The organism is Brevibacillus sp. AG162 (genome assembly GCF_006715575.1).
Lineage (GTDB): Bacteria > Bacillota > Bacilli > Brevibacillales > Brevibacillaceae > Brevibacillus > Brevibacillus brevis.
The window spans coordinates 230686-346028 of sequence record NZ_VFNO01000004.1 but is presented as its reverse complement, the minus strand read 5'-3'; the positions used below and the strand labels follow the sequence as shown (position 1 = coordinate 346028).

General features: G+C 49.0%; 103 protein-coding genes and 2 riboswitches (2 of these 105 only partly in view). Of the genes, 17 read left to right on the top strand and 86 right to left on the bottom strand.

Annotated elements, in window-relative coordinates; all coding sequences use genetic code 11:
- The 3 genes in view from FB479_RS15445 to FB479_RS15435 are tightly spaced (at most 56 nt apart) and all read right to left on the bottom strand, a layout consistent with a single transcriptional unit that may run on beyond the window.
- Positions 1–250, bottom strand: the 5' portion of a protein-coding gene (locus tag FB479_RS15445; protein ID WP_106654782.1) for a low molecular weight protein arginine phosphatase. Its footprint begins 221 nt before the window's first position; 250 of the gene's 471 nt are visible here — the first part of the coding sequence; its start codon is at positions 248–250; the stop codon falls past the left edge of the window.
- Between the two features lie 33 nt (positions 251–283).
- Complete coding sequence (locus FB479_RS15440) at positions 284–844, bottom strand: manganese efflux pump MntP (protein WP_106654783.1); 561 nt, start codon at positions 842–844, stop codon at positions 284–286.
- Between the two features lie 56 nt (positions 845–900).
- Positions 901–1980 (bottom strand): L-threonylcarbamoyladenylate synthase, encoded by a 1080-nt coding sequence (locus tag FB479_RS15435; RefSeq protein ID WP_142065885.1) that lies wholly within the window; start codon positions 1978–1980, stop codon positions 901–903.
- A 230-nt stretch (positions 1981–2210) separates the two neighbouring features.
- On the opposite strand from FB479_RS15435, the gene FB479_RS15430 reads away from it, so the two are divergent.
- Complete coding sequence (locus FB479_RS15430) at positions 2211–3008, top strand: DUF3298 and DUF4163 domain-containing protein (RefSeq protein ID WP_106654785.1); 798 nt, start codon at positions 2211–2213, stop codon at positions 3006–3008.
- A 58-nt stretch (positions 3009–3066) separates the two neighbouring features.
- Here FB479_RS15430 and spoIIR read toward each other — a convergent pair whose 3' ends face one another.
- The 15 genes from spoIIR to FB479_RS15355 all read right to left on the bottom strand — a co-directional run bounded on the left by spoIIR (position 3067) and on the right by FB479_RS15355 (position 17190).
- Positions 3067–3849 carry a stage II sporulation protein R gene (gene spoIIR, locus FB479_RS15425; protein WP_142065884.1) on the bottom strand — a complete coding sequence of 261 codons (783 nt, stop codon included), beginning with the start codon at positions 3847–3849 and terminating at the stop codon, positions 3067–3069.
- A gap of 111 nt (positions 3850–3960) precedes the next feature.
- The gene (gene prmC, locus FB479_RS15420; RefSeq protein WP_142065883.1) at positions 3961–4851 is read right to left on the bottom strand and encodes a peptide chain release factor N(5)-glutamine methyltransferase; all 891 of its coding nucleotides are present in this window, start codon (positions 4849–4851) and stop codon (positions 3961–3963) included.
- A complete protein-coding gene (prfA, locus tag FB479_RS15415; protein WP_047069834.1) occupies positions 4835–5911 on the bottom strand; it encodes a peptide chain release factor 1 in 1077 nt (358 codons plus the stop codon). The genes prmC and prfA overlap by 17 nt, the downstream gene beginning before the upstream one ends.
- A gap of 235 nt (positions 5912–6146) precedes the next feature.
- Positions 6147–6650 (bottom strand): sporulation protein, encoded by a 504-nt coding sequence (locus FB479_RS15410; protein WP_106654788.1) that lies wholly within the window; start codon positions 6648–6650, stop codon positions 6147–6149.
- A gap of 85 nt (positions 6651–6735) precedes the next feature.
- The gene (locus FB479_RS15405; protein ID WP_106654789.1) at positions 6736–7311 is read right to left on the bottom strand and encodes a thymidine kinase; all 576 of its coding nucleotides are present in this window, start codon (positions 7309–7311) and stop codon (positions 6736–6738) included.
- A 32-nt stretch (positions 7312–7343) separates the two neighbouring features.
- On the bottom strand, positions 7344–8795 hold the full coding sequence (locus FB479_RS15400; protein WP_142065882.1) for a cryptochrome/photolyase family protein: 1452 nt from the start codon (positions 8793–8795) through the stop codon (positions 7344–7346).
- Between the two features lie 84 nt (positions 8796–8879).
- Positions 8880–9080: a 50S ribosomal protein L31 gene (gene rpmE / locus FB479_RS15395; RefSeq protein ID WP_106654791.1), complete on the bottom strand. Its 201-nt coding sequence runs from the start codon at positions 9078–9080 to the stop codon at positions 8880–8882.
- A 106-nt stretch (positions 9081–9186) separates the two neighbouring features.
- On the bottom strand, positions 9187–10452 hold the full coding sequence (locus tag FB479_RS15390; RefSeq protein WP_106654792.1) for a radical SAM family protein: 1266 nt from the start codon (positions 10450–10452) through the stop codon (positions 9187–9189).
- Between the two features lie 70 nt (positions 10453–10522).
- A complete protein-coding gene (locus FB479_RS15385; RefSeq protein WP_142065881.1) occupies positions 10523–11425 on the bottom strand; it encodes a M23 family metallopeptidase in 903 nt (300 codons plus the stop codon).
- A gap of 75 nt (positions 11426–11500) precedes the next feature.
- Positions 11501–12781 carry a transcription termination factor Rho gene (gene rho / locus FB479_RS15380; protein WP_017252384.1) on the bottom strand — a complete coding sequence of 427 codons (1281 nt, stop codon included), beginning with the start codon at positions 12779–12781 and terminating at the stop codon, positions 11501–11503.
- A gap of 63 nt (positions 12782–12844) precedes the next feature.
- Positions 12845–13807, bottom strand: coding sequence for a class II fructose-bisphosphatase (gene glpX / locus FB479_RS15375; protein WP_142065880.1), 963 nt, complete (start codon positions 13805–13807; stop codon positions 12845–12847).
- Between the two features lie 28 nt (positions 13808–13835).
- A complete protein-coding gene (locus FB479_RS15370; RefSeq protein WP_106654795.1) occupies positions 13836–15119 on the bottom strand; it encodes a UDP-N-acetylglucosamine 1-carboxyvinyltransferase in 1284 nt (427 codons plus the stop codon).
- Between the two features lie 79 nt (positions 15120–15198).
- Complete coding sequence (gene fsa / locus FB479_RS15365; RefSeq protein WP_015893657.1) at positions 15199–15843, bottom strand: fructose-6-phosphate aldolase; 645 nt, start codon at positions 15841–15843, stop codon at positions 15199–15201.
- 14 nt (positions 15844–15857) lie between these two features.
- A complete protein-coding gene (gene fba / locus FB479_RS15360) occupies positions 15858–16712 on the bottom strand; it encodes a class II fructose-1,6-bisphosphate aldolase (protein ID WP_016740164.1) in 855 nt (284 codons plus the stop codon).
- 103 nt (positions 16713–16815) lie between these two features.
- Positions 16816–17190, bottom strand: coding sequence for a response regulator (locus FB479_RS15355; RefSeq protein ID WP_007725537.1), 375 nt, complete (start codon positions 17188–17190; stop codon positions 16816–16818).
- 171 nt (positions 17191–17361) lie between these two features.
- Here FB479_RS15355 and FB479_RS15350 point away from each other — a divergent pair, with 171 nt between their 5' ends.
- Positions 17362–18156, top strand: coding sequence for a lipid II flippase Amj family protein (locus FB479_RS15350; protein WP_047069842.1), 795 nt, complete (start codon positions 17362–17364; stop codon positions 18154–18156).
- Between the two features lie 73 nt (positions 18157–18229).
- Here the strand turns inward: FB479_RS15350 and FB479_RS15345 are convergent, their stop codons facing one another.
- From FB479_RS15345 to speE, 18 genes are all read right to left on the bottom strand, one after another.
- On the bottom strand, positions 18230–19831 hold the full coding sequence (locus FB479_RS15345; protein ID WP_142065879.1) for a CTP synthase: 1602 nt from the start codon (positions 19829–19831) through the stop codon (positions 18230–18232).
- Between the two features lie 206 nt (positions 19832–20037).
- Positions 20038–20598 (bottom strand): DNA-directed RNA polymerase subunit delta, encoded by a 561-nt coding sequence (gene rpoE, locus FB479_RS15340; protein WP_106654797.1) that lies wholly within the window; start codon positions 20596–20598, stop codon positions 20038–20040.
- Between the two features lie 257 nt (positions 20599–20855).
- Complete coding sequence (gene icmF / locus FB479_RS15335; protein WP_142065878.1) at positions 20856–24107, bottom strand: fused isobutyryl-CoA mutase/GTPase IcmF; 3252 nt, start codon at positions 24105–24107, stop codon at positions 20856–20858.
- Positions 24108–24227: 120 nt separating this feature from the next.
- The gene (locus FB479_RS15330; protein ID WP_106654799.1) at positions 24228–24860 is read right to left on the bottom strand and encodes a TetR/AcrR family transcriptional regulator; all 633 of its coding nucleotides are present in this window, start codon (positions 24858–24860) and stop codon (positions 24228–24230) included.
- 171 nt (positions 24861–25031) lie between these two features.
- Positions 25032–26174: an acyl-CoA dehydrogenase gene (locus FB479_RS15325; RefSeq protein ID WP_047069847.1), complete on the bottom strand. Its 1143-nt coding sequence runs from the start codon at positions 26172–26174 to the stop codon at positions 25032–25034.
- A 32-nt stretch (positions 26175–26206) separates the two neighbouring features.
- Entirely contained in the window at positions 26207–27352 is a 1146-nt protein-coding gene (locus FB479_RS15320; protein WP_142065877.1) for an acyl-CoA dehydrogenase, read from the bottom strand.
- 31 nt (positions 27353–27383) lie between these two features.
- Complete coding sequence (locus FB479_RS15315) at positions 27384–28235, bottom strand: 3-hydroxybutyryl-CoA dehydrogenase (protein ID WP_142065876.1); 852 nt, start codon at positions 28233–28235, stop codon at positions 27384–27386.
- A gap of 15 nt (positions 28236–28250) precedes the next feature.
- Positions 28251–29429 (bottom strand): acetyl-CoA C-acetyltransferase, encoded by a 1179-nt coding sequence (locus FB479_RS15310; protein ID WP_142065875.1) that lies wholly within the window; start codon positions 29427–29429, stop codon positions 28251–28253.
- A 167-nt stretch (positions 29430–29596) separates the two neighbouring features.
- Entirely contained in the window at positions 29597–30709 is a 1113-nt protein-coding gene (locus tag FB479_RS15305; protein ID WP_142065874.1) for a hypothetical protein, read from the bottom strand.
- Positions 30706–31245: a sigma-70 family RNA polymerase sigma factor gene (locus FB479_RS15300; RefSeq protein WP_106654804.1), complete on the bottom strand. Its 540-nt coding sequence runs from the start codon at positions 31243–31245 to the stop codon at positions 30706–30708. Before FB479_RS15300 ends, FB479_RS15305 begins: the two co-directional genes overlap by 4 nt.
- A 114-nt stretch (positions 31246–31359) precedes the next feature.
- A complete protein-coding gene (locus FB479_RS15295) occupies positions 31360–33435 on the bottom strand; it encodes a (Fe-S)-binding protein (RefSeq protein ID WP_106654805.1) in 2076 nt (691 codons plus the stop codon).
- 268 nt (positions 33436–33703) lie between these two features.
- Complete coding sequence (kamA, locus tag FB479_RS15290) at positions 33704–35068, bottom strand: lysine 2,3-aminomutase (RefSeq protein WP_142065873.1); 1365 nt, start codon at positions 35066–35068, stop codon at positions 33704–33706.
- A 164-nt stretch (positions 35069–35232) separates the two neighbouring features.
- Complete coding sequence (locus FB479_RS15285; protein ID WP_142065872.1) at positions 35233–36651, bottom strand: sigma-54 interaction domain-containing protein; 1419 nt, start codon at positions 36649–36651, stop codon at positions 35233–35235.
- A gap of 77 nt (positions 36652–36728) precedes the next feature.
- Positions 36729–37121, bottom strand: coding sequence for a hypothetical protein (locus FB479_RS15280; RefSeq protein ID WP_106654808.1), 393 nt, complete (start codon positions 37119–37121; stop codon positions 36729–36731).
- A 74-nt stretch (positions 37122–37195) separates the two neighbouring features.
- Complete coding sequence (locus FB479_RS15275) at positions 37196–37609, bottom strand: YwiB family protein (protein WP_047069857.1); 414 nt, start codon at positions 37607–37609, stop codon at positions 37196–37198.
- 55 nt (positions 37610–37664) lie between these two features.
- Positions 37665–38909 carry an MFS transporter gene (locus FB479_RS15270; RefSeq protein WP_142065871.1) on the bottom strand — a complete coding sequence of 415 codons (1245 nt, stop codon included), beginning with the start codon at positions 38907–38909 and terminating at the stop codon, positions 37665–37667.
- Positions 38910–39089: 180 nt separating this feature from the next.
- Complete coding sequence (gene speB, locus FB479_RS15265) at positions 39090–39959, bottom strand: agmatinase (protein ID WP_048035131.1); 870 nt, start codon at positions 39957–39959, stop codon at positions 39090–39092.
- A gap of 19 nt (positions 39960–39978) precedes the next feature.
- Positions 39979–40812 carry a polyamine aminopropyltransferase gene (speE, locus tag FB479_RS15260; RefSeq protein WP_142065990.1) on the bottom strand — a complete coding sequence of 278 codons (834 nt, stop codon included), beginning with the start codon at positions 40810–40812 and terminating at the stop codon, positions 39979–39981.
- Between the two features lie 196 nt (positions 40813–41008).
- On the opposite strand from speE, the gene FB479_RS15255 reads away from it, so the two are divergent.
- The gene (locus tag FB479_RS15255; RefSeq protein WP_106654811.1) at positions 41009–43060 is read left to right on the top strand and encodes a transglycosylase domain-containing protein; all 2052 of its coding nucleotides are present in this window, start codon (positions 41009–41011) and stop codon (positions 43058–43060) included.
- Positions 43061–43109: 49 nt separating this feature from the next.
- Here FB479_RS15255 and FB479_RS15250 read toward each other — a convergent pair whose 3' ends face one another.
- The 14 genes from FB479_RS15250 to FB479_RS15185 all read right to left on the bottom strand — a co-directional run bounded on the left by FB479_RS15250 (position 43110) and on the right by FB479_RS15185 (position 61334).
- On the bottom strand, positions 43110–43367 hold the full coding sequence (locus tag FB479_RS15250) for a hypothetical protein (RefSeq protein ID WP_106654812.1): 258 nt from the start codon (positions 43365–43367) through the stop codon (positions 43110–43112).
- A gap of 239 nt (positions 43368–43606) precedes the next feature.
- Positions 43607–44104 (bottom strand): YwhD family protein, encoded by a 498-nt coding sequence (locus tag FB479_RS15245; protein ID WP_142065870.1) that lies wholly within the window; start codon positions 44102–44104, stop codon positions 43607–43609.
- Between the two features lie 83 nt (positions 44105–44187).
- Positions 44188–44520 (bottom strand): hypothetical protein, encoded by a 333-nt coding sequence (locus FB479_RS15240; RefSeq protein ID WP_106654814.1) that lies wholly within the window; start codon positions 44518–44520, stop codon positions 44188–44190.
- Between the two features lie 25 nt (positions 44521–44545).
- On the bottom strand, positions 44546–47332 hold the full coding sequence (locus tag FB479_RS15235; RefSeq protein WP_142065869.1) for a lipase/acyltransferase domain-containing protein: 2787 nt from the start codon (positions 47330–47332) through the stop codon (positions 44546–44548).
- A 66-nt stretch (positions 47333–47398) separates the two neighbouring features.
- Positions 47399–51382: an ABC transporter permease gene (locus tag FB479_RS15230; RefSeq protein WP_142065868.1), complete on the bottom strand. Its 3984-nt coding sequence runs from the start codon at positions 51380–51382 to the stop codon at positions 47399–47401.
- The gene (locus tag FB479_RS15225; RefSeq protein ID WP_142065867.1) at positions 51382–52281 is read right to left on the bottom strand and encodes an S-layer homology domain-containing protein; all 900 of its coding nucleotides are present in this window, start codon (positions 52279–52281) and stop codon (positions 51382–51384) included. The genes FB479_RS15230 and FB479_RS15225 overlap by 1 nt, the downstream gene beginning before the upstream one ends.
- Before the next feature lie 36 nt (positions 52282–52317).
- Positions 52318–52701, bottom strand: a complete 384-nt coding sequence (locus FB479_RS15220) for a thioredoxin family protein (protein WP_232030166.1) — start codon at positions 52699–52701, stop codon at positions 52318–52320.
- A 189-nt stretch (positions 52702–52890) separates the two neighbouring features.
- The gene (locus FB479_RS15215; RefSeq protein WP_142065866.1) at positions 52891–53421 is read right to left on the bottom strand and encodes a YwgA family protein; all 531 of its coding nucleotides are present in this window, start codon (positions 53419–53421) and stop codon (positions 52891–52893) included.
- The gene (locus FB479_RS15210) at positions 53414–54709 is read right to left on the bottom strand and encodes an HD domain-containing protein (RefSeq protein WP_015893687.1); all 1296 of its coding nucleotides are present in this window, start codon (positions 54707–54709) and stop codon (positions 53414–53416) included. Before FB479_RS15210 ends, FB479_RS15215 begins: the two co-directional genes overlap by 8 nt.
- A gap of 134 nt (positions 54710–54843) precedes the next feature.
- Complete coding sequence (locus FB479_RS15205) at positions 54844–57954, bottom strand: efflux RND transporter permease subunit (RefSeq protein WP_142065865.1); 3111 nt, start codon at positions 57952–57954, stop codon at positions 54844–54846.
- Positions 57951–59183, bottom strand: coding sequence for an efflux RND transporter periplasmic adaptor subunit (locus FB479_RS15200; RefSeq protein ID WP_106654823.1), 1233 nt, complete (start codon positions 59181–59183; stop codon positions 57951–57953). Before FB479_RS15200 ends, FB479_RS15205 begins: the two co-directional genes overlap by 4 nt.
- 31 nt (positions 59184–59214) lie before the next feature.
- Positions 59215–59841 carry a TetR/AcrR family transcriptional regulator gene (locus FB479_RS15195; RefSeq protein ID WP_142065864.1) on the bottom strand — a complete coding sequence of 209 codons (627 nt, stop codon included), beginning with the start codon at positions 59839–59841 and terminating at the stop codon, positions 59215–59217.
- Positions 59842–59967: 126 nt separating this feature from the next.
- Entirely contained in the window at positions 59968–60696 is a 729-nt protein-coding gene (locus FB479_RS15190; RefSeq protein ID WP_106654825.1) for a polymer-forming cytoskeletal protein, read from the bottom strand.
- Positions 60697–60710: 14 nt separating this feature from the next.
- The gene (locus FB479_RS15185; protein ID WP_142065863.1) at positions 60711–61334 is read right to left on the bottom strand and encodes a YhbD family protein; all 624 of its coding nucleotides are present in this window, start codon (positions 61332–61334) and stop codon (positions 60711–60713) included.
- 139 nt (positions 61335–61473) lie between these two features.
- Between FB479_RS15185 and FB479_RS15180 the strand changes: the two genes are divergently transcribed.
- Entirely contained in the window at positions 61474–62487 is a 1014-nt protein-coding gene (locus FB479_RS15180) for a hypothetical protein (RefSeq protein WP_142065862.1), read from the top strand.
- Between the two features lie 91 nt (positions 62488–62578).
- Here FB479_RS15180 and FB479_RS15175 read toward each other — a convergent pair whose 3' ends face one another.
- From FB479_RS15175 to FB479_RS15170, 3 genes are all read right to left on the bottom strand, one after another.
- Positions 62579–63511, bottom strand: coding sequence for an RluA family pseudouridine synthase (locus FB479_RS15175; RefSeq protein ID WP_142065861.1), 933 nt, complete (start codon positions 63509–63511; stop codon positions 62579–62581).
- A gap of 75 nt (positions 63512–63586) precedes the next feature.
- Positions 63587–63757 (bottom strand): hypothetical protein, encoded by a 171-nt coding sequence (locus FB479_RS30520; RefSeq protein WP_157696815.1) that lies wholly within the window; start codon positions 63755–63757, stop codon positions 63587–63589.
- A gap of 531 nt (positions 63758–64288) precedes the next feature.
- Positions 64289–65401: an aminopeptidase gene (locus FB479_RS15170; protein ID WP_106654830.1), complete on the bottom strand. Its 1113-nt coding sequence runs from the start codon at positions 65399–65401 to the stop codon at positions 64289–64291.
- A 568-nt stretch (positions 65402–65969) separates the two neighbouring features.
- Between FB479_RS15170 and FB479_RS15165 the strand changes: the two genes are divergently transcribed.
- The gene (locus FB479_RS15165; RefSeq protein WP_142065860.1) at positions 65970–67217 is read left to right on the top strand and encodes an MDR family MFS transporter; all 1248 of its coding nucleotides are present in this window, start codon (positions 65970–65972) and stop codon (positions 67215–67217) included.
- A 79-nt stretch (positions 67218–67296) separates the two neighbouring features.
- Positions 67297–67944: a hypothetical protein gene (locus FB479_RS15160; protein ID WP_142065859.1), complete on the top strand. Its 648-nt coding sequence runs from the start codon at positions 67297–67299 to the stop codon at positions 67942–67944.
- Between the two features lie 52 nt (positions 67945–67996).
- Here FB479_RS15160 and FB479_RS15155 read toward each other — a convergent pair whose 3' ends face one another.
- Complete coding sequence (locus tag FB479_RS15155) at positions 67997–70732, bottom strand: DUF4855 domain-containing protein (protein ID WP_142065858.1); 2736 nt, start codon at positions 70730–70732, stop codon at positions 67997–67999.
- A 75-nt stretch (positions 70733–70807) separates the two neighbouring features.
- Positions 70808–71965, bottom strand: a complete 1158-nt coding sequence (locus FB479_RS15150) for a THUMP domain-containing class I SAM-dependent RNA methyltransferase (RefSeq protein ID WP_106654834.1) — start codon at positions 71963–71965, stop codon at positions 70808–70810.
- A gap of 201 nt (positions 71966–72166) precedes the next feature.
- Here FB479_RS15150 and FB479_RS15145 point away from each other — a divergent pair, with 201 nt between their 5' ends.
- Positions 72167–72973 carry an Fpg/Nei family DNA glycosylase gene (locus tag FB479_RS15145; protein ID WP_142065857.1) on the top strand — a complete coding sequence of 269 codons (807 nt, stop codon included), beginning with the start codon at positions 72167–72169 and terminating at the stop codon, positions 72971–72973.
- 18 nt (positions 72974–72991) lie between these two features.
- Here FB479_RS15145 and FB479_RS15140 read toward each other — a convergent pair whose 3' ends face one another.
- Positions 72992–73900, bottom strand: a complete 909-nt coding sequence (locus FB479_RS15140) for a GNAT family N-acetyltransferase (RefSeq protein WP_142065856.1) — start codon at positions 73898–73900, stop codon at positions 72992–72994.
- A gap of 143 nt (positions 73901–74043) precedes the next feature.
- Here FB479_RS15140 and FB479_RS15135 point away from each other — a divergent pair, with 143 nt between their 5' ends.
- Both FB479_RS15135 and FB479_RS15130 read left to right on the top strand, forming a co-directional pair.
- On the top strand, positions 74044–74448 hold the full coding sequence (locus FB479_RS15135; protein WP_142065855.1) for a 2Fe-2S iron-sulfur cluster-binding protein: 405 nt from the start codon (positions 74044–74046) through the stop codon (positions 74446–74448).
- Positions 74449–74481: 33 nt separating this feature from the next.
- The gene (locus FB479_RS15130; RefSeq protein ID WP_142065854.1) at positions 74482–75123 is read left to right on the top strand and encodes a thiamine diphosphokinase; all 642 of its coding nucleotides are present in this window, start codon (positions 74482–74484) and stop codon (positions 75121–75123) included.
- A gap of 399 nt (positions 75124–75522) precedes the next feature.
- On the opposite strand, the gene FB479_RS15120 is transcribed toward FB479_RS15130, so the two are convergent.
- A complete protein-coding gene (locus FB479_RS15120; protein WP_106654839.1) occupies positions 75523–76212 on the bottom strand; it encodes a uracil-DNA glycosylase in 690 nt (229 codons plus the stop codon).
- Between the two features lie 223 nt (positions 76213–76435).
- On the opposite strand from FB479_RS15120, the gene FB479_RS15115 reads away from it, so the two are divergent.
- The 3 genes from FB479_RS15115 (at position 76436) to FB479_RS15105 (ending at position 78447) form a co-directional block, all read left to right on the top strand.
- Entirely contained in the window at positions 76436–76951 is a 516-nt protein-coding gene (locus FB479_RS15115; RefSeq protein WP_142065853.1) for a stalk domain-containing protein, read from the top strand.
- Between the two features lie 202 nt (positions 76952–77153).
- Positions 77154–78047: an arylamine N-acetyltransferase gene (locus tag FB479_RS15110; protein WP_142065852.1), complete on the top strand. Its 894-nt coding sequence runs from the start codon at positions 77154–77156 to the stop codon at positions 78045–78047.
- Between the two features lie 76 nt (positions 78048–78123).
- Entirely contained in the window at positions 78124–78447 is a 324-nt protein-coding gene (locus FB479_RS15105; protein ID WP_142065851.1) for an antibiotic biosynthesis monooxygenase family protein, read from the top strand.
- Between the two features lie 67 nt (positions 78448–78514).
- Here the strand turns inward: FB479_RS15105 and FB479_RS15100 are convergent, their stop codons facing one another.
- The 4 genes from FB479_RS15100 to FB479_RS15085 all read right to left on the bottom strand — a co-directional run bounded on the left by FB479_RS15100 (position 78515) and on the right by FB479_RS15085 (position 83916).
- The gene (locus FB479_RS15100) at positions 78515–79972 is read right to left on the bottom strand and encodes a sigma-54 interaction domain-containing protein (protein WP_142065850.1); all 1458 of its coding nucleotides are present in this window, start codon (positions 79970–79972) and stop codon (positions 78515–78517) included.
- A gap of 26 nt (positions 79973–79998) precedes the next feature.
- Complete coding sequence (locus tag FB479_RS15095; protein WP_142065849.1) at positions 79999–81207, bottom strand: trans-sulfuration enzyme family protein; 1209 nt, start codon at positions 81205–81207, stop codon at positions 79999–80001.
- Positions 81208–81426: 219 nt separating this feature from the next.
- On the bottom strand, positions 81427–83148 hold the full coding sequence (locus FB479_RS15090; RefSeq protein ID WP_142065848.1) for a GMC family oxidoreductase: 1722 nt from the start codon (positions 83146–83148) through the stop codon (positions 81427–81429).
- 15 nt (positions 83149–83163) lie between these two features.
- Positions 83164–83916, bottom strand: coding sequence for a gluconate 2-dehydrogenase subunit 3 family protein (locus FB479_RS15085; RefSeq protein ID WP_142065847.1), 753 nt, complete (start codon positions 83914–83916; stop codon positions 83164–83166).
- 147 nt (positions 83917–84063) lie between these two features.
- Here FB479_RS15085 and FB479_RS15080 point away from each other — a divergent pair, with 147 nt between their 5' ends.
- Positions 84064–84759 carry a hypothetical protein gene (locus FB479_RS15080; RefSeq protein ID WP_142065846.1) on the top strand — a complete coding sequence of 232 codons (696 nt, stop codon included), beginning with the start codon at positions 84064–84066 and terminating at the stop codon, positions 84757–84759.
- A gap of 39 nt (positions 84760–84798) precedes the next feature.
- Here FB479_RS15080 and FB479_RS15075 read toward each other — a convergent pair whose 3' ends face one another.
- From FB479_RS15075 to FB479_RS15035, 8 genes are all read right to left on the bottom strand, one after another.
- The gene (locus FB479_RS15075; RefSeq protein ID WP_142065845.1) at positions 84799–85650 is read right to left on the bottom strand and encodes an alpha/beta fold hydrolase; all 852 of its coding nucleotides are present in this window, start codon (positions 85648–85650) and stop codon (positions 84799–84801) included.
- 16 nt (positions 85651–85666) lie between these two features.
- Positions 85667–86455, bottom strand: coding sequence for an energy-coupling factor transporter transmembrane component T (locus FB479_RS15070; RefSeq protein WP_106654848.1), 789 nt, complete (start codon positions 86453–86455; stop codon positions 85667–85669).
- 1 nt (position 86456) lies between these two features.
- Entirely contained in the window at positions 86457–87272 is an 816-nt protein-coding gene (locus FB479_RS15065; protein ID WP_142065844.1) for an energy-coupling factor ABC transporter ATP-binding protein, read from the bottom strand.
- Positions 87269–88111, bottom strand: coding sequence for an energy-coupling factor ABC transporter ATP-binding protein (locus tag FB479_RS15060; protein WP_142065843.1), 843 nt, complete (start codon positions 88109–88111; stop codon positions 87269–87271). Before FB479_RS15060 ends, FB479_RS15065 begins: the two co-directional genes overlap by 4 nt.
- Positions 88108–88713, bottom strand: coding sequence for a QueT transporter family protein (locus tag FB479_RS15055; RefSeq protein ID WP_142065842.1), 606 nt, complete (start codon positions 88711–88713; stop codon positions 88108–88110). The genes FB479_RS15060 and FB479_RS15055 overlap by 4 nt, the downstream gene beginning before the upstream one ends.
- 652 nt (positions 88714–89365) lie before the next feature.
- Positions 89366–90700 carry an APC family permease gene (locus FB479_RS15045; protein WP_106654852.1) on the bottom strand — a complete coding sequence of 445 codons (1335 nt, stop codon included), beginning with the start codon at positions 90698–90700 and terminating at the stop codon, positions 89366–89368.
- 121 nt (positions 90701–90821) lie between these two features.
- Positions 90822–92489: a glutamine--tRNA ligase/YqeY domain fusion protein gene (locus FB479_RS15040; RefSeq protein WP_106654853.1), complete on the bottom strand. Its 1668-nt coding sequence runs from the start codon at positions 92487–92489 to the stop codon at positions 90822–90824.
- 79 nt (positions 92490–92568) lie between these two features.
- Positions 92569–93186 (bottom strand): SET domain-containing protein, encoded by a 618-nt coding sequence (locus FB479_RS15035; protein ID WP_106654854.1) that lies wholly within the window; start codon positions 93184–93186, stop codon positions 92569–92571.
- 248 nt (positions 93187–93434) lie between these two features.
- Positions 93435–93523: riboswitch (cyclic di-GMP riboswitch) on the top strand.
- 181 nt (positions 93524–93704) lie between these two features.
- On the opposite strand from FB479_RS15035, the gene ggt reads away from it, so the two are divergent.
- Together ggt and FB479_RS15025 are read left to right on the top strand one after the other, a co-directional pair.
- Entirely contained in the window at positions 93705–95423 is a 1719-nt protein-coding gene (gene ggt / locus FB479_RS15030) for a gamma-glutamyltransferase (protein ID WP_142065840.1), read from the top strand.
- An 81-nt stretch (positions 95424–95504) separates the two neighbouring features.
- Positions 95505–97493 (top strand): methyl-accepting chemotaxis protein, encoded by a 1989-nt coding sequence (locus FB479_RS15025; protein ID WP_142065839.1) that lies wholly within the window; start codon positions 95505–95507, stop codon positions 97491–97493.
- A 64-nt stretch (positions 97494–97557) separates the two neighbouring features.
- Here the strand turns inward: FB479_RS15025 and FB479_RS15020 are convergent, their stop codons facing one another.
- The 14 genes from FB479_RS15020 to FB479_RS14955 form a co-directional block, all read right to left on the bottom strand.
- Complete coding sequence (locus FB479_RS15020) at positions 97558–98277, bottom strand: glycerophosphodiester phosphodiesterase (protein ID WP_142065838.1); 720 nt, start codon at positions 98275–98277, stop codon at positions 97558–97560.
- A 30-nt stretch (positions 98278–98307) separates the two neighbouring features.
- On the bottom strand, positions 98308–99636 hold the full coding sequence (locus FB479_RS15015; protein ID WP_142065837.1) for an ABC transporter substrate-binding protein: 1329 nt from the start codon (positions 99634–99636) through the stop codon (positions 98308–98310).
- A gap of 32 nt (positions 99637–99668) precedes the next feature.
- The gene (locus tag FB479_RS15010; protein WP_007720517.1) at positions 99669–100496 is read right to left on the bottom strand and encodes a carbohydrate ABC transporter permease; all 828 of its coding nucleotides are present in this window, start codon (positions 100494–100496) and stop codon (positions 99669–99671) included.
- Positions 100497–100522: 26 nt separating this feature from the next.
- Positions 100523–101479 carry a carbohydrate ABC transporter permease gene (locus tag FB479_RS15005; protein WP_106654860.1) on the bottom strand — a complete coding sequence of 319 codons (957 nt, stop codon included), beginning with the start codon at positions 101477–101479 and terminating at the stop codon, positions 100523–100525.
- Positions 101479–102546: an ABC transporter ATP-binding protein gene (locus FB479_RS15000; RefSeq protein WP_106654861.1), complete on the bottom strand. Its 1068-nt coding sequence runs from the start codon at positions 102544–102546 to the stop codon at positions 101479–101481. Before FB479_RS15000 ends, FB479_RS15005 begins: the two co-directional genes overlap by 1 nt.
- A gap of 6 nt (positions 102547–102552) precedes the next feature.
- Positions 102553–103215: an HAD family hydrolase gene (locus tag FB479_RS14995; protein WP_142065836.1), complete on the bottom strand. Its 663-nt coding sequence runs from the start codon at positions 103213–103215 to the stop codon at positions 102553–102555.
- A complete protein-coding gene (locus FB479_RS14990; protein WP_106654862.1) occupies positions 103193–103792 on the bottom strand; it encodes a glycerol-3-phosphate responsive antiterminator in 600 nt (199 codons plus the stop codon). The genes FB479_RS14995 and FB479_RS14990 overlap by 23 nt, the downstream gene beginning before the upstream one ends.
- Positions 103793–104323: 531 nt before the next feature.
- The gene (locus tag FB479_RS14985) at positions 104324–105046 is read right to left on the bottom strand and encodes a nucleoside phosphorylase (protein WP_106654864.1); all 723 of its coding nucleotides are present in this window, start codon (positions 105044–105046) and stop codon (positions 104324–104326) included.
- A gap of 1 nt (position 105047) precedes the next feature.
- On the bottom strand, positions 105048–105716 hold the full coding sequence (locus FB479_RS14980) for a sulfite oxidase-like oxidoreductase (protein ID WP_142065835.1): 669 nt from the start codon (positions 105714–105716) through the stop codon (positions 105048–105050).
- 41 nt (positions 105717–105757) lie between these two features.
- Positions 105758–106672, bottom strand: a complete 915-nt coding sequence (locus tag FB479_RS14975; RefSeq protein ID WP_142065834.1) for an ABC transporter permease — start codon at positions 106670–106672, stop codon at positions 105758–105760.
- On the bottom strand, positions 106659–107729 hold the full coding sequence (locus FB479_RS14970; protein WP_017252474.1) for an ABC transporter permease: 1071 nt from the start codon (positions 107727–107729) through the stop codon (positions 106659–106661). The genes FB479_RS14975 and FB479_RS14970 overlap by 14 nt, the downstream gene beginning before the upstream one ends.
- On the bottom strand, positions 107704–109233 hold the full coding sequence (locus tag FB479_RS14965) for an ABC transporter ATP-binding protein (protein WP_142065833.1): 1530 nt from the start codon (positions 109231–109233) through the stop codon (positions 107704–107706). Before FB479_RS14965 ends, FB479_RS14970 begins: the two co-directional genes overlap by 26 nt.
- A gap of 105 nt (positions 109234–109338) precedes the next feature.
- Positions 109339–110367, bottom strand: a complete 1029-nt coding sequence (locus FB479_RS14960; protein WP_142065832.1) for a BMP family lipoprotein — start codon at positions 110365–110367, stop codon at positions 109339–109341.
- Positions 110368–110569: 202 nt separating this feature from the next.
- Positions 110570–110692: riboswitch (SAM riboswitch) on the bottom strand.
- Positions 110693–110842: 150 nt separating this feature from the next.
- Positions 110843–112318 (bottom strand): methyl-accepting chemotaxis protein, encoded by a 1476-nt coding sequence (locus FB479_RS14955; protein ID WP_106654869.1) that lies wholly within the window; start codon positions 112316–112318, stop codon positions 110843–110845.
- A 155-nt stretch (positions 112319–112473) separates the two neighbouring features.
- Here FB479_RS14955 and FB479_RS14950 point away from each other — a divergent pair, with 155 nt between their 5' ends.
- Positions 112474–113091 carry a DUF3298 and DUF4163 domain-containing protein gene (locus FB479_RS14950; protein WP_142065831.1) on the top strand — a complete coding sequence of 206 codons (618 nt, stop codon included), beginning with the start codon at positions 112474–112476 and terminating at the stop codon, positions 113089–113091.
- Between the two features lie 201 nt (positions 113092–113292).
- On the top strand, positions 113293–113706 hold the full coding sequence (locus FB479_RS14945) for a MarR family winged helix-turn-helix transcriptional regulator (RefSeq protein WP_142065830.1): 414 nt from the start codon (positions 113293–113295) through the stop codon (positions 113704–113706).
- Between the two features lie 51 nt (positions 113707–113757).
- Here the strand turns inward: FB479_RS14945 and FB479_RS14940 are convergent, their stop codons facing one another.
- The 3 genes from FB479_RS14940 to FB479_RS14930 all read right to left on the bottom strand — a co-directional run.
- Positions 113758–114033, bottom strand: coding sequence for a hypothetical protein (locus tag FB479_RS14940; protein WP_106654872.1), 276 nt, complete (start codon positions 114031–114033; stop codon positions 113758–113760).
- On the bottom strand, positions 114008–114460 hold the full coding sequence (locus tag FB479_RS14935) for a hypothetical protein (RefSeq protein WP_255438406.1): 453 nt from the start codon (positions 114458–114460) through the stop codon (positions 114008–114010). The genes FB479_RS14940 and FB479_RS14935 overlap by 26 nt, the downstream gene beginning before the upstream one ends.
- A 66-nt stretch (positions 114461–114526) precedes the next feature.
- On the bottom strand, positions 114527–115343 hold the 3' portion of the coding sequence (locus FB479_RS14930) for an NAD(P)/FAD-dependent oxidoreductase (protein WP_142065829.1). Its footprint extends 617 nt past the window's final position; the window shows 817 of its 1434 coding nt (coding positions 618–1434); its start codon lies off the right edge, out of view — the gene reads right to left on this strand; its stop codon occupies positions 114527–114529.

Genomic DNA, 115343 nt, shown 5'->3' with positions numbered 1-115343 from the left:
GCGTCATCGTCAAAATGACATCAGACCATTCAATCAACCCTTCGTCTACCTTGCTGGCCTTATGATCGTGGGCAATTCCTCGCTCATCTAATACTTGCTTGGCGTGCAAGGAGGCATCCTGACCAGCAAATGCCGCCACTCCAGCTGAGCGTATCTCAAGTCCCTGTCCGTCTGTCTTCGCACGGAACATCGCTTCTGCCATTGGGCTTCGGCACGTATTTCCCGTACAGACGAATAGTATCCGTTTCACGTATCGTTCCTCCTCTCCTCTTAATTAGTCCGGTTATATCATAAATTTTAACCCAAAACCAAACAAAATAAGTCCACCTACTAATTCGCTATAATCCCCAAGCCACCCTCCCACACTCCTGCCTAACAATAAACCGAAGTAAGACATGGTGGCACCCATGATTCCAAAAAGGGAGATGGCCAAAATTCGATTGACCTCGATCAAGCCGAACGAGAAGCCGACGGTGAAAGCATCCAGGCTGACACTTAATGCGAAGAGCATAAGTCCGAACCCTTTTGTCTTCAACACACTTTTTTGATCCCCTTGGACGAAGCCATTCCATAGCATATGCAAGCCAATGATCATCAGGACACCGCCGCCAATAAACACGGCTATATCTCCAACCAAATCGGACAAGTATGCTCCAACGACAATCCCAATGATCGGCATCATAATGTGAAACAGTCCGATGGTGATACTTACTTTGACAATCTCTCGTAACCGAATCCCGACCATTCCTACGCCAATTCCCAACGAAAAGGCATCCATACTTAAGGCGAAAGCAATAATGAGCAACGTCAAAAATTGCCCCCATTGGAATAACACCTGGTCCAAGCAGCTCCCCTCCCGTCTCTTCACCTTATGCGGACAAGGGGGAGTTTAGGACAGGTTTACACGGACAAGACACGGCCTCCAGCAGCCTTTTCCAAGCGATTCATCACAGCCATACCCAACCCGTTTCGCGGGAAAGTCTCACCGACAATATACTGCACTTCTTGGTCGTCGAATTCCCGCAGCACAGCATAAAGCTGTTGGGCAATCACTTCCAGATCCGCTTGTGATCCGACCACCAGAACGACATCTGCCGCCGCGTGGCTTTGCCAAAACGGAGCTGTTTCTTCCGTTGCGAGCACACCCGTTTTTTGACCGTGCTGCTTCGCCTGTTGCAGCATGTCTTCCATTTTCCCCCGAACTTTTTCACTCTCTCCTGACACTAGCCACATTTCCCCCTCAGGAGCGTAATGCGTGTATTTCATCCCTGGAGAGCGTGGTGCCTCGGCTGCTCCCACTTGAAAAGAAGGGTCGAGTTCCACATAGCCAATCACTGGTTCCATTTGCTCCCGTGTGATGCCCCCTGGCCGCAGAATCATAGGCGGGTCCTGCGTCACATCAATGACAGTAGACTCTACCCCAACACCTGTTGCCCCACCATCGACCACACCTGCTACGCGTCCATCCAAATCAGCCAATACATGCGCCGCTGTCGTTGGACTCGGACGTCCAGAGCGATTGGCGCTCGGAGCTGCAATCGGTACTCCCGCTTCCTTTATCAGCGCCAAGGCAATCGGATGATCAGGCATGCGAACCCCGACTGAATCCAGTCCTGCCGTTACCAGCGAAGCTACCTGATCCGTTTTTGGCAAAATCACCGTCAAGGGTCCAGGCCAAAACGCCTCCATCAGCTTTTTCCCTTTCTCCGGAACCTCACTTGCTACCGTGGACAACTGGTCCCACGCTCCAATATGTACAATCAGCGGATTATCGCTGGGTCTGCCTTTTGCTGTAAATATTTTTTCCACTGCTTCATCTGATAATGCATTCGCTCCCAAGCCGTAAACCGTCTCCGTGGGAAACGCGACAACTGCCCCTTCTCGAAGAAAACGGGCTGCATCCACAATCTGTGCACAACTATGCTGATTTTCCACATCGTTATCCACAGACCAGACTTTTGTCACAAAATTCATTTCCATCGTTAAAAAATCCTTTCTCTAGCTCGTTTCTTTGTAAGGAGTGCCTTAAGTATAGATGTGCACCAAAAAGTTTTCAACAGGCTGTGGGTAACTTGTGAATAACTTTTCTGAACAGCGTGGAAAACGGAACATTGTTACCTTTTTTTAACTTCATCCGTCATAGGCTTGTAGTAGAATGAATACGAAAACAAAACAATAACTTTCCCTTTATCGAAAGGACCGTGAATGAAATGTCATCTTTTAAATCCTTAGCTTCCAGCCTGCTTGGCACAGCTGTATTGTTAACAGCCGTCGCTGCTCCAGTATTTGCAGCACCTGCTTCACCTGCACCCTCCACAAAGCCTGCTGTACAAGCGCCAAAGCCACAAGCTAACGGTGTCGTGTTCACACCAAAAACCATTACGGTCGATACGAAAGAATTTCAAGGTAAAGTATCCATCCCAGTGATTAGCGGGATGAAGGATAAAGCTTTTGAAGCAAAACTGAACGCTACTCTTCTGAAAGAAGCACAAACAGGCTTGGCGGAAGGACAAAAAGCCGGCAAAGAAGATGCGGCAGAAGCGAAAAAACACGGCTGGGAGCCACGTCCTCATTCGCTCGACATCTCCTATGAGGTACACAATGCCGGCAAGCTCGTTTCTTTCTCGGTACAGACATACATTTATACAGGCGGAGCACATGGCATGACGGATGTTACGTATTACACCATCGATAATCAAGCCAAGGCAAAACAATTGAAGCTGGCTGACCTGTTCCAGTCTGGCTATGACTACCGTACCATTCTCACTCAAATCATTGCACAACAAATCAAAGAAAAAACCCAGACGGATGGCTTTAATCCTTACGATGGATTCGAAAGCATCAGAGAGGATCAAGGATTCTCCTTTAAAGATGGCAACTTGATGATCCACTTTGGTCAATACGAAATTGCCGCTTATGCAGCAGGAATGCCAGAGTTCGCGATCCCTGCTCATCGTTACCAAGGTCTGTTGAAGCCTGAGATTCGTGAGGCTTTGTTCAAAAAGTAAGGATAGCAATTCAAAACGACACCTGCACATGCGGAGGGTGTCGTTTTTTATGTCCAGCTTAGGAGAGCCAGCTCTCAATTTTTTCCCATAAGTAAAATCTCACTTCTACTTTAGGAGCAGAGGCGGTTATTTCCTCTACTTTTTCTACCTCTTCGGACTCTTCTGCCTCTACTTTTGTTTGCTCAGCGTCCACACTATTTGATTCGGAATGTCGCCCTACTTCGTTCTCTTCTAAGGGTAAGACCGCTACTGACTTTCTATCAACCCCATCATAGTATTCCTCTTCCTCTGGTACAGCTACTGTTGTTTGCTCCGATTCTTCAGGCTCTGGAGTTGGCTCGGCTTGTACAGCGTCGCCATTGGACATGTCAATAAAGCAGAGCGGCGGGAACAGGACACACCACCAGTTTTGACCTTTTGCCTCTCCAATTTGAACACGGACTGCTCGGTAATTACCCGCAGGATACACATAGGAGCCGTACAGCTTCGTCGGAAAAGGGACTTGGCCAAAGTCGACTACAGCTTTGTACGAAAAACCGCGCTCCTTGATCGTTTTGTCTACGACTTGTTGAAGGACAGGCAATTGTGTTTGAATCACTTGCTCTGCTTCCTCCAAAGTCTTGATATCATCCGCCCACGTATTCATTTGAGCGATAATCGCATCTCTGACTTCGCGCTTTAACCATTGATCTTGGACAGAATCGCTGTTCGCAATAATACGCAAGCGAACGGATTCCTGAGGGATCGGCCCATTATCCAACACATTGGCCGAAGTAAGCTGTCCCTCCCAGCTCATCATAAGCATAAACAGGCTAAATGCCATCAACAACATCCGTTTCATCGTTATCCGTCTCCCTCTATACTGATCTTCTCTCTTTAGCAATCAGTATGGACAGATTCACACGATTTCAAACATTCTTTCCCTATGTAAAAAAGGCGAGACGAGTCAGCGCTATCGTCTCACTCCGATAACAACCCGCTCGATCCCCGCCAAATCTGGAACAATCTCTACTTCATCCATGACACCGGATGCCCGCATCAATGCCGCTACATCCCCAGCCTGATAAATGCCTACCTCAAACGCTACGACCGCTCTTTCTTTCAATAGTTTCGGCAACGCATCACACAGTCGACGATAGCAATCCAGACCATCTTCGCCGCCATCCAAAGCCAAGCGAGGTTCATGTACGCGCACTTCATCGTCCAGCTCCTCGACATCGCGACTCGGGATATAAGGCGGATTGGATACGAGGATGTCAATCTTTTCGCCTGCTTCCAAAAGCGGCTGCACCAAATCCCCTTGTAGAAAGCGGACATCTGCACCAAGACGACTTGCATTTTCCCGAGCGATTGCCGTTGCCTCAGGAGACAGGTCCACCGTAGTCACGCGCCATTGCGGTTTTTCTAACGCGAGCGTAATGCAGATGGCTCCGCTCCCTGTGCCGATATCCACCACCGCCAGCTCTTCCCGCTCAGGCCAGAGCTTTGCAGCGGCAGCCATCACTTGCTCCACCAGTATTTCCGTTTCCGGCCTAGGGATCAGCACACCTGGTCGCACCGTAAAAGAACGCCCGTAAAACTCCTGTTCGCCAAACATGTATTGCAATGGCTCGTTATTCGCCCTGCGCATGCACAGTCCGTCCAGCTTCCCCAATGTTTCTGCATCGATAGAATCCGTCATCGCCATTAAAAAGCGCGTCCGATCCCAGTCGAGACAGTGACGAATCATTAGCTCCGCTTCGAACAAAGGATCCTTTGTCCCTTTTTCCCGCAAAAAGGAAGAAGCCCGTAAGAGGGCTTCTCGAATCGTCGTGACATCAGACCAATCAAGCTGAGTGTGCATGGCTTTTCAAAAGCTCCGTTTGTTCATGCAGGATCAGGTTGTCGATCACTTCATCCAATTCGCCTTCCAATACCGATTCCAGTCGGTGCAGGGTCAGACCGATGCGGTGGTCGGTCACGCGGCTTTGTGGATAATTGTACGTGCGGATGCGCTCGCTTCGGTCACCAGTACCCACCAAGCTTTTGCGCGTAGCATCTGCTTCCGCATTTTGTTGTTGCATGTAGAAATCATACAGACGAGCGCGCAATACACGCAGCGCTTTGTCTTTGTTGGAATGCTGGGATTTCTCGTCCTGACAAGAAACCATGATCCCTGTAGGAATATGCGTTACGCGAACCGCAGACTTGGTCGTGTTAACGCTCTGACCGCCTGCACCACTGGAGCAGAACGTATCGATGCGGATATCTTTTTCGTGTACTTCCACTTCCACGTCTTCTGCTTCTGGCAGAACCAGTACAGTCGCAGTAGAAGTATGGATGCGTCCGCCGGATTCGGTAGCCGGGATGCGTTGCACACGATGCGCGCCGCTTTCGAATTTCATTTTGCTGTAGGCACCACGACCGGACAGCGAGAAGACAATTTCCTTGTATCCGCCGATATCTGTTGGGCTTGCCTCCAACACTTCAATTTTAAAAGCGTTGCGCTCTGCAAAACGCGTGTACATACGGAAAAGCACAGCGGCAAACAGTGCAGCTTCATCGCCACCCGCAGCACCGCGGATTTCCACAATCACGTTTTTCTCATCGTTCGGGTCTTTAGGAAGCAACAGGATCTTCAAGCGATCTTCCAGTTGTTCCTTGCGTGCTGACAATTCATTGAGCTCGAGCTTGACCATTTCACGCATCTCGTCATCCAGCTTCTCTTCCAGCATCGCTTTCGCGTCGTCGATTTGACTCACCACTGATTTATATTCACGGTATGTCGTTACCGTCTCTTCCAACGAAGATTGTTCCTTGGACAGTTCACGCAAGCGTTTTGTATCACTAATGACGTCGGGGTCACATAGGAGGTTGGTTACTTCTTCAAAACGCTCTTCGACTGCAGATAAGCGTGTAAACATTTTTATTTCACCCCATCGCAAAGAATAATAGCCTTTTGGCGCAGGCGAAGCCTTGGTAGCATGTATGTTAGATATGAATTGCGATAAAATGCTATCTACCATAAAAACGGTTATAACAGATAAATTATAGGAGGAATGGCGCAAGAAGTCAAAGCGCATTATTACTGGAAATGTTTTACCGATGCCAAACAGGCCCGGCTATGCCGAGCCTTGCTACATAAGTCCTGCTCACCTGTCAGCGATGGTAACCGTCATGCGAGGTTAAGTGAAAATCGTAACGCGGGATTCTTTCCTGAAGAAGCGAAATCACCTGCTGCTCGATGGTTCGCGCTTGATTCGCAGTGATGTTATGCACAAGGTCAAGAGTAACATATGCATTGGCATCGCTGAGTGTGATGCGAGCATTTTCCACACCTTCTACCGACATGGCGATCCTCTCCATATTGGTCGCGTAGACTTGGGTATTACGTGAGTTCCAGTGGCCGATAACCATATTCGGATTTTGATTGCGCCCCATTAACGGGTCACGATCCGCAGCAACAGGCGCACGTCCTTGCAGAGTATTGCCACTTTGATCCCCTCTGATCTTCATATCGTGCTGCGTATTCCTCATATCCGGACTGTAGCCCTGCTGCCTAGCCGTATTTCCCCCGCATCCGACAGTGAGGACAGTCGTAAGTACAACCAAGCCCAGAACGACACGCGAGCTGCGTAAAAGCCAATTAGGTTGTGTCCACATGAAAAAGCCACCTCCTGTTTTGCTTAGTCTGCGCATCGCCTCTTGGGCTCATGCACGGGACAAACAGGGGTGGCTTATGCTTTCTTTATTCGGTAACTGGAGGGGTATAGTAATGCTTGCGACAGACGCTGCTGTATGTATCATTCCCAGCAATTTCAATCGTCTCCCCAGAGTAGACGGGTTGTCCATTTTTGAACTTGAGAATATGCGTCGCCTTTTTATTGCAGTAAACACAAACCGTTTTAATTTCTTCTACTTTATCAGCCTCGCACAACAGAGCGGCGCTGCCAGGGAAGAGCTCATTCTTGAAATTTTTCAACAAGCCATAGACGATTACGGGGATTCCCAGCTTGTCTACGATCCTGACGAGCTGGTCCACATGGTGGCGGCTGATAAACTGAGCCTCGTCAACCAACACGCAATGCGGCTTGACTGACTCTGCTTCTACGATTTGATACAGATCGGTCTCTTCGTTAATCGGAATCGCTTCTCTGCTAATCCCAACACGCGAAGCAACTTTTCCCACGCCATAGCGATCATCAACTGCTGGAGTAAACACTACTACTTTTTTCCCCGATTGCTCGTAGTTGTGGGCAACGGTCAATAATTGAATGGATTTGGAAGCATTCATCGCTCCATACCGAAAATATAGTTGTGCCACGTCTCTGTCTCCCTTTGCCTAAAAGTCGTTACTTAAGTCTTTGCATGGCGGTCTTTTGCCTCCTGAAACAAGGCCATGGCCAGCTTTCTTCTTTGTGCATGGTCCACACAAGGAATCGGGTAGTCGAAGCCAATCTTGCAGCCTGCTTGCTCTTGGATATGCTCCGGCATGTCCCACGGTTTATGAATATATTGTAGAGGTACTTCACGCAGTACGGGAAGATATTTTTTGACGAATGCACCGTCTGGATCAAACTTTTCCCCTTGTGTGACCGGATTAAAAATCCGAAAATACGGTTGCGCATCGGTACCAGTCGAAGCACTCCACTGCCAACCCCCGATGTTTGCCGCCTCATCGAAATCGATCAACTGCTGTGCGAAATAGGCCATTCCCCAACGCCAATCCACAAGCAAATCCTTCGTCAAAAAAGAAGCGGTGATCATCCGCAGCCGATTGTGCATCCATCCCGTCTCATTCAACTGCTTCATGGCGGCATCGACAATCGGGTAGCCCGTTTCCCCTTGACACCAATGGGTAAAAAAATCCTTCCTATTTTCCCAAGCGACCGTTTCAAATTGTGGCAGGTAGGCATGGTCAGTCGTGTGCGGATGGAAATAAAGAACCTGCTGATAAAATTCTCTCCAAATGAGTTCCGTAAGAAAAGCTTCGATCGAGGCAACCTGCTCACCCTGCGCGGAAGCAAGCACTTCCTGTACGCTATGATACACCGTCCGTATAGACAGAGTACCTGCGTTTAGGGCAAAAGATAGCCGGGAGGTCGCATTCACCCCTGGCATGTCGCGTTTTTCTTTATACGTATAAATGTCTTCATCTAAAAATTGCTGCAATCGTTTACGTGCCGCCCGCTCCCCGAACTGCTCCATTTCCCACTCGGTGCCAATCGGTCGTTTTCGTCCAAACGCTTCCACAGTAGGAACTGTCTCACTCGCCAACTCCTTCAACCGATCAAATAGATTCACTGTTGTCGGCTGAGGGAACGGTCGGTCTTTGGGCAGCGTCTGCCAAACGCGGCGATAAGGTGTAAAAACGGCATACGGCGTCCGCTGCTTCGTCATAATTTCCCCGGGCTCATGCAAAACCAAATCCTTGCATGTATGAACAAACACGCCATGACTGCTCAACACTTCTGACACCAACTCATCTCGCATGCGAGCTTCTGGTGTATAATCCCGATTGAAAAACAGCTTATCTGCACCTGTCTCTTGCACTAATTGACAGAGCACTTGCTGTGGGCTGCCGTGGCGAATCAAGAGGCGTCCTCCCAGTTGAGCCCAAGCGTCGCAGAGTGAAGCTATCGCGGCAAAATGCGCATGCAGTCGCTTATCTCCTACAACCGCAGAACGACAAAGCGATTCCTCCACTATATAAACAGGAATAATCGGGTCGTCTGTAAGCATGGCTGCATGCAGAGCAACATGATCATGCAAGCGCAGATCCCGACGGAACCAAACTATGGCAGTCATCGTTTGTCCTCCCGAAAAAAATCAGTGCCAGAAAAAGACAAAACCAGGCAGATTGCTCTACCTGGTTGTTCCCATACATTCTGATTAGGACAGATTGTATTTGCGTTTGAAACGGTCTACACGGCCGCCTGCATCAACGAATTTTTGTTTTCCTGTGAAGAAAGGATGGCAGTTGGAGCAGATCTCCACTTTCAACGCTTGTTTCACGGAACCGGATTCAAATTCGTTACCGCATGCGCAGCTAACTGTTACTACGTTGTACTTAGGATGAATGTTTTGTTTCATCTCTTCTACACCTCTTTCCGCCCTGAATCGTTTGCCGAAACAGAGTTATATAAACACATATCAGATAGTAGCATGAAACACTGCCGAAATGCAACTGGTTGGCCGATTACGCCATGTTTTTCCTGCGCTGGAGCTGATCTGGAGGAATATGTGTAAACGAACCGATTACGACATCTGGCAGCTCCTGCTGATAAATTTCGATGGCTTGCTTCATGCCGAATACTTCGCCTTGCGCTTTTGGAATCATCGCCAGATAACTCTCTGGATCGATATTCAGATTCCGCAACTGAATCAGTTTAATACCTGTTCTGCGGATGAATTCGATCATCGCTTCCATTTCCTCTTCGCGGTCAAACACGCCAGGGAAGCACAAGTAGTTAATGGACGTATACACACCCTTGGATGCAGCGTACTCAGCAGAACGCGCTACATTTTCCAACGTATAGTTGCGCGGGCGGTAGTAGGCATTATAGTGTTCGTCAATCGCACTGATGATACTCACACGCATCAGATCAAGGCCGGCATCGACAATGCCTTTGATGTGATCCGTCAGGCCCGCATTCGTATTGATGTTGATAAAGCCCATATCTGTCGTTTCCCGTACACGACGCATCGCTGGAACAATGATGGAAGCCATCGTAGAAGGCTCACCCTCACAGCCCTGTCCGAAGCTGATGATGCTCTCTGGTGTCTTGAGGTGGTGCAACATGACTTCTACCAGCTCGTCCTCTGTCGGCTTGAAGTTCATCCGCGTCTGTGGAGAAGGGAATCCACTGTCATCTGGTTGCTCGGAAATACAGCCGTAGCAACCGGCATTACAGGTATAGGAAACAGGCAAGCTGCCTTCCCAGCGGTTGAAAAAGTTATTGGAGGCCGTCAAGCATTCGTACTCCAACGCACAGTGGGACAAGTGGTTCAAAATGCGGTTTTGCGGAAACGTCTCCAACGTCTTTGCCACTCGCTGGCGCAGTTCATCCATCGGGAAGTTCAACGGGTCCCATTTGTAAATATCGTCGCTCTCACGCCCCGTTACCCAGAAGCGGTTATCCTTCCAGACCACTGCGGAGTAGCCAAACAAAGGCAGCTTGCTTTCCTTGTTCGTTTTCACGTAGCCTGGCAGCAAGAGCCTTGTAATTCCTTGTGGCACAAGTGCGCCTACTGCTGTACAGCCATCCAACTTGACCATTTCACCTGTGTCAGGGTCCATTCCGATCGGCTCGGTGTCCGGCAAACTGACCAGCGTCGATCCTTCCGGAAGCGGGATCAGTTCTTCTTCCAGAATTTCTGTCAATATATCTCCGTTACGAGCCACTGCAAAAAGACCTGGGTGGTCGTATACATTGCCTTTTTCATCTGCGTAAACTAAATACATGGGAAAATCGCCTCGCTTCTTTGCTTTGCCCATTGTATCGCATTGAAAAAGCAATGTAAATTGTATAGGGTTACCTGGCAAGATAGGGAAGTGGATTGATCGGCACATCATCCTGTCGCACTTCAAAGTGCAAATGGTAGCCCGTAGAGTTACCCGTTTGCCCCATGTATCCCAATATCTCACCTGCTTCTACGGTTTGGCCAGGTGACACCAGCAAGAGACGCATATGGGCATAAAAGGTTTGCAAGCCATCTCCGTGATCAATCACGACCATCCGCCCATACCCTGACCGGTTGGCGCCTGCCTCCACCACAACTCCCGCCCTCGCTGCCAAGATCGGGGTCTTTGATTCCTGTTCATTCCACAAATCCACACCCTTGTGTGTTTTTCCCCAGCGCGCTCCAAATCCGCTTGTAATCGTAGCTTCTCTGACAGGCCAACTGAGACCGCCGCGAATCCTCGTGACGACTTGTCGACTTGCCGCTTGAACGGCACTTCGCTTCTGCTCCGGATCGTTGCCCAACATCGGATTGCCTTTCGCGATGGGGACATACACGACCTGTCCGACATACAGGTTGTCCGACAGCCATTTTAGCAGCGGATTTCGCTCGATTAACGATTCCCGACTCACACCGTACCGCCTTGCTATGTAATCCAGTGTTTCTCCCCGTTTCACCATATGTCCGACTTCATCACGCTTGATGATTAGCTTCATACCCACACTTAACAAATGGGGATTCGTAATGGTATTCGCCTCTACCAGATTTTTTAAAGAAAGACCGTAGCGCTGGGCAATACCGGATAGCGTATCTCCTTGCCGAACAGCGTACACCACTGAATTTCCTTTTATTGCTGGTGCAGGCGAAGCCAGACTGGCGTAGGGATTAAATGCTTGAAATAGCGCTTGCTCCACGACTGCTTTTTTCGCTTCCATCTGTGACTCCACCGGAGCGCTAACTTGCACGTACTCCACGAAGCATCTCCTCCTTCTTTTCCAGCTCCCTTCCTAACGGTATGCCAGCACCACAAAAAAAATGACGGTGAGTCATTATGAACTCACCGTCGTGCTAGCTGCTTTCCCTCTGCCCTGTTGCTTAGACTCAAGGGTTTGCAAAAATTCTTCGTTTGTTTTTGTATCTGCCAACTTTTTAATAAAGGAGTCTACAAACTCATTTGTTTCATTCATGTTCTTCCGGATCATCCACAGCTTATCCAGCTCTTCTTTGGTGAGCAGAAGCTCTTCGCGGCGCGTACCCGAACGGCGGATATCGATCGCCGGGAAAATTCTGCGCTCTGCTAGCTTGCGATCCAAATGAAGCTCCATGTTTCCGGTTCCTTTAAACTCCTCATAGATCACATCGTCCATACGGGAGCCGGTCTCAACCAAAGCAGTCGCCAAAATGGTCAAGCTGCCGCCTTCCTCAATGTTCCGCGCCGAACCAAAAAAGCGCTTCGGACGATGGAAGGCTGCCGGATCAATACCACCGGACAAGGTCCGACCACTTGGCGGAATAACCAAGTTGTAGGCACGAGCGAGACGCGTAATGGAATCCAGCAGGATCACCACGTCTTTTTTGTGCTCAACCAATCGCTTTGCACGCTCCAAGACAAGCTCAGCAACTTTGATGTGATTCTCAGGCAACTCGTCAAAAGTCGAGGCAACTACCTCTCCTTTGACAGATCGCTGCATATCCGTCACCTCTTCCGGACGCTCATCAATGAGCAGGACAAACAAGTGAATATCCGGGCGGCTTTCGGTAATGCTGTTGGCAATTTCTTTGATCAGCATGGTTTTCCCCGCTTTTGGCGGAGCTACAATCAATCCACGCTGACCCAGTCCAACAGGAGAAAGAAGATCCATCAGGCGAGTGGAAACACGTGCAGGGGCTGTCTCCAGTACAAGCTTGGTTTGAGGATACAACGGTGTCAATGCGGGGAAATGAAGACGCTCTGCGGCTGTCTCAGGGTCTTCTCCGTTCACTGCCTCTACTTGAAGGAGTCCAAAATAACGTTCATTCTCCTTCGGTGGTCTTGCTTTTCCGGATACCACATCCCCCATCCGCAGATCAAAACGGCGAATCTGCGACTGGGAGATGTAGATATCTTCCGAACTGGGGAGATAGTTAATGGGGCGGAGGAAGCCGTATCCCTCCGGCAATATTTCGAGAACCCCCTCCATAAACATGAGACCATCCCGCTCCGCTCGTGCCCGAAGAATCGCGAAAATCAATTCCTTCTTCTTCAGCTGGGAGTAGTACGGAATGTGGTATTCCTTAGCCAGCTTATAGAGGTCGGTCAGCTTCTTTTCTTCTAGTTCAGAAAGTAACATACATCCACCACTCTTTATTTACTCTTGAAAAACTAGCTCAACATACAAATGCAAAAATTGTTTTTACAAACCGTTCATCGGCTTGCGTTCTAAGCGGTGGTTCCCTTCAATGAAACGTACCGTTCCGGTTTTTGCACGCATAACTACGGAATTGGTCGTCGCACGAGTTCCTTGGAAGCGAACTCCTTTGAGCAACTCACCATCCGTTACACCTGTCGCTGCAAAAATGGCGTCATCACCTTTCACCAAATCATCCATGAACAGCACTTGATGAGGGTTAGTCAATCCCATTTTGACACAGCGTTTAATCTCATCTTCATTTTGTGGCAAGAGCTTGCCCTGAATTTCTCCCCCGAGGCATTTCAAGGCAACAGCTGCCAGAACACCTTCAGGAGCTCCTCCAGAACCAAACAAAATGTCTACACCTGTATCCGGGAAAGCCGTATTGATCGCAGCGGCTACGTCTCCGTCTGAGATGAGGCGAATACGCGCACCTGCCTCACGAATTTCGTGGATCACCTTAGAGTGACGATCACGGTCAAGCACAATAGCGACCAAATCGCTGATATCTTTCCCTTGTGCCTGCGCTACCGCTTTCAGGTTATCTCGAATCGGTGCGTTGATATCGACCTTGCCGACTGCCTGAGGCCCTACTGCCATTTTCTCCATATACATGTCAGGAGCATGCAATAAATTTCCCCGGTCTGCAATGGCAATGACCGAAATCGCTCCCCATGTTCCTTTTGCAAGGATATTCGTTCCCTCCAAAGGGTCTACAGCCACATCGACTGCCGGAGCCACTCCCTGGCCCAGACGCTCACCGATGTACAGCATCGGCGCTTCGTCCATTTCGCCCTCGCCAATTACTACGACGCCATCCATCGGCACTTTCATAAATTCATTGCGCATTGCGGTCGTTGCCGCATCGTCAGCCTCATCTTTTTTTCCGAGACCCATCCAACTGGCAGAAGCCAAAGCAGCGGCTTCAGTTACACGTACCAGTTCAAGTGTTAAACTGCGTTCCATTCTGGAAGACTCCTCTCCTGGTGATTGGTTAACGCTGGTGGTTTTCCATACTTTGCAGGCCTACCCGAGTAATATCGGCCCCCAAGGCTTGCAGCTTGCCCACCAAGTTTTCGTAGCCACGATCTATATGTTCAAGTCCTTCTAATTCTGTCTTGCCGTTCGTTGCCAAGCCGGCAATGAACAGAGCTGCTCCCGCACGCAAATCCGAAGCTACCACTTTGGCACCATTCAGTTTGCTTCCGCCTTCGATGACAGCTGATCTTCCTTCAATCTTCAAGGAAGCTCCCATGCGACGCAATTCATCTACATGTCGAAAACGCGAGCTGTAAATATTGTCCGTCACGATGCTTGAGCCTTTGGCAAGAGTCAGCAAGGTCGTGATCGGCTGCTGGAGATCCGTTGGAAAACCCGGATACGGACTCGTTTTCACATCGATTGATCGATAAGAATCATGTCCGATGACTTGGATGCTGTCATCCTGTTCTACCACTTGCGCACCGATTTCGCGCAGCTTGGCCGTTACAGACTCCAAATGCTTTGGAATGACATTCTCCACCATAACATTGCCGTTCGTAGCCGCTGCCGCAATCATATACGTCCCCGCTTCGATCCGATCGGGGATAATCGTATGACGGCATCCACGCAATCGTTCTACGCCTTTAATGCGGATCATGTCCGTTCCGGCACCTTTGATGTTTGCTCCCATGTTGTTGAGCAAGGTCGCTACATCGACGATTTCAGGCTCACGGGCAGCGTTTTCAATAATCGTCACACCATCTGCTTTGGCAGCAGCCAGCATGATGTTAATCGTCGCACCAACACTGACCAGATCGAGATAAATTCGCGCACCCTGCAACCGTCCATTTTGGGCACGGATGGTCATGACGCCGTTTTTGTTCTCCACCTCGGCGCCCATTGCTTCAAAGCCTTTGATATGCAAATCTACTGGACGCGGGCCCAAATCACATCCACCTGGCAAGCCAACCTGCGCTTCACCGAACTTGGCGAGTAAGGCTCCCCACAAATAGTACGAGGCACGAAGCTTTTTGATGCGACCATTTGGCATGAGCATCAGCCTCATACTGCGTCCGTCTATTTCCATCCAATCTTCTTCGAACAGCACGTCAGCTCCCATTTCCTGCAAGAGCTCGTGATAAATACCTACATCCTGAATACGGGGGAGATTCTCAATAACAACGGGTCCATCTGCCAGCAACGCTGCTGGGATGAGTGCGACTGCGCTGTTTTTTGCTCCGCTGATGGTCACCGTCCCCGCGAGCGGTTTTCCACCGTTGATGATCAGCTTATCCATGCTTTGCTCTCCTCAGGCGTAATCGGGAAAGAAGCACCTTCCCCAATGGAAAAGGTGCTTGGACTTTCAACACGTGTCCTTATTTTTGCATGCTTGCCCAGTCAGCGAGGAATTTCTCCAAGCCACTGTCTGTCAGTGGATGGGCAATGAGTTGTTTGAAGACTTTCGCTGGAATGGTAGCGAAGTGAGAACCACGGCGTGCTGCCTCCGTTACGTGAACAGGGTGGCGCACAGATGCCGCAATGATTTCGGTGTCGATACCGTGAACAGAAAAGATTTCTGCAATATCTTCGATCAATTGCATGCCATCTTGACCAATATCATCCAGACGTCCCAGGAACGGAGACACGAAGCTCGCACCTGCGCGCGCAGCCAAAAGTGCCTGGTTCGCGGAGAACACCAGTGTTACGTTTGTTCTGATTTTGCGTTTGGCAAAATACTTGGTTGCCTTCAAACCTTCTGCGGTCATTGGCAGCTTGATGACGATGTTTTTCGAGAGAGCAGCGAGCTTCTCTCCCTCTTCGATCATGCCTTTTGCATCTGTACTGATGACTTCGGCACTGATCGGACCGTCAACAATATCGAGAATTTCTTTCAGGGTTTCTACAAAATCGCGTCCTTCTTTGGCAACCAGGGACGGATTTGTCGTTACGCCCGCCAGAACTCCCCATTCGTGAATTTCGCGGATTTCTTCAACGTTTGCTGTATCAATCAAAAAACGCATGATTATCCTCCCAGTTACGCGCGGTTGCTGCTTCCGAACAAGCGCATTTTTCCTTTGACTACTTCCTTGATCGCATCGCGAGCAGGACCTAGGTATTTGCGTGGGTCGATCTCATTCGGCTTGGCAGCCAGCACTTTGCGAACTGTTTCCGTGCATGCGACTTGGCTTTCTGTATTTACATTGATTTTTCCTACGCCCAAACGGATGGATTCGATAATCGCTTCGTCTGGTACGCCGGAACCACCGTGAAGAACGATCGGCGCTCCAATGTTGCTTGCTACTTTTTCGATAATGTCGTAGCGGATTTTCGGAACTCCTTTGTACATACCGTGTGCTGTACCTACAGCAATCGCTACGTAGTCTACTTTTGTTTCTTCCCAGAAGCGGATTGCTTCCTCAGGATTTGCCAGGGTAGCATCTTCCTCGTCAACAGACAAGTCGTCTTCCACCCCGCCGATGGTACCGAGTTCACCTTCTACCGATACGCCAACAGCGTGAGCAGCCTCTACAACCTGTTTGGTCAGGCGAAGGTTATCTTCAAACGAATGATGGGAACCATCGAACATAACAGAAGAGAACCCAGCGCGAATGCACTTCATTACCATGTCGAAATTGCTACCATGGTCAAGATGCAAAGCAACAGGAACTCCTGCGCGTTCAGCAGCCACTTTTGCAATCGCTACTGTATAATCAATCCCCATGTATTTCAGTGCACCCTCAGAAACACCAAAGATCACAGGCGATTTTTCTTCCATCGCGGCTTCCGTAATCGCTTGAGTAAACTCCAGATTGTTCAGGTTAAATTGTCCGACGGCGTATTTATGCTTTTTGACGTCTTCGGTAAAAGCGGTCATAGGTACCAGTGGCATTTTGTAAATCCTCCTCTAGCAGACTTCAGTCATGTGGCTTATTATACCACAGACAAGCATTTGTTAACAGGGACGCTTGTACCCTGACCTTAGCAGTCAGTTCCTAACAAGCTAATTGCTGATGCACCGCCATTCGTAGTTCATCGATATCAAACGGCTTTGTAAAATGAGTCAATGCTCCCAGTTGTGTTGCTTCTTTGATCATGTCCAGCTCTCCGTAAGCTGTCATCATGATGACTTTGATTTCCTGATTGATCTTCTTGATGTGTTTCAAGATCTCAATACCATCCATCCCAGGGATCTTCATGTCGAGGATAACCAAATCTGGCGACTCTTTTTCCACGATCTCCAATGCCATTTTCCCGTTTGCTGCCTGAAAGGTCTTGTACCCTTCTTTTCCCAGCACCTCATACAGTAAAATGCGAATCCCATACTGGTCATCCACAACCAGTACCTTTTTATCTTGTTTGTCGAACATTCTGATTCCCCCCTGACGAATGCGTTTTCTTAATTATTATGGGTTCGCCTAAAATCAGGAAACTCCTTCACCTTTTTTGCTGAACGTCAACTTAAAATTTCCCATAGGCTTCATTTCGAGTATAATGGGAAAAACCAATTTCCCCTACACACAAGGAGCCAGATACTCACTATGGATGCTCTGTGGCTGATTTGCTTGTTAACATTTATTATCCATACGACAGAGACACTTACCTACGGGATCCGTTTTGCAGGGGTACAAACGGGCAGGATAGCTGTAGCGATGTCTTTGGTCGGGATCGTATTGCTCCTCTCCCGTACTTCCAACCTGATTCAAGGTCCATTCACTGGGGGATTGATGGATCAAGCTGCAATCGAGCACTTTGATCCCAGCACGCAATTGCACGTGATTATTGCATCGTCCTCGCTCGGAACCTTGGCGGCTATCGTACTGTTTCCCACTTTTGTTCAAATATCGAAACGAATGATCTCACACTTGGAAATAGCGGGCTCGATTCCGCAAATGATTCGCACGGCAGTTACTGTCGAAACCATCCGACGTGTCCACCATCATGTCCGGATTCCTAGCTGGCAAGCCATCTCTCGGTTTCGAATCAAAGGAGTTCCCAAACGATTACTGTTATTAAATGCATTGGGGACAGCGATCTACACAAGCAGCGTACTGTCCGTGTTGTACGCGACATTACTAGCCCCGGATTACAAAGCAACCGTTTTGATGTCTTCTGGATTAATCAACGGTTTCGCCACGATTTTCATGACGATTCTGGTAGACCCGCAAATTGCCCTTTTGACAGAAAAAGCAATGCAAGGGAAAACCACGCAGCAATCGATTCGTGACATGTATCTATGGCTGATGATCTCACGTTTTATTGGAACGATTTTGGCTCAATTCCTGCTCATTCCCGCCGCCTATTGGGTAGCCTGGCTCTCTCCCTTGTTTCATTAATCTGCTTAAAAAAAGCACAAGACGCACCTGCGACTTTACATCGCGGGTGCGTCTTTTTATTTATCGATCTACGTTATTTTTTCAGGTTCAGGGAAGCCTTCACGAAGTCACGGAACAGTGGCTGTGGACGGTTCGGACGAGATGTGAACTCTGGATGGAACTGTGTCGCTACATACCATGGATGTTCTGGAACTTCCACGATTTCAACTAGACGACCATCTGGAGTTGTACCCGCAAAACGCAAGCCCATTTGCGCCAATTGATCACGGTATTCGTTGTTCACTTCATAGCGATGACGATGACGTTCATAAACCAGGGTGCTTCCGTATGCAGCCTCAGTCAGCGTGCCTTCTTCCACTTTGGTTGGACCGAGACCAAGACGCATGGTACCGCCCTTGTCCTCGATATCCTTTTGCTCTGGCAAGAGGTCAATCACCGGATACGCTGTATTCGGGTTGATTTCGGAGCTGTTTGCGCCATCCATACCCGCTACGTGGCGAGCGAACTCGATCACAGCGATTTGCATACCCAGGCAAATTCCGAGGAATGGTACTTTATTTTCACGAGCATAGCGCGTAGCGATGATTTTACCTTCGATACCACGATCGCCAAAGCCGCCCGGTACGAGGATACCATTTACATCACCCAGCAGTTCGCCAACATTTTCTGGCGTAACTTCTTCCGCGTGCACCCATTTGATTTCTACTTTGGAGTCGTTCGCATAGCCACCATGGTACAGCGCTTCTGCTACGGACAAGTACGCATCATGCAATTCTACATATTTACCAACGATTGCAATGGTAGTCGTTTTGGACAGGTTTTTGATTTTCGATACGAGCGATTTCCACTCCGTCATATCCGCTTCCTGGCAAGTCAGACCCAAGTGGCGGCATACATAATCGTCCAATCCTTGTGCTTGCAATTGCAGTGGTACATCGTACAGGCTGTCAGCGTCTACACATTCCACTACCGCATTTTTATCGATATCACAGAACAGAGCCAGCTTGTCTTTCATTTCTTGCGTCATCGGTTGCTCCGTACGTGTCACGATCACGTTTGGTTGAATACCCAAGCTGCGCAGTTCTTTCACGCTGTGTTGCGTAGGCTTGGTTTTCATTTCACCCGCTGCCTTGATATATGGTACCAGGGTTACGTGAATGTACATGACGTTTTCACGACCGATGTCACTTTTGATCTGGCGGATGGATTCAAGGAATGGCAAGCTCTCGATATCCCCAACAGTTCCACCGATCTCGGTAATCACAACATCTGCCCCGGTTTCGCGACCTGCACGGAAAATGCGATCTTTGATTTCGTTCGTGATGTGAGGAATAACTTGAACGGTTCCTCCCAAATAATCGCCACGGCGTTCTTTGGCGATGACAGTCGAGTAAATTCTACCAGTCGTCATATTGGAGTTAGCGCTCAGGTTGATATCGATAAAGCGCTCATAGTGGCCCAAGTCCAGGTCTGTTTCCGCACCATCGTCCGTTACGAAAACTTCCCCGTGTTGATACGGACTCATCGTTCCCGGGTCAACGTTGATGTATGGGTCACACTTCTGGATGGTTACCTTCAGACCCCTATTTTTCAAGAGTCGGCCCAGAGAAGCCGCTGTAATTCCTTTTCCCAACGAGGATACAACCCCGCCTGTCACAAAAATATACTTCGTCATCGTTAACGTCCCCTCTTTCCCTCACCCTTAAGTTGTTATAAAAATCGAATGAAGACGGCTCCAAAAAAAAAGAAAAACAAAAGCGAGTCCTATCCCGTAAAGAAATGGGGTAGGGGCACTTTTGTTTTATAGTTTCCCATATTTGATCCTTCTTCATGTGAAGCCCAAGGAGTATTTTATCTGTCCCTTAAGCCGAAGTCAAGGACCTATTTCTCGTCTTCGTCATCGAGCTCTTCGTCAGATTCCTCTTCCGCAAGCTCTTCGTCCTCTTCGAACATCTCATCATCTTCGTCTTCGAGTTCTTCCTCGTCGATTTCTCCATCGATTTCTTCTTCTTCGATATCTGAATCTTCGTCGACGAATTCCTCTTCGTCCTCAAAAATGACAACATCGTCGTCCTCGTATTCTTCGACACTTTCGTCTTCGGAATCGTAATCGTCGAAGTCGTCGTCCAAGACGATTTTCTTCTTCTTCGTTCCGCCACCCTCTTGGGTTTCTTCCACGGTGTCGGTTGGGTACCAGCGTTTCAATCCCCATACATTGTCACCGAGGCACACGAAACGGCCATCAATGTTAATTTCTGTGTATACTTGCGCGATGATTGCCATGAGTTGTTCATCAGTCAGCTTGCGCACTGCAACCAGTTCATTCATCAGCTCGCGGAAGTTGTAAGTGCGGTTAGTTTGACGCAAAATTTCATACGCAATGTCAACTAACGCCATCTCACTCAGTTTCTCGGAATCAATATGAGCAAACAATTGACTCACTCAGGGCACGTCCTTTCCATATGAAAACGATTGATTTGAATACTGACCCGGGGCCCTGTTCGGGGGACGCAGGCTTGTATAAGTCATTCATAAATGATATCGATTTCTTCGATTGTACATCGTACAACATAAGAAGGCTATCATACAGTATTCCTTATTTTAGACGAAAATGCAAGGCTTTCAAACAGGGGTTGACTAATTCTTATCGACATCAAAACCAAAGATATCCCTCGGCAATCGCTACCGAGGGATTTGTCTTACATATTTCTGCGGTATTGGCCGCCTACTTCATACAAGGCAGCACTGATTTGTCCAAGCGATGCTACTTTTACCGTCTCCATCAGCTCGGCAAAGATATTCTCTCCCGCCATGGCCACTTCCTGCAGGCGCCGCAGCGCAGCCGCAGACACATCCTTGTGGCGCTCCTGGAATGCACGGAGATTTATGATTTGCTGTTCTTTTTCCTCTTCGGTTGCGCGAGCCAATTCAATCTCGTAATCGTCCTCAGACGCATTCGGATTGATAAACGTGTTTACCCCAATAATTGGCAGCTCACCCGTATGCTTTTTCATTTCGTAATACATGGACTCGTCTTGAATTTTGCCGCGCTGGTATTGGGTCTCCATCGCCCCCAGCACGCCTCCGCGAGAACTGATCCGCTCGAACTCTTGCATAACTGCCTCTTCTACCAGATCTGTCAGCTCATCGATGATGAATGCCCCTTGAAGCGGGTTCTCGTTTTTCGCGAGTCCCATTTCCTTGTTGATGATCATTTGAATCGCCATTGCCCGTCGCACAGAGTTCTCTGTCGGGGTCGTAATCGCTTCATCGAACGCATTCGTATGAAGTGAATTACAGTTGTCATAAATCGCAATCAACGCCTGCAAGGTCGTTCTGATATCGTTGAAATCCATCTCCTGCGCGTGCAAGGAACGGCCGGATGTCTGGATGTGGTACTTCAGCTTTTGACTGCGGTCATTTGCACCATAACGATTTTTCATCACGGTTGCCCAAATCCGACGAGCCACTCGTCCAATCACGGTGTATTCCGGATCGAGACCATTGGAGAAGAAGAAGGACAGGTTCGGCGCAAAGTCATCAATGTTCATGCCGCGGCTTAAATAGTACTCGACATAGGTAAATCCGTTAGACAGCGTAAATGCAAGCTGCGTAATCGGATTCGCTCCTGCCTCCGCAATATGATAGCCGGAAATGGACACCGAATAATAGTTCCGCACTTTATGGTCGATAAAATACTGCTGGATATCCCCCATCATCCGCAAGGCAAATTCTGTCGAGAAGATACACGTGTTTTGCCCCTGATCCTCTTTCAAAATATCCGCCTGAACGGTTCCACGAACAGTCGACAGCGTGTACGCTCTGATTTGCTTGGCTTCGTCCTCGGTAGGCTGACGCCCTTCTTTTTGGACAAAAGCATCCATCTGCTGCTCAATCGCCGTATTCATGAACATGGCCAAAATCATCGGCGCAGGGCCGTTGATCGTCATGGACACAGAAGTGCTAGGTGCACAAAGGTCAAAGCCGGCGTACAGCTTTTTCATGTCATCCAAGGTGCAAATACTAACTCCACTCGTACCGATTTTCCCGTAAATGTCCGGGCGGTAGTCTGGGTCCTCACCATACAGCGTAACCGAGTCAAAAGCCGTACTGAGTCGCTTCGCTTCATCATTTTGAGACAGGAAGTGAAAGCGTCTGTTCGTCCGCTCTGGAGTACCTTCTCCGGCAAATTGTCGCTTGGGGTCTTCTCCCTCCCGTTTAAACGGAAATACTCCTGCGGTATACGGGAATTCACCTGGGACATTTTCTTTTAACGACCACTTTAAAATTTCGCCCCAATCCTCGTAATCTGGGACGGCTACTTTTGAAATGCGTGTACCGGACAACGATACGCTGAAAAGCTTGGTAACCAATTCCTTGTCGCGAATTTTCGTAACAAATTGATCCTTCCGATACGCTTCCTTGAGCTTTGGCCAATTTTCAAGAATACGTCGGCACTCCGGATGCAGCTTTTCTTCGAAGAGAACGATTTGTTTATCGAGTACCGCTGCCAGCTCGGCAGCTGCAGAATCTCCCGAGGCAAGCACCGTCTCCTTCGCGCCCTGCAACTGGAACAGCTTGCGTGCAATCAGCGACTGCTCTTCGGCATAAGAACGGTATTGGCGGACGGTGTTGGCAATGTCTTGCAAATAATTGATTCTCTCTGTCGGAATCAACGAAGTTTTATGAATCTTTACGGGAGTTGTATCCAAATGCTCCACAGACCAGTCAACGCCAGTCTTTTCTACAATTCGATGCATCAGGGCAGCAAACAACACATTCGTTCCCGGATCGTTAAACTGGCTCGCAATCGTACCATACACAGGAACCTTCTCATCCGGCAGCTCAAAAAGCTGGTGATTGCGTCGATATTGCTTGCGAACCTCACGAAGAGCGTCTTCTGAGCCTTTGCGCTCAAATTTGTTGATCGCGATCACATCAGCAAAGTCGAGCATATCAATCTTTTCCAGCTGGGATGGTGCCCCGAATTCACTGGTCATGACGTACATGGAGACGTCGCACACTTCCGTGACCTGCGCATCCCCCTGACCAATCCCGCTCGTTTCCACAATAATCAGATCAAAATGGGCAGAACGTGTTACTTGAATCGCGTCTTTTAATGCAACAGACAGCTCCATGCCCGATTTGCGGGTGGCGAGACTGCGCATATAAACGCGCGGTGTCGAATTGGCATTCATGCGGATGCGGTCACCAAGTAACGCCCCACCTGATTTTTGCTTGGATGGATCGACAGACAAGATCGCAACCGTCTTCTCGGGATAAGTGCGAATAAATCGACGAACAAGCTCATCGGTCAATGAGCTTTTTCCTGCGCCACCCGTACCTGTAATCCCTAATACCGGAATGGTTGAATCGGCTTCCACTAAACTTTCACGGAGCGGTTCTGTCCATTCGGGCTGGTCCACTGCATACTCTGCAACGGAAATAAGCCGGGCAATCGCCTGATGGTTTTGCTCGCGCAAGCCTGCTACTTCTTCCTCCAGCTGCTTGACGGTCGGGAAATCGCTATGTCTGATCATGTCGTTGATCATGCCCTGCAAGCCCAATCGTCTGCCGTCATCTGGCGAATAAATTTTACAGACTCCGTACTCTTCCAATTCCCGAATCTCGCGTGGAACGATAACGCCGCCACCGCCGCCAAAAACACGGATATGCTCTGCTCCCCGCTCGCGTAATAGATCAATTACGTATTTGAAATACTCCACATGACCGCCTTGGTAGGAACTGATGGCAATCCCTTGCACATCCTCCTGGACAGCGGCTGTTACAATGTCGTCAACAGAGCGGTTATGCCCGAGATGGATGACCTCTACTCCCGACGATTGTAAAATACGGCGCATGATATTAATCGAAGCGTCGTGACCATCATACAGACTGGCTGCGGTCACAAAGCGAACCTTGTTTTGCGGACGATACACTTCCGTTTCCATCGTTCCACTCTCCTTTTCATTAGTTTAAAAAGCGGAAAAACAGGGCCAAGCAGATCAAGGCGAAGTAGACGCGAGGTTTGCTTGGCACCCTATGTTTCCCAGACTTTTTAAACTTTCTTCTTAATCGGAGACACTGATATCGCGAAGCAACAGGGCAATTTGCTTCTCTGTGTACTCCTCAATGGTATAGTGTTTTTTCAATGCCCAGCGGCGGAACACCCACATTTCGCCCAGCACCATGATATTGTCCGCCATCAGCTTGACGTTCTTTTCATCAATGCGCAGCGAACCGTCAGCAATCCCTTTTTCTAGGATTTCGACGAAAATATGCGAAATGGCTTCTTCACGCCCCAACACGTAGCGAAGTGTTTCTTTTGGCAATGATTTGGCTTCCTGATAAATAAGCAAGACGCGGTCGCTCATCTGATCCATCACGCGGATCAGGCTCTTTAGTGCAATCTTTAATGTTTTCAAGCCAGTTCCGTTGAAGTTGATCGCTTCACGCAAGCGCGTCTCCATCTCCGCATGAATGGCATCACAAACAAGATAGAGCACGTCTTCTTTTGACTCGATATACTCGTACAACGTACCAATACTAAATCCAGACGCCCGGGCAATCTCCCTTGTCGTCGTTTTATGAAAACCTTTATTAATGAAGAGATGAACGGCAGCCTCAATAATCTGCTCTCGTCTTCTCTCGATCAGTTTTGGGTCCTTTACCAGGGATGGTATCGTTTTTCTCTTGTCAGACACTCCAAAATCCACCTTTCCAACCGACTGAGCGTTTGGTCAGACGCCTCATAGAAAAGAAGGCGCAAACACTCTACTTTTGTATCATTCGGAGATCATTATACGCGAGTAAGAGCACAAAGCCAAACTTTTCTTTTCTATGTGTTTCATCGTGTTGGAAGACGGGACAGCTTCCTACTCTTTTAGCAGGAAATTGCTGATCACGACACGTTGGATTTCATTTGTTCCTTCATAGATTTGTGTAATTTTGGCATCACGCATGAAGCGCTCCACAGGATACTCCCGCGTATAGCCGTAACCGCCGAAAACTTGAACAGCCTCGGTTGTTACTTCCATTGCTGTATCCCCCGCAAATACTTTGGACATCGCAGATGCTTTGCCATAGGGTAGACCTTGATCTTCCAGCCACGCTGCTTGGTAAGTGAGCAAACGGGATGCCTCGATCTTGGTAGCCATATCTGCCAGCTTGAACTGGATTGCCTGCAAGGATGCGATTGGTTTGCCGAACTGATTGCGTTCTTTGGCATAGTTCCGCGCATGCTCGTATGCACCCTGTGCAATTCCCAATGCTTGAGCGGCGATACCGTTTCTTCCACCGTCCAACGTCATCATCGCGATCTTGAAGCCTTGGCCTTCTTCGCCCAGTCTATTCTCTACCGGCACGCGCACATCTTCAAAATTGACCGCAAGTGTTGGCGAGGAACGGATACCCAGCTTTTTCTCCTTTTTCCCCATCGTGAATCCGTCCATGCCTTTTTCAACGATGAAAGCAGTGATGCCTTTATGCTTCAACTCTGGTTGGGTGACCGCGAATACGATGTAGATTTCTGCTTCACCCGCATTGGTAATGAAGATTTTGGTACCATTTAAAATGTAGTGATCGCCATCGCGTACGGCTGTCGTGCGCATTCCAGCAGAATCGGAGCCAGATCCCGCCTCGGTCAAACAGTACGCACCCATCTTCTTGCCTTCTGCTAATGGACGCAAAAACTTTTGCTTTTGCTCCTCTGTCCCGAATTTGTAAATCGGCCAGCTCGCCAAGGAAACATGTGCGGACAGTGTCACACCAATAGAGGCATCCACACGGGAGAGTTCTTCCACTGCAATGACGTAGCTCAGGTAATCTGCACCTGCTCCGCCGTATTGTTCCGGCCAAGGAATTCCTGTCAGTCCAAGCTCAGCCATTTGCTCAAAAATGGAACGATCAAAGCACTCTTCTTCATCGCGCTCGGCTGCTGTCGGAGCTACTTGATTCTCTGCAAAGTCGCGAATCATTTTGCGCATCATGTCATGTTCTTCGGTCAGTTGGAAATTCATATGAATCACTCCCCCATGTGTTCTTCGTTTGTCTATGAATCAGCAAGCAAATGCTTGGCGATAACGATTCGCTGAATTTCGTTGGTTCCCTCATAGATTTGGGTTACTTTCGCATCCCGGAATAGACGCTCTACCGGATATTCTCTCGTGTAGCCATAGCCGCCAAAGATTTGCACGGCCTCTGTCGCGAGCTCCATTGCGGAGTCTGTGGCAAAACGCTTTGCCATCGAGGCTTCCATTCCACAAGCAATTCCTTGACTGCGCAGCCACGCCGCTCGGTATACCAGCAACCGGGCTACTTCTGCTTTCGTCGCCATGTCAGCCAGCTTGAAGGCGATGGCTTGCTGCTTGCCAATCGATTGTCCGAACTGTTTGCGTTCCCGCGCGTACTCTGTCGCGTACTGGACTGCGGCCTCGGCAATGCCAAGGGCTTGGGCAGCAATCCCGATTCGACCAGAATCCAAATTCGCCATCGCGATACAGAAGCCTTCCCCTTCCTGCCCCAGCAGGTTGGCAGCCGGTACACGCGCATTGTCGAATACGAGCTCTGTCGTATAGGAACCGTGAAGTCCCATCTTCTTTTCCTTTTTCCCAACCGTAAAGCCCGGTGTATCCTTGTCTACAATAAAGGCCGATATTCCCTTGGTTCCTTTCGCCGAGTCGGTAACGGCAAACGCGATATACGTATCTGCTTCTCCGCCGTTCGTGATGAACACCTTGTTTCCGTTCAGGATGTACACATCGTCTTTTTTCACGGCTGTGGTTCGAATACTGCTCGCATCAGAACCTGCATGCGGCTCGGTCAAGGCAAAAGCCCCGAGGTATTCCCCACTCGCAAGCTTGGTCACGTATTTGCGTTTTTGCTCCTCGGTACCGAAGTAGAGAATCGGATTCGTCCCGACAGAGGTATGCACGGACAAAATGACGCCTACTGTCGCACTCACCTTGGAAATCTCGTGAATGGCCAAAATGTAGGAAATAAAGTCCGCTCCTGCTCCTCCCCACTCTTCGGCGATCGGAATGCCCATGAGCCCCATCTCACCCATCTTTTTGAGGATCTGACGCGGGAACTGGTCCGTCTCTTCCATCACCGGGACGAAAGGTGCGATCTCTTTCTGGGCAAAGTCTCGCACCATGCGGCGCATCATCTCTTGCTCTTCGTTCAATCGGAAATCCATGTCCGTCCTACCTTTCTGCGAAAATCATCGGTTAGCTATACACGTAGAAACCACGACCGGATTTTTTGCCTAACCATCCTGCTTTGACGTACTTGCGCAGCAACGGGCATGGGCGGTATTTCGAATCACCGAACCCTTCGTGCAGTACCTCCATAATGTAGAGGCAAGTGTCCAGCCCGATGAAATCAGCCAGCTGAAGCGGCCCCATCGGATGGTTCATGCCCAGCTTCATGACTTCATCGATCGCTTCCGGTGTTGCAACTCCTTCGTACACACAATAAATCGCTTCATTCAGCATTGGCATCAGTACCCGATTGGACACAAACCCTGGGAAATCGTTTACGCTCACGGGTACCTTGCTCATTTGCTTGGACAAATCTTCTGTCAGCTGATAAACCTCATCGGCTGTTTGCAGGCCGCGGATGATCTCAACCAGCTTCATCACGGGAACCGGGTTCATGAAGTGCATCCCGATTACTTTTTCCGGCCGCTTCGTAACTGCCGCGATCTCGGTAATCGGCAGTGAGGATGTATTGCTCGCGAGCACCGTATGCGGCGGACATACCTCGTCCAGCTTGGAAAAGATTTGCGTTTTGACCGCCATGTTTTCTGTCACCGCTTCTACCACAAAATCTGCTTCAGACGCATCTACCAGATCAGTAGACAGTGTCAAACGCCCGAGAATCGCTTCCTTTTCCGCTTCGCTGAGCTTGCCTTTTTCCACGTTGCGCGACAAGTTTTTTGCAATCGTAGCCAAGCCGCGTTCCACAAACGCCTGCTGGACGTCGTTCAAAAAAACGCGAAAGCCAGCCTGCGCCGCTACTTGGGCAATCCCGCTGCCCATCTGTCCTGCCCCGATGACCATAATGGTTTGTACGTTCATGCAAAAAGGCCTCCCTTACTCTACTTTAATCAAGATGGCGTCACCCTGTGCGGCACCACTGCAAATTGCCGCGACTCCCAAACCGCCACCTCGTCTTTTCAATTCATAGGCGAGGTGCATAATAATCCGAGCACCACTCGCACCAATCGGGTGTCCGAGCGCAATCGCTCCCCCGTTTACATTCACTTTCTCTTCGTCCCACCCGACGATTTTGCCACTGGTCAAAATGACAGCAGCGAAGGCTTCATTTACCTCGAACAAATCGATTTCAGATAGGGAAACTCCCGTCTTTTCCAAGAGCTTGTTGATCGCAAGTCCCGGAGTTGTCGCGATATAAGGAGCCTCTGCACCAACCTGAGCGTGTCCCAGTATCGTGGCGAGCGGCTTGATGCCCAGCTCTTGTGCTTTCGCGTCTGACATCAGTACCATCGCTGCTGCTCCGTCGTTGATCCCCGGTGCATTGCCTGCCGTGATCGTTCCGTCCTTTTTGTACACAGGTGGCAGCTTCGCCAATCCTTCTTTGGAGGTATCCGGGCGCGGCCCTTCATCGACATTTACTTGCAGTGCCTCCCCTTTTCTTTGCGGGATGGACACCGAGACAAGCTCGTCAGCAAAAAGTCCTTTTTCCATCGCTTGTGCGGCTCTCTGCTGGCTGCGTAGCGCCCACGCATCCTGCTCTTCTCGCGTAATCCCGTTCTCTTCTGCCACATTGCTGCCATGAACAGCCATCGGTACTTGATCAAACGGACAAGTGAGACCGTCGTACATCATGAGATCGCGAACCGTTGCATCTCCCATCCGCATTCCGTATCTGGCATCCGGCAATGCATACGGTGCGTTGCTCATGCTCTCCATGCCGCCCGCGACGATGATTTCTCCGTCCCCTGCGCGAATGATCTGGTCCCCCATCGTCACTGCACGCATCCCGGATGCACATACTTTGTTGATCGTCTCACTCGCTACATTCCACGGTAGTCCAGCTTTGCGTGCCGCCTGACGAGATGGCACCTGACCCGCACCTGCCTGCAAAACCATGCCCATGATCACTTCGTCCACCTGATCGCCGGAAATGCCAGCGCGCTCTACCGCTTCCTTGATTACAATGGAGCCGAGCTCTACTGCCGATAGCGCTTTCAAAGCTCCGCCAAACTTACCAAACGGGGTACGCGCTGCCCCTACAATGACTGTTTTCATCGAATGACCTCCATTCGGATGGTGTTTCACATCAACAAAAACTAAATTGATCGAGCGTTCGTTCACTTTGCATACTTTTATTTTGCCGTCTTCCGTACGAATAGTCAATCAATAATGAAAAAAAGAACAGCCTGACTTTTGTGAGAGTCAGGCTGTTCTTGCTGCTGCTACGGTCTCCATCTTATTTTCCAGATACCCTGGTCGTCTTGCCGCATGATATATCCCGTTGTCTCGTGGCTTTTATTCTTGTACTCAGTCCAGACAATGGTTTCGTCGTCATTATATTCAACCCAAATTTTGCTCCCCATCTCAATCATTTTTTTACTGCCTCTCCAGATACTTCGTTCTCTAGCCGGATCTTTCTTCACTTCTTCCAAATATTGCTCCAACGTCGGCTTCACTACGCCTTCATCCACGATACGCAAGGCGTACTGCATTTCGAGCTGCCCATCTTGCACTGCTCTTACATAAAGCTTCACGATGTCAATCGGAGACAGCCCACGCAATAGCTCATCCTTTTTTTCATACATGTAATTGTAGTAACGATCTTCTTCCCCCGGCTTTAAATCGAATATAGACGGAGGAGCAGGTGTCTCGGTACCATCTTGATTGACATTCACGATATCTTCTTGGACAGTTCCGTTGCTGTTCAATTTGAAAAGATAAACGTCTTTGCCTTGGACATAGCTCAAGGAATACCAATATAGCTTTTTATCCTTCCATCCCACTAATAGCTCCAAGCCCACGTCTCTTTTTAACAGACCTTCTCCCTCGATCATCGCCCAGTCTTTTCGCTGATATCCTTCTTTTGCGAAAATAGAATAGCCCCAGTACTCTTCTGCGCCATCATCCCCGCCTCCACCATAATCGTCCATGGCTGTGTAAGGGACGGATATAGCCTCTTTCATTTGGTCTTGTGTCAGTCCAACACGCAAGAAACCGACGATCTCATCTACCGTTCTCATAATCTCCTCATCGTCAAAATCAAGAGCAGTCACCTTTGGATCGAGGATTTGATTCGGACTTGGTTGAGCTGTCGTTCCCTTGATGGTGTTTGTACTCGCGTTTTCCTTTTGCAGCCAATAAGGAGTGAACCCGATGACAAGCAAAATGGCAACAAGCGTAGCGCTTACGGAGTAGGTGATCCGAAACCTTCTCTTGCCTTTCTTCTCAATATTCATGCGAATCCGCTCCTCCAAGCCATTGGTATCTTCCATTCCGCCAAGCAGCGTCCGGTCAGCCGTTTCCTTGAATTCCGCCAGCAATTTATCCAGGTTCATTCGATCCCCTCCTTTTCCAGCAGCGCTTTGAGCTTTTGACGTGCCCGGTGCATTTTCGTATAAATCGCTCCGGCGGTCATGTCCAAAATGACCGCAATCTCCTCTACAGACAATTCTTCATAGTAGTGCAGGACGATCAGCTGACGGTAGCTATGCGGCAGCTTCATAACGAGATGAGCAAAACGGGCACGAAGGTCATTTTGCAAAACGGCCGACTCTGCTCCCTCGACTACCTCTATGTCCACTTCCGGTTTGAAAAACAGGTGACGGAACGACCACGAGCGCAGGTGTTTTTTCGCTTCGTTGACGGCGATTCGGTACACCCATGTTTGCATCGAGCTCTCTTGGCGGAATTTCCCCAAGTTTTTGTAAGCTGACAGGAACACTTCCTGCGTAATATCCTCAGCAAGGCTGCGGTCCTTGACCATCAAATACACCAGGCGCAACACCTTTTTCAAATAGTGCCGGATCAACTCATCAAATAATGCTTCTTTTGTTTTGGTTAAGCTTTTCTCTGCAAGCTCCAGCTTCCTCACTCCCTTCCCACTCCTTTAGATTCAGCTGGCTCCTTTATCTTACAGTTTTTTGCAATAAAATAATGCGCAAGCCCCGCCGCTTGATCAGCACCGAGACTTGCGCATGGTATGAACCTAGATGGCGTCTGCGAGAATTTCCGCGACGTCACGTGTTTTGACGTGATCTTCCTGCTCTTTGGTCTTGATTCCGTCGTTCATCATCGTCAGGCAGTATGGGCATGCACTGGCGATTTCCGTCGGGTTGACCTCCAGAGCTTGCTCCGTACGTGTGACGTTGACACGAGAGCCTTCATGCTCCTCCATCCACATCAAGCCGCCGCCCGCTCCGCAGCACATGCTGTCGCAGCCGCTGCGCTTCATTTCGACCACCTCTACGCCAGGAATGGCTTCGAGGATGACGCGTGGCTTGTCGTAAATTTCGTTGTAACGGCCCAGATAGCAGGAATCGTGGTAGGTGATGCGTTCCTTGATTTCCTTGGTTGGCTTCAATCTGCCTTCCTTCACCCACTCCGCCAACAGCTCAGAGTGGTGGTACACCTCTGCCTTCAACCCAAACTCCGGATATTCGTTCTTAAACGTATTGAACGCATGCGGGTCGCAGGTGACGATTTTTTTGACTTCATACGCTTCAAACAAAGCGATATTTTCTTGGGCGAGCTGCTGGAACAAGAACTCGTTACCAATGCGGCGAGCGGTATCGCCAGAGTTCTTTTCTTCATTGCCCAGAATGGCGAACTTCACGCCTGCTTCGTGCATGAGCTTCACAAATGCCTGCGAAATTTTTTGACTACGCAAGTCAAACGATCCCATCGAGCCTACCCAGAACAAGTACTCGAATTCCTCGACCTGCTTGACCGTCGGCACCTCGTACTCGCCATTCAGACCTTCAATCCATTTCGTCCGGTCTTTGCGGTTGATTCCCCACGGGTTGCCCTGACGCTCGATATTGTTCAAGGCACGCTGCGCTTCTGCTGGCATGCTTCCTTCTGTCATGACCAGATAGCGGCGCATATCGATGATTTTATCTACGTGCTCGTTCATTACCGGACATTGATCTTCACAGTTGCGACAGGTCGTACAAGCCCACAGCTCCTGCTCGGTAATGACATCGCCGATCAAGCTTTTCTCATAGACAGCGGTTGCTCCTTCGGCAGTGGCCGCTACTTCAGATGCTTGGAACGCAATCTGATTGGCAGTCGTCTGCGAAAAAGCGAAGCTCGGCATCCATGGCGTACGCGACGTTACCGAAGCACCTTTTTCCGTCAAATGGTCGCGCATTTTCGTAATTAGATCCATCGGGGATAGCATTTTTCCCGTTCCAGAGGCCGGGCACATATTCGTACAGCGACCGCACTCTACACAAGCGTACAAGTCAATGAGCTGCGTTTGTGTAAAATCCTCGATTTTGCCGACACCGAATTCCTCCTGCGTCTCGTCCTCGAAATTGATGCTGGTCAGCTTGCCTGGCGGGTCCAGCTTCTTGAACCACACATTGACGGGCGCAAACAGCAGATGCGCGTGCTTGGACTGCGGCACATACACCGCAAAGCCGAGCAAGATAATCAGATGCAGCCACCAGAAAACGTAAAAGCCTACCGCTGCACCCGTTGTACCTACCCCAATCGCAGAGAAGACAATCGCGAAAACAGAAGAGATCGGAGCGAACGCCGATGGCTCATGTCCGAGCCAAATTTGTTCAAAAGCGAGCGAGAGCAATACAGTCGCCATCAGGGAGGAAATCAGCAAGAGGACGAGCCCTGATTTGAAGCCGCGCTTCAGACGCTTGAGCTTTTCGATGTAGCGGCGATAGTAAGCGTAGCCGACCGCAGCCAAAATGAGAAACGTGGTGATCTCCTGCATGACGGAGAAGTATTTGTGAGCGCTGCCAAAAGGAAGCTCGTAGCCTTTCGAAAGCCCTTTGATAATCAGCTCAATGGCTCCGAATTGCAGGGTGATAAAGCCGTAAAACATCACGACGTGCATTACGCCGCTCTTTTTGTCCTTCAGCAGCTTCTTGTGGAAAATGACGTTGTCCAGCATCAGATTGATGCGTGCCCCAAAGTCATTTTTCACATCCGGCTTTTTCCCCAGCTTGATAAACAAGTATCTGCTGTACACGACATGTCCTGCTAAATACAGCCCGTAAGCGAGAACCAGGAAAAAGGCGATCAAATTAATGAGTGCCAGCATGTTTTCTACTCCCCTCTATTGCGAGTTTGTCTTTGCACGTGGAAATCGTTTTTTCTATCTTATCAGAATCATGGAAATAAATGAATGAGTATTCAGTCAGTCTGTTTATTTTTTTCGAAAAATGAAACGATACTGAGCGACCGCTCATATTGGGTATAACTCGATCTTATCACACAAGTTGCGAATCATCCATCCTCTTCGAAGAGTTGGAAATATTCTTACGAAAAAAAGAAACAGCTACCTTCATACGGGTAGCTGTTGATCCTGCTTATTTTCCTGAAGCTTCCTTTGTCTCGACAGTAGTCTGTTCTTTCTTGGCCTTTTGTTCCGAACGTACATCTGCAAGTGATTTGACCTTGGTTGCTTTGATGCGCTTGTTGCGCGGCAGATCAGTCGGCTCCAGATTGTCCACCTCGTCTTGCATGAGTGCTGCGATCCCAACCGCTTTGCCTTTTGCAGCCACACAGTATTCGCAGTTTTCTTCATCATGCTCGTGGTATTGCTTCGGCTCTGGATAGGACGTGATAACGCCTTCAAAATTACGCAGGACGACTTTATCGGACGCTTGCGAAATAATGTAGTTCGGGCTGACTGGAATTTTACCGCCGCCGTGTGGAGCGTCTACTACAAAGGTCGGCACTGCATAGCCGGAAGTATGGCCGCGCAGGTGCTCAATGATTTCGATCCCTTTGCTGACAGGCGCGCGGAAGTGTCCAATGCCCTCTGACAGGTCGCATTGATAAATGTAATACGGGCGAACGCGGATTTTGACCAGGTCCTGCACCAGCTTTTTCATCGTATTCGCACAATCGTTAATGCCAGCTAAAATAACTGCTTGGTTGCCGAGCGGAACACCAGCATTGGCGAGCATTTCGCAAGCCAGCTTCGCTTCCGGTGTAATTTCTTTTGGATGGTTAAAGTGTGTATTGAGCCAAACTGGATGGTATTTTTTCAAGATGTTGCACAGGTTTTCGGTAATGCGCTGCGGGAATACAACAGGTGCACGCGTACCGATCCGAATAATTTCAACATGTGGGATGTCGCGCAGGCTGCTGATGATGTACTCCAGTACGCGGTCATTGATCAACAGACCGTCTCCACCGGAGAGCAGTACATCGCGGACTTCTGGTCTTGAGCGGATGTAATCGATACAGGCATCCAGCTGTTTCTTTGGCACGCCCATGCCGATCTGGCCGGAAAAGCGACGGCGCGTACAGTAACGGCAATACATGGAGCATTGGTTCGTCACTAGGAAAAGCACGCGATCTGGATAACGATGCGTCAGACCAGGTACAGGAGAATCCGTATCCTCGTGGAGTGGGTCTTCCATGTCGTATTTGGTACGAACCATCTCAGAGGACAAAGGTACAGACTGCATGCGAACCGGATCGCTTGGATCGTCTGGATCCATCAGATGAGCATAGTACGGTGTGATGTTGAGTGGAATCGTTTGCGTAGAAATACGTACGCCCTCTTCCTCTTCCGGTGTCAGATTGATTACCTGCTTCAAATCATCGACCGTCTTGATGGTGTGCGTAAGCTGCCACATCCAGTCATTCCATTGCTCGTCCGTGACATCCTTCCAAAGTTCTATCGAACGCCAATCGCGTTTTGTCGCTACTGTCATGTGCATCCCGTCTCCTCTCGTCTTATGGTGAACCTCTTCGTTTCACTCAACCAACAAGAGATGCAAGTGCCATGCCAACAAATCAAAAGATTTAGAAAATAAGGAATAGAGCGTTTTGTGAGCGCTTCATCCTGATTTGCGCCTATGTGAGTCTGCCGAATTTTCGGCACTCAACAGGGAGGGATCATTCGTTGCGAGAGCTTGTATTGCAGCGTCTGTCTCGGGATTCCCAAGAGCTTGGCGGCACGAAGGACATTGCCGTCCGTTTGCTGCATCGCGTCTTTGATCACTTTTTCCTCTACCTCACGCAAAATTTCTGGCAGCGTACAGCCTTCCTTTGACAGGAGTTGCGCCGAAATAGGCGCTTCTTTTTTCTCAGACTGCGGGCGTTCCAGCAAATGAGTCGGAAGATGGTCCAACAAAATAATGTCCGATTCCACCATATTCATGGCTGCTTCTATGACATGTTCCAGTTCACGTACGTTCCCCGGCCAATCATACATAGCAAACAAACGTGCCACTTCGCTGCTGATTCCACGTACATTCATACCGAAGATCCGGTTGAACTTTTGCAAGAAATGATCGATCAGCATTTCCACATCTTCTCTGCGCTCCCGCAATGGCGGCAATTCAAAAGAGACGACATTGATCCGGTAGTACAGGTCGGTTCGCATGACTCCTCGCTCCACGAGTGACTGCGGTGCCTCGTTGACTGCAGCGATTACCCGTACGTCCACTTTGGTCGATTGGCTCCCGCCGATCCGTCTGATCTGACCGTCCTGGAGGACTCGCAGCAGCTTTGCCTGCAAATCGAGCGGCATGCTGTTCAGTTCATCCAGAAATAGCGTACCGCCGTCCGCCAGCTCGAATAGCCCTGGCCGATCATCGGCTCCTGTGAAGCTTCCTTTTGTCGTGCCAAACAGCAAGCTTTCGAGCAGTGCAGCCGGCAGCGCGGCACAGTTTTGCGCGATGAATGGCTTACTGGTGCGGACAGACGCATGGTGAATAGATTGGACAAACAGTTCTTTTCCCGTCCCGGTTTCGCCGTATATCAACACGGGAGAAGATGTCCGGGCAGCTTTTCGAGCGCGTTCTTTGAGGCGTTTCATTTTTTCACTCATCGTCAAAATGTCATCGAAATGGAAAGTCGTTTCATCTACCGTGCGTTTTGTCCGTTTCGGCTTGCTAATCTTGGCCTGAAGATCGACTAAGCGCTCCGACAGTTCTTTTAGCTTGCCAATATCCTTCGCCACCTCGACTGCACCGACTAACCGTTTGCCTACTCTCACCGGAAGTGTTGTGTTGATTGTCTCCACACGCATTCCCTTCCAGTTCTTATATGTCTGTGTCTGGTTGTAGATTGATTCGCCACTATCGATGACACGAAGCAGGGTACTCGACTGTCGATCAAGCGAAGGAAAAACCTCCAACAATGGCTTCCCCAACACCTCCTCTGAGGTCAGCCCATCGAGCTTGGCTGCGACGTGATTGTAGAAAATCGTAATGCCATTTGCGTCCACAACGTGAATTCCTTCATCGATAGCACCCAAGATCGCCTGCAACATTTCTACCGTATCTGACAACGGCATCTTGGCTTTCACTCCTTCCTTCCATCCATGCTGCCAAAAAATCATCACTTCGCCGAATATTCGGCACTTTTACGATGTTATCGATTACGCCCTACCTGAATGGCAAGCATTGCGGTATACAGTAAATGTCCCAATACCCAAATGAGAAACGCTGCCAAACTCATCGCGGATTGACTCAACAGGCTAAATGGGAAAAAAGCGACAGAAAAACCGAGCATCCAGTACAGCAAGTATCGTACCGATCGGGCTTTTCGTTCCCGCGGGTAAAAGTGCATGAGAAAAAAGGCGACGATCACACTAATCAGCAGATGAATCAATAGTTCTACAATAGAGGGCAGGTTTTCCATACCCGGTACATAGCTGACATCAATTAAAACGGGAAAGGTATTGGTATCAAACAAACCATCTCCGAGCGCCAAAAAAGCAGCAAGACCCAGACCGGCTATCAGTCCATTTGCGAGTACAAACATGCTGTATCCCCCTCTCACTTCAGCCGCAAGTAATCCTATTGTACGTGCAAAAAACCGCCCTTGCAAAGGGCGGCTTATTTTCCTAGCTCTATTTTCAGCTCATGCTCGCCAGCGTACTGCTCATTCATCCATAGCTGGTATGCGATTTCTACCTGTACAGGAACCTCTGCTTCGTAGCGGATTCGCAGCTTGTTCGTATGCGTCTCCATTGCAAACGGACCATAGGGACTTTGATAGGTAGAATGGGTGCTGGCTCCTTTTTCGAATTGCTGTCTGGTTGAAACTCCGCCCTGACGAACCAGCGTAATGGACGTATCTGTCAGCTTCAGTGTCGTACTTACTTCGCCTACGCCTTCCATCTGCTCTTTGTAGGTCAAGTACCACGCCGATGCTTTTTGTACGCGCTTGCCTTCGTAGCTGTGGGTCGTTTCTTCCCAGTTGCCTTCGACATGATGCCGTGCCGTCAATTTCACTTGTATGTCTTGCATGCTGCTTCCACACTCCACTTTCTTTCGCTTCCCATTTATCCCTACATTCTACCCTTCATCGCTCTTCTGTGGCAACCGCCGCCTCCGCTTTGGCATCAGCCAGCAGATATCTCATGGTAGCAGCAATCCCGATCGCCGCAAGCAACAGCAGACCCGCCAACACCAAGTACCCGACCCCTGCCCCCGTGTAATCGATCATAGCCGTAAACAAGCCGATCAGGACCAGACGCATCATCATGCCGATTGAGTTGAAAAAGCTCATCACCCGCCCCATCTGATGCTTCGGCACAACTGTCATATAGAGCGATTGCCGAATTAAGCGCACAGAAGCGTTGCTCCACCCGTAAAACGTGTACGCCGCAATCAGCGCCCAGCCATACGGCAAAGCAATCATAACGGCAATGGCAATCGCGAACAACAGCGTATTGCCGATCATGGCTGCCAGTTGCCCCATCTTGCTAACGACGAAAGCAACGAGTAAACCTGCCGCCACCGCACCCAGTGCATACGTGACCTCTCCCAGCGAATAAACCGAGACACCCGCCTGCAGCGTTTGGCTTATGTAAACAGGCTTCAATAAGTTCGTAGCCATAACAGCAATGAAGGGCATGAGTGCCGATATGCCAAACAGGAGGAAGCCTTTCTTTTGCCGAATGTACCGCCAGCTTTCCATCAGCTGCTCCGTCCACGCGACACCCTGGTTTTGCTTCGCTTCTTTTTCCAGCGTGAAGGTATACGTCATGGTAGACAGCAAGGTAAAGGCGAACAAATAGGTAATCGCATTGAAAATAATCACCACATGCAGCCCGTAGGAGCTAAGCAAAATCCCCGCAAACGCCCCAGCAAGAACGGATGCAGTCTGTCCTTCGATCTCGAGCAGACTGTTAATGCTGTTGTAGTGCTTGGGCTCGAACGTCTCCTGAACCAGCGCGGACTGCGTCGGGTAATGAATCTGGTACATAAAGGTCGTCGTCAAATAGATCACGATTAGCATCCACTCGGTGTACTCTCCAAAAAAGCCCCAGATCGCGAGCATGCCAAGTACGCTAAATCCGATCAAGTTTTCTACCAGCAGCATTTTTTTGCGGGAGTAGCGATCGATGAGCGTCCCGATATACGGCCCAATGAAAAACATCAGTACCGCAGAAGTAAACATGGTCGAGCCCAAAAGTTGAGCCGAGCCTGTCGTTTCCACGAGGAACCAGGCAATCCCGATCATCGTCATGCCTTGCCCAAAGCCAGAGAAAAGATTGGAAAAGAACAGCTTTCGAAATGGTGCGTAGGCAAATACTTCTCTCATGCAGACAACTCCTTTGTAAGAAAACCTCCGTCGACTCTTACATCATTTCACTATTATGATTGTACTGACAATTTAATACTTTGTAAACAAAAATGTTTATTAATTGAATTGAATGTCTGCCACCAATAGGAAAAGCCCCCGGTCCTTTTGCAAAACCGGAGGCTTATTTACGCGGATATCTTATTTTACAAAGCTCAAGAGCAGCTCGCGAACGATTTTGGATGCCGCGATTTGCGTCATTTCACTGTGGTCATACACAGGAGCAACCTCCACCAGGTCACAACCAATGACATTCGCACCGTTGTTTGCCATGAAGTGAATGGTATCGAGCAGCTCACGAGACGTGATGCCGCCTGCTTCTGTTGTACCTGTACCTGGAGCGTGCGCAGGGTCCAGTACATCGATGTCAATTGACAGGTAGATTGGACGGTTGCCGATGGTAGGCAGCACTTGCTTCACTGGCTCCAGTACATCGTATTTGTACAGATGCATGTTTTCTTTTGCCCACTCAAACTCATCCTTCATCCCGCTGCGGATTCCGAAAGAGTATACATTTTTACCGCCGATCAGGTTGCATACCTTTTTGATCGGGGTGGAGTGGGAGTATTCGTATCCCTCGTAGTTATCGCGCAGGTCTGTATGCGCGTCAAAGTGGAACACGACCATATCCTTGTACTTTTCATAAACCGCTTGGAAAACTGGCCAGGAAACCAAGTGCTCTCCACCCAGACCCAATGGGAATTTGCCATCTGCCAATACTTTTGCCACGAATGTACGGATCGCATCCAGGCTACCTTCCACGTTTCCAAAAGGAAGAGGAATATCGCCGGCATCAAAGTATTTGATGTCTTCCAACAGCCTGTCCAAGTACGGGCTGTACTCTTCCAGACCGATAGAAACCTCGCGAATACGGGAAGGGCCAAAACGAGAGCCCGGACGGAAGCTCACTGTCCAGTCCATTGGCATACCGTAAATAACCGCTTGGCTTTCTTCGTAATTCCCGTGACTACGGATAAAGACATTTCCAGAGTATGCTTCGTCAAAACGCATAGGTGTAGTTCTCCCCCGATTAGTCGCGGGTCAGCTCAGCCACAAAGTTAGGCAGTTTGAAAACAGCGTGGTGAACTTCCGCATTGTAGTATTTGGTGCCCAAATCTTTGATTTTCGCTGGATCTACTTCCAACGGATCATGTTGCTTGGAAGCGATGGTGAAGCTCCACAGTCCGGATGGATAAGTAGGAATGCTGCAGGTGTAGAGACGAGTAACCGGGAAGATCGATTTCAGGTCTTTGAAGACGCGCTTGATCAGATCACGGTTAAACCAAGGAGATTCCGTTTGAGCAACCATGATACCGTCTGGTTTCAAAGCATCGTGAATGCCTTGGTAGAAACCTTTTTCGAACAGACCTACAGCAGGTCCTACTGGCTCTGTAGAGTCAACCATGATCACATCATACTCACCTTTGTGGTCATGGATATGTTTAATACCATCGATAACTTGTACATCTACACGCGGATTGCCTGTCAATGCACTCGCAATCTCAGGGAAATATTTTTTGCAAGACTCAATGACGCCACCGTCGATTTCAGCCAGAACTGCTTTTTCTACAGACGCGTGCTTTACGATTTCACGAATAGCACCGCCATCGCCGCCGCCTACAACCAGAACCTTTTTCGGGTTTGGATGCGTATTCAGCGCGATATGAGAAATCATTTCATGGTAGACAAACTCATCGACATCGGTAGTCATAACCATGCCGTCGAGCACTAACATGCGACCAAACTGCTTCGTATTAATGACGTCGATTTGTTGAAACTCGGATTTCTCACTGTATAGGGTTTCTGTAATTTTCGTTGTTATCCCGTGATTTTCCGTCTGTTTTTCGGTGTACCACAATTCCATGTTCATGGCTATGTAACCTCCTTCAATTAACCGCATGAAAATACAATATAACAAGAAAATTATAGTAGCTGTCTTCCAAATTGCAAGATATTTTTCTAGTGAGGAAAGTTTAACCAGCTTGCAAGCGACACATACTACTAGTAACGTAGTATGTCCTATTTTATTGATTCAACCGCAGAAAGGAGGAGAGGCACACATGGAAGTCATTCGCGAAGCCCCATTGCTGCGCTATTTGCGTTGGGCTAAGAAATTTGTAAAATTCACCATCCTCAGCCTATTATGTTTCTCTTTTGCCATCTTGCTGCTCATTTTGTACTTACGCTCACAACCACTCCCGGAAACGTTTGTGAAGCAAACCACAACGATTTACGCTTCCAATGGAGAGGTTTTGGATACGATGCACCGTGGCGAGAACCGGATTTCTGTGCCACTTGCAGAGATTTCACCCGCATTGCTGGATGCGACCATCGCGATCGAGGACCGTTCGTTCCGCGAGCATTTTGGCTTTGATTGGAAGCGATTGGCCATGGCCGCTTATGTTGATGTCATTAACATGGACAAGCGTCAGGGTGCCAGTACTATTACCCAACAATTGGCGAGAAACTTGTACCTCAGCTTGGACAAGACATGGGAGCGAAAAATCAAAGAAGCCTTGCTTGCGATTCAGCTTGAACTGAATTACAGCAAGGATGAAATATTAGAGATGTACGTCAATCAGATTTATTACGGTCATTCAGCCTATGGCGTTCAAGCTGCTGCCCAAACCTATTTCGGCAAGGACGCCAAAGATTTGACGGTTGCAGAGAGCGCCATGCTGGCAGGCATCCCTAAGGGTCCTACTTATTATTCACCATTTGTCGATTTAGAACGCGCCAAAGCCAGACAAAAGCTCATATTGAATGCCATGGAGCGCGACAATCTACTGACAGCGAAGGAAGTAGAGCAAGCCTACGCGGAACCAATCAAGCTGAAACAGCGAGCAAACGAGAACGTAACCGAGCCGGCTCCTTATTTCCGCGATTACATCGCCAATTTGGTAAAAAACAAATATGGCATTGAAGAAGAAAAATTTATTCATGGCGGTCTAAAAATCCATACGACCCTTGATCCAGTCATACAAAAAAAGGCCGAGGATATTGTCGCCTCCGTCTTACCGAAGAATAATCCGAATTTGCAGGTAGCCCTTGTCGCCATGGACCCTGCGACGGGCTATATCAAAGCAATGGTAGGTGGACGTGACTACAAGGTGAGCCAGTACAATCGCGTGCTTGGCAAGCGGCAGCCCGGTTCCTCCTTCAAGCCGATCATGTATTTGTCTGCCTTGCAAAACGGCTATACACCGCTCACTTTGATAAAAAGCGAACCGACCGTTTTTACCTACGATAACAATAAGCAGTACATTCCCGGCAATTTTGGTGGAAAATATGCAAACGCACTGATCAATATGCGTGAAGCAATCAAAACCTCCGACAACATTTATGCCGTCAAGACCATTGATTTTCTCGGGCCGCAAAAAGTGGTTGATCAGGCAAAGCAATTAGGTATCACCAGCTCGATGCAAGCAGTTCCCTCACTGGCACTGGGAACTTCACCTGTCTCTCCCTTAGAGTTAAACGCAGCTTATGCAGCAATCGTCAACAAGGGACAAGCAGTGAAACCCATTGCGATCACCTCCATCGAGGACAGCGAGGGCAATATTTTGGTCGAAGAAAAACCGGAAAAAACACAGGTAGCCGATCCTGTCGCGTCCGCTCTCTTAGTGAATATGATGCAAAGTGTATTTGAACAAGGCGGTACCGGATATCGCGTTGCTGGTGAAATGAACCGACCTGTAGCAGGGAAAACAGGGTCAACGGATTATGACGCTTGGCTGAGTGGGTTCACTCCGCAGCTGGTTTCGACCGTATGGGTAGGTTACGACAAAAACCAAAAGGTCGATGATGTAAAGGAAGGGTACCTGTCCAAAAAAATCTGGGCCCAGTTCATGGAAAGTGCGCTCAAAGGTCAGCCCCCTGCACTCTTTGACATGCCAGCTGGTGTTGTATCTGTTTATATCGATCCCGCTTCTGGAAAACTGGCGACCGAGCATTGTCCGAATCCACAGCTCTTTTATTTCGCCAGCGGAACAGAGCCTCAAGATTATTGCACGGATCACATCCCGACCAATGAGACACCGACGCCTTTAAAGCCGCCAGATTCTTCGACCTTCTGGCAGCGAATGGGCAGTTGGTGGAAACCGAATAACTAAAGAAAAAAGGACGTTTCTCTTCATCGAGTACGTCCTTTTGTTGTGCCTATTAACCTTGCGTGCTTTGATTGTCCCCGCCGCCCACGACTCCATCTCCATCGGCAAAAACATGGTCGTTGACGATCGTAATCAGACCGGCATTATCAAGCTGTTCCAATACTTCAAACAAGCTGTCCCTTTTTCCAGCAGGGAGCTTGCGCACAAAGTTGTTTATCTCGGTCGGAGTCACGTGTGTACGGAAATGGACGCCACCGTGCTTCACAAAATGATCATGCGATTGTTCATTACCACGGAGATCTTCTTCCAATGGGTACCGCCCCTTCCGTCAAACAGTTTGGTTCAATCCTCATTAGTGTTCCGCGATATCCCAAAAACTATGATCAACGATGATAATTATATAAGACAAACAGGGAAAGAGTGACGGCTCTCTCCCTGTTTGTTGACCTAGTGTACATGTACACAGATATGGAAATAAGTTTACCTGACTTCAATTGTGTGAACAATTGATTTCACGATTTGTTCACAGACCGTTCACGATTTCCAACTTTAGGACAAATTTTGCTTTAATTCCTCGGAGGAATTCTCATACATGTCCGCGTTATTTTCAATCAAAAGCTTTTTCAGAGCGGCTTTTTCCTTCTCGGATAGGTCGGACAGCATAATACGTCTCTTCATGGAGTAATCCATGCGATTCACGTGATCTGCCAAAATTTTGTAGCCCCGACGCGCTTCCCGATCGATTTCCATGTAGCACGCAGTTGCGCCTGCATAATAAGGACCCGCTTCATTGCGATCAACGGTTACCCAAACGAGCCAATAAGGCTTTCCATTTGGTACTTCTTCTTTATTTGTCGTCCATTTGATGCCCTTTTCTACAGAACTTTTGGCATGCAAGGCGCCCATGTCAATGTACGCTTCGTCCCCATCGATAATGACCGAGGACACAGCATTCAGGTCGAGTACACCTTGACCAAAACCTCCGTGTACATCGGTTTTTCCACTCATGATGGTAAAGCCGCCTTTTTTATTATCAAAAATATCCATTTGAATAACCTCCAGACAATCATTCTCCTTCCTTTTATTCTACTCGAAAAACGTACGATGACGCAATTTGCCTATGTGCCCAGTTATTTATCCATAGGCTTTTGGGTGTTTCGGTTTTTGTTTACGAGCTGGATGATTTTTTCGATGCCCGACATGACCAGGATCGTTACGACGGCTGTATGTACCGCCATGGCAACCTTCATAACTAACAGTTCACCTAGCATCGTGTCGGAGGGAACGATAAACAAGTAGTACACAAAGCTGATAAAAAGGACACTTAGAAAGATTAACCAACCTCGAAATCCTAGCGTGAAGCGAATGAAAGAGGCGATGAGTAAACCGATCAAAGGCCCCGCGAACATCAATGAGAATACGAAAGGACCGAGTATGAACCAGACAAACCAATTATCATCCATGTCTTACTCTCCTTGCTTTTGATGACTACACATCATTGGAATCCGTAGATTCTTCTACCTCTGCCAGTCCACGCTCATCGAGCACGTAACGTCTGCCTGTTTCTTTGTAACGCTCCGAATCATCTGAAGAGAAACGTTTGATCAGAAAACGCGCTGGCTCCTCTCCCTCTACAGCTACAGGCGGCTGGAATTCCAGGTCTTCACCATCTCGAACATGGATGACAACGATGCGATCGTGGTATTCAATGGACAGATCTTCCCGTACTTCTTTTTTATTGGCGTCGAGCGTAAAGCTCTGACCGGATTTGTGTATCGTCACTTCAGGAAAGCTTTTGTCATCTTGTGCAATGATGTAGTACAAGTAGTCAGCATGTTGGTCCGGAGCATTGCGCAATCCTGGTTGTGATTCCTCATCTCCCTGTAACAATCGCGTTACTTGATCAATGACTTCTGGTATGGTCGGCAGCTTGGCGTGTTCGCCTTTCACGTAGTATCGTTTTTTCATATCCTTCTGGGCGTAATTGGCACTCATATACGGGACAGTACCATCCCCAACGCCAGGATCGTGAATCGGCGACCATTCGTTATAAAAAGAATCATAAAAGTAACCTAGCAGTGTTACTTGGCCTGTACCCACGATGGAATACTGTGGAACATTGATCGTTTTGTTATCCCACTTTTCATGCATCTTGCCGCCATGTCTGACGAGCGGCGCATAGTCGAGGCGAATATTTTTGTCCTTTAAAAATTCGTCGTAGGTGTAGTACTGAATGTTACTCTTTTTCAGGAAACCAACCGTTTCAAAGTATTTTTTGGAGGGTAACAGCTCGTAAACGGCAGGTGCATAAGAAGAAATCACTTTCCCTGTTTCCTCATCCAGCCAAGGGATCGAAAAATTATATCCGTGCTTAAGAGCCTGATATGCCCGTGGAGAGCCAAGGAAGGGTGTTCCCATATAAACGACACGATTCACTTTGCGCTGGTACGACACATTGGATAGAAGTGTCTCTTTTACCAAGAGCCCACCCATGCTATGTGCCACCAAATGCACCTGATTTGCCCCACTTGCCTTCAGTGCGGCATCGATTTCTTCTTTTAGAAGTTTGGCATTTTTGGTGCTGCTGTATCGCCAATCGTACGGCAGTGCAAATAAGGTGCGGTGCTTTTTGTACCCCGCCTTCTCCAGTTCCTTTACCATGCTGTAATACTGTTCGGTAAGTTCTTTTAAAAATGGCGCATAGGAAAGATATTCGATAGCGTAAAAATCATCTTTTTCCGGGTGGATCGTCGCATCACGGACGACTGGCTGTACATCTACACTATTTGGCTTGATCGGCTCCAGAGAGAGTAGCCTGCGGTGTTTGGGATCATTAATACCAATGAGACTATCGCCAAGTGCTAACCATATTTCCGATCTCTTTCCATTCTGCTCCACTTCGAGTCGCGATCCACCTACTCCTGGGATTAAGATAACCGGAATCGTTCTGTCTCCTATATAAAGACTGTACGAGTTAGCGGTAAATCCCGAGCGCTTGCTGGCCATGACCTTGACTTTGTAGGTTCCAGGATAGGCGTTGAAGATAATATGTTCATCCGAATTCTTCGCTTTCTCTGATCTGGCGACTACTTTTCCAGTCTCGTCGAGCAGAAATACGTCCATATCCATTCCAGCAGGGATATCCTTGAGGGAGACCTCCACAGTAGAGGAAAGCTTAAAGGATAAGCTGTAAAAATCCACATCCGTCTTTGAATGAAGATTTCCTACGATCTTTCGGTTATACGCATCCAGCTCGTAGGCCTCTTCCATTGCGTCGTTCGGCTCGTATCCGTCTGCCTTGCCCCCTCCTTGATCCGCGAAAAAATCAGCTCGCAAACGGTAGTAGTAATCTTTCGAAAAAGAACCCTGCTTTCCAACGACCTTGATGTAGTACCATTTGTCTTTTTCCAGTGCCAGTCCCTCAATTAACTCAGGCTCATTTCCCTGCTGCTCTGAACGGGCCAGCTCCCGCTCCTCCTCATCATACACATACAAATCGTAGTCTTCGCTTGCCCGAATATCTGTGAGGGATATATTCATCTGTCCATTTGTTGTTCCTCTGATTTTCCAAAAATCCACATCATCATTGCTGCTAATCTTTCCATGGCTGTCCTTTCCGTCAAATAGCCAGTCCGATTTGCTGCCCAACGTATCATTCGGTTCTACTTCAAAGCGAGCTTCTCTATTGCGCAGTTCCGCTTCTCCTGGCTTATTCTCTCCTGAAAAATGCGCATAAAATTCCTCTGCCAGCCGCGAAAGCTCTTCATCGGTGGTATCCTGCACCTGTTCTTGTTCTTCCTCTTCTGCTGGAGCTGCGTTTGTGTCTTCGATCTCTAGTTCGATCAACTCTAGTGGTTCTTCCTGATCGGCAGCCATTTCATCCCAAGGCGTCTTTTTGATTTTTATTTTGTCTTCTGTCAGCTCTATATGTTCAGGCAACGATAGCTCCCAGCTACGTAACAGCTCGTCTGAATCATTTATGAACATCGTTATCTGGATAGGGCTATCATCCATAGGCATTACAGCGAGAGAAATCTGAGACTCCTCGTGAAAAGAGCGAGTTTTGCTGTCGCTGTCCTGATTGACAGAAAGCTCGACTTTATCCGGAGCACCCGATAATTGTGCCTGAAAACGCACCTCTCCCTCGTCGATCCATGCCCACGCTTCCTCTACGAATATCTCCTGTTCTTTTGCCCAGCCCTGTTCCACTGTATTTCCCAAGCATAAAGCGAATAGGAGAAGTACACATAGCAACCGCCGCGTGATTATTCCCACAAAAATCCCCCTCATCCTTTTTCTAGCTTTACAGTAGAAAAAGACAGAGAGGGGGTGCAAATATTTTTATTGAGTCGTATGGTTGTGGATTCCTTGTCGTTCCCATGCATTTGCAATGATACGGAAGGGGAGTTGGTAATCTTTTAGCTCGTGCCCTTGCCCGGAGGCTTTATTTTGATAGGGGAAGCCTTTGTTCACGTCAAAACGAAAGGAAACGGAGTAATAGACTGCGTAGCTCGCATCCTTTTGGAAGCCATGCTGTTTATCCCCCATCAAAGGCGTATCTACTCCCACTTCACGAGTTCCTAGCTTGGAAGCGGAATAGGAGGGTCCTCTCCAGATCTGGGGAGTCGCTTGTTGCAAGGCTAACAACGACTGTAACGGCGTTTGGCGCAAGCCAGTTTCTGAAATCCACGCCCGTGCAGATGTCACGACAGGAAACTGGTTGCTCACAGGATGGCGGTGTCGATCCTGCAGCTCCACTTGTGTCAAGATGCGCTCCCCTGCGTAGTAATCGTTTGGCTGGCTGTTTGGATACCGGTCTCTGGCATGATACCCTTCCCATTCGGCTGTATGGCGAATCGAGCCTATTGCATTCGGCTCAAATACTTCAAAGGAGCGCTCTCCCCCTTTGACCGTAATGGTATAGCGTCCTGCCATTGTTTTGGATATGTTCTGTGGTTCACACACCGCTTCATCTTCGTCGTTCGTTGCGCAGCTCTCGTAGGACAGTTCAAAATCGACCTGATAATCCATCACGATAACAAAGCCGTTGATTTCTGCTTTGTACTTTTGGGATTGGAGTACTTGGCGCCAAGTCGTCTGCGTGGGGACAGTGGTTCCTGTGTACACGACCTCTGCGCCTGTAGATGCACTGCTTACCTGCCATTGCATCGGCGCTCCGGGGCCTGTCAGCTTCAGATCAAGCTGGGGTGGTGTATAGACTGCCATGCTCTTGGCATCCGAAATCCACCCTGGATTCGCAGTGACGGATACGTTTTTGATATTGTCTCCGCTGACTGAGCTCTCCAATTGTGCTTTGAATTCCGTTATCTTCTGATTGAGCTCCTGCTCTGTTTTTTGGAAGCCTTCGTTTATTTTCGTCTGATCAATGACCACGCGAATCGTAGCAGGCTCACGTTCCCACACGCCATCTGCATGTAGCGGCAGTTTTTGTAGCTGTCGACGATCACTGTCAAAAATCTCTAAGCTAATTTCACCGCCATCAAAATCGCCTCCACCACCAGGCGGCTCGGGAACTTCCCCACCAATTATTTTCACTGGCCAAGCCGCACGATTGTCCGTCCAGATCGTCTCATTTTCCGGCATGGATTTCGCAGGGTTAATATGGGCGATGAAATCCTCGGATTTTTGCGGATACTTCGTCGGAACCGTAATCTTACGCACCTCACCCGGCTTGAATTCCTTCACATCCAAGCTGGTTTCCTTTTCTGAGCTAGCCCACCGAACAGCCAATTTCGTATCATGCGTTAATTTCCCGGCATTCTTCACGTTGAATGTAATTGTCGCATCAGTTCCTGCGGCTTGAGGGCTCTTCGGATCAATTTGAAAGCTCGATTTCAAGATAAGCAAATTCTCTCCATCCGGCTTTTGAGCGCCTTTGCCGATTTGCACAAAATAATGTCCGTCACAGCCATCACTCTGGGGTGAATAAAATTGCACCTTGTACAGACCTTCTAGAAGAAGATCGTTCCCATCTTCCGGAAAATATACCCAATGTCCATTTGTGGAGGTGTTTGATCCATCCAGTTCTTTTCCATTCCGCTTTCTTTCCCAGTTTCCTGTGGCCGGATCGAACCACCTCATCGAAAAGTGACTATCCTCGGACAAAAACATGTGAAAACGATACCCGTCTGGAATTTCATCTGCTGCTATTTCAATTGTTTCTCCACGTTTAATTTCTTTGCTCCACTTTTGGTTTTTCAGATCAATTTCTACAGACACCAAAATATCCCGGCATTTTTGGTCAGATTCAATGGTGAATCGTACCTCACCCGTGCAGCCCGTCTCGGACTCGAACAGCAGTACAACTTCATCACCAACATCCACAGTGACTGGCAACATGAGCCTGAATTGCTCGTCCGCTGCAAGCTTGTCGGTTAACGCCGTTTTTCCTTCGGGGGTCTTTAAATACCAAGTACCAGATACCTTTGAGGAAAACGATAGATTGGTATCGTACTGGTCTCCGACATCAGTAAAGTATTTGAAATATACCGGGTCTGTCAGTGTATATCCTGAACTGGCTGATCCATTCATCAGTTCGCCTTCCGGGGAAAATGGTAGCGGCGGCTCGCTATGTACCAGGAATTTAACCTTTTTTTGGTCCGCTATGGTGCAGGAGGCATCTTTTACTACGATCGTGATTTCCCAATTGCAGTCAGGCCGATCCTTCCACTGTGTCCCATCGAAGTTAAGCTTCAGTTTGTACGTTTTTCCTCGCTCAAACTGAACATCATACGGGTCATGAATATTCCCGTACGGTAGTTTTAAGGTGGGGGAATGATAGGATCGCCATCTGCCATTGTCACTTTCCTCGACTGGTAAGGTATAGATTTTTCCGTTAGGCAGTGTTACGTCCCACTTGAGCGATGCTTCCTCGCTATCTCCGTATTTGGTTGTGTATTTGGCACGGAATGTCAGCGTGTCAAACGGCATAATCTCAATCGTTTCACCGTCTCTGACTGAAGACGCCGCCAGCGTAACGATGGGGCATGAATCTTCACCATCTGGCGACTCCACTCTAAAATATTTCTCCCAGCACTCTGTTCCATCATCACTGATGTAGACGACTTTTACCCGTCCAGAGCTACCGATGCTTCCGGTCCCGACTTTCCTGTTGCCATTCGCACCAGGCTTCATGTCATAACCATTCATCGTGAATTTACCTGGTTTATTGGCATAGAGGGTGATATCGGCATTTTTTTCGACAGCGATATCAGAACCACCGCTTGCAACAGCATTGTGGTCTTTTATATCCTTGTCGCCAACGACTTGAATGTTCAGTTTGGTTTTTGTTGATCCGATCGAACAGGCTGGACCTGGGTCAGGCTTTTCGGGATCAGGCTTTTCCGGTGGGGTTACATCACCCACTGTGAATTGAGCTGTGTAAGGTGTCGAAACGCTTATGCTGCTTGATCCTTGGCGACTTCTTTGATGCAGGTCAGTGATTGTTAGCGATACTTCATACACGCCTGGCTCAGTAGGCTTATATTCGGTATTTTTATAGGTCCACTTGTAGCCTGGGGGACTGCTTGTCTCGTTTACCTTGGGAACGGCGGTACTGGGGTCGTTGAATGATCGATTAGACAAGAGGCTTTTGTATCCACGCCCTGTCGTCTTGTTGATCACGTTTAAAGACCATACAAAAATGCCGCGGTCATAGTAAGAAAAGTCCGTGGCATTTGCATGAATCTCAACTGTTTCGTTGAGGTTGTATTTGGTTTTGTTGGTGGTTATGTTGCCAGTTGGCTGCGGGGTGGTTCGGAAGTGGCCTACTGAGATGTATCCGCCTTTGCCGTCTGGGACGAGGTTGTCTCCTTTGGTGTAGCCGGCGCCGCCTGAGGCGGAGGCTAGTTCTGCGAGGTTGTAGGCTTGGTATTCATTAGGAACGGTCAAATTGATAACTGTCTTACTATAAACATTACCAGTTCCACCTAGAATATAATTTGGATTTCCTCCAAACCGATTGATCCAGTATGCAGCTTCACTGTTATCTACAAAGTACCATCCCCTATCTGCTCTCGCATTTGTATCAGCAAAACCTAATACTTTAGTCCCATCAATAACTCTATCCACTTCTATTTGAGAAACTGTTGCACCTAGATATCCTACTATATCAGTAATCTGAATAGTGTCGTATTGCCCTTTTGGGGCAAGTTCTTTATTTGAATCAACAGTCGCAACAGCAATACCGTGAAGGTTAGGAGCAGCCTCAGTAAAATTAGGCTGAATAGTAATTAATCCACACAGGAGAAAAAAAGAAAGCACAGAAAAAAACAATTTCCTGTACTTCATAAAATCTATACGCATTATTTAACACCTCTTGGTGTATGGAATTTTTGACTTATGCTTGTTCGCTCCAATTCGGGAAATTTTGAGTACCTAAAAGAACCGGCATCAGTCGAGTCGTGTTTATTTGTCACAAAAAAAACCATACTACTTACACTATTTATTGGGACATTAAAGGATTGGTTGTTTATGAAGCCTTCTCTTTCATTTTGCTTAGTAACAAATGTTGCTGTAATCATAAAATCACTATCACCCTTAGGCACCTTCCCACTAATCTTCCCATTCACGACCTTCAAGCTCTTATGAAACTCATCCGCAAACTTCGCCCCTTGCTCAAGCTGCCACTTATCCTTCCACAAATAACGCAAAATCTCCGCCGCTTCCCCTCGCGTCACAGGCAAATCCTCACGAAATTTAGGCTGACCACTAGGTGCTGGCTTCATCCATCCCCACGTGATAAGCGCCCCGGTATTGGTTAAATTCGGATTCTTTTCACCCCGAATCGGCTTCCATGCAGCATACACCAGCGCTGCCGTATCTTCCTTCGTCAACAGTCTGTTCGGCTCTACCTTCACCCCCGCCAAAATCCCAGCTTTCTGCGCCTTCTCATAGCTCATCTTCGCCCAGTGCCCATCTAGGAGCTGCGGTACGGGAGCTACCTCCTTCAATCCGCGAATGGCTACTAAACTGGCAATAAACTGCCCCTGCGTGATTTGACTATTCGGATAAAAGTTCCCCTTGTTATCCAGCCACAAATATTTCTTCTGTACACCGAAATCAATGGCTGCCTTTGCTTTATGTGAAGCGTAATCCTTCGCTGACGCTTTCGCTTGTACGGTAGGACTGTCAGCAACTCCAGTAAACCCTGCCACTGCAAGGACAGATGCTAGTAGGTATGATATTATTGCATGTTTGTTCATGGAATGACCCCCTCTTTACCGGATATTTTACCTATATTATCCATTTTTAGAAAGAGTCTGATTTAGGTTCCTTTGCAAAAAGCTTCGCAACGTATTCTCGGGTACAGCTCCTTCCAGCTTGTCGACCACCTTACCTTGTTCGACGACAAAAACAGTGGGGGTTGCCTCTGCACCAAGGCGCGACGCTTCATCCAGCTCTTTCTGCTTATGGATGTCCAGTCGTTGGATCATTTCCGGAGGATACTCCTTTACGACTCTCTCAAATGTCGGCCCAAACTCCGTACAATACACGCAGCTATCACTATAGACGTACACCACTCTTACCTCATGTGCACTGGCTGTACCCCACGCGCTTATACCGACGGCAAGCATAACCACACCGAGCGCGATCCACAGCCACCATTGCTTGCTTCTACTCATGTCCATCTCCCTTTCGGTAAGCAAAATGTTTCATACCTATGCACTTGTCAAAGAACGATGTCCGTATTATGCAGCTCCGAACTGAGACAAAAAAAGCCAGCCCCATTGGACTGGCTGACATGTATAAAAAAAAGACGTACCACAACTCTTGCAAGTTCGTACGCCGTGCTTGTCCTCGTATGATGTTCCCTATTGCATAAATGCAGTGCCGCCGTCTTCCTTCATCAGCGCACGCAGTTCTTCAATAAACGCCTGCCCTTTTTGAATCTCTTCCTCGGTGTAGCGCTGCTTGCTTTTAAACGTAAAGATTTTGCCCTTCATTTCCTCATAAGGCAGGTGGTTGAAATACAGAATCGTAGAAACCAGCTCGAGAAAACGGGAATTCTCCTCGTTCATACGCAAAATGGCACGTTCTCCACTACCGAAGTCAACCTCATGAAACTTGAGAAAATCATGACCAGTTTCGTTCAAAGAATAACGATACATATGAATGGCACCTTTACTCTCCATTTGCTCATCCAGAAGCCCCATGTTGCACAGCTCATCTACTCTAAGCGTCAGCTCTTCCGAATATGGACCGTACATGTGAAACTCGTAGCGCTCATCGAAATCCATCTCCAGATGTTTTCCTATGTACACCATCTTTTGCAATTTTTTTCGCCCGCTCACTTCGCCGACTATCTCAATCAGGCGTATGATCTTGGCGTGACGATTAAGCATCCTCCATCACTCCCAGACGTTCTCGAATCTTACGGGAGAGATCCCCCGGCAAAGCCATGACTTTATCCAATGGAAAATACAGCTTGTAATCAAAGCGCCGCTTTCCGCTAATGGCCTGTACAATTTCTGACTTCTGTGACAGCTCGACCAGTTCACCTGAAGGCATTTGGAGCATAATCGGAATGCGCTCCTCTTCTTCTCCGGCACGGTAAAAATCATACGGAAGATCGGAGGTCGTGTCTACCTCCAAATAATACATCGGATCAATTCCGGCAGATTGAAATAGTTCTTTCAGCTCAGACAGCAAGCGGAAATCCCTCGGATTATATTCGACGTATTTAAAGAGATTCCTGTCCAAAAATCGGGCGCACAAATCTTTCAACACAGGGTCTTGCTCTCTGCGCCAGAGCTGCATATAGAAAAGAATAATGGATTCATCGAGCGCCAAATAATCAGCGAGCTCTACCTTTTCCTGCAAGAAAGGAAGCAGCATCACAGGCTCCTGCATGAACGGATAACCTTGGGAGAACAAGAGCTTCGCCCGTTGGAAAATTTTGCACAGGATTACTTCTGCACTTCGTGTCACAGGATGGAAATAGACCTGCCAGTACATTTGATAGCGAGACATGATGTAATCTTCGACAGCATGCATCCCGCTGAATTTAAAGACAATGCCATCCTCCTGCGGCCGCATGACACGCAAGATTCGCTCAATCTCGAAATTGCCGTAATTGACGCCCGTATAGTAGGCATCACGCAGCAAGTAATCCATCCGATCGGCATCGAGCTGGCTGGAGATAAGGCTTACGATCAGTTTATTGTCATATGTCTTATTAATCACTTCTGCCAATTTCTTCGGGAAGCTATCATCAAACCGACGAAGAATTCGGTTGATTTGCGTATCTCCAAGCAAAATGGCGCGCGTCCAATCCTCGTGATGATACTTGAACACCTTTTCAAACGAATGGGAAAACGGACCGTGGCCCACATCGTGGAGCAAAGCCGCACATAGACACAGCAGCTTTTCCTCATACGTCAACTGAATACGGCCTTCGAACGTCTCCAAAATTCTGCGCATCAGTTCATATACACCAAGCGAGTGGTTAAAACGACTATGCTCTCCACCATGAAAGGTAAAAAAACTGGTGCCCAGTTGCCTGACTCGGCGCAAACGCTGGAATTCTGCCGAGTTGATCAAATCCCAAATGAATTTGTCACGCACGTGGACGTAGCGGTGGACAGGGTCTTTGAATACCTTTTCTTCATGAAGAAGCTGGGGCTGTTGCATCCTGGACACTCCCTTCCTGTACTGCTTTCTATCTATTACTGACAGTGAATTTTGATTCTATCATATCATACGACAGCATAGAGAGAAAAAAGTAACAGCGACGAACCTCCCAAAAGGTCGTCGCTGCTCTCAAACTACAACATTTCTGCCTCAGGCCCATACAAATCCGGGCGCTTCGCGGCTTTTTTCGCCAGCTTTTTGATCTTGTGCTGCGTCAGAACCATATAGAAGGACGGAACAACGATCAAGGTCAAAAGTGTCGAGAACGCCAAGCCGGAAATAATGGTGACCGCAAGCGGTTTGAACAAAACGTCACCCGAAATAGCTAGCGGCATCATACCTGCAATCGCTGTAAGCGAGGTCAAAAGAATAGGCCGCAGTCGTGCCTCACACGCAGAAATAACTGCCTGCTTCAGCTCCATGCCTGTATGGCGTGCCTCCTCGATGAACTCGATCAAAACGATCCCGTTACGCACCACGATACCCGCCAACGCAATAATCCCCATCATTGTCATAAAGCCAAGGGGTGTCTGAGTCACGAACAATCCAATCAAGCTCCCCGATACAGCGAGGTAAATCGTACTGGTCACCAGTACAGGAATCGTCAAGGAATAGAATTGCATCGCGATCAAAATCAGGATCAGGAAAACCACAAGGATCGAGAGTTTGCCCATGTCGATAAAAATATCCGTCTGCTCGGAAGTCTCGCCGCCAATCTCATAGCGGTATCCTTCAGACAAGGACATGCTATCGAGCATCGGCTTGATCTCTTCCATTACTTCTGTCGCCGTTCTACCTTTCAGATCACTGGTAATTGTCACGCTCCGCGACAAATCGCGATGCGGGATCGTCTGTGTACTGAAAGTCGGTTTTACTTCCGCGAGCTGTGACAACGGAATCAGCTCTCCACGCGCATTGGCGATGCTGAGTCGCTGGAACAGCAAGGCAGGATCTTCCTCGCCTTTTTGCAAGAACAGCTTCATATCTATTAGGTCTGAGCCCGTATCAAACTCGCTGACGGTAATGCCTTCGCTCACCAGACGCAATGTCGTGGACAAGTCCGTGTAGTTGACGAGCTTTTGCTCCATCAGCTCTTTATTGATGACAAATTCCAAGGTGTAGCGTTCTACCCCGAAATCGTCTTGCACATTGTACGTTCCCTCTAATCCGGCAACCTTTTCTTTTGCTTGTGCAGAAAGAGAGCGCAGCGTCTCAATATCCTCTCCATAAAAACGAATCACGACTGGTTTTCCAACCGGAGGACCTGCCTCCAGCTGCTTCGGCAAGATACTCGCTTCCGGATACAGCTTTTTGAATTCCTCCGTCCACGGCTCCAGCATGTTCTCGAGATGGGTCTCTTTTTCATTATAACGAACCACTAGCTGTCCGACGGTAATGCCGCTTCCGACAGCTGTATCTCCACCGAACATTTTCGGTGCACTGCCTCCCGCGTACGCAGATACTGTCTCGATGCCAGGCTGTTTCAACACCCAGTCTGCCGTCCCACGCACCACTCGGTCCGTTTCCTCCAGACTGTGGCCCACGGGGAGACGGATATCAATGAGAAATTGCGGGCGATCATCGTTCGGAAACAATTCCACTGGAGTGAGCGGTATTAATCCATATGCCGCCGTTCCAATCAATACGCCAATCATTCCTGCCAAAAGCGGTCGCTTCAAAATCTTCGGCATGAGCTTACTCGCATACCACTTGGTCAGCTGCAACAATTGTTTCCCCAACAGTCCAGCCGGCTTGCGATACCCTTCTACGCCAGCCTTTCTTCGTTGTTCATACCATTGGCGAAAGATCGGAATGATCGTCAGCGACATGACCATCGACGCCAGCATCGTCATCGAAATAATCACCGGAACCGGACGAATGAACTGCCCTACGTTGCCGCTCAAAAACATTAAAGGAGCAAATGACGCGATCGTAGCCAGCGTAGCGGTCGTGATCGAAATCGATACTTCCTTGGCACCATTAACCGCCGCAGCCATCGGTTTTTCGCCCAGGACAGACAGTCTCCGCTCGATATTGTCATTGACCACCACGGCGTCATCGACCAAGATCCCGAGCACAATAATCAAGGAAACGATCGAGATCATGTTGAGTGAAATACCCAGAGACGGCAGGAACATAAGCCCCACAGCCAAGGAAATCGGAATCGCCATCGCTACTACTAACGATGTGATCAGATTCAATCCGAGTGCACACACCACCAAAACAGCGACGATGGCAATCATCATTTCCCGGGTCAGGTCGCTAAAAAGCTCATCCACGCGTTCATTTTGACTGTAAATCGAGTGTCTCTCGGCCCCCGCCGGAAGTGTTTTATCCAGAGTTACCATCATCTCGTCTACGCGCTTCTGCAAGGACGGCACATCACTTCCCGTCTCTGCGTTGACGCTGATCGTGATCGAAGGCTTCCCATTGAAATACGAAGTCGTTTTCACCGTCTCCGTCGTCATTTTGACCGATCCGATGTCCTTCAGATAGATCGGGAAGCCCTCATTTGAACGGGAGATAATGACTTTGTTCAGTTCTTCGACATCTGTATTTTCCGCCAGCTTGAGCTGGTAGGTCCGTTTTTCTGTGGTCAGGTCGCCAAGCGGGATTTTTTCATTTTCCTTTTTGACAGCCATCATCACCTGACTCCACGTGATCCCATACTGGCTCAGCTTTTGCGTATCCACCTCGATGTGGACTTCCTGCTCCGGTAAACCTTCCACCAGTACATCCGCTACGTTCGGAATTGTCCGCAGCTGTTCTTTCCACGATTTCAACATGGTACGCATGCTGTACAATTCCTCACGCGTGTCAACAGTGACCGCAAACGATTGGACAAACGTACGGTTCAAATCATCATTGATGATCGGTTGTTTCGCATCGGCTGGCAGATCAGCCTCTGCGTCCTTTACCTTCTTCCGCAATTCATCCCATTTTTGCTTCGGGTCTACATCACTCTTTGCTTCCACCATGATAAAAGAGACTCCGAGGGAAGACGAGGATGATATATAGTTAAGTCCCTGCAATTCATTGATTTTCTCTTCCAGCTTTTTCGTAACAGCCTGCTCGACCTTTTCCGGCGAAGCTCCCGGGTACACCGTCGTGATCGTCGCCATGTTCACGATAATATCCGGCATCTCTTGCTTGGGCAGTTGAAAAAAGCTCAGGGAGCCTACAAGTACGATCATGCTGAAAAACAGGAGCGTGATTTTGCGCTTTTGTACGATGTACTTAATCACGGTTGTGTACCTCCTGCCGCCTCGATTGGATCACCGTCAAACAAACGGTCCACCCCTTTGACGATCAGTTGGTCTCCTTCTTTTAGTCCGTTTTTGATCTCGAGCTTGTCACTTACAATCTGCCCGATGGCTACGCTTGTTTTGACAGCCTTGCCGCCTGCATTGACGAAGACATGCGCGTCATCTTTTCCTCTGCTGATGACTGCTTCTACTGGTACGTAGACACCTTCCTGTCCCGTTACCGTTTTGGTCGCTTTCACCACCTGACCAGCAAACCAGTCACGAGCTGGGTTGGCGATTTGGACCTCTACGCCAATCGTTCCGGTATTTTGGTTCGTGGCAGGAAATATTTTTGTCACTTTGCCATCCCGTTTTTGTCCATACAGGTCAAGGGAGATCGTCTCGCCTGTTTTCCATGCCGAAATCTCACGGTCAGGAACGGGCAATACGACTTTTAATGTGTCGATGTTGCCGACTTGATAGACGGGGGTACCTGAACCGACCAAATTGCCCGCAGACGAGAGCTTGGCGATGATCGTCCCGTTAATCGGCGAACGAAGCTGCGTTTTGGCAAGTGTATTGGCTGCCACTTCCTTGGCGATAATCGTCTGATTGTATACAGCCTGCGTCAACTGTTTGTCTTCCGCACGAGCCCCTTGCGTAACCAGTGAATAAGACTGCTGTGCGTTTTGCAAATCCTTTTGCGCAATCGTCAGTCCATTTTGTGCACTTTCATACTCGCTTTTGGAAATGGCGTTTTGCTGGTAGAGCTTTTCAATCCGGTTGAAATCATCCTGCATTTTTTGTAGTCCCACTGTTGCCTTCTCCACAAGCAAACGCGCCTGCGTCACTTCTTGCTCTCTCGCGCCATTGTTTACCTTGCTAAGATTTGCTGCACTCTGCTGCACGGCAGCGTTGGACGAAGCAACCTGGAGCGAATAATCTGTGGCGTTCACACGGGCGAGCACATCTCCCGCTTTGACCGTGTCTCCTTCTTTTCGGTTCATCTCTACGATACGACCGCCTACTTCAAAAGAGACGAATGCTTCCTCCAAAGGTGCCAGCGTACCAGACAACTCCGTGACGCTAACAGCCTGCTCCTTCTTCACTTGTGCAACGACGACATGCTTCACTTCCTTCTGGGGTGCCGAAGCAGGTTGTTGCTCGCTGCAAGCCGTCGTTGCCAAAAGTCCGATCATCATTACAGATACAAGCCATCTTCTCTTCATGACTTCCTCCGCCCCTATGTAGCTATGCTGTTTATTTGAGTCCCTTGATGCCTTGTAGCAAGATTTCAGAAGCATTTTCAAAAAGCTCTTCTTCTACCATATCGAGATCGAGATTGACCCGATACTTCGCCATGAAGGCATAGAAGAAAGTGGAGACGAACATAAGAGCTGCCGTGAACGGATCTGCCTTTGGCAAATGCCCTTGCTCCTGAAACGCTAGGAGCTTGTTGGACAATACCTCGACTGCGGTCATCGGCAGGCTGCTGAACATCTGTACGACTTCCGGGTGGTTATCCGCTTCGATCATGCAGATCATGAAAATTTCCTTGCGCTCGACCAATAAGCCGTAATACGTACGTGCGTAGCTGACCAGCATTTCCTTGAGGTCAGAAAACTCGCCTTGCAACCCTTGCTCCAGCTGCTCTCGGACATCCATGATTTCTTTCAGGAGCTCTTTCAAGATGCCTACCTTGTTCTTGAAGTGACGAAATACCGTCACCTCATTAACCCCTGCAATTTCAGAAATCTTGCGTGTAGTCGCTCCCTTGTATCCCTTTTGTGCCATTAGCTGACGTGCGGCCGATAAAATTCGCTTACGGGTTTCCTGTTCCTCTTCGCCTCTCCCCCCCAGCTTCTGTTCTATATCTGGGTGATCCATAACGCACCTCCGTGCCAAGCAAGCAATTACTTGCATTTTCATATTTTTCCAAGCCCATTATATATAGAAACTGCATGCATGTAAATACTTGCATGCAGTTTCGAATGTGAATTTTCCTTGTCAGCCTTACCGTTGTGTCAGTGTCTTTATCTGTGAGCTTTGGTCTTGCTTGCATTCTGTACTGTATTCGACCAAGTCAATTTCGCAGTCGGGACCAATCTCGATCTTGTTGCCGCGAACGACCTTGGCCTTTGTGTTTTCCAGATAGATTTCGTCTCCTTCAATCGTCTCTACAGACAAGGTATTGTTGAGAAAATGCTTCAACAACTTGCCCAAAGTGCTATTGCCTGTTCGGCGCACCTCGATGTACTCTCCGCCTATTTCTTTTGCCTCACAGCTGCCATGCAGAAGTACCTCGATTCGCCCTGCATTCAGCAGCCCTCCGATACTAAACGCACCGTTTGCCCGGAACACTTCGGCTTCACAATCCCCTGCGGTTTTCAATGATCCGTGAACCTTAACATCCTCTCCTGCCATATTGCCCTGTACTTTGACATTGCCACCGACTTTTAGACTCGTAAAATTCAAATCGTCCCCAACATCAAGCTGTCCGTATACAGATAACGTATCCATTTTCACTTTGCCTTTAATCGACGCGTTGCCTTCTACTCTTGCCGAAGAGCCAGTAAGATCTCCCGTGATACTGACATGTCCCGCACAATGAAGCGACTCGCACTCTACGTCGCCATTAATCTTGCCGTAACCCTGCACATCTACTTTGTTGTATACGCCACCCGTAGCATTCACTGCCCCATGAAAGATCAAATCTAGCTTGTTCTTATTCTCGTTCTGCATGGTATGGTCTCCCCCTACAAATATTTTCCTTTTAATTCCTCGATGCAATTGGCTAGATCGAGCCGCTTCACTACCTTTACACCGCTATCAAAATACATTTCGGTAGAGCCAGACACCAACATGAACGTGGAAATCCCCATCTTGCGCATAAAGATCAGCTCGCAAGGCTTCCCTTCGAATTTGGGATAGTGGCTAGCCATTACCTGCAGCAATCCGCCGCCTTCATCTACACTTAAGTCTCCTGCCGCCAAAAGCTTTTCCAACACATAGGCGTATAGTGCCTGCTGGAAGGTAACGGTCCGTAAGCTCCCGAGAAAAACGTTAAACACTTCTAGAGAAGTAGTCGAAACAATGTTTCGTGCCAATAATTCATCTGCGGTCAACGACGTTCCACTCATACTTGGTGAAAATATGTCCGCCAATTCATCCAGCGACAGGTCGTCTTTCATGTTCAGGATCTTGTCGATTCGAGCCAAAATCTGTTCACGTGGGAAAAAGGTTTCTTGCCCTGTAAAAGTTGCTCGGCGAATGAACCACTCCTCTGGAATCAAGTTTTTTCGTTTCCAACGGTACAATTGTCCGTACGAAATGCCTGTTAGCTCCAGCAGGTCCTTCTTCGAGATAAGATTTGTGTCCATGTGAAGCACCTCCAAAAACAATGTAACATAACACTGTTACGTTATTCAACTGCGCACTGTTTGATACTCTGATTATTGTCACAAAATCCGATCAGCTGGATCAAATAAGTGATTTGAATGCAGAAAGGAAGAATGACACATGAAAAAACAAACACTAGCAGTAACAAGTATGATTGCCTTGCTGTTGTCCGTAGCATCTCCTTTTACAAACACACAAGCACCAGCATACGCAGCTGGTCAGGCGCCAGCCGTAAAGCCAGAAATGAAGACCCTCGCACAACTAGACAAAAATGTCGTAGAAGCGGCCAAACAAGCAATGCAAAAACAGTCTGGCGGCGTGCCGATCGAACTGGACGAGATTAAGGGAGAAACGGCAGATTGCTGGGTGATTGCGGCCAAAAACAACAGAGGTGAGGTGCTCGTTACCAAGCAGGAGGGAAAGGTTGTATCTGTAAACGTAAAATTAAAACTTAGCGAAGTGGCAACTGATTTGCAAAATACTGTTACGAGCACGTTAAAAGAAATGGATAATCAGCATGCCTTTACGATTGATTGGGTAGAACGGATCAACTGGGAAAAACAAAACATTTGGCTGTTCAAAGGGCAACATGCATCGGTCAGCATTGACGCTGCCACCGGGAAGGTCAATTCTGCGAAATTGCATTATACAAACGAGCAAATAACCCCCGAAGTGATCGATACAGCGCAAAAGGCGCTGAAGTCTCTTTCCAACGGTAAAGCATCGGCGCTGCTCCCTGAGGTAACACTGGTGAAAGAATCGAAAGAACGCTTGGATCAAGTATGGGATTTCATGGATACCGAAGGGAAATACAGTATCGTCATAGGGGCGAAAACAGGGAAAGTGGTGGCAGCGACCCTGATCAGCGAGTTCATAAATGAGAACTATACAGCGGACGAAGATATTCCCAAGGTGTTCGCCAAACCATTCTTTACAAAAGAAAAGGCGATTGCTGCTGCCAACCCGATAATGAAAAAGGTCTTCAACCTTGATCTAACCGGATACAATGTTTCGTGCAAATATAACGTTTACACGTTTACGAAAAAGGGGAAACCGACTATTACGGCATCGATCAACAAAAAAGGAATCTTCTATGATTTCGCCGTTACGCCGGAAAATGGCTTGATTAACTAGGGAAACTGGACGCTGGCCGGACACAATCTCCCTTTACCAAATACACAAATGAAACCACCTATTAAAGGTGGTTTCAGCTTGTTGCCCGTTCTTATGTAAACTCCGCTTGCATCAAGCGTTTCATATCAGATGGTACCGGTGCCTCGACTACAATCTCTTTTTCGAGAAGCGGATGCAAAAAGGACAGCTTCGAAGCATGCAGAGCCTGTCGGCGTAACAAACCTCTTGCTCCCCCGTACATCGTATCGCCAGCAAGCGAGTGTCCAATGTGGGCGAAGTGAACGCGAATCTGATGGGTACGACCCGTTTCCAGCCAGACCCGCGCGAGCGTCATTCCCTCAGAGGTCTGTTGTACCTCGTAATGCGTGATGGCAGGATCGCCACTCTCCACGACACGGCGCTTCGTAGGATGACGCGCATCCCGGCCGATTGGCGCATTAATCGTTCCAGCTTTCTCTGTCAGCACGCCACTGACAACCGCAAGATACTCGCGATGAATACCTCCTTCGCGCAACAGCCTGTCAGCCAATTGATGACCATAGCTGCTTTTGGCTACGAGAATCGCTCCTGATGTATCTTTATCTAGCCGATGCACAGGATGTACGCTCGTCTGCTCACCCCGTGCCGCCAGTACGGCAGCGAGTGCATGTACCAATGTGTCAGTCTCCTGTTTAATTGGATGCACCATCATGCCTGCTGGTTTGTTTGCAATCAAGAGATGATCGTCCTCGTACAAAATGTCGATGGACGGCATTGGTGTGATTGGTCCCTCGGGCTTCGTATCATGCTGGGCCTGCCTAGGCGCTTGCTCTTGTCTCTCGATGACACGAACAGCGATTGTATCTCCTGCTTTTACTTGTCTTTGGAGGAAGGGCTGCTTGCGATTGAGCAAAATCCCTTTGCTTCTCGTCAGCCGCTGCATCATACGCCCCGACACGTTGAGCTTTTGCCGGACGATTTGTTCCACGTTCATTCCCGTGTCTTGTTCACTGACGATGTATTCGATCCAATCTTTGCGGCTCACGTCTAATCCCTCTGTTCCATGCTTTTTTCTTATTGTAGCAAAAGGATGCCAGAGATGCTCGTCTGTCCAGCCCGACTACCGGTACAGCCATATATCAACTAGCATCTGATCAAATCCGGGTACCTCTTCCTTTTGTCCCATTTCAAGGAGCTGTGTGATGCAGCCTTCACAACCGCGATATTCCAAATCGATTCGACCCGATGTAAAAAAGGCATGTAAGCAGCTTTTTTGATTAAGCAGTTTCACAAAAATTCCCCCTCGAGTTATTTTTTATACTTTTTATTATATTAAGTATACATCAGGAATTCGCACTTTACAAACATTTTTGTATAAAAAGTAAACAATACAAATGGTTGAATTCAGACGATGGTGGTCGGGGGAAGCCCTGCCACATGTCTTCCAGTCGCCTGTATCCTCTCTTCGTTCGGGCGGTCTCCTTCCAGACATGTGACAGTGCTTGTGTACAGCTTGTATCTACTCCGTGCTTTTAGAGCGGTTTGTTTGTTATTCAAAGAAGTTTTTATGACAAAAAACAGTACTTTCGAGAAGTAGGCAAAAGCTCCGTAGGAAGAAGCGCATTTCCAGTCCAAGCGCCTCTGGAGCCCATCTTAGCTCCGGAATAAATCTCCCGCCATTTATTCCGGAGCGGGCAGTCAATCCCCCTTGCGGGGCGTAGGCCGAAGCGTAGACTGGAAATGCGCTTCTTCCCTCCCCGAAAGCTACGTTAAAAAACGAAAAAAGCCACCACGCTAAGCATGATGGCTCTGTTGTACCAACTTACCCTTTTAAGTTTTCCGGATTGAGTCCTTGCAGCTCTGGCAAAACAAACAAACCGTCTTTGCGAATCAGCACATCATCAAACCAGATTTCGCCGCCGCCGTACTCTGGACGCTGGATGTTTACCATATCCCAGTGAATTTGGCTGCGGTTACCGTTATCTGCGGTGTCGTATGCACGTCCTGGAGTGAAGTGGAAGCTGCCTGCAATTTTTTCATCGAACAAGATATCATTCATTGGATGCAGGATGTATGGATGCACGCCGATTGCGAATTCCCCGATGTAACGTGCTCCTTCGTCTGTATCGAAAATTTGGTTAAGTCGATCTGTGTTGTTAGAAGTCGCCTCAACGATTTTTCCGTCTACAAACTTCAGACACACATTTTCGAATTTCGTGCCCATGTAGCTTGTTGCGGTGTTGTACGTAATGGTTCCATTCACAGAGTCACGTACAGGAGCTGTAAAAATCTCGCCGTCTGGAATGTTGCGAAGCCCGGAGCAGATGACGCTAGGGATATCCTTGATCGAGAATTGAAGATCCGTTCCCGGTCCGACCAGACGCACTTTGTCCGTGCGATTCATCAATTGCTGCAAAGGCAAAAAGGCTTCGTGCATCTTTTTATAGTCAACGGAACATACGTCAAAATAAAAATCTTCAAAAGCAACGGTAGACATGTTGGCATTTTGCGCCAAAGCGGTGGTCGGGTAGTTGAGCAGTGTCCAGCGTACATTGTTGGTCAGGTAATCATGCAATTCTTGCATCACACTCTGATGCGCACGACGACGCTCTACCGGAACATCGGCCATCTCGCTGTCATTGGATGGACCATTGATGACGATATAGGTATCCAAATCTTTGTACATTGGCTCTTCCCATTTCGCCAAATGAGTCGCACGCTCTGCACTTGCACCGAGCATCAGCTCACGTTGGATAGACGGGTCAATAATCCGTACAAACGGATAGGCTCCCAAGTCGTACGCCTGCTTAACCAATTCTTTCGCCAAAGCGTGACCCTCGCCACGAACTTCAATCAACAAGCTTTCCTTTTCTTTCAGGCGTACAGAATGGCTCAGCAAATTTGTAGCCAACTTAACGATGCGTGCATCCCGCATGCGATATCCCCCACATTCCTAGCATGATTTGGTTGTTGTAAAAAATATTTTACCGAATGAAAGCACCTTTTTCAATTATCGATGTTCTTGGTACTATTCGAAAGAAACTAAAAAATTATCTTGCATAAATTCAACTCTTTCGAGTATTCTAATCAACAAGAGTTTACCTATGTAAAAAATTTGAAAGACGGGAGTGCTGAGTTCATGGTGTTTTCTGTAGTTATCTTCGCTTAGGTGGGGCCTCTCTTAAGGGGCACTGCCTCTTACAACCCTATCCAAAGCTAGAAGCTGCAGGATGCCTGAACCGCTTCCGTCTTTTTCCCGATATGAATTGCGGGCCATGTTCTCGGGTGAACAGTCGGTTTACTGTACCTAAAACCATAGGTAGGTAACCGTCTCTCTTTTGTACTCCGTTGAACTGGTTATTTCCCGCCACCCTTGTATCGTTTGATAAAGCGCAAGCGGAAGAGCAGTGTCTCTACCCCGTTTGCGCTTTTTTACGTGGAATTTTTCCAAGAAGAGAATCGAGGTCAAGGCTCCTGCCGAAATGAATGGAGGAATTCGTGTCATGATTTGGCGTTCGTGGGATCTTAATTTGAAGGTACGTCTCTTTGGTGAATTGATTACGCACACCTTCTTTTGGATGTACTTTCCGTTTATGGCGATTTATTTTAGTGATACGTTTGGGAAGGATGTAGCGGGTCTTCTGTTGATGGTGCCGCCGCTACTCGGGATGCTGTCCAATCTGTTTGGCGGATATTTGGCTGACCGGGTAGGGCGCAGGTTTACCATGCTGCTCTCGCTCTGTACTTCGACGGTGATGTTCGCGCTGTTTGCGTTCTCTCCGTCTCCTTGGATCGACTACATTGCCTTCATCGGGATCGGGATCGCTGGGGCTCTCTACTGGCCTGCCAGCTCCGCTATGGTGGCTGATTTGACCACAGAAGAGGATCGAAGAATTGTCTTTGCCACCTTTTACACAGCGATGAACATCGGGGTGGTTGCAGGTCCTGTATTGGGCTCTGTCTTTTTTGTTCATTATCGCCCGCAGCTGTTGATGTTCTGTACCATCGTTGAGTTGCTTTTTGCGATCACTGTCTTTTTCCTGATCAAAGAAACGCTGCCTGAACACGTCCGTCAGGAGAAGGCAAAGGAGCGTTTTTCCCTGACTCAGCAATTCAAGAGTTACGCCATTATTTTCCGAGACAAAGCATTTGCCCTGTACATTGGCGCAGGGATTTTGATCGCCATTGGATTCATGCAGTTGGATATTTACATGGCGTTGTATGTCAAAGAGCATGTTATGCAGCAACCATTATTCTCGTGGGGCAGTTGGACTTATTCTGTCGGGGGAACCAGCGCATTTGGCTGGCTCATGGCCTTAAATGGTTTTTTGGTTGTTCTGTTTACACTACCGGTCACACGTTGGTTTGAAAACTGGAGCGATCGCAACAGCCTCGTCATCTCCTCCATCTTATTTGGTCTTGGTCTGTTCTTGATGGCCTTTACGACGAATATTTGGCTCCTGTTCGGCTGTATGGCGATTTTGACATTCGGCGAGCTGATGCGCACGCCAGTGGCCCAGAGCTTCATCAGTAAATACTCGCCGGAGGATGCACGCGGTCAGTACATGGGAGCTTCTTCACTCCAGTTCTCGATTGGTCGCTTCATCGCTCCCCTGACGATCGGTCTATCCCAATGGCTCGCTCCTGTTGGTGTATTCGGTGTCATCCTGGGCTTAACCTTAGTCAGTGCTTATCTGTATATCATCTTGTTCCGGATGATTGGTGCCAAAGAAGTTAGCAAAAGTAGCTAAAGTAGAGCAAGTCCGTTCTACCAAATCCCCTCCTCTCATATAAATGGGTCATAGATAGCTTGACCAGGAGGGGATCGTCATGAACCAGCCGAATGCCTTTGCTACCTTTAAAGAAAACCGAGGAGTCGTCTATCGAACTTCTACTTATCTTCAATGGGGACCGAATTCAGAGGGCCATCGTTCTCTTGGGAGCTGTCTCTTACTGAACCCTGGTAGTGCCAAGCTTTTTCGTGAAAGACCTGCATCCGGCCATAGTACCATGGGTCAAACCACACTCGATCCCACCATGCGGCAATTGATCCGGCTGGTGGAAGCGATCTACGGAAAACGGGCATTGGCAGGCAGATTTCATATTTACAACCTGTTTTCCGTACAAAATGCTGCTGCCGTGAGTGCCATTTCCCATTTCGAGCAACTCATTCATGAAAAAGAGACGACGCTCGAGGCTCAGCTCGTATCTACGCAGGAACTGCAAAAGCATCCGTGGCTCCTGCTCGGTTGGGGGCTTTCCCACCACCATTCGTGGCAGCATTTTCCTTCGCTCAAGAAACTGTGGAAACAACGGATCGCAGCAGCAGGAGTACCGACTTTTGGCAAGCCATGTCCCAAGAGAATCGATTACTACCATCCTAGTCCCCCTCTACATGCGGCGAAAGAAATGATCCTGGAGGAACTGGTGGAGATCTATCGGAAAACGATTGGGCAAAAGCCTGCCCATCCGCTTTAAAAAAAAAGAGTCTGTCTCCCCACAAAGCGGGAAACAGACTCTTTTCCATTCACTACGGCATCTCGCTGCCCTCGAAAAATTCCGTTCTGTCAAAACGACCGCGCATCCATTTGTACGTGTCATCATAGATGGCGCGCTTGACAGGGTCCGTGCTCTTGACAGACTCTAGCAATGTCTTGGAGCCGAAGTAGTAAGCGTGCACGTTGTTTTTATCCATCCCCAGCTTGTGGGTGGCAACTAACTGATTGTAGTAGGTCTGATAGAACTTCGGATCGTTGTACATCTTCCAGTCGCCTTCGATCTCGATGTCCATGTCGTACTTGTTGACGACCTCCAGTACCCCTTGAATACGGTCAATTCCCACCGGCTTGTCACTGTAATAGCTCGGCTGCAGGAACGCCTTATCGAAATAAAGAGATTTCCACTCGGACACTCCCGGTGAACCGAAATACGGAATCCAATAGTAGCGCAACGCCTCGTCATGCACCATGCTACCCATGTCGCGAATCAATTGGCGTTCTTTCGGTGCACTATCCTCCACCAGCTCATGGAACCAATAGATTCCTTCCAGCTTCAGATAGGCGTATCCTTCCTTGTTCCAGCGCTTCATGAGCTCCTGGAAGTACCATTCCAACGCAGCTTTGCGGTTCAGATACGCTTGCTCTTCCCCAATTCCCGCAGGGCTAAAGGAGAGGGATGGTTTCTTTTCATCCAGCTGGCCAAAATTGGTCTGATTGGCATTCGGATACGGCAGCGCCAGCACGACATTTTCCTGCGTCGGTGTTGTATACAGTGTTCCGCGCAGGCGGTTGTACTCCCGCATAGCCTGGTTGAGAGCGTCGAGCTGCTTGTTCGAGCCGAACAAATCATTCATATACTTTGTCCAGCTTTCCTTCGTAGCAGGAATGGTCTGATACGGCAGGAACAGAATCGTGTCAAACATCTGGTCACGCATATAACCATCTACAGTGCGGTAGCCAACCATCGGGAGGAAATCCTCTTTGGTCCAAGTCCCGAGTTCGCCATGCTCCCCAGTATAAGCAAGCAGCATATTTTCCACACGACGCCCTGCTTGTTTGGCTTCTTCCAGCTTCGCCGGGTTTGGTGGCGGCAGCAAGACAGCGCCATTATCCCACTCGCTATCCGATTTTGCCCATACCTCCAGCTGACGAGCGAACGTAAATACTTTCACCGGGAAGGATACCCGGACATAGCGGGTGTTGACGTCAGGCAAGGTCACGCTCAACTTGCGTGTAACGAGCTTGTCCTCTTTGGCGGAAACATCGTGAACGGCTCTTCCCGCATACGACCACACTTTCCCGTCGCGAGACACCTCGACTTCCATGTATTCTGGCATCGTGATGCCCGATGTCTTTTGCTGCTTAAACGTCAGCGCAACTCTCTCCAATGGCTTCGCCTCGTCGAGCTCAACGGTTACCTTGCGCCCAAACTGACGGTGGTATCCCGTCCAGTCTTCGGTAGGCGTAACAAGTCCGCCTACTGGACCCGGATACTGCTTCTCCAGCTCTTGGAAATACGAGTCTGGCGTTCCAAAAGTAGTAACAGATGTATAACTGCCTGGTGCGATATTGACCAGTTCGTCCCTCTCTGCTGGCTCCTCCGCCTCTTCTTCTGGATCAGCAGGCTTCGTTGCATCCGTTTCGGTTGCTCCTTTGTCTGCTTCTGGCTTTTCTCCCTCTACTACCGTCTTGCTTTCATCGACTTTCGTTGCCGAGTCATTGGAGGAAGTCACCGGTGCAGTCTTTGGCGTGTCCTCTGCCTTTTCGACAGCTGGCTTACCAGCGTCCTTGATCTCAACCGGAATCGTCGTCGTTTTGTAGCCGACTGTCACCGTGAGATTTCCTTTTCCTGCTGTAGGACCAGCAATAAAGGTTCCGTCTGCCGAAATGGTTCCCAGCTCGGGACGATCAAATGCGAAAATGGGTGTAAAGGGCAGCTCATCTCCGCCAATGCTGCTTACCTTCAAGCGTTGGCTCGTGCCAGCAGCCAAACTCAGCCGCTCTACATCTACCTTGTATTTCACCTGTTCTGCTTGCTGGTAGCGTGCATCCAAGACACGCTCAGCGATCACAGCAGCCTCCGCACGTGTGACAGTTCCTGCCGGATTAAACTTGCCGCCTGCACCTTGCATCCAGCGCTGATTCGTCACTTCTTCCACAGCCGTTTTGGCGTAGTCGGCGATTTCTTCTTCATCGCTGTATGCAACAGGAGTCTGGCCTGCCACTTTGGTTACAGAGCCCTCTTTCATCAAGCGAGACAGCATGACAGCCAGCTCTTGTCGTGTAAGCGGGTCTAGAGCACCCATGGTATGCTCACTTCTGCCGTTCATCACACCCAACTCAGAGAGTCCATAAACGTACGGTGCATAAGGACTTTCAAACGGTACATCTTCAAAAGCTGCATCCTCGATTTCTGTTGGTTGAAGACCGATTACTTTTGTCAAAAGCACGGCAATATCCTGTCGAGAAATCGTGTTTTGCGGGTTGAAGCGGTTATCTCCCTGACCACTGATCATATGCAGGGCTGCGAGTCTGTTTACGGCTTTACTGGCGTAGCTGTTGCCCAAATCCGTAAACTCCGTGTGCGCTTCTTCTTTTTTATTGAACTGCTCTTCCAGCTTCTTGGTCTCTTCTGCTGGTTTCTCGCTCTCCACCGCCGGTTTCTCTGGCTCTGTTGCAGCATGAGTCAACGGCGTGCTTTGGACCAGTAATGTAGTCGCTGCCAATAAAGCGGCCAGCATTCTGCTCCCGAATCTTTTCTTGCTCATTGCATTTTCTCCTCCAATTATGCCCCTTCTGTACGAGGTGGTTCAAAAAGTCATCCGTTGAACACACCCTTATGTCTACTCGGTTGGGGTAACCATTGGTCCGCGCGGCGGTCTAGGTCCGAAAAACTGATAGTAATCTACCTTGATATTTCCGTTGTAGAGCTTGCGCTTTTTGCTTGCTGTACGACCAAAATGCTCCTCAAACTGTTCGTCGGAGGTAATAATGTAGAAAGACCACGTATCCATGGCAGCAAAGGTTTTCCCCATTTCGCCATACATCTTGGCAACCTGCTTCCATTCTCCCAAGCGCTCCCCATAAGGTGGGTTGCAAATCAAGTAGCCGTACTTACGCTTGGTTCGCACATCCCGCACATCCATTCGCTGAAAATGAATCAGGTCATCTACACCAGCCTCAGTCGCGTTGCGGCGGGCAATTTTCAGGATCTCGTCATCCATATCTGTCCCGATAATCTCCAGCTTTTGATCATAGCGCGCCAAATCATGCGTTTCTGCGCGAGCTTCGCGCCAAGCTGTTTTCGGAATAATAGGCCACGACTCCGAGACAAATTCGCGGTTCATCCCTGGAGCGATGTTTTGTCCGATCAACGCCGCCTCAATCGGAAGTGTACCCGATCCACAGAATGGGTCCATGAATACCCGATCAGGCTTCCAGCGAGACAGCATAATCATCGCCGCAGCCATCGTTTCCTTCAGTGGCGCTTGTCCGATCAATTCCCGGTAGCCGCGCTTGTGCAGGCCCGGTCCTGACGTATCGATCGTCAGCGTCGCCACATCCTTGAGCAGTGCCACTTCAATCTTGTACAGTGGTCCTTGCTCATCGAACCACTCGCGATTGTAGGTCTTTTTCAGACTTTCTACGACTGCCTTTTTCACGATCGCTTGGCAATCCGGCACACTGAACAAGGTAGATTTAACCGATTTCCCTTCTACAGGAAACGTCCCGTCCTCTGTGATCCAATCGGCCCACGGCAGTGCCTTTGTCTTTTCAAACAGCTCGTCAAAAGTAGTCGCTTTGAACTCCCCTATCTTAAGACGCACGCGGTCGGCAGTTCGTAACCACAAATTTGTGCGGGGAATCGCAGAAATATCTGCGGTGAACGTAACTTTGCCGTTTTCCACCTGTACCGGACCGTATCCGAGGGCCTTCACCTCTTCTGCTACTACTGATTCCAAACCAAAAGTCGCCGTAGCGATCAATTCCACTTTTTGCATATGTAATCTCCTGTCCGTCCAATAATCCTTCGGGCGATGCCCTGATCCTACTACCTATATTATATTACCCCATTTACTAATAGCGTTGGTAAACTTGTCTAAATTGAAACGACCCCTCACCAAAAACAGTGAAGGGTACGGCATGCGAATCATCCATATGGGAAATCCTACAAAAAACTTTGCGTACAGGAGGGAGTCCGCATGCCAGAATTACCTGAGATGGAGACCTATCGCCGACTGCTGCAGGAGAAAATCGGTGGCGGAACGATTACAGCCTCACACGTTCAGCGGGAAAAAACAATCAATCTGCCGCCTGCGGAATTTGTTCGTCTTTTGCAAGGCAATCGCCTGACGCTTGTCGACCGACGTGGCAAGCATATTCTCTTCCATCTGGAAAGTGGGCATGTCCTGCTGCTTCATCTGATGCTGGGCGGCTTTCTATACCTGGGCTCGTCGGAAGACAAGCTGAAAAGAACCGCTCAAGTGACTCTTGCCTTTGGAGAACGCCTCTTATATTTTCATGGCCTCCGTTTAGGCTACCTGCACTTGCTCACCAACGTTCAGATCGACGAAAAGCTGGCTCCACTCGGTCCCGAGCCATTGGACCCGCTGTTTACCTTTACCCGATTTGCGGAGCTGCTCGCTGACAAGCGCAGTTTCCTCAAAACAGCATTAGTCAATCAGCATTGGCTGGCAGGCATCGGAAACTGCTATGCGGACGAAATCTGCTTTCATGCCGCCATCCTGCCTACACGGACGATCCCGACGCTTTCTTTCGAGGAACAAAAACGACTGTATCATTCCATGCAAACCGTACTCAAAGAAGCCATACGATTCGGCGGTTACATGCAGCCGCTTTTTCAAGGCGATTCCCTGACAGGCGGCTTCGATGAACGCTGCCAGGTATACGATCGCGGCGGAGAGCCTTGCCCGCGCTGTGGACAGCCTATCGAAAAGAGCGAGCTCTCCTCCCGCAAAGTATTCGCCTGCACGAACTGCCAGCATTGACAGAAGCGTATTCACTCCTTAGACGACAGGGGTCTGTGCGGCTTCCATCTGCTTGATCATAAACACCTGCTCCGTCTCGGAAGGACCGAATCCCGCCGCTTGCAGTATTTCGACAAGCAAGGTATCTGCCGCACGCAAATTAAACGTAGATCGGCGGCAATCGCGCTCAAGCGGCCCATACACATGCGCGAGTGCGGTTTTCAAAATATCTTGTGCATCAGGATGCTCTGGCTGCGCTACACATTGACGCAGCACGATCCCACTCACTTTGCCTTCTTCGTTTATCGAACACTTGTACATCGCATAGCCGACCGCCTGACCCTCTCTGTCTTCTACGAGCAGAGCCTGCGCATCTCGCAAGTTCAGCCAGTAATTTTGCCAAGGGACATCGGTCACGTAAAACGGCAGCATAGCGGCTTCCTGGGCCAAAATGCGCCGAACCCGATACTCAGCCTGTACATTCGTCTGAAAGACATTCTCTGCCAGCGGTCCACTCTGCTGCAAAAACAACAGACGATCCACAACGTCATAGCCTTTTTGCTCATACAAGGCAATCGCTTTGGTATTTTGGCTCAATGCCTCCAAGGTAGCTACTTCCACTCCAGCTTCCCGGTATAATTCCAATGTTGCCTCAATCAGTTGCTTCCCTACTCCTTGTCGACGATATTCCGTGGCGACACCCGTTCCACCATTCCACGCGACTTTTTTCCCTGCAATGGTCCTCATCCCGCTGGCTACTACGCCAATCGGTTCTGTGCCATCAAAAGCAACCACAGACAGGGACAGCACGTATCCCTCGCCTCCCAGTCGCTGGACAAGCATTTCTTCTGTCATCGTAAACTCGATAAAATAACCTTCAAATCCTCGGTTCCACGCTTTGGTCACTTCTGCAAAGGTACAGTCGCTCATCCGTTTGATGGTAATCATGGTATCACCTTCCTGGTTTTTAATAAAATTATTTTAATCAATAAAATCTAAAAATTCAATCATCTACGAACACTTTCGCCAGCTTTGTCACCCACACGCCTGACATGGTAATATGAAAAAAATCACTTACTCGGGAGGTTCCTATGCGCAAACAGCTTACGGTTGGCTCGCTCATACCTGGACGATCTGACGTACAAATGTCGAGTCCGGCTCCCGTTCCCGTGCATACGTCGTTGAAAAAAGCAGGATTGAATACGACTCGCCCCCAATCAGAGCAGAAGCTCGTACAGGCAAAGCAACGCTCACAAACGATGCCAGTCCGGTACACCCCCTCCGAGACACTATTACAAGCTGCGATTACGCAAGATCAACCCATCGCATACAAATGCCAACAAGGGCATTGCGGCAAGTGCAGTGTGCAGATCGTAGCTGGTGCATCATTACTCGATACCCCAAGCGGACAGGAAAAAGCAAAGCTGGGGGAAAAACTCGCTACAGGCTATCGCCTCGCTTGTCAGAGCACATTTCGCTCTTCGATTCCTACATAGAGGTTATTTCTAATAGAAAAAGGTGGCCGTAGCATGAATCCTACACGCATCCTACTATTCGCAGGGGGCAATCTGGGCAACTGGGCGATCCAAGAGATTCGTGAAAATGATTGGCTCGTCGGCGTTGACAGAGGTGCCTTGTTCCTCGTTCGCAACGGTCTTGTGCCAAGATTGTCGATCGGTGACTTTGATTCTGTCAGCACCGAGGAAATGGCAGAAATTGAACGACACAGTATGCACGTCTCCTCCTGCGATCCCGTAATGAAAGATTTGACCGATACAGAAATGGCCCTTACTTGGGCAATAGAGCAACAGCCGGAGGAAATCGTGCTGCTCGGTGTGCTCGGCTCTCGTTTTGACCATATGCTGGCAAATGTACACTTGCTGAACAAAGTTTTGCAGACGGGCATCAGCTGCTGCATCCTCGACGAGACCAATGAAATCCGGCTGATTGACCGCCATAGTACGATAGAGCAGAATCATTTTGAGCATATCTCTCTACTGCCTCTTACACCGGAAGTAACAGGGATTACCTTGACCGGATTCCTCTATCCGTTGAAGGACGCCACCCTGCGGATCGGCGACACGCTTGGCATCAGCAATCTGCTGACGGAACAGACTGGAACGATCACGATTCAAACAGGCAAGCTGCTCGTTGTCAAAAGCAAAGACTGATTTGGTTTGAGTCAACATAGTGGAGGAGAAGAAAAAGCACAGTTCTCTTCGACTCTGACACCCCAGCATGGGTGATTCACTGCCCGTCTCCACTTCCAAAAGGGGACCGTCGAGCCAAAGCCACCCTACGGGCGGAAGTTTCTCAAGGAAGAAGTGTTCGACAACCGTGGTCCCCTTTTGGAAGTTCCGACTGGGTAGGCGCTGTCAAGGTCTACGAGCACTGTGCTTTTTCTTCTTACCTGCTTTGCCTGTTAAAACTTGGGATGATCAGCCTTGTCCGTATAAACTGAATGTCCAATCCTATAAACTCTGCGTTACCACAGTCTTAAAAGTAGAAAGGATCTCCAATCTTATGCAATACGTTGGAGATCCTTTTCTTTTTCCTGGCTAAAAGAAAGACTACTCTTCCTCAACCTGCATCGGCAACTGCCAGTCAATCTCTTGAAGCCCGCGTGAACGCAAAAACTCGTTGGTCCGCGAAAAAGGACGGCTGCCAAAAAAGCCGCGATTCGCCGAAAATGGGCTCGGATGCGGGGAGGCGATGACGAAATGCTTGTTTCGATCAATGAATGCCGCCTTCTCCTGCGCATGCTTTCCCCACAGGATGAAAACGAGTGGAGTCTCCCGGTCGTTCAACAAATGAATAATTCGATCCGTAAACGTCTCCCACCCAATGTCCTTGTGCGAATTCGGAGTGCCGCGACGAACCGTCAGGACAGTGTTCAGCATCATGACGCCTTGCTTCGCCCAATGGTTCAGATAACCATGCTGGGGAATTTCAAAACCGACATCGCTTTTCAGCTCTTTGTAGATGTTGACCAAAGACGGCGGCGGCTTGATTCCCGGCTTGACCGAAAAGCTCAATCCATGTGCTTGTCCCGGTCCGTGATACGGGTCCTGCCCCAAGATCACAACCTTTGCATTCTGATATTCAGTCAGGTGCAACGCTGTGAATATTTGATACATATCTGGGTAGATTGTCTGCGTCTGATATTCTTCCTTCAACGTCTGACGAAGCTTTACATAATAGGGCTTCTCGAATTCATCGGCCAATACGGGGGCCCAGTCATTTTGCAATATGGTTGCCATGTTCCTCACCTTGTCCGCTGTTTTTTTCTACCTTACCACAAAGCTTCCCATCACTGAACCACTGATTCGAGAACTAGGACTATTCTAATTTAGTCCTATCTTTCCCGCGATTCCTAGTCTTTGTTTCCTAGTACCCTCGTTTGATAGCTTTTCTCCTATGATCTTTGACATAATGATTGCTGGGAAGATTTAGAGAAAAGAGAAAGGGAGAGGGTTTCACATCATGAAATGGAACATCAAGTCATTTTTGGGGGGCATTGTTGTAGGTTCGGTGCTCTTTTCCGGAATTGCCATTGCAGCACCCGCTTTTCCAGACGCGGAAGAAGGAATGAAAACACCGTTCACCTACTATTTTGACGGGTTGCCAAAATCACCAAACAGCGACGTACAAGGCATCATGTACAAAAACTCCGTCTATGTGCCTATCCGCTTCGTAGCAGAGAACCTGAACAAACCGGTCATTTACGATGCGAGAACCAAATCGATTTTCATCGGTAAAATTCCATCAGCAAAAATGTACTCCAAAATGGAAGCGATCGAGCTGGTGAAAAAGAAATTCGCTGGCAAACTCACTCCAACACATGTAGTCGAGTACGCTCACGACGACGAAAAAGGTCACTATGTCATCCAAGTGTACCAAACAGTTGTCAACAACTTCCAATCTGGCGACAGCTACACCAGTACGTATGGCTGGTTCGTAGTGAACCCGAATACCGGGGAAATTAAGTCGTTGTTATAATTTTATTGCACTTATCTATTCGTACGAAAAAGACAGCGGACTAGGGACCCGCTAGCACCGGAGGATATCCTTCCGGTGCCTTTTTGTTTTCATGGAAAAATTTAGATTGATTCCCACTTGTCCCATGTGATACGATCTCCCTACAGCTATTTAATAAACATTTTTATTTACTATTTATTTTATATAAGGAGTGAACTTGTTTATGTCTACCTTACCGAACTGGGCGAGTTTATACCTTCAACGTCTACAGCTAGACCGCAAGTCCCCCAGCCTCTCTTATCTCAGTGAGCTCTGCCGTGCGCATCTACAGACCTTCCCTTATGAAAATGTAAGCAAGCTGCTTTTCTTCCGGGCTGGAAAACATGCTATACCTTCCCCGGAAGAATATGTACAAAACGCGATCAGTCATCACTTCGGCGGCACATGCATGACAAATAATCACAGCTTTCTCGCACTGCTTCGTGCACTTGGATTTTCCGGTAATCTGGTCTTGCCAGGCGGAGGGCATGCTGCAATCCTGATCGATGGTCCCCATACTGGAGAAACACCTGTCTATGTAGATACGGGGGCTACCGCTCCTATCTTTGAGCCGATTCATTTTCTGGAAGAGGGGAACCATGCCAGATCTTTTGGCACTGTTTCGATGGATTTGACCAAAAGTCCCGATCATCCTGAACACTATCGCTTTACGCGGTATGAAAACGGAAAAGTAGCAATTCCTCCGTGGGATTTTCATCCGGATGAACGAAAAGAACTGTCTGACTTGACGGAAGTCATCCGCTCCTCTTTTTTACCAGACGCTTTCTTTTTGAATCGACTTCACATCCATCGTTTTCAGCTGGAGCAAGATCGCTTCGTGGTTCTTAAAAACAATACCCTCCAGCTCGGCTATTCGGATGGCACAAACCAGATAACAACCCTCCACACTGTCTCTGATATAGAAGCTGCCGTAGCCGATGAAATGCACCTGCCATTTCTCCCTGTTCGCGAGGCGGTAGAAATCCTGCTCGAACGCGGTATTGATATTTTCGCTGCCGCCAAGAAAGAAGAAGTCCCACTTGAAACCGAAGCTCTCGATCGTCCTACCATTTGCTAATATCTGGTTGACAATGATAATATTTCTCAATAATATGGAAAAGTAGGGAAATGGTATATAAGGAGTGTCGCACTTCATGATGATGGAGATAAAAACATACGTCGTCCAGGAAGGTCATTCTGACAAAATCGTACAAGGCTTTAGCGAGCCTGGTGCTGTTGAGAAGGCTCCTGGTTTTGTAGATTTGAGCGTGCTGGTACAGAAGCCGCGCAAAGGTGAAGAAGAAGTGGTCGTCATCATCCGCTGGGAATCAAAAGAGGCGTGGAAGCAGTGGGAGCTGAGCGACGTCCATCTGGAAGGTCACCGCCAAGCACGTGAGGAAGAAACCCCTGAGTGGTACATCAGCGGCAAAACCGGCCATTACGAGCTGAAAGCGAAAAAAGAACCGCAGCCTTCGTAAATACAAACAAACCAGCCCAGACCTCGGAAAAACTCCGATCAATCCAGGCTGGTTTTTTATTGTCCCCCTATCCTTTTTCCAATCCGTACTTCTCCATCTTCCGGTACAAGGTCGACAAGCTGATTTGCAGCTCATTGGCAATCGCGGCTTTGTCCTGGCCATACTTGCCTGCATTCAAGTAACGCTGGAGAATGGAACGTTCATAATCAGCCACCAGCTTTTCCAATCCCAAATCGCTGCTACCCACTATCCTCGGCTCATCCTCGAACAGCAAATACTCAGGAAGCTCCTCGTTGCCGATGACTTGCCCCTCCGCCATGTTGACCATATACTCGACCGCATTTTCCAGCTGACGAATATTCCCCGGCCATTCGTATGCCTGTAGTCGTTGGACGAGTTGAGCTTCGAGCTCCAGTCTGCCTTTTTGCAGCAACGTCCCGTACCGATACAGGAAGTGCCGCAGGTAAAGCGCAATATCCTCCGTGCGTTCTCGCAACGGCTTTAACCGCAGGGGGATGACGTTGAGTCGATAATACAAATCTTCGCGAAACGTTCCTTCCCTGACCATACTCTCCAAATCTCTGTGTGTAGCGGCAATGACACGTACATCGACACCCAGCGTTTTTATGCCGCCTACCCGATCTACTGTTTTCTCCTGAAGGACGCGCAGCAGTTTAGGCTGCAGGGACAACGGAATATCTCCTACTTCATCCAGAAAAATCGTTCCCTTGTGGGCCAATTCAAATTTCCCCGGCTTCCCTTCGCGTCTGGAGCCTGTGAATGCACCGCCTTCGTACCCGAACAATTCGCTTTCTAACAAGGTCTCGGGAATCGCCGCGCAATTGACTGCCACAAATGGCTGTCTGCTGCGCCCACTCTCGCAGTGAATGGCTTTTGCCAGCAGCTCCTTGCCCGTTCCGCTCTCCCCCCGGATCAAAACAGTAGAAATGCTGTTCGTCACTTTTTTTGCTTTGGCAATCACATCGCGCAAGCCTGTTTCTGCCCCAATCAGCTGGGCGAAATACACCGGATGAACCGAGGCCTGCGGCATTTCCTCTTGAATGTTACAGCTCTTCTCCCGCTCCGCATCCAGCTCTAGCAGCTTGTGCTCTATCAAGGAACTCGTATGCTGCAAAAACGGCATCCATTTTTCCGAGTGGTGCAGCATTTTTTCCTTTTGTTCAGGGGAAAAGCCGATAATTCCGATGACTCCTACCGTCTTCTCCCGTTTGTGCACCGGAAATCCAATCGTCGCCAGCTCCCGGCATTGCTGCAAAAACTTGCAATTGCCGCATTGCGACTCGTTCTTTTTCATGTCAAAAATCATTCCCGGCTGTCCGGTTTGCAGGATCATTCGGAAAAACGATCCTTCCGGTGCAGGCAATCCAATCAACTCCTGATAGTAGCCGGTTCCGCTTACACGTATCCCTTGTTCATCCAGGATGGTGACATCGAGTCCCAGCACCTTGGAAATATTGTCGGCGTACGATTGAATGAATTCCTCGATCCGGGAAAACTCTGTCATGCCCAATCCTCCAGTTTCACGTTCCTTTATCCCCTGGACGCTGCTGCCATTGGCAGACTAGCTAACGCCTGCTCCAAATCCGCGATGATATCCTCCACATCCTCCAAGCCAGTCGATAAGCGAATCAGACCGTCCGTAATGTTGAACTTGATCCGCTCAGAGGCAGGAATCGAGGAATGCGTCATCGAGGCAGGATGCTGTACCAGTGTCTCGGGATCTCCTAAACTAAACGATATCATAGCCAAGTGCAGAGCGTTAATGAAAGATTTGGCTGCCTCGTAGCCGCCCTTTACTTCAAAGGAAACGATCCCGCCCATTCCGGCCATTTGCCGTTTGGCCAGCTCATGCTGTGGATGCGAAGGCAAACCAGGGTAGTAGACGTGCGAGATTGCAGGGTGCTGCGCCAAAAACTCCGCCACTGCCTGCGCGTTTTTCCCATGCTGTCTGACACGCAAGCCGAGTGTCTTCAGCCCACGCAAGATCAAGAAAGCATCCCAAGCGTTCAAATTTTGCCCCAAGTCTCCCATGACGTTTTTGCGCATGAATTGGATATGTTCCTGCTTCCCAACGATGAAGCCTGCAATGACATCGCCATGTCCGTTCAAATATTTGGTGGCGCTATGCACGACGACATCTGCCCCTAGCTCAAGTGGTCGCTGCAAATACGGGGTTAAGAAGGTGTTGTCGACGATTACCACAATGCCATGTGCGTGCGCCAATCGGGACAACGCCGAAATATCTAAAACAGTCAGACACGGGTTCGAGGGTGTTTCGATGTACAGTACTTTTGTGTTCGGCAAAAAGGCTCTCTCGACTGCTTGCAAATCAGTGCAATCGACGAAGTCCGTCGCAATGCCATAACGCGGGGCCATGGTCGTAAGAAACTTGTAGCTTCCTCCGTACACATCTCGCGTACACACCACATGATCACCCTGCTTCAAAAAGGCGAGCAAAGCTCCCGAAATGGCTGCCATCCCACTGCTTACGCCCAAGGCAGCCTCGCCATTTTCCAATGCGGCGATTTTTTGCTCCAAGGTAGTGATGGTAGGGTTGCCATATCTTCCGTAGTACGTTCCTTCCCGCTCGCCAGCCACGCACGCCGCTGCGGAGTCTGCATCTGGGAACGCGTAGGCCACGGCAGGCACCACCGCGGATACGACTGCTCCTGTTTTTTGGCAAGGTGTTTGTGCGGTATGAATAATGGAGGTGTCCATCTTCCACTTGTTTGTCGTCATTTCTCGTCTCTCCCTTTGGCTTCAGCTGTTACCAATGGATATAGCAAGGAGCATGCCAAGGTGAGAAACCGCATCATTCCAGTGCTTTTCGCTTTTTGTGCTCATAGACTTTCGCAATTATGCAAATGGACTTTTTCAGATCCATGCGAAAAAGCCGTTAGTTGCCCCAACGACTTTTCGCATAGTTGCAATTGTGTTTTGCATAACTAAAAAAACATCTTAGACGAGCATGCCGCCCGCGCTTTTCCTGTATTTTAAAATGCCTTCTGCCGCTCGGTAGGAGAGAGCACCCATCGTTCCTGTCGGATTGTAGCCGCTATTGTGCGCAAAGGCAGAAGCTCCGACGACAAATACGTTTTCTGCATCCCACATCTGCAAGTAGTTGTTAACTGCCGAGGTTTCTGGAGAGGCTCCCATGATGACGCCGCCTGTATTGTGCGTCGATTGGTATGGTGTAATATCGTAGGGTCCGAGCTTGCGGTTGATTTCGAGCTTCTCGTTCGCCCCCATTTCTTTTACAATTTCTGCGCACTTATCCGCACAAAAAGCTGCCAGCTCCCTGTCCTGATCGACGAAATCATACGTAATGCGCATCAACGGATCGCCAAATGCGTCCTTGTACGTCGGGTCCAGATCAAGGAAGTGTTGGCGAAATGGCATCGAAGCCCCTTGGGCGCCTACCGATATGAACCGGTTCGTGTATTTGATCGATGCAGCCTTGAATTCCTTGCCCCAGCTAGGCGTTCCCGGCGGCACCTTGTTCGTGCCGATTGGTCGGAAGCCGGTTTGTGTGACAGCGATATTCGCCCCATGGATAAATTTCAGATCGGAGTGATCGAAGTTATCACCGTTGTAGTCATCCAAACACATTCCCAACGATCCTGCGCCTGCATAATTGTTAAACTCCTTGTCGTCGAAGAAGCCGACCGCGCCTCCTCGCATGACCTGGTAGGCGTAGTTTTTACCGATCACGCCTTTTCCCGTTGCTGGATCATACGGTTTCCCCAGCTTGGACATGAGCAAGATTCGCGTGTTGTTGAATACATAGCTGGTCATCACCACAATATCGGCGGGCTGTTCGAATTCCTCCCCCGTCGTGACGTCCGTATACAAGACGCCTGTCGCCTTGTTCCCTGTATGTAAAATTCTGCGGACATGGGAATGCGTGCGAATTTCAAGCTTCCCTGTCTTCTTGGCTACCGGGATCACCGTCACCACTGGATCGGCTTTTGCTCCGTACTCGCAGCCAAACCTTTCACAGAAGCCGCAATATTGACAAGCTGCCCGTGCCACCCCGTCTGGATTGGTATACGCTTGCGAGAGATTTGCTGATGGCAGGATGTATGGATGCAGGTTTCTCTTTTTCGCCGCATCCGCAAACAATTTCATACTCGGTGTAGTACGCATCGGAGGTACTGGATACGGACTGGAGCGTTTTCCCCCCAACGGATTTTCCTCGCCCGCGATTCCCGCCATCTTTTCGAACTTGTCGAAGTACGGCTCCAGTTGATCGTAGGTAATGCCCCAATCCTGGATCGTCATCCCCTCTGGAATTTTCTTTGCGCCATACCGTTCAATCGTCTTGCTGCGGATCTCGAAATCATACGGCAGGAAGCGGAAGGTCTGTCCGTTCCAGTGGACACCAGCACCCCCGAGTCCTGTCCCGAGCAAAAAGGAACCGTATGACCGCATTGGAAGCGCGCGAACGTTCATTTTACTGCGGAATGTGATCGTCTCCTTGGACAAATCCTGCATCAGCTCATAACGAAGAGCGTAACGCAATTCGTCGTGTACCATGAAGTAGTCTTCGGTTTTGCGCTCCTTGCCTCGCTCTAGCCCTACTACTGTCAAACCTTGCTTGGTTAGCTCAGAAGCAATAATGCCTCCTCCCCAGCCCACTCCCACGATCACGACGTCAACCTTGGGCAACTTTTTGGCCATATGTACAGTCCTCCCTCAATGTTGATGATCCCGCAAGCTTAAGGGAGCCATCTTCACAAACTCAGGCTTATCGATCAGCTGCGTATACGCCATCTGATTACCTGGGAAATTCTTCATTTTCCAGCCATCCATATTTTTATTGCCGCCGTACAGGGGGTCTGCATAAACGCCTTCGAGCGTACTGGCCCGCAGCATATTGAAAAAAGTGCTCGCCGAAATGGTCGTCAATTTTACTTCATCGGTTTCAAAAGCCTTTAAGACAGCGTCCTGCTGTTCCGGCGGGAGTTCATAAAACCGTTTTCCGTGGGTACTGTTACTGTAGTTGTTCATTTCTTGAATACCGATGTCGAATATTTCCCTACGTTTCAACCTGCCTTGATAGCCCTGTGTAATCTCACCCGGATAAAAGGGCGCTTGCATGTATTCACGAGCGTTAAAGCCCCAATCACCCGCCAGCTGGTGGTCAATGAAATAAGCTGCACCGAGTACCTTCGCGCCCGGACCCAGCTCATCCTCAGGAAAAATGCGCTCACAAGCGGCGTCCACCACTTTAAATTGCTCAGGCGTAAAAAACATAAGCGCCTGATTGTAATCGGCAGCAGGGGCCGGAGTTGCTCCCGGTTGCGGCGGAGTTTCCGGTCTGCGGAGCAAGCTCCCTGCCACTCCTCCTACGACCAAACTGCCGAGCACCAGCCCGGAGTTTTTCAAAAAGTTCCTTCGGGATACTGGCCGCTCATTCGTGTTGTTTGCTTCTGCCAAAATGACCACCTCCAGTGATTTCCTCTCTTTGTTTTGTGCATTTTTTCCAAAAGATAATCGTGGTTAACAGAATTTTTTCCAACATGCTCCACTCATAACTTCATGCAGCGAACAAAGGATAATCTTATCTAGGCAGGAAGACTTGGAGGGATCGTGATGAAGCACTTCCATACATGGGTAGGAACCGCAGGATTAGGAGCTGTCCTTCTTTTGACAGCCTGTGTGAATCAAGCGGCCCCGGCTCCGACACCACAACCGCCAGCACGTACTCAGTCATTGGCACCAAATCCAAATGACGCCACGGTTATTCCCAGCGTGGACCGCGACAAAAAATTCACGACAAATTCGCAAGGCCATACGTATAGCGGAATGGGCAATGCTCTATACAGCTCTATGGGCAGCTCACACCTGCACACGGGCGGTCCTTCCACGAAGCTGGAAGCCCAACTGAAGGCAGCGGGCGTTCACGGCGTCCAGGCGTTGATTGTGAATGATGCCATTTACCTGGCTCCTTCTACTGCCAATGCACAATCGATCAATCAAATGGACCCGATGCAGTCCCATCTCATCAGCAATTACTCCGGCAGTTCCAGTCGAGGGCATGATGCTGCTCGTACAAAATCAGGGAGCGGAACCGCAGGGACATTGGGTACGAGCGATCAGCAAAGCACTTTCGCACAAGCTCGCGCCCAAATCGAGCGTATTTACGGAACGGATACACCCGTGAAGGTCATCAGCTCGAAAAAAGGCATCAAAGCGCTGGAAACGGTAAAAAAACACATGAGGGATCAAAAGAATAAGCAAGCCATGGCAGAACAGCTGAACGTGCTCATGCGTGAAGCAAAGCGGTAACCAAAGAAAAAGGGACAAGCATTTTCGCTTGTCCCTTCTTTATTTCGACAAAAAATCATGGATTTCGTTCACTGTCTCTTGCGGATGCGTCACCATCAGCAAATGTTGTGCTTCTGGTATCACTTTCACCTTGGCCTGCTTCACAATCCGCTGATAATTGACAACTGCCTGACGATGAAACTGCTGCTCGTCTTTTGATAAAAAGCTGTCGTCAGCCAGCAGTAAAAGCACGGGGCATGTCAGCTGTTGGAACAATTCCGGTTGGCTATGGACGCTGTACTCTTGGAAATAAGCAGAGAACCCCTCCCTCGGCAAACGGTAACCGTAGCTGCCGTCTTCCCTTTTCAATAGCTCCTCTCGCATCCAGCCCTCTGGCATGACTCTCGTACCATATCGCTCTGCGAACTGCCTTTCTGCTTCCTCTACGGAAGAAAACCGCGTGGTAGCCAGCCGCTCGACAACCTTCTCCCTATTGAATCCGGGCACTTCTCCCAAGGAATAATAGCCTCCATCCAGCAAAACGAGCGAAGCTACGCACTTGGGCTCGCGGATCGCAAGCATCTGGGCAGGCACAGCAGAAAAGGACGCTGCGACAATCGTCACTTGTTCGAGCTGTTCTTTCTCCAACAGTTGAATCAAATCCGTTACGATCCTCTCAAACGAAAAGGAATTATCCTGGCTCTCAGAATTCCCGTGACCACGGATATCTACCGCAATCACCCGATATCGCTCTGCCAATGCTGGCACGATGGGCGCAAACAGTAGCTTCGTGTTGCGAATGCCATGCAAAAGCAGCAGCGCAGGTGCACCTGGCTTTCCGGTGACGCCGTACTCCAGCGTGCCCCCTTCTACCTGCAAACGATTGACCTGCGAAAACAATGCTTCGTTCATTTTGCTTGCCTCCTTACTAAATACGCCCCGGAATCAGCACGCCTATATGCTCTGGATGTAGTCTGGCGATGTAAAACAATGCTGCGACGATGCATACACTTGCCACTAACGTGATTACTTCTGTTTTTTTCCACCGTTTGCTGCGGTAAAAGCGATGCTGACTGTTACGCATGCGAAAGCCTTTGGCATCCAATGCATTGGCGATCAATTGCACACGCTTGAGTGAGTTGAAGATGAGCGGCACAAGCAAGTAGCTGTACTTCCTGATGCGTTCTGGAACATTTCCTTCGCTCGTCGACATCCCTCGTACCATCTGCGCTTCCCGAATGATCGCCAAATCATTTTTGACAAGGGGAATAAAGCGAAAAATGAGCGAGAGCAAATAGCTGATCGAAAACGGAACGCCAATCCCGCGAAGTCCCATTGCGATTTCTCTGGGCGAAGTTGTAAACACATAGTACATCGACAATAACGCGACATTCGCCAGTCGAAGTCCCATTCCCAATGCCCATAAGACACCGACATCCGTAATTTGCACGGGATAGTGGATCAACGGAATGGTGCTGCTCCAGTACGGAGTGCCTACATTGGTAAACGGCAGCCACGTAATCACAGCAAAGCACGAACCGATTCCACCAACCAACACGTACGCCTTAATCATGGAGCGCTCCCAGCCCAGCTTGGCAATCAACGCGATGTTTACCGCCAACAGAATGATAAGCGCACGTGGGTCCTGGAATAAAAAAGGGAGCAAGCCCAGCAGCACAAATACAAGCAGCGTGTAGCTCGGATGGGCATTCTTCATCTTAGTTCCCCTCTCCCAGCAGCTGTTTTTTCATCGCTGTCAGCGTGAGTGGAATCGGATCATGGACATCCACTGCTTTCCCGAAACGATACATGGCAGGCGCTTCTACTTGGGCAGCAGCTACTACTTGCGGCTGCGAAAATACGTGCTGTGGGTCCCCGTCGCATAGCAGCTTTCCTTTATGCATAACGATCACTCGCTGAGCGTACTCCGCTACCAGACGCATATCATGCGTGATGACAATGATCGTATGACCTTCTGCGTGCAAATGCCGCACCAACTCCATCATTTCTTGCATGCCTCGGTAATCGAGACCGGTCGTAGGCTCGTCCAGTACGATCACCTGCGGCTTCATCGCCAAGATCGAAGCCACCGCAATCTTTTGTCGCGTGCCTTTGCTCGAAAAATGGGGCTCTTCGTCGCCCTTGTCGGATAACCCCACTGCTGCCAACGCCTCCGCGACAGCTTGCTCTATTATTTCAGGCGGCCAGCCCATGTTTTTGGGCCCAAATGCTACCTCCGCCTTTATGGTCGAATGAAAGATTTGATGATCAGGATTTTGATAGCAATACGCCACGATTCTCGATAGTTGGGCAACGTTCATCGTCTTGGTATCGAGACCATTCACTTTGACAGTACCCTGTGTCGGCTTGTATAGACCGTTACAATGCTTAGCCAATGTCGTTTTACCGGAACCGTTTCCCCCGATGATGGCGACGAATTCTCCCTGTTTCAGTTGGAGCGAAACGCCATGCAGCACCGGCTTTTCCTTTTCATAGCCATACCAGACCTCATCGAATTCAATGACGATACTCACAGGCTTCCCTCCCGAACGAGCTGCCCTTCCTTGTAGTGGAGTGCCAGCTCCTCAACAGTCAGAGGCACACCAGCAGAGGACGATGACATGACGCCTTCCTGGCATAGCATGTGATAGAGTCGGATGACATCCGGGACCAATATGCCATGCTCATCCAACACGTCCACTTGGGCAAAAAATTGGCGAGTCGGCTGGTCCAAAACGATTTTCCCCTCTGCAATCAGAATCATTCGGTCGCAAAAGGCAGCGAGTTCTTCTGTCGCATGGGACGATACCACAATCGTCATTTCTTTTTCCTGCTTCAGCCGTGCAAGAAGCGAGAAGACCTCCCGCGCTCCCACCGGGTCCAGCTCGGAAGTAGGCTCATCCAAAATGAGCACCTGCGGACTGTGGGAGAGAGCAGATGCAATTGCCACCCGCTGCTTTTCTCCCCCCGACAGCTCAAGAGGCGAACGATTAGCAAAGCCGTTCAATCCGATCAGATCGAGTACCTCTGCCATTCTTTTTTCAATTCGTTCGTCCGACCACCCAGCATTCTCAAGCGAGAAGGCAAGCTCCTCTTCGACGGTCAGCCCGATGAACTGCGTCTCCGGGTCCTGAAAGACGATGCCTTGCTCGCTTTTGGACTCGACACTCCCCTCGAAGTGTCCACCGTAGTTAGCCGGAATCAGACCTGACATCGTCAATAGCAGCGTTGTTTTCCCTGCGGCAGCAGGCCCGACAACGCCGACCACTTCCCCTGGATAGAGCGCCAGATGAATGTCCGCTAGCGCAGGCAGTGCTCCCTCTTCATAGTGCCAATTGACTCCGTTTACTCGCAGCAATAGTTCTGTTTTCACCTTGCGATCCTGCTTTCATTTCCGAGATAGTTGAATTCCTGCAAGGGGCGACCCCGGTATAGTCCAGAGCGCTTCACGAATGGGTGCAACAGCTTCAAGAGGATTGGCCCCAGAATCGCCGTTGAAATGGCTTGGTTCAAGAACACGGTTGGGATGTACCATACCGCCACCTCTTTTGGTGTCAGGCCCAGCGCCACGTTAATCAAAATCGCGCATGCTACTACTGCAGAGCTGATGATAACGACAAACACAATGTATTGAAGGACGCTCCGCTTTGTTTTCAGTGCAGGGTGACTCACAGCAAGCAACCCGATAAAGCCCCCCATAAAATTAGAAAAGAAACCGACCGCGATCGCATGAGGCGGTGCGCTTCCGGTTAACAAATCACTGACCATATTTCCAAAAGCAAGGCCTATGCACCCCGGCAAACCGAATAACATGCCAAAAACGGGCTGAAGGGCATTGGCCGGACGGATCGGTACGGAAGGAATGAGCTTGATATTGGCAAGCATAATAATGGCAACAGCGTAGAGCGCGGCTGTGACGACAATCAGGACGTAATCTACCGTCGTCCACTTCCGTCGAAATAGAGTCGAAAGCATCAGAATAAACCCTCCTTGTGTCAGGTGTTAATGTTTGGAATATTCCTGTAGCCAGTTTACTCTCTCTTTTCTGGATCGTCTAGAAGAGGGTGGGTAAAACCATTGTTCAAGGCTGTAGTGGTGGGGAGGAAACAGGAGAAAACGCTCAGCTTCTAGGGCCACCCCCTGGGGGATTGACTGCCCGACTCCATGCAAAAAGCGAAACCGCGTCCAAAGTGGTCCAATCAGGATGTGTTTCAGAGGTGGACGCTTAAAGGCGTGTTTCGCTTTTTGCATTGCGTCTCGGTCGGTGTCCCTAAGATCTTCGCTGTTTTCTCCTGTTTCCTCTGCGAGCTGTTTGGTGTCCCCTTGCATTAATTAGGGAGAATAAAAAAGAGAGAGAATCATTGTTCTCTCCCTCCCGAATTCACTTTCAAATATTATTCAAAAGCCACGTTAGAAGAAGTGCATTTCCAGTCCAAGCGCCTCTGGAGCCCAACCTAGCTCCGGAATAAATGGTGGGGAATTTCAGCTTCACTTATGGAATCCTTCTTCGAAACTTCTACGTTTGAAGCGCTCCCACCATTTATTCCGGGGCGGGCAGTCAATCCCCCTCGCGGGGCGGAGGCCGAAGCGCAGACTGGAAATGCACTTCTTCTCCACGACAGCCACTCTACTCCTCAAACTTCACCATTTCCAAATTGGTTTTCTTGATCTTCACCAAGTACAGCAAATAGATCAAGCCGACAATGGTCCAGAGCAAGCCGAGCATCATGGACGTTTCTTCCAGGTTTACCCACAGGAAGGCGATGAACGTTGTCCCGATGAGTGGAGACAGCACGAAGCCCCACCAATCCTTGATATGCTTGTTCTTTTGTTTGCGGAAATAGTACGCCATTACGCTGATGTTCACAAAGCTAAAGGCGATTAGCGCGCCGAAGTTAATAAAGGAAGTTGCCGTTAACAAATCCATATACAAAGCGAACAGCATCAGCGCTCCGACCAGCAAGACGTTAAGCAAAGGAGTTCTTAGCTTCGGATGTACATAACCGAACCAGCGTCGCGGCAAAAATCCATCTCGTCCCATTGCGTACAATAAGCGCGTTACGCTCGTGACAGATACGAGCCCGGATGCCAGTGTCGAAGACAACGCTGCCGCCAAAAACACCAATTGAAAGATCGTCCCACCGATAAACAGAGCAATCTCCGCAGAAGCCGCTTCTGGATCAGACAATACCGAAACATCAGGAAATAATGATTGCATGAAATAAGATGCCGTAATAAATAGCGCTCCTCCTGCGAGTGCTACGAGCATAATCCCGCGTGGAATCGTCTTTTTCGCATCGACAGTTTCCTCCGTTAGCGTGGTTACTGCATCAAAGCCAAGGAAGGAAAAACAAAGAATCGCCGCACCGGAAAGCAGTGCAATGACAGATAGATCCGGTGACACAAAAGGACGCAGGTTGAATACTTGTCCAAGCCCGTCACCTTGCATAAGACCACGGATTGCCAATCCCGCAAACAACACGACGACCACGACTTGAAACAACACGAGAAACGAGTTGACGGATGCGGTTACGGTTACGCGAAATACGTTTAAACCCGTCACCAATACAATGAATCCAATAATCCACCACGCTGTCGACACGTCAGGAAACACGGACGATAGGTATACCCCCGTCAACAAAGCGTTAATCATCGGTAAAAACAAATAATCCAGCAAGGACGCCCAGCCTACCAAAAATCCTGCATAGGGATGAATCGTTTGTTGCGTATACGTATACGCGGTCCCTGCTGAAGGGAATAGCCGTACCATCTTTCCGTAGCTTGCCGCCGTAAACAGGATCGCAAGAAGTGTGACTGCATAAGCAGCAGGAACGTGCCCCCCCGTTTCTCCAGAAACAATGCCAAAGGTGTCAAAAACGGCCATTGGGGCCATGTAGCCCAGTCCAATTACGACAATATGCCGCAGCTTCAAACTACGTGTTAGTTCTGCTCTCCCGTTCACTGCCTGTCCCCCTTTTTGTAACAGAATAATTATACACGCTGATTTATAATCACGAAAGAAAAAAGCGCTGTTGCACACGGGTTCTCCATGCACAGCAGCGCTTGATTTATATGAGTATTTCCTATGCTTTTGGCAGTTCAAAGGAACTCTTCAACGATACAATTCGGTTGAATACGAGTTTATCATCTGTCGTATGCTTCGGATCGACATTGAAATAGCCATGACGGAAAAATTGATACTTGTCTTGTGGCTTGGTTTCTTTCATATTTGGCTCCACATAGCCTTGCAGCACTTCCAACGAATTCGGGTTAACGTTGTCGAGGAATGTGCCCTCTGCCTCTTCATCATCCATAATCAATGGCTCATACAAACGGAATTCAGCAGGAACAGCACTGGTCGCATCCACCCAGTGAATCGTACCTTTTACCTTGCGACCTGTAAAACCACTGCCGCTCTTCGTCTCAGGGTCATACGTGCAATGGATCTCGATCACATTGCCATCAGCATCCTTCACGACGTCATTGCATTTAATGAAATACGCGTGCTTCAGACGCACTTCATTTCCCGGGAACAAGCGGAAATACTTGCTCGGCGGGTTTTCCATAAAGTCATCCTGCTCAATGTAGATTTCGCGGGAAAACGGAATTTGACGATTGCCCATCTCTGGATTCTCTGGATTGATCTCCGCTTCGAGCATCTCGACTTGTCCTTCCGGATAGTTCGTGATGACGACCTTCAACGGATTCAAAACAGCCATCGTACGTGGTGCCTTCAGCTTCAGGTCCTCACGGATGAAATACTCCAGCATTTTCTCATCAACGGTGCTGTTAGCGCGCGCTACGCCTACTTCACGAGCGAATGTGCGAATCGCTTCCGGTGTATAGCCGCGACGACGGAAGCCTGCAATGGTTGGCATGCGCGGGTCATCCCAGCCGTCTACTACATTCTCATCGACAAGCTGTTTCAGCTTGCGCTTACTCATAACGGTGTTCGTCAGGTTCAAACGGGCAAATTCGTACTGGCGTGGTACCTTCTCCATTTCGCACTCGCGGACTACCCAGTCGTACAACGGGCGATGATCTTCGAATTCCAGTGAACACAGAGAGTGTGTCACGCCCTCAATGGCATCCTCCAACGGATGAGCGAAGTCGTACATCGGATAGATGCACCATTTGTCGCCCGTGTTGTGATGCGTCGCATGGGAGATTCGATACAGAACCGGATCACGCATGTTGAAGTTCTGAGAAGCCATATCGATTTTCGCACGCAGCACCTTTTCTCCGTCCTTGAATTCCCCTTGGCGCATCCGTGCAAACAGGTCCAGGTTTTCCTCCACAGATCGGTTGCGGAACGGACTATCTGTACCTGGCTCTGTCCATGTTCCACGCATTTTACGCATGTCTTCGGGAGACAGATCGTCTACGTAAGCCAGACCTTTTTTAATCAACAGCACCGCACGGTTGTACATCTCTTCAAAGTAATCAGATGCAAAAAACAGCCCGTCCCAATCGAAGCCAAGCCATTGAACGTCCCTTTTGATGGCCTCTACGTATTCGATGTCTTCCTTTACCGGGTTGGTATCGTCAAAACGAAGGTTGGCCTTGCCGGAAAATTCTCGTGCCAACTCAAAGTTGAGGCAGATTGCTTTTGCATGTCCAATATGAAGATACCCGTTCGGTTCTGGGGGAAAGCGGGTAATGATTTCCTTTACTTTGCCCTCTTGCAAGTCATCAATCATGATATTGCGGATAAAATTGGATGCCGCTACCTTGTTTTCCAATGAAATCAACCTTTCACTTCACCTTTACATTCCATAATACTGATTCTCTACCCAGAGTTCAACAAAATCGGGTCGTTGACCGACCCGCTTACGTCTTCTGTTGCTGCCTCGTTTGCCATTGTGACCTGCAATACAGATGAATGACAGAATCAATGGCTAAGCGCTGCTCCGTGATCCCTCGAATCGTTTCGAGATGCTTCGGGGAAATCAAATGCAGCAAAGGCTGTTCAACATGATTGAAACGTTGGAATGCTTCCGCTGCAATCCGATCCCACTGCGGGTAATACCGAAGCAAGTCATCGGGCATTACGCGGGCGCGGTCCGTGTCGGACTCGGGCAAACAATCAAAAGGTTCATCCAGATTTAACGTGCCATAATCATCGGTCAGCTCTTCGCCCGGAAAAATATCCCGTGCAGCCAATTCCAGATCATACATGGTCGGCACACAATTCGCATGAAAGCTGTGGTTCACGTACCTTGCCTTATCCCAACAAAGAATGTACTTTCCGAACTGGTTCTTGAATGAATATTTTTGCACGTCCTGTTTTCGTAATGAGTCAAGTCTTTCCACAAATGCAGGGTCCAATACCTGGTCCAAATCATCCTGTGCCCATACAATCGTTCCTTTTGGGATAAACCTTGTCGCAAACACACCGTACCCGATCTCATCGTTGATATAGCGCAATTCTGTATCGGGATGCATCATGGTCTTTGTTTCACTCCTTGGCGAATGTGCCTTTTTATCATCATAAGCAGTTCAGCCCCAGGAGGTGTGTGAATGTCTGCGAAAAACAACCTTCCCCATAGCATTCCTGACTATTTTTCTGGATTAAAATATTTTTCTTATTTACCACAAATGGTAAATAGTCTATATTATTGGCAAACGGAGTTTTAGGAACATTTTCCCACAACGATCGAATCAGTCTATGTGTCAATTTTCTACTTCATCCATTGATATCGAAACGGCATACCCGGGGAAATCCGGCGACGCAAAGCTACAGGGGCTACCTCCGCAACAGCGGACACGCTTGCCAGCTACCGAAGTATTGATGTAGGACGAGACCAATGATCCTATATCATTGGTCTTTTTTTGCGCTCGCAATGTCTATTTTTGTCTATTTTTGTATGTTTGTGTATTTTTAACTTTTAAAGGAGGTGAGGCAACAGCGGATAGCCGGTTTAATGAATCATTATTCTATTCATCATGAAGGAGGTTTCATAGGAATGTCATTCTGGAAGAAACTCTCGACCGTCGCGCTGACTGCTGTCATCGGGGTATCAACATTCTCTGGGGCACAAGCTGCTAATCGTCCAACATCGATGTCACCGAACGCAATGGTGACGACTCCTCACTATCTGGCTACGGCTGCGGCCCTGAAGACATTGGAAAACGGTGGTAATGCAGTAGATGCTGCTATTACAGCCGCTTCCACATTAGCTGTCGTCTATCCTCATTACACAACCATTGGCGGAGATAACTTCTGGCTCATCTACAATGCCAAAACAAAAGAACTGAAGGCGCTGAACGGCAGTGGTCGCGCAGGCGAAAAGGCAACCATCGACTATTACAAAGGCAAAGGCTACGAAAAAATCCCGTCCCGCGGTTATGAATCGGCAAACACTGTCCCTGGTGTCGTCTCCGGCTGGTGGGAGGCGTACAACTACGCCCATAAAAGCATGGGCAACAGTAAGCTTCAATGGCACAAACTGCTGGAGCCGGCCATTGGATACGCCGAGAACGGATATCCAGTCTCCCCCAACCAAGTATATTGGACGAAATACGCGACAGATCCAACTGACAATGACTTGAAAAATCTTCAACGTTTTGATGGATTCCGCAAAACATTCCTGAAGCCCAACGGCGATTCCTATGCCGCAGGCGAAATTCTTAAACAAAAGGATCTTGCCAATACTTTGCGAATCATTGCAAAAAAAGGCGCTGACGGTTTTTATAAAGGAGAAGTTGCTAAAAAAATCGTAGCAGACATGCAAGCCAACGGTGGATTGCTCACGTTGAAAGATTTTGAGAAGCACACCTCCACTTGGGCAGATCCAATTTCGGTAGACTACCGCGGTTATAAAGCGTACAACGTTCCGCCTAACTCCCAAGGCATGGCATCGCTCTCCATTCTTAATGTTCTGAATAATTTTGACCTCAAGAGCATGGGTGAAGGAACACCCGATTACTATCACACGATTGTCGAAGCTACCAAACAGTCTTTTGCTGACCGCGACAAATGGCTGACTGACCCTGCCTTTGTGGATATCCCTGTGGATGAGCTGTTGTCCAAGGAGCACGGGAAAGATTTAGCTGCGCGCATTGATATGAAGCAAGCCGCCAAATCCGTAGAACCGCTTGATCCAAAAGGCGATACAACCTGGTTCGGGATCGTCGACAAAGATGGCAATGCAGTGTCTATCATTCAGAGTCACTACTTTGACTGGGGTTCCGGCATCGTAGCGAAAGATACGGGCATCCTTTTGCAAAACCGCGGAAGCTATTTCTCTTTGGATCCCAAACACATCAATCACTTGGAACCAGGAAAACGCACTTTCCACACAATTAACCCAGCGATGCTCTTTAAAGGGGACAAGCCTTATCTCCTCTACGGAACACAAGGGGGAGAAGGACAGCCGCAAACGCAAGCCGCTCTCGTCACGCGTATCGTCGACTTTGGTTTCAGCGTGCAAGACGCAATCGAAGCGCCAAGATGGTTGCATGGACGCAACTGGGGATCTGCTTCCAACAATCTCAAGGTGGAAAGCCGCATCCCTCAAGAAGTCCTGGACGAGTTAATAAAACGGGGGCATCCAGTCGAAAAGCTGGAAGCAGCCTATACCGATACGATGGGACAGTCCGGCGCAATCCTGATTGACCCGCAAACCAATGTAAAATTTGGCGGTGCTGACCCTCGCGGTGAAGGCGCAGCAATGGGATATTGATATTTTGTCAGGCTGCTGAGTAAATCTCAGCAGTCTACCTGTTTCTATTTCGCAAACACGGATTAGGAGTGGAAAAACCCTATGTTTTTGTTCAACAAACTCAGGAACAAAATGATCCTTTGGTTTCTCGTCGTGGCCGTCATTCCACTTGCTGCCGTTTCGTCTTTTATCACGAGCAGCTTTTCATCCATTCTGATTGATAAACAAAAATCATCCTATGTTGACCTTACTTCCAGTACAGCCATAGCTATGGATCAATATCTGGACCGGCGTATGACAGAAATTCAAGTTTTAGCCCGTACCTCGGATATTCAATCCGATGATGCAGCGGCAAAAAATGAATTCATCCGCAAGTTTACCGAGGAAATGAAACTGTATGACGGAAATACGTTTATCGCAAGCGATGGAAAAGTAACGGCTGATACGTTCCCCAAAAGCGTTGGAATCAATCTTGGCGAGCGCCAATTCTTCAAAGACGGTATGCAGGACAAGCCCAGCTTCTCCGATGTTCTTGTTGCGAAGACAACCGGCAATCGCTCTATCATCGTCGCTTCCCCTGTAAAAGCGAAAAACAATGAGAAGCTTGGTGTCTTGACAGGGCTCGTCAATGTAGATGACTTCACAGCTACATTTCTCAAAGATTTGAAAGTAGGCAACGATGGTTATCCGATTCTCGTTGATAACAAGGACCACATTCAGTACCATCCCACCCAGGATCTGATCGGAAAACCGCTTGAGGAATCCGCTCTGCCGCAACCATTAATGGAAATCCTTAAATCAGGAAAAACGGAAAAGGGCTCATACAGCTACTCGGACAATGGCAAGGACTACGTTGTCACCTATTCCCCCATTCCCAAGACCAACTTTGGTTTGTATCTGCATATCCCCGTCGAATCCATAACGTCTGCGGTTTCATCCGTTACCACCATGGTTACGATCATTGTCATCGTTGTTGTTGCTGTCGTGGTCGCAATCGCATACGCTGTTTCCCGGCAAATCTCACGCCCTATTGCGGCAGTTGCCTCCGTGGCTAACCGCATTTCCGAGGGTGAACTGACTGTACAACCCTTGCAGATTCGAACCAAGGATGAGGTTGGACAGCTATCTCAATCAGTCAACACAATGGTGCTCAACCTGCGAACGATTATTCAACAAGTAAATGATACAGCTTCAGATCTTGCTTCTTCAGCAGAGGAATTGTCGGTCAACGCCGACCATACGAGCAAGGCTACCGAACAAATCGCCATAACGATTCAGGAAGTAGCTTACGGTGCGGAAAAGCAAGTGAAGAGTGTAGAGGAAAGCGTCACTGCAATTCAAGGCGTATCGACAGGGGCTCAGCAGGTTGCCACGAATGCACAGCAAGCTGCCGAATCGGCTTTGGGCGCTTCCCAAATTGCAGTGGAAGGCAATCAGGCCCTTCAGGTCGTGATCAGCCAGATGCAGTCGATCGAGAACACTGTCGGCAACATTGCCGATATCGTCAAACGATTAGGAAACAGCTCGCAGGAAATCGGACAAATCGTACAAGTCATCACCGCCATAGCTGAACAAACAAATCTGTTAGCACTTAACGCAGCTATTGAAGCGGCGAGAGCTGGTGAACAGGGGCGCGGATTCGCCGTTGTGGCAGACGAAGTACGCAAATTGGCTGAGCAGTCCGCGCAATCCGCGCAACAGATTAAACTGTTGATTACGACGATTCAGCTCGAATCCAACCAGGCTGTCCTTTCGATGGAACAGGGCACCAAAGAGGTCGCCACTGGACTTACGGTCGTTAACAATGCAGGCAAGTCCTTCGAACAGATCCAAGATGCTGTCACGCAGGTGGCAAGCCAAATTCAAGAAGTAAAGGCTTATTCTGAGCAAATGTCTTTTGGCACCAAACAGGTGGTAGAATTGGTCAGTGTCATTGAAGAAGTAGCGGAGAATTCTGCTGACGGAACACAAAGCGTGTCGGCCGCCACAGAAGAACAGCTGGCAGCTATGGAAGAAGTCAGTTCATCAGCTACTTCTCTGGCAAGAATAGCCGAAGAACTGCAATCTCATGTAAGCAAATTCAAGATATAGTCCAAACAACGAAAACAAGGAAAGCCGCCATGCATGTTGCCCGGCGGCTCTTTCCTGCTTGCGCTTATACAAACTCCCACATCCGGTCAGGATGGTTCGTGCAAATTTGAACCTGAGGATGCCACGAAATGACTTCGCGGATATGCTTCGGATCATCCAGCGTCCACGCGATGACTTTGAAGCCTTTTTCAATCGCGGCTACAGTTAGCTCGCGAGTCAGGAACGGATATCCCATGGAGAGAATCGTAGCACCTGCTGCCTCCATCTGTTCCAGCATGAGTACAGGGCGACCATATACAATCAGACCTGTCTGCACTTCTTGATCGAGCGTGCGTACGTGACGGATCAAATCGTGGTCAAATGAAGTCAGGTACACCTCTTGCTTCATGCCATGCTTTTCTACAAGCGCGAGCACCTTTTCTGCGATACCAGGATACATGTCACTTGTTGCTTTCAACTCGATATTTAGCGTGCAGCGACCTCTTACTGCGATCAGTACTTCCTCGAGTGTAGGGATTTTTTCGCCTGCAAACTTGTCGCCAAACCAGCTCCCTGCATCCAGCTCACGCAGCTCTGCCAAGGTATGATCCATGACCAGACCACGGCCATTGGTCGTGCGTTCCAGCGTAAAGTCATGAATCAGCACCGGAACACCGTCACGCGTCAGCTGTACATCAATTTCCATTGCTTTGATAGCTGGCTCTGCCAAAGCCAATCGAATCGCTGTCATTGTATTCTCCGGGGCTTTGCCTGACCACCCGCGATGTGCCATACAAATGTTCATGTCGCCAGCTCCTCTATCGTTTCGTTTCTGTTATTTTTTCAAAAGCTTGCTGCCTTTTTCCGTCGCCGCCTGCATCGCTTCATCTACCGTCGCTTGGCCTAGCATCGCACGCTGCAGTTCTTTTTGAATCACATCCTGCAATTCTTTGTAGCCTGGAGCCATTGGACGAGGATAGCCGTATTGCAGCTGATCTACCGCGACCTTGAAGTTTGGCTCTTTTTCATAGAATGCCTTCATTTCAGCCGAATCGATTGCTTCTGTCGTAACAGGCATATAACCGGAAGCGATTGACCAAGGAACTGTTTGCTCGGTGTCGGTCATCCACTTCATGAATTCCCACGCTGCTTTTTTCTCTGCATCGGTCGACTTCGCCAGCATCACGAGATTCGCGCCGCCCGTTGGCGTACCAAACGTTTTATTGGCTGGCAAGAAAGCTGCACCCATGTCAAATTTGGCATTTTTCTTCAATTCCGTCAAGGAACCAGTCGAGGTAAAAATCATGCCCACTTTTTGATTCAGGAAGTCTTGCTCCGCTACATCCCACGCGTTGTAGTTCTCCCCTGGAGGGTTTTTCATAATGCCTTCCTTCACCATTTTGGACCAGAGCTCAAGCGGTGCCTTTCCTGCTTCATTGTTGATGGTCAGCTCCTTGCCGTCCTCGCTTAGGATGTTGCCCCCGCCTTGGAAAACAAGCGCTTCGTAGAACCAAATATCAACAGGCGTCGAGAAGCCGTACCGGGTAATTTTGTCTCCCTCTTTTTTGCTCAGCTTTTGCGAGAAGCTGACGAGCTCATCCCACGTTTTCGGACCGTTTGAATCAAGTCCTGCTTCTTTTAACATATCACGGTTGATGTACAGCAGTGGAGTGGAGCGATTAAATGGCACTGCGTACAGTTTGTCATTCCAATAAGAGTTTTTCATAAGACCAGGAATGTACTTCTTTTCATCCCCCTGCGAGTAAGGCGTCAAATCTTCCAAAACCTTTGCATCCGCAAATGCCGCGATTGAAGCGATCTCGACCATCGTGACATCTGGATTGTTGCCCGCTGCTACAGATGCCAGTACTTTCGAGTGATTCTCTTGATACGCACCTTGGTAGGCTGGTTTGACGATAATATCTTTATGTGTTTCATTGAATTTTTTGACCATATCCTCAATTGTTTTCCCACGAACGCCACCCAACGCATACCAGAAATCAATTTCGACAGGGCCGCTGGATGCTGTAGACGCTGCCGGCTGAGAAGTGCTGCCAGTACTAGCAGACTGTTCTTTTCCAGATGATCCGCACCCAGCCAACACTCCTGACAATCCGATAGTCAATGCACATAGAATCGTTCCAGTCTTTTTCATGGAAAACATGGTTTGATTTCCTCCCTAAGAGCTATCTTTTATTATTTGGATTGATAGATGAACGCTTTGATAATATGCCGTTGTGCCACGAAGAAAATCACGAGAATCGGTAGAATGAGGATCATGTTGCCCGCCATCATGACGTTCCACAAGGTTCCGCCGTCGGACATGTGCAAGCTGGATATTCCGATCGGCAAGGTGCGAACCTCGTCGCTGTTGGTCATAATCAGCGGCCAGAAATAGTCGTTCCAATGGTAGATAAAGCTGAAAAGTCCGAAAGTGACCAGCACAGGCTTCGCCATCGGCACCATGATCGTCCACATGATCTTCCATTCGGACGCGTTATCCAGACGTGCTGCCTCGATCACTTCATCGGGCACCTGCATGAATGCTTGCCTGAGCAGGAAGATTCCGAAAGCACTGGCTGCGTACGGCAGGATGAGCGACCACAGCGTATTGACGAGTCCCCAGCCACTCAATTGCACGTAAATCGGCAAAAAGATGACTTGTCCGGGAATCATCAAGACAATCAAGACGAGACCAAACAACAGATTGCGACCGGGAAACTTGTAGCGGGCAAAAGCGTAAGCTGCGGGCACCGCCGTCAAAAATTGCAGGATCAAAATCCCCACCGCAACCAGAATGCTGTTCCAGGTGTACATAAGGAACGGACCTGATTCCCACGCTTGAGCGAAGTTGCTCCACTCCCACGTCTCAGGCAAAAGCGTCGGGGGAAATTGCCGGACCTCTGGCATCGTTTTGAAAGCCGTCGATGCCATCCACAGAAACGGGAACACAAACAGGAAAGCCACGATCAAAAGCCCAATCCATTCCACGGTCTTGCGTGAAGCCAAAACCACTCGATACATGCTGCTCCTCCTTTCTCACGAGTTCATCAGCGATAATGCACGCGCTTGGACATCACCAGGAAATGCAAAGCTGTTAAAATCCCTACCAGTATCAGCAAAATGACAGAGGCAGCCGAAGCAATCCCGCCATTGTAGAAGTCCATGCCCTGCTCGTAAATGTAGTAGACAAGCATGTTCGTACTATTGATTGGACCACCCTGTGTCATAATGGCAATCGTGTCAAACGCTTGAAAGGATGAGATCGTATTGATAATGAGCAAAAAGAAAATCGTCGGCGACAGCATCGGTATCGTAATACGCCTCAGCGTCCGCCACCACGGCGATTGATCGAGCGCCGCTGCCTCGTATATATCGCCCGGAATGCTTTGCAAACCTGCGATGAAAATGAGTGTGTTATAGCCGACACCTTTCCAAATGCTGACGATGATCAGTGACAACAAGGAGCTTTTCGGGTCAGTCAGCCATGTATACGCAGGCAATCCGACCGCTTCCAGTCCTGCGTTCAACAGGCCAAACTGCGGGTCCATCAGCCACATCCACAGCATCGAGACAGATACCAGCGAAATGATGTGAGGACTGAAAACAGTCGCCTGAATAATGCCGTACACCTTTGCCTTTTTGTTCAGCCATAGTGCGAGCAGGAAAGATAGTGTCAGGCCGATCCCTACTGTCGCAATGGTAAAGACCGCGGTATTTCCCAATACTTGATGAAAATCCCCGTCTACCATCAAGTCCTGATAGTTTTGCAAGCCTACCCATTCCATTTGCTCCAGATTGATCAAGGACCAGTCCTGAAAGCTCAAATAAATGATCGAGCCAATCGGGTAAAAGAAGAACAGGACAAAGCAAATCAATGCGGGTGCCAGATACAAGTACGGACGCAGCCGGGACGCTAGGTCAGACCATGCGAGTGTAGACGGACGCACTTCTGTTTTCGACTGGCTTACACCAGGCAACTCCTGTACAGTTGCCGCTTTTCGCATCAGCTATCCCCTCCTGCCCGTGTCGATACAGGCTCTCGTCCACTCATACGACCCACTCGTTTTCCGCTACCCTTTTCGAACACATACATGTACTCCCACTGCACAGTGACCGTGACCGAGGAGCCGACCTGCATCGCTACCTCCGAGTCCGCTTTGACGATGACCCTGCCTTTTTCCGTCTCTACGTGAAGGAGCGTGTCTGAGCCAAGAATTTCCCTGGATACGACCTGACCTCGTGCGTTCCACATCTCTTCGCTCGTAATGGCAGAGACAGCCAGAGGCAACAACACTGCTTTTTCCGGGCGGAATCCCCATACGTGCTCACTCTTGCCCTCCGCTGAAACAATGTTCATCGGCGGAGAACCGATAAATTGGGCAACAAACAGATTTTCCGGCTCCTGATATAAATCCATCGGGGCCGCTACTTGCATAATGTGTCCGTCATTCATGACAACGATCTGATCGCCCATGGTCATCGCCTCTACCTGATCATGTGTCACGTAGATGAAGGTGCTGCCGAGCTGCTTGTGCAGGCTAGTCAATTCCACACGCATCTGATTTCGCAGCTTTGCATCGAGATTGGAGAGGGGTTCGTCCATCAGGAAAACCTTTGGCTTTTTCACCATGGCCCTCGCGAGTGCAACACGTTGCCTTTGACCACCGGAGAGCTGAGAAGGCTTGCGCTTGAGATAATCGGTTAGCCCGACGATTTCCGCGATCTCCTCTACCAGCACCTGACATTCCTTTTTCGATGTTCCACGATTTCTCAAGCCATAAGCGATATTGTCGTACACGTTCATGGTTGGGTAGAGGGCGTAATTTTGAAAAACCATCGCAATATCACGCTTGCCAGGTGGCAATTGATTCACTGTTTGATCACCGATCATGATTTTGCCGTCCGTCACTGTTTCCAAGCCAGCGATCATCCTGAGTGTGGTTGATTTCCCACAGCCGGACGGACCTACCAGAACCGTAAAGGAGCCATCTGGAATGACCAAATCCAATCCTTTGACCACACTTTGATTCTGAAAGGCTTTCGTTACCTGCTCCAACACCACACGTGCCATCTGTTTTTATTTCCCTCCTTGCGCCTTTGCGGCCAGCATTTCCGTAACAAATGTCTCAAAATCGGCGTGGCGGTAATCCGGAGAAGCGTAGAGCCATTTCTCTTGTCCGTACCACTCCAGCACGACAGATTGCACACCCGCTCCTACCGCAGCCAATACATCATACCGACTGTCACCGATCATCATGGCTTGCTCGGGACTTTTGCCTAGCGCTCCCAGCGCTTTTTGTACAGGCTCAGCAGACGGCTTGCCTCGTGATACATCATCGACCGTGACGATTGCCTCAAACAGATGCTCAATTCCTGCCATCTCCAGACCGGCCAATGTAAACTCCCGTTGCTTGTTCGTGACGATCGCCATCGTAAAGCCCGCCGCCTTCAGCTTTTCCAACCCTTCGCGAACAAACGGAAACAGTTTGACGTGTTCTTCATGATGCTCCCGTACATAGGCGAAGTATCTCTGCAGCACTTCCTTTTTGTCAGGGACGCCCGCTGCTGTAGCAACTGCCGCCAAAAAATCATCAAACGATTCGCCAAAACGTGCGAGCAGCTCTTCTCTGCTAAAATGTCCCGGTGCGTACTGCTCAGCCGTAAAAGCAACGGCATCCACGACCGCATCCCGACTGTCCAGCAAGGTCCCGTCCAAATCAAATAACAACGCTTGAATCAATGTTCATACACTCCTTCCACAGCAGGGGATTTCCGACTGAAACAGCTGTCGCTCCATGCTTCAATACTTCCTCCATCTGCTCCCGCTTGCGAATCAGCCCGCCTGAAATGATCGGGGTATCGATCACACTTCGAAATTCTTCGATAAACTCTGGCAGCAAACCAGGCATCAGCTCAACAGCGTCAGGCTGTGTATCTTGCAGGGAAGTTAGGCCTGATTTAATCGAGTCGCTATCGACCAAAAACAAACGCTGAATCGTCAGCAGGCCTTGCTTTTTCGCCAGCTTGACCAGTGTGTTGCGCGTAGTGACGATCCCGTCTGGCTTGACGTAATGCGCCAGAAATGCGATGCCTTCCCGGTCATGACTGATTCCGCCAATCCGCTCCAAATGAAGAAATACAGGGATATTTTTCGACTTGAAATAATCCACGTAGCCTTTGATCACACCAATGTTGCCAATCGAGAGTACCGCAGCACTCAATTTTGCCTCTGCCGCTTTTTCCAGGTACTTCGCTTCTTTTACGGAAGCGATTAGCTTGTACTGTGCCAGTCTTGCATGAAACTGTTCCTGGTTCACTCGTTTAAGCCTCCTTATGCCCAAGACAAAAAACCCTGCGACATGACAATGCCAAAGAACTCTCGATGAAAGTGCTTGGAAAGGCTGTCGGGGGTTTCTCCATGGCTCCAACCGAAGGGATGTGTTCACTTGTTACTTTGAATGGTACTGTACGAGCGTTAAGGAAGCTTAAAGGGAATGTTAATTATCGGAAAAGATGTGGTTTACAATCGTTGATCGAGACTTTAGTGGAGGAGAGGAAAAAGGAGAAACCACTCAGGCTTCTTGTCACACCTGCTGGGGGTTTGACTGGCCGGTTCCATGGAAAAAGCGAAACCCGCGTCCAAAGTAGTCCACTCAGGAGGTAAGTTCAGAGGTGGCCGCTAAAATCGTGTTTCGCTTTTTCCATTCCACCTTGGTCGGTGTTCCAAAGATCCTTCGTCGGTTTCTCCTTTTTCCTCTCTACAGCTTTTGCTTCTCTATCAAGCTTACTACTATAAAAATAAAAACACCCAGAACCTAAATCAGTTCCGGGCGTTCCTATAAATGAATTTACGAAACCGCAATGACTGCATCCAATGCGATCAACGCTTCTGCTTCAATGGCTTTTGCCATTACATCGGTGTGGGGGTTATACGATTCGAGCAGGTCTGCATCTGCATACCCGTCAATCGCCAAAATAGAGCCTGCCTTCATACCGCGAAGTGCCGCAATCACGAACAGAGCGGTGTTTTCCATCTCGACTGCCAAAACACCAGCTTTTTGGTACAGCTTGTGCGGGAATTCCAACACTCCACTGTAAAAGACATCAAGTGTCAGCGTGATTCCTTCAAATACCTTCAAGTCTGATGCGTTTGCTCCCGCTGCTTGTACGAGTGCATCCACGACATGGCGATTGGCAACAGCCGGGAATCCCGCCGGAACCAATTGACTGGTCAAGCCGTCTTGGCGAACCGCTGCGGAGCTGATAACGAGGCTGCCTGTCTCGATTTCTTTTTGGTATGACCCGGCAGTTCCTACACGAATGATGACCTGAGCGCCTCCCTTCGCTAGCTCCTCGAAGCATACGGCTGCTCCAGGTGCACCTACACCATGGCTCACTACCGCTACCTCGACGCCTTTCCAAGTGCCCGCATAGCTGTGATACTCGCGGTTTTCCCCGATTTGACGCTGATCGTCGAGTTTCGAAGCAATCAAAGCTGCACGTTTTGGATCACCGCACACGATGACGCGTTTGGGCAGTTGTTCTGGATCTACCTTTAGATTCGTCAACATCTCAATCGAACTCCTTTTTCTCCCACTCATCCTCTGGTATCGGCAACGCTTCGCCGGAGAACCGCTCTTCGCGAAACGGGTCTGCGATCAAGTGAAAACCATTTTGCTCCCAGAAGCCGGGCTTGTTTTCCGTCATAAATTCAATTCCTCTGATCCACTTTACGCTTTTCCAAAAATACAGATGAGGAACAACCAGGCGAAGCGGCCAACCGTGCTTGTCCGTCAGTCGCTCTCCATCAAAGGAGTGAGCCAGCAGCACATCATCATGCTCCAGATCAGCAAGCGGCACATTGGCGGTATAGTCGTGATCACCGTGCAGCATGACGAAGTTCGCCCGCGGAGTCACGCCAATCGCCTGTAGAAAATCACGAAAACGCACGCCTGTAAAGGCATTGTCAAAACGGGACCAGCGTGTCACGCAGTGAATGTCGCTCGTCACTGTCACCTGCGGCATCGCCATGATCTCTTCGTAAGTGAGCGTCACTTCCCGGTCTACCTCACCGAAAACGCGCAGCGTCCATTCGTTCATGTCATACACTGGCACGTCTCCCTCATGCAAAATAGGAAAGCGCTCTGTCAGGATTTGTCCTGGCGGAAGTCGTCTGGCGAGTCCCGGTCCCACTGGGGCGGGTACCTTCATTCTTTTGATTCGATCTGCCTTGTTGTTCATCTCGCATTTCCCCTGTCTTCGCTGTCTGCCATGCTTATGGATTAACGGGTGCTCTGCTGGTTGTCGCTGCCGATCTGACTCTTGTTTTTCAAGAAGAACATCGCGGCAATCGTCAGCACGTATGGCAGCATAGCCGTGAATTGCGTCGGAAGCGAAAAGCCCTGCAAACGAATACTAAGGGCATCCATCAGTCCGAACAAAAAGCTCGAAGCCAAAATACCGAGTGGATGCGACTGCCCCATCATCATCGCCACCAATGCGATAAAGCCCCGACCAGCCGTCATCCCTTCTGTAAACATCGTGACTTGCCCCAGGGAAAGCTGTGCCCCTGCAATCCCGCACAATGCGCCACTCATCACTATCGCTAGCACCTGAAGTCCCGTCACTTTCAGACCGAGACTGCGTGCCGCAACGGGATTCAGACCAACTGCGAGGACGCGGAAGCCCGTAACCGTCCGATAAAAGAACACATACAACAGAATCGCAGCCAAAAACGCAAAATACACGAGAGGCGAATGACCAGAGACAATGCCTCCGATGACCGGAATATCGTGAATGAAAGGAATCTCGACGGTTGGCAAGCCAGCCATATCCTTATCGTAAAACGCACCTTTGACACCGAAGATCGCCCGCAGTGCAAATGTCGTCAACCCCAGCGCGAGAAAGTTAATCGCCACACCGACGACGATTTCATTCGCCCTAAGCTTGATTGTCATGTAGGCAAATAAAAGAGAAAAGACAATGCTCACCAGCGCTGCAATCAAAACGGCCAAAAAGAGATTCCCGGTAAAATGATTGCCGACAATCGCGGAAAAGGCACCGACCAGCACCAAGCCCTCCAAACCAACATTAAAAATTCCGACACGTGCGCAGAGCGCTCCACCCAAAGCTGCCAACAAGATCGGCGTGACCATCCGAATGGTAGAACTGAGGAGGGACCAATCAAAGAGCTCCATGCGATTCCCCTCCTTTTGCCTTCCGCTTTTTCCACCAGTCGTAGCTGAACTTGGCGGAGATGAACAAAATCAATACGGCTTGTATAACACTTGCCAGCTCCAGCGGCACATCCGTATTGCGCTCTACACCCATGGCTCCTGTCTGAAAAGCAGCAAGCAGGATCGAAGTCACAATGATGCCAAGCGGGTGCGAGTTTGCAAGCAGAGCGGCCATCAGGCCCGTCCAGGCGAACCCTGGTACAGTCAGGGCTCCGTCAACAAAACGATAGTGCGCCCCCATTACCTCGACAGTTCCCGCCAACCCAGCCAGTCCACCACTGGCAAACATCCCGGTTAGCATGACCCGAATCCGATTAATGCCTCCGTATTGAGCAAACAGCGAGTTTTGACCCAGCATCTTCACTTCATAGCCAAAAGGCGTAAAACGAAGTACCCAGAACAACAACAGCGCTGCAACGATCGCAAACAAAAACCCTGCATGCACGCTCATCCCCGCAAACAGCTTCGGAAGCCAAGCGCTTTTCTCCAGCATGACGGTCTGTGCCAGTGCCGCAGAACCCGAGCGATCCCGGAATGGCTCTGTCACGAGATAGCTCGCAAACAAAACGGCAATATAGTTGAAGAGCAACGTAGAGATGAGCAACGGAATACGAAAGCGGGCTTCCATAAAGCCTGGCAACAACGCCCAGAACCCGCCGACCGCCATTCCTGCGAAAATACCCGCCACAATTTTGATCATTCCTGGTGCGGGCAAGTAGATCGCGACTAACGCAGCACTGACGGCACCCAGCACCATTTGCCCTTCCGCCCCCAGGTTGAATACCCCTGCACGAAATGCGAGGGAAAGACCCAGGGCAATCAGCATGATAGGCGTGGCCCTCGCTAATGTAGACGTAAAGAAATAAAAACTGCCAAAGGCCCCTTTCCACATTTCCTGGTAGGTGCCCAAGATCGATTCGCCAACCGCAGCAATGACCAGCGCCCCGGTCAACAAACCGATGACGACAGCCAAGAACGGCTGAACCAATGACTTAGATAGCTCTTTGATTGCTGCCATGAATGCTTCCTCCCGCCATGATCACGCTGATTTTTTCTTCGGTTGCCTCCAGGCGTGAAAGCTCTCCAGCGATGCGCCCTTTATACATGACCAAAATCCTGTCAGACAAGGCGAGAATTTCGGACAACTCGGACGAGACTAACAAGATCCCGTCTCCTTGATTGCGCTTTTCGATCAATGCCTGATGGATGTACTCCATGGCACCGATATCCACCCCTCGCGTAGGCTCAGCCGCAATCAAAAACGGGGTTTCATGTCCCAGCTCCCTTGCGACGATCAGCTTTTGCAAATTTCCCCCTGACAGATTCCCTGCCAGCTCCTGCAATTGCCGGGAGCCTGTCTTGATCGCAAACTGCTCCACCCAGCCTTTTACGACTTGGCGGAATTTCTCCCGCAAAACGACGCCGCGGCGGTTGTAAGCAGGCTTTCGCTGATAGCCCATCAATGCATTTTCCTCGACGCTCGAGAGCTTGGCCGTTCCCCACAGGTAGCGATCCTCCGGAATATGCGCCAAGCCGGCATCCCGAATAGTGGCTACTGATTTGTTCGTCACGTCCTTGCCGCCTAACCGCACCGTGCCCTCCTGTGCCGCTCGCAAGCCGCTGATCGCTTGCAGCAGCTCGGATTGTCCATTCCCGGAAACACCTGCGATTCCTACGATTTCCCCGTGGTGCACGGTAAAGCTGACTTGATCGAGCAGTGTCTGCTTTTCTCGAACCGTAAGATTCTCCACCTGCATGAGTGGTCGAGGTTCCAAAGGGATGCGCTCAGAAAGCTCCTGCAATTCACGTCCGACCATCAGTCTGGCTAAATCGTCCGCATTGGTTTCTGCACGGGAAACCGTTCCCGTCACCTTGCCTCCGCGCAGTACCGTAATACGATCCGCTACCTCCATGACTTCCTGCAGCTTATGTGTAATCAAAATGACGCTTTTGCCGCTCTCCGCCAAGTTGCGAATCGTTTGCAAGAGGTCGCGTACCTCTAGTGGAGTCAGTACAGCGGTCGGCTCGTCCAGCACGATGATATCCGCTCCCTGATACAGGACCTTCAGAATTTCGACCCGTTGCTGTTCCCCAATCGAGCAATTCGCTACCTTGGCCTGCGGATGAATCGGAATGCGATACTGCTCACTAAGCGCCTGCACCGTGTCCTCTGCATCATTTCTTTTGAAAAAACCCGCTTGCTTCGGCTCGTATCCGATCACGATATTTTCAGTTACACTAAATTCTCCGAAGAGCATAAAGTGCTGGTGAACCATCCCGATTCCATTTCGAATCGCGTCCTCTGGTCCGCGAAAAACGACTGGCTTGCCATTTAACACGATCTCTCCCGACGTCGGCTGCTCCATTCCGTACAGCATCCGCATCAGTGTCGTTTTGCCCGCTCCGTTTTCCCCGACAATCGCGTGGACTTCTCCTGCTGCCAGTGAGAACGACACCTTGTCGTTGGCGGTAAAATCTCCGTACTTCTTGGTCATGGCCCTCATTTCCAAGCGATCGGTCATTCCCACTCCCTCATTTCTGTACGTCCTTTTATGAAAATGGAAGACCGACTACACAGCCGTAGTCGGTCACATGCATCACTGTGCACAAGCTTTTCACGTACTTGTTTAAAACTGGTCTGGTACTTTGCGGGTGCCCGCTACAATCTCATCGCTGATCGCTTTCACTTTATCCACCACTTCTTGTCCAATAAAAGCGTTCAGAGGCGTTTTGCTTTCGTGTGTGACATAGGTCACGCCAACACCTTTTTCTTTCAAGCCGTACGCCACAACACCTGGCTTGAACGTTCCTTCTACAAAGTTCTTCACGGTTTCATAAGCCGCCGCGTCAGTCCCTTTCAATTGGGACAGAACAATATGCTCAGGATCAATCGTGGTACGGTCTACGTCCTGACCTGCTGTGAAGAAGCCCTTTTCCTTCGCCGCTTCGAAAACGCCAAGGTCGCCTACTGCTGCTGCACCGTTAATGAAGTCTGCGCCTTTGGAAGCTTGGAGCAAAGCCAATTCCTTTGCTTTTGCCGGGTCAGTGAAGCTTCCTACATAGTTGACCATCAGCTCTGCTTGTGGATTCGTCGCTTTCAAGCCCTCCTCGAAGCCAACTGTCCATTTTTTCAACTGCGGAATATCAAGAGCGACGACCATACCTACTTTGTTCGTTTTCGTTGCCAGACCTGCTGCTGCTCCCACCAGGTAAGCCGCTTCCTGCTCGCGGAAGGTAACACTGCGAACGTTTGGCAAATCCACTACGGTATCAATAATCGCAAAATTACGGTCAGGATTTTCGGTAGCTACTTTTTTCAAGGCATCCTCTGATGTAAAGGAAGAAGTGATGATCAAATCATAATTTTCTGCAACAGCTACGCGCAGATTTTCTTCAATGGCTCCATGGTCCGTAGATTCAATCGTTTTCACTTCTGCGCCCAGCTCTTGCGCGGCTTTTTTTGCACCTTCATCCATTTGTTGGAAGAACGGATTCACACCGATTTTCTCGGGCAAAATCAAGGCAATTCGCTTTTTGTCCGCGCCCTCTTGTCCTGCTGCTTGTCCTCCTGGCTGATCTGCAGGTGCGCTAGTGCCAGTCGAGCACCCTGTTGCCAATACTGCGAATGTCGTTAATGCCAGCAATAACTTCTTCATGATGTATCTCTCCCTATCCGAACTTTACGTTTTTCTTTATCCTATTAGGTAATGTACGGCTTTTTACCCATTTTTTCAATACTATTTACGAATATTCTCTTATAAAATAAATTTATCGTTCGTCTATTCTCTCCTTCCCTTTTGCAAATACAACAAAAAAAACTCTTCCCGGAGGAAGAGTTTGCGTACGTAGCCGTTCTCTTCCTCATCTGTCAAAACCATGGTACAGGTTTTGCAGGAATTGGCACCTTTCTGTTCATGCATAGACATGATCAGTGGTTGCCGGGCATCATCGGGCCAGTCCCTCCGCCGCTCTTGATAAGGTAGGTGAATGTATTTAGTTACAATGGAATTCATTCTAGCAGAACGGTTCAAAAATGCAATTCTTTTTTCTCAATTCCAAACAGTTCTATTTCGATGCCGAATCAGCTTTCAGAACTACTTCGTGATCAAAAGACGACTTTTTAAACAACCTTTATTTTACGTGAAAGGTTTGCTGGAGGCGATGAGACAACGTATTCAGCTCACCCAGCTCTTCCGTAATCTCACGCACTTTTTGATGCTGGTTTTCTGCAGTCGCAAACAGCTCTTCTAAGTTGGCTACCGATTCCTCCGTTACGGCTGTAATGGTCGACATCTCGATGGCAACTTCGCCGGAACGCACTTTTACCCGGTCCATGCTGGAGCTTACTTGATCAGCTGCTTCTAAGAAAGCCATCATCCCGGCTCGCACTGCTTCGATGGAGGCCACTGTTTTCACGGCCAGCTCTTGGCCTTTTGCAACAGACGTTTCCCCATTGCTCATATGCTGCACCGCATTCTCACTTTCCTGATGGAGAGATTTCAGAATGTCGGTAATTTCCTGTGTAGCTGTCGCGCTTTGCTCTGCCAGCTTGCGTACCTCATCCGCTACAACAGCAAATCCCCGTCCATGCTCGCCTGCACGCGCCGATTCAATCGCTGCATTCAGCGCCAAGAGATTCGTTTGTGTCGCGATCTGATTAATAGCGCCGACAATTTCTTCTACGCGATTCGCCTGCCGATTGAGCTGGTGAATCGTAGAGGCTGCTACATTAACTGCCTGCACAATTTGCTCCATCTGCGAGGACAGCTCGTTCATCATCTGAACGCTTTCTGTCAGACGACGGTTGTTTTGTTGCGATTCCGTTTTCATTGCGTTGGTCTGTGTTGTAACTGCCTCGATTTCCTGGTCGATGGATTGAACCTCTTCTTCGATTTTCACCGTTGAATTCGCCTGCGATTCCATACCGACGGCGACTTCCTTGAAGGCTACCATCATTTCATCTGTATTGCGCTTTGTACCTTCCGCATGCTCATGCACATGATCGCTTGTACGATCCAGCTGCTCCGTCATTTGCTGGATGTTCAAAAGCATTTCTCCCAGACGGCGCTCCTTCTCTTCTGCTTCCTGCCTTGCGTCGTGCGCTTTTTGCAGGGAAGCTTGTCCGGCGAGACATAGATACGTGACGGCTCCCATCATCATGAGAATGGCTACGATACGCACGCCCAGATTGAGCTCCGAAAAATCACCGTTGAAAATCTCATAGGTTCCCGTATAAAACCCGACAACGGTGACGATGATTTGGGCAATTCCCGCTGTTACTACCAGCTTCCAGTCCAAATAGGCTGCCAAAAAGCCCATGACGATGAAGGCGAGGAACGAAACCTCCTGGTAAGTGGTAAAGTGATCGAATGAAATCGCATAAAACATGAGTCCGATTGCTACCAGATAACGAATCACATGACTATCTTTGCGAATGAAATAATACGGCGAAACAATTAAAGTGACCAGCAATCCCAAGGACGTCACTTTCCAGAAGTTCACATCCATTTGGTAGGCAATGAGTCCCGCCATCCACAAATGATTCCATAGGATAAAAATCATAAAGCCTTCTTTGTCAGTCAAGGTATTGCGAATCAATTGAATCATAATTGCCCCCCTTTTCCCTATTACTTATGTATCGGATTCTTTCCCCATTATATAGCCAAACCTTTGCCAAATTTGTGAAAAAAGTGAGAACAGCCAAAAACAATTTCGAATAGGCTATTACACAACTTACATGTACAGGAGGCAAACGGAGAAAAGTGGAACTCAATCAATTGCCAGCTACCGTGCTGACACGGACAATTAGCCGTCCGAACACCACGATTTACTATCCCCAATTGGCAGGCCTAGCCAATCAGCAAGCGGAAAAAGATATCAACCGGGCGATTTATCAAACGGTTCAAGGCTTAATTCACGAGCAGCAACGGGTCCAGGTACCGGGAAATACACAAATGCAAGGCAGCTTCGAAATCAAGACAAACGAACGCGGCATTTTCAGTGTCGTGTTGAGCAACTACGCCTACACACCGCAAATGGCTCACGGCATGACCTTCCTCGGGTCGATCACCGCAGATATCCAAACAGGCAAGCTGTTTACGCTGCGTGAATTATTCAAGCCAGGAAGCGATTACGTCAAGGTGATTTCCGAAAACATCAAGCGCCAAATCAAAGAAAGAAGCATCCCCACACTCAATGGCTTTACGTCGATTAAGCCCGATCAGGATTATTACGTCGCCGACAAAGCACTGGTCATCTACTTCCAGCTGTACGAAATTACGCCTTACTACGTCGGTTTCCCTATGTTCCCCATTTCGGTCTATGAACTGGAGCCGCTCATCAATGAAAAAGGTCCACTGAGTATCTTGTCCGCAGATTAGTGCATCACTGTATTTTTCAGCCAGGTGAGTGTCTTCTTTCATGACACTCGCCTGATTCTATTTGTGTCAGAAAATCCATTATTTCGCCATCGAATAAACATTTACTTATATGTCCATAACTGCTAGTATGTTAGTATCCATATTTACTTAAGCAATAAAGTGTACGATATATCGGACCAGCTTTCCTGGAGGTATATACTCATGCAATATTATGGTCATCGAATTAGCCAAACCGCAAGAATATTCAGTAAAACGTTGAATGGGACTATGGCTCCCATGGGATTATACAGTTCGCAATGGGGTATTATCCTTTGCTTGCATTATCGTGAATCGCTCACCCAGGTTCAATTGAGCAACTACCTGAATGTGGAAGCGCCGACGATTACCCGGACACTCACCCGATTGGAAGAGATGGGCTGGATTATTCGCTCAGAGGGGGATGACAAGCGTGAGCGATACGTGTCCTTGTCTCCGCAAGCAGTCGAACGGTTCCCGGAATGGCTGGAGGCTGCCAAAGAGCAAGAGGAACTGGCACTCCGCGGCCTTGACGAAGCAGAACTCGCTATCTTTAACCGCGTATTGAAGAAAATGAACGATAATTTACAGCCGTCGTAACAAGTAAAAAAATGACTTCGCCCAAAAGCAGTTTGGTGAAGTCATTTTTTGTTAGCCATTTTTCCTTGTGCTATGAATAATGGTGTTGAGCTCTTGTTCCAATTGAATCAGTTCAATCTGTATCTGTTGCTTTTGCAATTGTTTTTTCTGTTGCAGCACTTGTTTTTTCAAATCATTAGATTCTTTGCCATTTGATCCGTTGTCTGTAGAAGTATCCTCGTCCGGTTCCACCTGTCCAGTCGAGCCTATAGCAGCCAGGAAGGCACCCAGAACGGCGATCCACCCGCCTACCGCTACCAGCTCATTCGCCAGATTTTTTTCGATCATCCTTCTTCCCTCCGTTTTTGGATGGACTCTCCTGTAAATTCTTCTTTATATCTTGAACACTGTCGCGCAATTGGGCAATTTGCTGTTCAATTCGTTTAAACTGCATATCTTCATCGTCGTCATTGCCATTCTTGTTCTTCCCATTGACTTGCTTGTTTAATTGAATGAGGGGCTGTATCAACTTCTCATTGTCGCAGGCAGGCTTATGACTTAATCTGGTTGTTTTATCAATCGCCAGTATGACAAAGCCAATCGAAATAATCCAAAGTGCTATTACAGCGGTATCGTCATCATCATCACAAAAAAACATAGATACCTCCCTGCCAACAAAAGGTCGTGGTTTGAGTATTGGCCCTTTTATACAATACGCTTCTGCCCAATCCCTCGTGACATCGGGACCAATACTTTCCTGATGCTGTTCTGTCATGAAAAATGGCTCCCCACCAAGCACCAGCGTGCCCAGCAAGAAGCCTATTTGTTATGATCGTATTCGTTATTGCATGCGTTTCGCGATATTGCGAGCCATCCAGACCCCAGCAGCTCCGGCCTGTGCCAGACCACGTGTAATTCCGGCACCATCTCCGCCACAGAACAATCCCTTGATCTCTGTTTCGAATTCCTCCGTCAGTTTCGGACGTGCCGAGTAGAATTTCGCTTCCACTCCGTAGAACAATGTGTGCTCGGAGGCGATTCCCGGCGTTACCTTGTCCAGTGCTTCCACCATCTCGATCAGACTTTTCATCGTATTGTAAGGCAACACGAGTCCCAAGTCACCCGGTACCGCTTCCTTCAGAGTAGGCTCCAGGAAGCCTTCCTTAATACGCGACTCTGTGGAACGTCGACCGCGCAAGATATCGCCGTACTTTTGTACGATAACCCCACCGTTTGACAGATCGTTCGCCCGCTTGCAAATTTCTCTCGCGTACTCATTCGGCTTGTCAAACGGCTCTGTAAACGTATGCGATACCAAGAGCGCAAAGTTTGTATTCATCGAGCCCAACGCTGGGTCTTTGTAAGAGTGCCCGTTTGCCGCCATAACACCACTGTGGTTTTCCACGACCACGTGACCGGATGGATTGCTGCAAAACGTCCGTACACGCGTTCCGACCGATGTATTGAAAATGAATTTTCCTTCGTACAGATGCTCATTGATTTCGCGCATGACGACATCGGACGTCTCCACACGTACGCCTACGTCAACTTGATTGTTGTACATTTTCAGGCGGCGCTTTTTCAGGATATCCGTCAACCATGCGGAGCCATCGCGGCCTGGTCCGATTACCACGTAATCAGCCTCATACTCTTGGCCG

Excerpts from the sequence above, each read along its gene's own strand:
- FB479_RS14975 (WP_142065834.1), bottom strand. The coding sequence starts at position 106,672 with ATGGAGCTCTTTGATTGGTCCCTCCTCAGTTCTACCATTCGGATGGTC.
- FB479_RS15155 (WP_142065858.1), bottom strand. The coding sequence starts at position 70,732 with ATGAGCAAGAAAAGATTCGGGAGCAGAATGCTGGCCGCTTTATTGGCA.
- FB479_RS15080 (WP_142065846.1), top strand. The coding sequence starts at position 84,064 with ATGAAGCACTTCCATACATGGGTAGGAACCGCAGGATTAGGAGCTGTC.
- FB479_RS14985 (WP_106654864.1), bottom strand. The coding sequence starts at position 105,046 with ATGTTGACGAATCTAAAGGTAGATCCAGAACAACTGCCCAAACGCGTC.
- FB479_RS14935 (WP_255438406.1), bottom strand. The coding sequence starts at position 114,460 with ATGACAGAACAGCATCAGGAAAGTATTGGTCCCGATGTCACGAGGGAT.
- FB479_RS15090 (WP_142065848.1), bottom strand. The coding sequence starts at position 83,148 with ATGGCCAAAAAGTTGCCCAAGGTTGACGTCGTGATCGTGGGAGTGGGC.
- FB479_RS15230 (WP_142065868.1), bottom strand. The coding sequence starts at position 51,382 with ATGCGTATAGATTTTATGAAGTACAGGAAATTGTTTTTTTCTGTGCTT.
- fsa (WP_015893657.1), bottom strand. The coding sequence starts at position 15,843 with ATGCGTTTTTTGATTGATACAGCAAACGTTGAAGAAATCCGCGAAATT.
- FB479_RS15130 (WP_142065854.1), top strand. The coding sequence starts at position 74,482 with ATGAATCCTACACGCATCCTACTATTCGCAGGGGGCAATCTGGGCAAC.
- speB (WP_048035131.1), bottom strand. The coding sequence starts at position 39,959 with ATGCGTTTTGACGAAGCATACTCTGGAAATGTCTTTATCCGTAGTCAC.
- fba (WP_016740164.1), bottom strand. The coding sequence starts at position 16,712 with ATGCCACTGGTACCTATGACCGCTTTTACCGAAGACGTCAAAAAGCAT.
- FB479_RS15105 (WP_142065851.1), top strand. The coding sequence starts at position 78,124 with ATGATGATGGAGATAAAAACATACGTCGTCCAGGAAGGTCATTCTGAC.
- FB479_RS15115 (WP_142065853.1), top strand. The coding sequence starts at position 76,436 with ATGAAATGGAACATCAAGTCATTTTTGGGGGGCATTGTTGTAGGTTCG.
- FB479_RS15370 (WP_106654795.1), bottom strand. The coding sequence starts at position 15,119 with ATGGATAAGCTGATCATCAACGGTGGAAAACCGCTCGCGGGGACGGTG.
- FB479_RS15140 (WP_142065856.1), bottom strand. The coding sequence starts at position 73,900 with ATGATTACCATCAAACGGATGAGCGACTGTACCTTTGCAGAAGTGACC.
- FB479_RS15310 (WP_142065875.1), bottom strand. The coding sequence starts at position 29,429 with ATGAAAACAGTCATTGTAGGGGCAGCGCGTACCCCGTTTGGTAAGTTT.
- FB479_RS15400 (WP_142065882.1), bottom strand. The coding sequence starts at position 8,795 with ATGACTGCCATAGTTTGGTTCCGTCGGGATCTGCGCTTGCATGATCAT.
- FB479_RS15120 (WP_106654839.1), bottom strand. The coding sequence starts at position 76,212 with ATGGCAACCATATTGCAAAATGACTGGGCCCCCGTATTGGCCGATGAA.
- FB479_RS15280 (WP_106654808.1), bottom strand. The coding sequence starts at position 37,121 with ATGTTTGTACTCGCAAATGGACTGATAGCCGGTCTGGGTCTTGCTGCT.
- rpmE (WP_106654791.1), bottom strand. The coding sequence starts at position 9,080 with ATGAAACAAAACATTCATCCTAAGTACAACGTAGTAACAGTTAGCTGC.
- FB479_RS15240 (WP_106654814.1), bottom strand. The coding sequence starts at position 44,520 with ATGGATGATAATTGGTTTGTCTGGTTCATACTCGGTCCTTTCGTATTC.
- FB479_RS15435 (WP_142065885.1), bottom strand. The coding sequence starts at position 1,980 with ATGGAAATGAATTTTGTGACAAAAGTCTGGTCTGTGGATAACGATGTG.
- FB479_RS15320 (WP_142065877.1), bottom strand. The coding sequence starts at position 27,352 with ATGGATTTCCGATTGAACGAAGAGCAAGAGATGATGCGCCGCATGGTG.
- rho (WP_017252384.1), bottom strand. The coding sequence starts at position 12,781 with ATGTTACTTTCTGAACTAGAAGAAAAGAAGCTGACCGACCTCTATAAG.
- FB479_RS14955 (WP_106654869.1), bottom strand. The coding sequence starts at position 112,318 with ATGATTCAATTGATTCGCAATACCTTGACTGACAAAGAAGGCTTTATG.
- prmC (WP_142065883.1), bottom strand. The coding sequence starts at position 4,851 with ATGCACACTCAGCTTGATTGGTCTGATGTCACGACGATTCGAGAAGCC.
- FB479_RS15070 (WP_106654848.1), bottom strand. The coding sequence starts at position 86,455 with ATGAAGAATGCCCATCCGAGCTACACGCTGCTTGTATTTGTGCTGCTG.
- FB479_RS15145 (WP_142065857.1), top strand. The coding sequence starts at position 72,167 with ATGCCAGAATTACCTGAGATGGAGACCTATCGCCGACTGCTGCAGGAG.
- FB479_RS15035 (WP_106654854.1), bottom strand. The coding sequence starts at position 93,186 with ATGATGCATCCCGATACAGAATTGCGCTATATCAACGATGAGATCGGG.
- FB479_RS15110 (WP_142065852.1), top strand. The coding sequence starts at position 77,154 with ATGTCTACCTTACCGAACTGGGCGAGTTTATACCTTCAACGTCTACAG.
- FB479_RS15150 (WP_106654834.1), bottom strand. The coding sequence starts at position 71,965 with ATGCAAAAAGTGGAATTGATCGCTACGGCGACTTTTGGTTTGGAATCA.
- FB479_RS15020 (WP_142065838.1), bottom strand. The coding sequence starts at position 98,277 with ATGAACATTTGTATGGCACATCGCGGGTGGTCAGGCAAAGCCCCGGAG.
- prfA (WP_047069834.1), bottom strand. The coding sequence starts at position 5,911 with ATGTTTACACGCTTATCTGCAGTCGAAGAGCGTTTTGAAGAAGTAACC.
- FB479_RS15215 (WP_142065866.1), bottom strand. The coding sequence starts at position 53,421 with ATGCTTAATCGTCACGCCAAGATCATACGCCTGATTGAGATAGTCGGC.
- FB479_RS15275 (WP_047069857.1), bottom strand. The coding sequence starts at position 37,609 with ATGCAAGACATACAAGTGAAATTGACGGCACGGCATCATGTCGAAGGC.
- icmF (WP_142065878.1), bottom strand. The coding sequence starts at position 24,107 with ATGGAAACGGAAGTGTATCGTCCGCAAAACAAGGTTCGCTTTGTGACC.
- FB479_RS15005 (WP_106654860.1), bottom strand. The coding sequence starts at position 101,479 with ATGCGAAAAGCGGCAACTGTACAGGAGTTGCCTGGTGTAAGCCAGTCG.
- FB479_RS15225 (WP_142065867.1), bottom strand. The coding sequence starts at position 52,281 with ATGAACAAACATGCAATAATATCATACCTACTAGCATCTGTCCTTGCA.
- ggt (WP_142065840.1), top strand. The coding sequence starts at position 93,705 with ATGTCATTCTGGAAGAAACTCTCGACCGTCGCGCTGACTGCTGTCATC.
- FB479_RS15245 (WP_142065870.1), bottom strand. The coding sequence starts at position 44,104 with ATGGATATTTTTGATAATAAAAAAGGCGGCTTTACCATCATGAGTGGA.
- FB479_RS15170 (WP_106654830.1), bottom strand. The coding sequence starts at position 65,401 with ATGCGGGATGCACGCATCGTTAAGTTGGCTACAAATTTGCTGAGCCAT.
- FB479_RS15430 (WP_106654785.1), top strand. The coding sequence starts at position 2,211 with ATGTCATCTTTTAAATCCTTAGCTTCCAGCCTGCTTGGCACAGCTGTA.
- FB479_RS15350 (WP_047069842.1), top strand. The coding sequence starts at position 17,362 with ATGGATGCTCTGTGGCTGATTTGCTTGTTAACATTTATTATCCATACG.
- FB479_RS14940 (WP_106654872.1), bottom strand. The coding sequence starts at position 114,033 with ATGATCGAAAAAAATCTGGCGAATGAGCTGGTAGCGGTAGGCGGGTGG.
- FB479_RS15055 (WP_142065842.1), bottom strand. The coding sequence starts at position 88,713 with ATGCTTTCGACTCTATTTCGACGGAAGTGGACGACGGTAGATTACGTC.
- FB479_RS15135 (WP_142065855.1), top strand. The coding sequence starts at position 74,044 with ATGCGCAAACAGCTTACGGTTGGCTCGCTCATACCTGGACGATCTGAC.
- FB479_RS15200 (WP_106654823.1), bottom strand. The coding sequence starts at position 59,183 with ATGAAGAGAAGATGGCTTGTATCTGTAATGATGATCGGACTTTTGGCA.
- FB479_RS15390 (WP_106654792.1), bottom strand. The coding sequence starts at position 10,452 with ATGTATTTAGTTTACGCAGATGAAAAAGGCAATGTATACGACCACCCA.
- FB479_RS15220 (WP_232030166.1), bottom strand. The coding sequence starts at position 52,701 with ATGAGTAGAAGCAAGCAATGGTGGCTGTGGATCGCGCTCGGTGTGGTT.
- FB479_RS15025 (WP_142065839.1), top strand. The coding sequence starts at position 95,505 with ATGTTTTTGTTCAACAAACTCAGGAACAAAATGATCCTTTGGTTTCTC.
- FB479_RS15195 (WP_142065864.1), bottom strand. The coding sequence starts at position 59,841 with ATGGATCACCCAGATATAGAACAGAAGCTGGGGGGGAGAGGCGAAGAG.
- FB479_RS15315 (WP_142065876.1), bottom strand. The coding sequence starts at position 28,235 with ATGAACGTACAAACCATTATGGTCATCGGGGCAGGACAGATGGGCAGC.
- FB479_RS15010 (WP_007720517.1), bottom strand. The coding sequence starts at position 100,496 with ATGTATCGAGTGGTTTTGGCTTCACGCAAGACCGTGGAATGGATTGGG.
- FB479_RS14965 (WP_142065833.1), bottom strand. The coding sequence starts at position 109,233 with ATGACCGATCGCTTGGAAATGAGGGCCATGACCAAGAAGTACGGAGAT.
- FB479_RS15075 (WP_142065845.1), bottom strand. The coding sequence starts at position 85,650 with ATGAACGAAGCATTGTTTTCGCAGGTCAATCGTTTGCAGGTAGAAGGG.
- FB479_RS15100 (WP_142065850.1), bottom strand. The coding sequence starts at position 79,972 with ATGACAGAGTTTTCCCGGATCGAGGAATTCATTCAATCGTACGCCGAC.
- FB479_RS15355 (WP_007725537.1), bottom strand. The coding sequence starts at position 17,190 with ATGTTCGACAAACAAGATAAAAAGGTACTGGTTGTGGATGACCAGTAT.
- FB479_RS15160 (WP_142065859.1), top strand. The coding sequence starts at position 67,297 with ATGAACCAGCCGAATGCCTTTGCTACCTTTAAAGAAAACCGAGGAGTC.
- FB479_RS15270 (WP_142065871.1), bottom strand. The coding sequence starts at position 38,909 with ATGAGAGAAGTATTTGCCTACGCACCATTTCGAAAGCTGTTCTTTTCC.
- FB479_RS14980 (WP_142065835.1), bottom strand. The coding sequence starts at position 105,716 with ATGAACAACAAGGCAGATCGAATCAAAAGAATGAAGGTACCCGCCCCA.
- FB479_RS15255 (WP_106654811.1), top strand. The coding sequence starts at position 41,009 with ATGGAAGTCATTCGCGAAGCCCCATTGCTGCGCTATTTGCGTTGGGCT.
- FB479_RS15410 (WP_106654788.1), bottom strand. The coding sequence starts at position 6,650 with ATGTGGACACAACCTAATTGGCTTTTACGCAGCTCGCGTGTCGTTCTG.
- kamA (WP_142065873.1), bottom strand. The coding sequence starts at position 35,068 with ATGCACATGACAGTAGCGACAAAACGCGATTGGCGTTCGATAGAACTT.
- FB479_RS14970 (WP_017252474.1), bottom strand. The coding sequence starts at position 107,729 with ATGGCAGCAATCAAAGAGCTATCTAAGTCATTGGTTCAGCCGTTCTTG.
- FB479_RS15295 (WP_106654805.1), bottom strand. The coding sequence starts at position 33,435 with ATGCTGGCACTCATTAATTTGATCGCCTTTTTCCTGGTTCTCGCTTAC.
- FB479_RS15210 (WP_015893687.1), bottom strand. The coding sequence starts at position 54,709 with ATGCAACAGCCCCAGCTTCTTCATGAAGAAAAGGTATTCAAAGACCCT.
- FB479_RS15190 (WP_106654825.1), bottom strand. The coding sequence starts at position 60,696 with ATGCAGAACGAGAATAAGAACAAGCTAGATTTGATCTTTCATGGGGCA.
- FB479_RS15095 (WP_142065849.1), bottom strand. The coding sequence starts at position 81,207 with ATGACGACAAACAAGTGGAAGATGGACACCTCCATTATTCATACCGCA.
- FB479_RS14945 (WP_142065830.1), top strand. The coding sequence starts at position 113,293 with ATGCAATATTATGGTCATCGAATTAGCCAAACCGCAAGAATATTCAGT.
- FB479_RS15325 (WP_047069847.1), bottom strand. The coding sequence starts at position 26,174 with ATGAATTTCCAACTGACCGAAGAACATGACATGATGCGCAAAATGATT.
- spoIIR (WP_142065884.1), bottom strand. The coding sequence starts at position 3,849 with ATGAAACGGATGTTGTTGATGGCATTTAGCCTGTTTATGCTTATGATG.
- FB479_RS15185 (WP_142065863.1), bottom strand. The coding sequence starts at position 61,334 with ATGGACACAAATCTTATCTCGAAGAAGGACCTGCTGGAGCTAACAGGC.
- FB479_RS15180 (WP_142065862.1), top strand. The coding sequence starts at position 61,474 with ATGAAAAAACAAACACTAGCAGTAACAAGTATGATTGCCTTGCTGTTG.
- FB479_RS15165 (WP_142065860.1), top strand. The coding sequence starts at position 65,970 with ATGATTTGGCGTTCGTGGGATCTTAATTTGAAGGTACGTCTCTTTGGT.
- speE (WP_142065990.1), bottom strand. The coding sequence starts at position 40,812 with ATGGAATTGTGGTACACCGAAAAACAGACGGAAAATCACGGGATAACA.
- glpX (WP_142065880.1), bottom strand. The coding sequence starts at position 13,807 with ATGGAACGCAGTTTAACACTTGAACTGGTACGTGTAACTGAAGCCGCT.
- FB479_RS15015 (WP_142065837.1), bottom strand. The coding sequence starts at position 99,636 with ATGTTTTCCATGAAAAAGACTGGAACGATTCTATGTGCATTGACTATC.
- FB479_RS15305 (WP_142065874.1), bottom strand. The coding sequence starts at position 30,709 with ATGAACCTGGATAAATTGCTGGCGGAATTCAAGGAAACGGCTGACCGG.
- FB479_RS14960 (WP_142065832.1), bottom strand. The coding sequence starts at position 110,367 with ATGAAGAAGTTATTGCTGGCATTAACGACATTCGCAGTATTGGCAACA.
- FB479_RS15285 (WP_142065872.1), bottom strand. The coding sequence starts at position 36,651 with ATGCCGTTGTCAGATACGGTAGAAATGTTGCAGGCGATCTTGGGTGCT.
- FB479_RS15345 (WP_142065879.1), bottom strand. The coding sequence starts at position 19,831 with ATGACGAAGTATATTTTTGTGACAGGCGGGGTTGTATCCTCGTTGGGA.
- FB479_RS15000 (WP_106654861.1), bottom strand. The coding sequence starts at position 102,546 with ATGGCACGTGTGGTGTTGGAGCAGGTAACGAAAGCCTTTCAGAATCAA.